Here is a 115343-nt window from a genome sequence, read left to right on the forward strand (position 1 = left end):
ACAGTTTATAAAACCCGTTCGGCGGATCAAATTGAACGTGGTATCGCAGGTGCGATCGATATCAAAACCCACCGTCCTTTCAACTTCGAAGGTGAAAAAGTTGTTTTAGCGGCACGTGCGATTTACTCAGATCAACCAGATGAAGTTGATCCAAATATCAGTGCGTTACTTTCTAACCGTTGGGAAATTGACGGCGCTGGTGAGTTTGGCGCACTTTTCAATATTTCTTATGCTGAAACACATTACCGCGATGACACCATCACAGCGGGTGCAGCGTTCCCATTCTTTACTGATAAACCACAGTACAACTACTCACCGTACTCACGTGTACCAAATGAATTTTGGACTCAAGGTACTGAGTTAGGTCTACCGACTGCGGCAGGTTCTACTTTAGACGTAAATGGTGAGCCAACTGAATACTTACTTGCACGTGATGCTATTTTTGGTACTTCATTCACTGGTCTTCGTAAGCGTCCAGCTGCGTCTGTCTCTTTACAGTGGGCACCTAATGAAACACTCGAAATCACAGCTGAAGGTTTCTACACAGGTTACGAAAACGAATCGCAAAACGCGATGTGGTTCTCAAATACATTCGAAAACGGTAACGGCTTCATCGAAACACCAACGGTGTTTGATGGCACTAACGTAGTTAAAGAAAAGCAAGCGATTGGTGCTGGCGGTTTCCAAAGTGGTGACTTTTCATATGGTAAAACAGATAGCTACTTATATGCATTAGGTGCCGAGTGGCAAGCAAGCGATTACCTAACCATCAACACAGAAGTTGTTTACCAAGACAGTGAGTACGAAACAGATTTCTTCGCAATGCGTTTTGACCGCACTGCATATGGCTTAGATGTAGACTTTAACGATAAAGACGGCGTACCAGGTATTGCGTTTTGGGATGATCCAAACACAGCGGTAAACGAAGCAGATATGGCTGCTATCGAAAACTGGAATGCAGGTACTGTTTATGACAGTGGCGGCGGTAACGCGGGTGACGCATTAACTTTCACATTTGATGCTGAATACCTAATTGGTGGTACTTATTTTGATAAAGTGAAGTTCGGCGGTCGTTACGAAAAACGAACTGCGCAAGAGTACACGCGTGGTCAAGAGGCTGGTATTGCTAACACCTCTGTGGCTAGCTTAATTGAACAGCTAGCAGCGGCGGGTGCATCTGGCGATGGTACAGGCATTGTGTTCCAAGTTGATGACTATTTCGATGGCCGTGCTGATGTATTCAATAGCTTTGTAACTGCTGACGGTGGCTACATGCTAGATAACGGCGATGCTGTCCGTAGCGTATATGGCCTTGAAGCTGAAGACGTATACAAAACATTTGATATCGAAGAAAACTCGTACGCGCTATATGCAACAACTAACTTTTTCTTAACGGAAGATATCAGCGGTGAGTTTGGTTTACGTTATGTAAGCTATGAGCAAGACATGGACTTTGTTGCTGAGTCTGGCGGTATGAACTCAAATGTATTTGAAGAAAGCTCAGCAAGTGCTGATAGCAGCGCATTACTACCAAGCTTAGTACTAAACTGGAACATCACTGATGATGTAGTGGGCCGTGTCGCGTACACAGAAACACTACGTATGCCTAACTTTGCTGACTTAAACGCGCTGCAATACTGGTATGATCCTTTAACAGAAGGTGCTACCTACGGTACAGGTAATGGTGGTAACCCAGATCTTAAACCAACAGAATCAAAGAACTATGATGTATCACTTGAATGGTACTTCGCAGATACAAGCTCACTTTACGCAGCTTACTTTTACCGTGAAATTGAAGGCTTAGTTGTTGCGGGTCGTAAGCAAGTTGTGCGCGAAGGCGATGATGGCGTAACACGCCCATATGTATTAAGTGCACCAGTGAATGCTTCAAACGGTGAACTGTCTGGTTTAGAAGTTGGTTTAGTTTACTTCCCAGAAAACTTACCAGAGTACTTAAATGGTTTTGGTGTGCAAGCAAGCTACACGATGCTTGACTCAGAGCAAGATACACCTGAATTCAATGAGCTAGGTGAAATCTCTGGGTATGTTGATTCGCAAATGGCCGGTGTTTCTGATGAATCGTACAGCATCGTAGGTATCTACGAGCGTGATTCATTCGACATGCGTTTATCTTATGTATGGCGTTCTGAGTTCTACACAGGTAACGAAGCGGCAATCTTTGCTAACCCGATTCAATTCTGGAATCGCCCTGAGCAAAGCTTAGATTTCCAATTTAGCTACAATGTGAATGATGACTTTGTCGTAACCTTTGATGCAACGAACATCCTAGATGACGTATATCAAAGCTACTACGGTGAAGGTAACGACAACCTATTTAACTTTGGTAACGGTATCTACTCACGTACATTCGCACTAGGCGCACGTTACTCTTTCTAAATTTCTTTTATAGACCTAAAAACCCCGGCTTTGCTGGGGTTTTTTATTGGTTTTTATAAACCAAACCATCGGTCGAAAAGAGTTGCGATTTAATAAGTATGATAATACTATTAATTAGATTAGCATTAAATTTACAAAAATAACGAACGCAATGGCCAAGCTGTGTAATATCTAAGGCTGTAAATTTATTTGATACGCAGTGTTGAAAACTTTTTAGCATTGCTTGAAATAGTGAGCGGCGGCTCATTATTGACCAATTAGGGTGTTGTTGTATGGAATCTCAAAAGTTATCCGTTGTAGAAAAGGTCGGCTTTGGTGCCGGCGACATGGCAGTAAATGTCATGGTTGCAGCGTTATTCTATTTTATGTCTTTCTTTTACACCGATATCTACGGGCTTGATCCGGTTGATATGGGTGTGTTGTTTTTAGTGGCGCGTTTTGTTGATGCCTTTACCGACCCTTTAATGGGGGTGATCACCGATAAAGTGAAAACCCGTTGGGGTCAGTTCCGTCACTGGTTCTTATTTTTATCTGTGCCATATGGTTTGTCGGTCGTACTGTTATTTACCACGCCTGATTTCGACTACAACATGAAGTTAGCTTGGGCTTATGCCACATACTTGTTTGCGACCTTGATGTTTACCGGTGTTGCTATCCCTTATATCTCTTACATTGGTGTATTAACTGCCGATCCTAAAGAGCGTTTGTCAGCTAATGGCTACCGTATGTTCTTCGCTAAGATTGCCAATGTGGTGATCGTATTTTCAGTACCGCTGCTTGCCTCATATTGGGGAGATGGCAGCTTGTCGTATGGTTATAAACTGGCAATGGCATTAGTATCGGCTTGTGCCGTAGCACTATTTTTGTTTTGCTTTTTTACTACTCGCGAACGTATTACCCATGAGCCACAAACCGAAGGTGTACTTACACAATTAAAAGTACTTATTAAAAACGACCAATGGTTACTCCTGTGTGCAGCATGTGTGCTTGGTACGCTTGGCTATGCGATTCGTGGCAGTGTTGCTATGTATTACGCAACCTATTACTTAGGTGTACCAGATTTAGCGGGTGCCTTTACCAGTGCGGGTATTGCAGCATCTATTGTCTCTATGGTGGCAAGTACGTGGATCACCCAGCGTTACTGTAAAATGAAGCTATTCCGTCAATCACAAATCGCCGTGCTATTCATCTCATTGCTAATGTATTTTGTGGTGCAACCGGGTGATGTAATGATGGCGTTTGTGCTTTATATCATCTTGTCATTTGTTGTTGATTTACATGCACCAGTGTTCTGGTCTGCCATTGCTGAAGCTGTAGATTACGGTGAAATTAAAGACGGCGTTCGTGCATCGGGCCTATCATTTGGTGGTATTTCATTCTGCCAAAAAGCAGGGGGTGGCTTAGCTGGCTTAGCAGGTGGTTTATTACTGGCATTCTTTGAGTACAAGCCTAACGTTGAGCAAACTGAATTTACCCTTATGGGCTTAGCACTGATGCTAACTATCATTCCGGGTGTATTCCACGCCTTACTTGGTTTGATTTTGAAAAAATACAAAATTACCGATGAGTACTATACGGATATGGTTATTCATAAACGCCTACCAAAATAACCATCCTTTAAACGCACACACTAAATAAGTGTGTGCGCTTTGCTCTTTAAAATAACAATTCGCTGGGAGACAACAGTATGAACACATTCAAGGTTAGCTATTTAGCAAGCGTTTGCGCTGCAATTTTAACTGTGACCGGTTGCAGTGAGCAGCCTACAGACAGTAAACAAACTGCTGCTGTGGAGCATGCTGAACATACCAGCGAACAACATTTATTTGCCCTAAACCAAGTAAGTTTAAACGCCAGCCCGTTTTTACATGCGCAGCAAACGAATGTGCGTTATTTATTAGCACTTCATCCAGATCAGCTGCTTGCTCCTTATCTGCGTGAAGCTGGCCTTAAGCCAAAAGCGCCTAACTATGGCAACTGGGAAAGCACAGGCCTTGATGGGCATATTGGCGGTCATTATCTTTCAGCCTTGAGCCTTGCATGGGCAGCCACAGGTGACGAAGAATTAAAGCAGCGTTTAGATTATATGCTAAGCGAGTTGGATCGCGCCCAGCAAGTCACTGGTGGTTACTTAGGCGGAATCCCAAATGGCGATGAAATGTGGCAGCAGATTGAAAAGGGTGAAATCAAAGCCGATTTATTCAGCTTAAATGACCGCTGGGTACCGCTTTATAACATAGATAAAATCTTCCATGGCTTGCGTGATGCATACGATGTAGCCGGTAGTGATAAAGCCAAACAAATGCTATTTAAGTTAGGTGAATGGTTCTTAGCGACCACTGCTAAGCTAACTGATGAACAAGTTCAACAAATGTTGTATTCAGAGCATGGTGGCTTAAATGATGTGTTTGCTGATATGTACTTTATTAGTGACGATGAGCGTTACTTAAAACTAGCGCGTCAGTTCTCTCATAACATCATTATTGAACCCTTATTACACAAAGAAGATAAGTTAACGGGCCTGCATGCCAATACGCAAATTCCAAAAATTATTGGTATGTTGAAGGTCGCAAATGCCAGCGATGATAAAGCATGGCAGCAAGGTGCTGACTTTTTCTGGAAAATAGTCAGTCAAGAGCGCTCAGTATCAATTGGCGGTAACTCGGTACGTGAGCATTTTCATGATAAAAGTGACTTCACGCCAATGGTTGAAGATGTTGAAGGCCCAGAAACCTGCAACACTTACAACATGATGAAACTGAGTAAGTTATTATTCTTAAAAACCGGTGATACGCGTTATTTAGACTATTATGAGCGCGCCACATATAACCATATTTTATCGTCACAACACCCAGAGCATGGTGGTCTTGTTTACTTTACCTCAATGCGCCCTGGGCATTACCGCATGTATTCGTCAGTGCAAGATTCAATGTGGTGTTGTGTAGGCTCAGGTATTGAGAATCACAGCAAATATGGTGAGCTGATTTATAGCAATACCGGTAAAGAGCTATGGGTGAACTTGTTTATTCCAAGCACGTTAAATTGGCAACAGCAGGGTTTGCAGATCACGCAAGACAGCCAATTCCCAGATGATAACAAGGTCTCACTGACCGTGAATCGTTTGTCTGAGGGGCAAAGCACTGAGTCGGTAATTCATATTCGTAAACCGTCTTGGCAGCAAGGTGAGCTGAGCTTTACTTTAAATGGACAAGCTGTAAGCGCAACCGAAAAAGATGGTTACTACAGTATCAGCCATGCTTGGCAAAGCGGTGACAAGCTTGCTTTTGAACTTAGTCCTAAGCTTTATACTGAGCAGCTACCTGATGGTCAGCATTATTACTCTGTGATGTATGGGCCTGTTGTAATGGCCACTAAAGTACAAGCATTTGCAAATGAGCAGCTTAACTTTGTTGCTGACAATAGCCGCATGGGCCACATTGCCGCAGGGCCGACTTGTCCGCCAGAAGCTCTGCCAATCATGCTGAGTGAGCCAGAAAAGTTTATTGCCGATCTCACTCGTAAACCGGGCCAAGAGCTCGCATTTATCGCCGATAAAAATGTGGCGATTGCCAAGCAAGGTATCGATAACACAAAGAGCACAGAGCTAATTCCGTTCTTCCGCTTACACGATAGTCGCTATCAAGTGTATTGGCCGCAGCAAAGTGAAGCTGAGTTCACGCAATTTGTTGCCGATGCAAAAGCGGCTGAGCAAGCGAAAGAACAGCTTCGTTTATTAACCGTTGATCAAATTACACCGGGTGAGCAACAACCTGAAGTCGAACACGACTTTAAAGGTGAGGGAACCCGCGCAGGTGTTAATAATGGTCATCATTGGCGCGATGCGACAGGTTGGTTTGAGTATCAGCTTAGTAACCCAGAACAAAAAGCGGTTGCTTTGCGTATTCGCTATTTTATTGGCGATGTGAACCGTCATTTCTCAATTAATTTAAATGGTGAGCAATTAGCTGGAGTTAGTTTGCCTGTAGGTAAACCAACGGATGAGTTCTACACCATTGATTACCCATTAACAGAAGCAATGAAAAAGTCGAAAACGCTTACTTTACGTTTTGCTGCCGACAAAGACTCTGTTGCCGGTGGTATCTATGGTATTCGTTTAATCAACGCACAATAAAGAGTTGGCTATGTTAAGCAACAATGTGTTTGCGACGGCTAAAGAGCATGTTTTACCGTCGCTTTTAGATAACAGCGCTGAGCAACACAGTTTTTACCAAACACCCACAGGGCTTGGTTATCGAGTGATTGAGCAAGGTCAGGGGGATAAACCTAGTTGGGATGCTACTGTGACTGTGCATCAACGCGTTACCCTTACAAATGGTCGGGTGTTATTTGATACTCGCAAGCAAGGCGCTGCTGTAGAGTACGAAATTGCAGAGGCGATAGTGGGCTTGCAAGAAGCATTGCAATTAATGAATAAAGGCAGTCGCTTTGAAGTGCTAATACCTGCGCATCTGGCGCGTGATGTGTACAGCGTATTTATTGAAGAAAAACATCAACAAGGCTGCCATAGCCCCATGCTTGTTGATATTACCTTGGTTGATTTTAGTTGATAACACCTACTTTCAACCTCAAACGAGGTCATTAAAGCAAATAAAAAACCTGCAATTTTGCAGGTTTTTTGTGTGTTGAATAATTACTTCTTAAGCTTAGTTTTGAGCTTATTTAGGTCGGCTGGGTTAACAACCGGCCAATTGTTTTTCCAACTCATAGGTAAAATACGTAGCTTTTGCACGCCGTTATCGGCTGTTTCGTAGGCGTGTAATACTAAATAGTCTTTGCCATCAAAGGTGTACGCAGCATTATGACCAAGGGCTGCCCAATCTTTATTACCTTCAATAACTAAACTGCCACCGCCATCAACCATAGAGCGACCTTGTTGATCTAAATATGGGCCTTCGATGTTTTTGCTGCGACCTACGCGTACGTTGTAAGTACTCTCTACGCCACGGCAGCATTTATCAAACGAAACAAATAGGTAGTAATAGTCGTTCTTTTTAAAGATATAAGGTGCTTCAATTGGGCCATGTTCCGTGTTTGGGCGACTCGCAATGTGATGCCATTTTTCAGGTTTTGCTAAGCGCACCATGTCATCATCAAGTTGTACTAGTTTAAGGCCGCCCCAGAACGAACCAAAGCTCATCCACGGTGTACCATTGTCATCTTCGATAATGGCAGGGTCGATAGCGTTCCAATCGTCACGCTCAGGCACAGATTCAACCACTATGCCGTAGTCAATCCACTTGTAATCAGGTGATGATGGGTCAAGGGTTTCATTAACCGTTACACCAATTGCCGAAGTGTTTTTGCCAAATGCAGAGACTGAGTAATAAAGGTAAAACTTACCATTTTTCTCATACACATCAGGTGCCCATAAGTGGCCATCAAAGCTTGGTGAAATACGCTTTGCCCAACTCGGCTCATCTTTAAAAACGCGGCCGGTAAGTTTCCAGTTGGTTAAATCTTTCGACTCATAATAGGTAATGCCCGGGCCTGTGCTAAATACATAGTACGTGTCGCCTTCTTTGGTCATTACCGGGTCGTGAACTTCAACTTGCTTTGCAGATACGGCTGCGGCAGAAAAAAGTAGCCCTGTTGAAAGCCACTTCATTGCGTGTGTCACCTTACTTACGGGTCTCATGCTTGAATACCTTTTGTTGTTTTAACTCTTGTGTTCATTCAGCTACTATATAATATGTAATACAATATTAACAATAAAATCGAGACGAAATACAGGACACATTATGCTCAAAAAATTATCTCGGCTAACGCTTCTTAGTGCGTTAAGCGCCTCGCCATTGTCAGCCTTTGCTGATGCTAATAGTAGCAAGACTTTAGCGCCAATTGATAACCCCATTGTACTCAAACGTGCTGATCCTTGGTTAGTTCGCGATGATAAAAGTGGCTGTTACACGTTTATAGGTAGTTCGCCGGAATTTGATGAAATTGAACTACGCCAAGCTTGTCGTTTAAACGATTTAAAATTAGCTGAGCCGAAGGTTATTTGGCAAAAGCGCGATAAAGGCCCAATGAGTGTCAACATTTGGGCCCCTGAGCTACATCAGATTGATGGCAGTTGGTATATCTATTTCGCCGCAGGTGATATCGAAAAACCGTTTAGTATTCGTATGTATGCACTTAAAAACGACAGTGATGATCCGATGCAAGGTGAGTGGCAAGAAATGGGGCAAGTAACTAGCCACCTTGATAGTTTTTCGCTTGATGCCACAAGTTTTACGCACAAGGGGAAGCGTTACATGATTTGGGCGCAGCAGAACCAGCCTGCAACTTATAACTCAGCTTTATGGTTAGCTGAAATGGACTCACCAACATCAATTAAAGAACCCATTATCGCGATTACTGAGCCAACCCTTGATTGGGAAGTGCAAGGCTACAAGGTGAACGAAGGTGCTGCAGTCATTACCCATGGCGATAAAATATTTGTCACTTATTCAGCCAGTGCCACCGATCATCGATATGCGATGGGCTTGCTATGGGCAGATGTGAATGCTGATTTACTTGATCCTGCTAGTTGGCATAAAAAGGCTGAGCCGGTGTTCACCACCAATGCTGAGCTAGGTCGTTTTGGCCCTGGGCATAACAGTTTTGTAAAAGCTGAAGATGGTGTAACCGATTTAATGATTTATCACAGTCGTGACTATAAAGAGTTGAAAGGCACACCGCTTACAGACCCAAATCGCCATGCGCGAGCACGCATTATTACGTGGGATAAAAACGGTTTTCCAGTGTTCTCACCAGAACTCGCTGATTAAAAAAGGGCGCCAATTGGCGCCCTACAACTTTGGGAACGAACGATTACCAGAAGCGGTAGTAAATAAAGGCAGTAATACCAATAATACCCGCAGTATGAATGTAGTCCCACTTATCTAAGCCGGCAGCTACTTCTTTCATAGTTGCTTTATCTAGGCTTGAGAAAGTAAGACCTTTCAATTGTTCTTCGTCTGCTTGTTTGGTGAAAATACTTACCACAATCATAATCGCAACGACCACGACAAATAGCAGAATACAGTAATATAACCAGTTCATTGTGGTGATCCACGCAAATGATGAACCTGTTAAATCATCTTTAAATGGCAGTAATACTAAGCGGATCATACCAAGCACAAAACCTGATACTAAGCCCACAAAACCCGCTGTTGGAGTGATGCGTTTACTACATAAACCTAGTAAAAATACCGCAGCAATACCTGGTGCAATAAGAGACTGCACACTTTGCAGATATTCATAAAGCACATCGGCAATTAAGCTCATGACGGGTATCCATAAAAGACCTAATACAACAATCACGATAGTGGCAATACGGCCTACTTTCAGAAGGTGCTTCTCAGATGATTCTGGTTTGAATTTCTTATAAAAATCAATGGTAAATAAGGTTGCTGATGAGTTAAATAATGATGCTAAAGAGCTCATAAGAGCCGCTACTAAACCACCGATTACAATCCCCTTAACACCTGCTGGCAATAGTTCAGCAACTAACGTTGGGAAGGCTTGGTCAGCACTTTCATAGCTAATAATACCTTTAGCATTTAATGCATAGGCAATCATACCCGGCACTAAGAAGATAAATACAGGAAGTAATTTTAAGTAACCGGCGAACATGGTACCGCGACGGGCTTCTTTAATACCCTTTGCAGATAGAACACGTTGTACGATGTATTGGTCTGTACACCAATACCAAAAACCAATAATGAATGAGCCAAAAATAATGCCTGGCCATGGGAATTCAGCATCTGAAGCACTACGAATAAGGTGCATATTGGCCGCATTAATACGCTCAACTTCTTCCCAGCCACCTACTTTATCTAAACCAACAACTAATATGACTAAGGAGCCAATAATGAGCACCGGAGTTTGCAACACGGAGGTCCACATAATGGCTTTCATACCACCAAGTACCGTATAAATACCGGTGATCACCACAAGGCCAATCGCTGAAATCCAGAAGAAGTCGATACCCCAAATGCTCTCAATACCCAAGATTGTTTTAAATGCGATACCGCCGGCATAAACCGTTACCGCAACCTTGGTTAATACATAACTAATCAATGAGATAACAGACAAGAAGGTACGTGATTTAGAGTTAAAGCGGCGCTCTAAGAATTCAGGCATGGTGTAGACTTTACTACTCCAATAGAAAGGCACGAAAATCCAACCGAGTAGTAGAATGATCCACGATTGCATTTCCCAGTGAGCCAGTGCCATACCCGATTGTGCACCTGAACCTGAAAGGCCCACTAAATGTTCCGAGCCAATGTTCGATGCGAAAATAGAGGCACCAATCACTAACCAACTTGCATTACGACCCGCTAAAAAGTAATCAGCGGTGTCTTCTTCTTTTTGTCGCATAGACATCACGACAACGCCTAGTAACAGGACAAAAAATCCTGCTAGCACTGCCCAGTCTAAGGTACTTAGTTCGACCATCGTGTGTTCCACCTAATTTTGAAAGAGAATTTTGCTTTTTTAGTTGTTGAATAAAAATATTATATTATAAATAAGACAAGTGAAAGAGATTTGTTAAAATAAGGTGACAGTCTGTAGGTAAAATGGTGACTGTATTGTTTGAAATATAGACACTTGTATTAGGCTGTTTTTTGCTTGTTATTGATTTTAATCAATTATTTCCAGGATGACGGAATAGCTTTATAGATGTATCATATTACTCAGATCTTTTGAGGAACACACATGGCGCGTTTAGAAAATTTAAACCTATCACAACAAGTTACCAATGAGCTTGGTAAAGCAATAATTGTTGGTGATTATAACACTGAAACGGGGCTACCAACCGAAGCACAACTTTGTGAAGTGTATGGTATTAGCCGCACAGCTGTTCGTGAAGCAGTGAAAATGCTTGCTGCAAAAGGACTGATTTCTTCTCGTCCACGACAAGGTATTCGTGTTGAGTCGGCGGAGAACTGGAACTTATACGACACAAGCGTATTAAAATGGTTGTTAGAAAGCAGCCCATCACTTTACGTACTTAAAGAATTTCTACAAGTGCGCTTGGCGATTGAGCCACAAGCAGCAGCACTTGCAGCAAGAAAAGGCGACCAAGCAGCCATAGCAGAAATTAAAATGGCACTCGATAAAATGCAAGCGGCAGCAGAAGAGCCAGAAGGCGTAATGCATGAGCCAGATCTTGCCTTCCACACAGCAATTTTACATGCCAGTGGTAACCGTTTTTTCTATCAATTACGTGACTTTATTCGCACCGCATTACACGTAAGTATTCAACATACTACACCTGCTAAGGGTAATAAAAAGGCGATCGCTGAAGAGCACTTTAAAGTGTATAACGCGATTGCAAGCGGCGATCCTGAACGTGCTAAAAACATGATGACGTACATGATTGATGAAGCAATGGCGTTTATTGAAAAAGAAATCGCTGATAAAGAAGCGGCTCAATAAGTATCGCTTCTTGACGTTGTAATTACTTTAAAACAAAAGGTTATCATGCCAAATTCAAACGAGCTAAAAACAGTTTACCCAAGCCTTGCTGGTAAGAGTGTGTTTATTACTGGTGGTGCATCGGGAATTGGTGAAGTAATGGTAACGCGGTTCTGCGAGCAGGGCGCGAAAGTCACCTTTGTTGATATTGCAACTGATCAAAGCGATGCGTTATGCGCTAAATTAGCGGGTAAATATGAGTTTGACCCGCAGTTTATCCATTGCGATATTCGTGATGTAGAAGCCTTAAAAGCGGCCATTGAGCAAACGCGTCAGCAACAGGGTGACATAGGTGTGTTAATTAATAACGCAGCCGATGACACCCGCCATGCCGCTGAGAATATGGATGTGAAATATTGGGAAGATAAGTTTGCTGTTAACTTGCGCCCGTGTTTCTTTTCATCGCAAGCTGTAGTTGAACACATGCAGCGCTTGGGCGGCGGTAGCATTATCAATATGGGGTCGGTAAGTTGGCGTATTAAGCAAACAGGCATGCCAGCCTACACAACCGCAAAAGCGGGAATTGAAGGTTTAACCCGTTCATTAGCTGCTTCATACGGTAAAGACAATATTCGTGTGAATTCACTGGTTCCGGGTTGGGTGATGACAGAGCGCCAAATGACTCATTGGCTAACCCCAGAAATGATTGAAGATGTTCGTTTAAGTCAGTGTATTAACGAAACAATACAACCAGACCATATAGTGAATGCCGCGTTATTTTTAGCTGCTGATGACAGCCGCATGATGACAGCACAATCACTGATAGTGGATGCAGGTTGGACTTAATTAAATTGTTAGTTGCTTTAAGTTAAATTAAACCAAAGAAAAAATTTTACACGATCCAAATAGTACTATAATAATAAATAATTATTTTAAACATTTGAATCTAATAGTTAGGAAGGTGGTAAGAAAGTTTGACCGACTTTGTACTTGTTTATTTAATTCTGATTATTGGCGCTTGCCTGCAAAGTGTTATTGGCTTTGGTTTAGGCATGCTATGTGTGCCTGTGCTTTACTGGCTTATGCCAGAGCTGGTGCCTGGGCCAATGATTTTGAATGCGCTGTTTTTAACGTCGGTGTTAATGATTAAACACCGCGGTGCGATAGACATGAAACAGACGGGCATTTCCATTATTGGTGGTGCAGTGGGAGTTATCCTTGCTGCTGTGGTGATGTGGTATGTCAATGCGAAGCAGTATCAACTCTTGCTAGGAGTGAGTATTTTGATAGTGGTGGCATTGTCTATCATAGGTATGAAACCAAAAATTTCTACCATTACAAGCTTACTTGCGTCAATGTCGTCGGGCTTCTTAGGCACCACAACGTCTGCCGGTGGGGCACCGATGGGGCTTCTCTATCAAGCTGAAGATAAAGACAAAATTAAAGCAAACCTGAGTGCCTTTTTTGTATTTATAAACTTGTTTGGCATAATTGTATTGATGCTAACAGGCTCTGCCGATATGGGCGATGTAAAGCTGTTCTTTTTTTGCTTACCCGCCATTTTAATTGGCTGGGGCTTATCGTTTGTGATCAACAATAACCTCAATGAAAAGGCCATTCGCGGTATCATCTTGCTGGTTGCGGGTTTATCTGGTCTAGCACTTATTTTCATACACAGATAGAATGAGAATAGTTCAGCTTTTTGTGTAGTGAAGAAAATGCTCGATGACACCATTAAAATAATCATTTCTAGCCAATGCCAATTGGGCGAAGGTGCCTATTTTGCTAAGGCACATAACTGTTTATTTTGGGTCGATATTTTAGGGCAGCGTTTGTTTCGTTTACAGTGTCAATCGATGCGCGTTAGCCAGTTTACTATGCCAGAACCGATTTGCTGGGTGATGGAAACCGAGCAAGCTGAATTAATCGCAGGCTTTGCCAAAGGCATTTATAAACTAAATAGTGAAGACTTTAGCCGCGAACTTCTTTACTCAATCGATCACGAACCCTCACAAAACCGCTTAAACGATGGTAAAACGTCTCGCCAAGGCTTTGGCTTTTTCGGCTCAATGGACTCTCAAGAGCAAACTGATAGTGGCAAGTTATACCGTTTTGGTCATGGTCAGGCTCCGACAGCAGTAGATCATGACTACACAATTAGTAATGGCCCTGCGGTAAGTAAAAATGGTCAGTTTTTATATTCTACAGACTCAGATAAACAAACAATCTACCGCTTTACTCTGAATGAGCATGGCGAGCTTGCTGATAAACACGAGTTTATTCGCTTTACTGACAATATGGGTTTTCCTGATGGCATGACCGTTGATAGCGAAGATCATTTGTGGGTTGCTGCATGGAATGGTTATGGCGTGTATCGTTTTGCTCCAAGCGGTGAGCAAGTACAGTTTATTCGCTTACCCGCACCGCGTGTTACGAGTGTCGCATTTGTAGGTGAAGAGCTCACGCATCTGGCGGTGACAACAGCGGCAGTAGGGCTCGAAGACTCAGTGCTCGCTGATTACCCGCACAGTGGTGGCGTGTTTATTCTTGAGCCGGGCGTTAAAGGTATTGCTGAAACGCCCTTGAAGCTATAGGTTTTCCATTACTTGATAACGCAACTCGCCAATAAACGAGCGTGCTGCCGGGCCAAGCTTGTCACCGTCTTTAAAGAGTAAATGTAACTTAGCGCTGCGACTGCTGTTATGGGTTAAATTAAGTGCTTTCATTTGCCCTGTCGCAAGTTGTTTTTCTATCGCGACTTTTGGTAACCACGCAAAGCCCAATCCATTACTGATCATATCAATCGAAGTGCGCATATGAGTGACGGTCCAGCGCTGATCGGCACCTAACCAGCCACCATCTTGTTTGTGCTTATTCGCTGAATCGCGAACTACAATCTGGCGGTGTGATTTTAAATCTTCGAGGGTAATTTCACGCTCTATCGCATGCAAGGGATGATCTGGGTGGGCGACGGCAATAAACTCGATATCACATAACTCTTCGTGAAAGCTTGCCGCAATTGGAAAGCCGGTAATAGCAATGTCAACCTGATCGTTTTCGAGCAGTTCATTGCCCCCCATTAGTACAGACTCATGCAGCTCAATACGCAGTTGCGGGTATTGCGATGACGTGTCGTTAAGTACCTTATAAAGCAATTGTTGTGGGAAAATAGCATCAACGGCAATGCGTAACTTACTTTCGATACCTTCACCCAAAGTTTGCCCAATGGCCTCAACTTTAGCGGCTTCATCGAGTAAGTAATTGGCGCGCCGTAGCATCATCTCGCCGGCTTCAGTCAGCACGGTTTTACGGCCTTGAATGCTGAATAATTTTACATCGAGCGCAGATTCAATTTTGCCAACTGCGTTATGAATACTCGATTGGCTTTTATGAATACCTTGTGAGGCTTGGTTAAAGCCTCCAAATTCAACAACAGCACGAAACATGCGCCACTGTTCTAGCGTAATTCTTAGCATGATGTTCCTTTGCTTACTTAACTACCTAATAGTACCTGTAAATGCTGATAAAGTTTACTTTTTAGGTTAGGGCAACTCAATATACTCAAGCTCATCACCAGGAATGCTTGCAAAGCGCTGTGCTTGCCAATCTTGTTTTGCTTGCTCGATGCGCTCTTTGCTGTAAGCAACAAAATTCCAGTGTAAATACGGGACTTTATTGAATTTACTGCCACCGAGTAAAATAAAGCGGCTGTGCATTAGAGTCGTTATTTCGTGTTCGCTGTCATCAAGTAGCACAAAGTCGCCTTGGGTATAGCGAGTATCACCCACACTAATTTCACCGTAAATAACATACACGGCGGTTTCATGATGAGGGTGCGGTTTAGTAATATGACTACCTTGCTCGGCGACTGTATCGACATAAAACATCGGTGAGTAGTTTTTCACTGGGGAGCTTAAGCCATAGGCATCACCGACAATGAGTCGCATCAGCACGCCTTTTTCGATTTTCTCAGGCAATTGCTGTTTTTTGATATGTTCAAAACGCGGTGCTATTTCGGTCATACTCTCAGGTAAAGCAACCCAGCATTGCAGACCATTAATGTCGTGCTCGCTCGCCCGCACTTCAAGGCTTTCTCTTTCTGAGTGCACTATACCGCGACCTGCGGTCATCCAGTTAACATCGCCGGGTTCTATTTGCAGGCTATTACCTAGCGAATCGCGATGGTAAATACTGCCAGTAAATAAATAAGTGAGCGTTGATAGGCCAATATGAGGGTGAGGCCTCACATTTATGCCTTCACCGCGAGGAAAGTGGTTTGGCCCCATGTGGTCAAAAAAGATAAATGGGCCAACCATTTTTTTGTCAAAATGCGGCAAGATGCGTTTTACATCGAGCCCACCAATATCGTGGCTGGTTGCTGTTAATAACGTTGCCATTTTCGCGCTCCCTTAAAAACAAATTCAGCCAACAACTTAGGTCATTGGCTGGTAGAAATATTACGCCTGACTACGTTTTAACACTAGTTGATCTAGGCTGATTTTGCCTGCACCAACACTGGCTAATGCTAAAAAGCCGCCTGCCATCGCAATGTTTTTGTAGAACATTAAAAATTGCATTTGATCATCAAGTTGAAAGTGGAATAGCAAAGCGCTGACTAAGCTGAAACCAGCAAAAGCGATAGCGGTTAGTTGTGTTAAAAACCCTAGTAAAATAAATAACCCGCCAACAATTTCAAAAGCAATCACAAACGGCAGTAAGAACTCTGGTAAACCTACTGATGCCATGTACTGTGCAGTTGCATCAAAGAATTCTATTTTGCTAAAGCCAGTTAGTAAAAAGATGGCCGATAAACCAATACGCGCCAATAAAGTGCTAATATTTTGTAAGTGTGGTTGAGCTGAGATTAAAGTAAAAAGTTTCATAGTAGGTATCCTGTTTAGTTGAGCAGTGTGTCTGCGATGGAGTAACTATAGATTCACTTTAAAAGAATTAAAAATTGTAAAAATAGCGTTTATCATTCTTTAAAAGAGAATTTAAAAGGAGGTAAAATATGAAGTTGTTGTTATTAATAGGGTTTTGTTTTTCGGTGGCTAAAAGTAGTTTGGTGTTTGCTGAACAAAATTTACCAAATAGTCGTCATTATGAGTTGCTAGCTTCAGATATTGCTTTGCAGCAAAGCTGGCAAGTTAAAGACGCAATCAAAGGTTATGAGTTGCTGGAATATCAAATTAACCTTAATAAAGGCACTACTTTAAAGGTTGATTTTGCTCCATCAAATTCAAGCAGCTACTTTAATATTTTACCAAAAGGCAACCCAACAGCTTTGTTTGTTGGCCCGGCAAAAGGTGATCATGCCGAGATTAAAATTCCTGATAATGGCGATTATGTGATTCGAGTGTTTTTGATGCGCAATGCTGCGCGCCGTGATGAGCAAAGTGAATTTACAGCAGATATTAGCGTCGTAAAAAGTACATTAAAAGGCATGCACCCAAGCTGGGATGTCGATGGTGATGGGGTAAATGATTGCGAGAAAGACGGTAGCTGCGATCACACGGTTGACTACAGTCTTCCTCGAAAGTTGAATTAGGCCTTTATTGAGGCCTAATCAGCTTATTATTCAGGCGCTACTTCAAGTGTTGTGAATAATGAGTAGCGTACGTTATCGATATCGGCCTCTGTTGGTTTTTGATCAACTGATGCTTCAATTAGATACATATCGGCGTGAGCGAATGTCACCGTAAAGAAGCCTTTTTTATCGGTTGTTACTTTCACTTCGTCACGCTCGTTGCGGTAGCGTGCACTACCACGAACAATCGCAAGCTCAACGTCGGCAGCTGGTTTGCCATCCATTAATAATTGGAACTTAGCTTCTTCACCAGCAAATAGATCGTTCGGGTGAGTAGGTCCTGAAATTTCTAAGCCTTGACCAAGCAATGTTGGCTTAGAAGTACCATTACGGCTTACAAAAGTATCAACAGTTGCGATTGATTTTACAGTGCGCACGTCGGTTGCGCCTGCTGGTAGGTCTGCTTCTTTTTTACCTGCGAACACACGGCCACGGTTGCCATCTTTGTCTTTATAGAAAGTCATTAGCATTGGCTTTTGCTGCATAGCAATGTGGTAAGTACCGTCTTGCGTTAAGCTCACTGCCGCTGAGTTTTTGCGTTTTAAATAGTATGCGCGAATCGTTTCTTCGACCGGCTTACCATTTGGTGCAAGGGCAACTAATAAGCTGTCGTCATACTCTGCGCCTTTTTGTTTTGGGCGGTATGCTTTATCTGGGCTAAATAACTCATTAGAAATACTGGCATCGATCATCACGTAGTGAGTTTTCTCACCAGATAAAGAAGTGTGAGATGGCATTAACCAACGGGCATGTGCTTGTGCGTAGCCAGATGCAAGTGCTGTGAAGGTCACAGCGCCGATCAGCGCTGTTTTTAATAATTTTAATTTCATTGTTTGTCCTTAATTACTGGTAATGGTAACAAAGCTAGTCGCGAACTCTTTTTCGCCTTTAATTGTGACTTTGCCGTCTTTTGTTAAGTCGATTTCAACGCGGGTGTAATCTCGGCCACCTTCTTCACGTACAACTTCAACATTAAGTAGGTAGCTGCCAGGTTTAACTGGATTACCTTTTAAATCTTTACCTTGCCATTCAATCGTATAAGTACCTGGGCGTTTTGTTGCACCTGTCACACCATCAAAGTTGTCGTTGCTACGACCGGCTTTTCGCCACCACTGACGTAAGTCTTTAAACCATTCAGCTTTTTCGACCCAAAGTGCAATCGTGGTAACGTGTTTACGTTCAGGTGTTTCTAGCCATAACGCCACGTAAGGGCGATGATATGGAGAAACATCTAGCTCAGGTAAGGTAAATTCAACGGTGAGGTTGGGATCTTTTGCAAAGCTCAGTGGGCTGAATAAACAGCCAATTAGTAGAGCAACGAGTAAGTGGGCTTGTTTCATTAAGATACTCCTTTAAGTTGAGGCACCCAAACTAGATAAATAACCAAAGGCGTGGCAACACCAAGAAGCGTTAACCAAAGACCTGCGGCACGTTTTTTACGGTTTTGAAAGAGAATAAATAATCCGGTGACAGCAAACAGAATCATCAAAACAGCTGAAATATCAATCACCCAGCTCCATGCTTCACCTGTATGGCGGCCTTTGTGTAAGTCGCCGATCAGACTCATAAAGCCACCGGTTTGATAATCAATATTAAGTTCACCGGTTTGAAAATCGATTTCGGCGTAGGCAAAGCCAGCCGGAAGCGGGTAGTCGAGCATCACCAAGGCATCTTCTTTTTCCCACTCAATACTTTTTACATTGCTGAGTGAAAACTGCTGTTGCATGTATTGTTCTATTTCAGGGTAAAGGCTTGGCAATGTGTCGAGGTTTGTTTGCGCTTTTTCAAATAACTCAGCAGAAACAAGTAGTTGGTTCTGGCCATTATGTTTATCATTTTCGAGCCAACTAACGTGGTTAAGGATGATGCCGCTGACACAAAATAAAATAAGTAAAAAGAATAAGGCCGTTGAAAGGTATATATGCAAGGCACGGCTAACGCTATAAAAGTTGCGTTTGTTAAATGAGAACATAATGCGGTTTATTCGTTAAAGATACAAATATGATAATGATTTGTATTACTGATAACAAGCAGGTTTACGTTCTTTACATTTCTTTGTGCTAGAAATGAATAGCGAGATAAGCCATAACTGCTAGCTGCGAGCTGAGAAAACAGGCAAGCAACATCAAGCGCATCTGTGTGGTTATATTAACTTGAATTAGGGTTGGTTTATTGGGCGCAGATGGGCGGTTAATTAAATAGGCTAATACGCTCAATTCAATCACTGCCACAAGATACATCACCCAAATGGGTGCGGCACTTTGTAGTAAAAAAGCATATCCGATAGCCATACCAAAACCTGCTAAAAACTTAGCACGGGTAGGAACAACCTTATGCTCTTGCCAAAACCTTAACGGTTGGCCGTATCTAGGGTGGTTTAGCAGCCAGGCCGAGAGTTTGGGTGATGAGCGGGTAAAGCACGCCAATGCTAGTATAAAAAAGATAGTCGTAGGCATCACAGGTAATGCAATACCTATGATACCTAAACCCACCATCAATAACCCGAGTAATTGATAGCAGCCATTTTTATAGGCGTTAAACGCCGCTCTCACATTCATCAATAAAGTTGGGCCTGATAAAACTTAAATCGTTGTAGTGCTTGCTCGATACCTATGATCAAGGTGGTTTGTATTTATTGGTTTTAGCAACATAGTCTACACCATGTTGTTTATTTAACTTTAGCTCAGCTTAATATTATTAGCTAACACTATAGGTAAACTTACTTTAAACAAATGAAAAGCCCAGTTTAAACTGGGCTTGTAGGTCTTATTTTTGGCTATTTCTAGAAATAATAACCAATATTGATATTGAAGCGAGTTTCGGTGTCGTCGCTGTCGCCAGCAATTGAACCGCCAACAAATGGTTGGTTTTTCGCTTGTACAAAATCAAAATAAGTGAATAAGCCACCTGCGGCAACAGATACCCCTGTTACATTCATCCATGTATCTTCGCTGTTATCTGACTTGTCATAAATAATGCCGTAGTCATTATAAAACTGCAGGTTTGTTACCGGACCCCACTCTACAGGTAGGCTGTAAGCGATATTGGCATTAGTCATGGTTGCTTCTGCGGCAATGCTATCGTAAAACGCATAAGCACCCACAGCCATACGGTCGACGTTGTCGATATCGTAGTTATACTCACCATGCTGAAGCTGGAAATTCCATGGGCCAATAGTACTGTTTAAGTGCAGTGCCCAAGCGTAGTAATCGCCGGCTTTGTCTTCGCCGTCATGCAAACCACCTGATAACGCAGAAACACCTAGCTCGGTGGTGCCGCCGTCATGCTCAAAATGATAGCCATAACGGCCAGAGAAGGTATTGTACTCACCAATCGGATTGGTTGGTTCGGCATAAACACCTTCATCAGCAGAGCGGAAACCGACAACATCATATGAGTAGCGGTCGCTTCTATCGTCTACATAGCCGTCAACACCACCTAGCTCATCATTTTTGAAAAAGCCGAGATCAATTTGCCAGTTATCAGCAATTTTGCGCTTGAATAGAACACCTAAATCATGATCATCTTCAAGACCTATATAATAAGTAGTGCCAAAGAAATAGTTGTGCGAGTTGTAAGGCCAGTTACCAAAAGGCACTTTGGTAATACCTGCCTGCACCTGCCAGTCTTCAGCAAAGTCATAGGCTGCATAGGCATATTTAACTGCAGTCATGTAATCGAAAAAACGGATCTCAGCGTTAAGCTGTACATCACCGACATCGCCTGCAAAATTTAGTCTGAAGATGTCAAAGTCGAAGTCGCCACCGCGGTTTTTATTACCATCGTCATAGGATGTATGGCTGAAGTTGGTACGTACTGCACCCCCAACCTTAATGCCAGATTCTTTTTTAGGAGCTTCAACAGCCGCTGTTTGCTGCTCAAGTTGCTTTTGTTGCTTTGCTACTTGTGCATCAATTTGCGCTTGTTTCTCGGCTTGTTGCTGTGATTTTTCTTCTGCAGCATCAAGTTTGCTTTGCAGTTGCTGCATTTGCTGTTTCAGTAACTGCAGCTGTTTTTGAAGGTCATCAATTTCAGATGCCTGACTAAGACTTGAAGTTGTGCCCAAGGCTATTGCGAGGGCTAACTTTGATAGTTTAAGCATGAATTTTCGCTAGTGTTGGAATGGGTACTACCAAGCATAGTTGATATTCATGCTGAACCCAAGACTAGCCACAGAAAATTAATATTAATCAATCAGTTTTAATTTTTACTGTGGTTCTAATGTCTTGGTGATTGCGCCAACTTCAAGTAGTGGTGAAGCATCAAGTTGATCTGCATCCATCATTGCGGCAATACGTTGCATTGATGAAAGTAATAAGCTTTGTTCCCACTCTTCGAGTGCTGAGAACTTTTCGATGAAGTGCTCTTGCAGAGGTTGAGGTGCTTGTTCTAATAGCTGTTTACCTGCTTCTGTGAGATGCAAACTAACTCGGCGTTTATCTAATTGGCTACGTACACGGGTGATAAGGTTACGGTTTTCTATACGGTCTAAGATATTGGTAACCGTAGCCGGGCTTAAATTTACATTTTGTGCAATGCGACTAGCGGTTATGCCATCGGTTTGTGCAACCTCGTTCATAATCAGTAATTGTGGGCCTGTTAAGCCTGAGGTTTTATTGAGCTGTTTTGAATGAAGGTCGATGGCTCTGATCACTTTGCGCAGCGACACTAGTAGCTCGTCATACTTTTGCATGTTTCTGTCTCTTAAATAAGGCGGCGTGGAACAACCGCAATCGCAAAATATTACACATCTAATAAATTGAGTTCAAATAAATAATAACTATGTGTCTTATAATTTGCGGCCATAAAGGTTGTTATCGTGTTTATTTATTAATTAGAGTAGAAATTAAAACATAAAAGTTGAAATTTAGATGGAGTAATTGTTGTTAACACTTAAAATGCAACTACGAGGTGACACCATCACTTTGTAGTAAAACAATTTATACAAATAACTAAATATTATTTACTAAAAGCCACTGCATTGGGTAAGGTGGATTTTTCTTTCATTAAATGGGACGAATTATGAAGTTATCGCCATCAGTTACGATTGAGCAAAGTGAAACCGGGCTTGAATTTATTAAAGTTGCTAGTGAGTTTTGTAGCGCAACTATTTTTCTGCAAGGTGCGCAGATCACTGAGTTCACGCCAACCGATAAAAAGCCACTATTATGGGTCTCAGAATTAGAAGATTTCCAAGAAGGCAAAGGTGTGCGAGGCGGTATTCCGATTTGTTGGCCATGGTTCGGAGTAAGCCAACATGAAGGCTGGCCAGCTCATGGTGTTGCTCGCACAAGTTTATGGCGTGCAGAAGAAGTGAAAGAGCAAGACGATTCTATTTATATCAGCTTGTCATTACCGATGACGCAAGTTGATGAAAAGTATTGGCCTTATAAAACTAAGTTATTGGCCGAGTTTATTTTAACCTCTAGCTTAGAGCTACGTTTAACAACCACAAACTTAGATAACCAAACTGTACAGTTCACTCAAGCACTGCACACGTATTTCCCAACACCAGCAATTGAAGAAACAAAAGTAGATGGCCTGCAAGGCGCGAAATACATCGAATTTGCTGAAGGTCCATTTGAGCAAAATGAGTTAGTGTCGTTCGCGCGTGAAACAGACATGGTTTACACCGAAGCAAAAGACACTCAGCGTATCATTACACCTGATGGCATTATTGAAGTAGGCCGCGAAAATTCAACATCGTGTGTACTTTGGAACCCATGGATTGATAAATCAAAACGTCTTTCTAATTTTGCTGATGACGAATATCACGTCATGCTGTGTTTAGAAGCGGCTAATGTCCTTGATGATAGTGTTGAACTTGCACCAGGAGCAAGCCACACACTTGCAACAAAACTACGCTGGGTATAATTTATAACATATAATAACTCAGTGTTAGCACGTAAGGCCGGCACCGCTGGCCTTTACAAGGAATTACCGTGTTTAGTAATCAACAAATAGAAACCCTACCAAAGCATCAAACGATTCAATTCCAACCACTTGCAGATAATGCGATATGGCATGTACAACTAAATTGGTTGTTGTTTTATGTGCCTTTAATGGCCGTGATCATTACAGTACGGCACTTTAATCCAGCCATTAGCCAAGCTATTGCTACACCTTGGCTTTTGGTTTTGCCATTGTTGGTAATACTGTCAATGGTTTACAACCTTTACAGCGTTCGCGCCAAAGGGGTGGCAGTAAGAGAGCATGATATTGCCTTTAAGCGAGGTTTAATTTGGCAACAAATCACCTTATTGCCTATTTCTCGTGTGCAACACACCGAAATTCATCGCGGCCCAATTGAGCGAAAGTTAGGACTCGCAACACTCAGGCTTTACAGTGCCGGTGGCATGAGTGCTGATTTACATATCAGTGGGTTAACGGACGAACAATGCAATGATGTCCGCCAGTTCGTGCAAAGTTATGGTGATAATGCAGCAACTCAAGAAAATGAGCTTGCCGATGAGTGATCAACAATGGCAACGCGTGTCGCCATGGGCGCTACTGTATTTTATTGTTCACTTTGCACTGCGCTTCATAAAAGATGGGCTGCTTAATTTACTGCCTATTTTGGTGTTATTTGTTACGCAAGTTGAGCAAAAGCTGTTTTGGGGGCAAATAGCTGTTGCCGTGGCCTCTTTAGTTTTAGTGCTGTATGCCTTTGCTTATTATCGTAATTTTAAATACCGCATAACGGATGGTCACGAAATACTGCTCAATAAAGGGGTATTTAAAAAAGAGCGGCTAACCCTAAAATTTGCTCGAGTACAGAACGTAAACATTGCCGAACCTTTTTATTTTCAGCCAGTTAATTTAGTTAATTGTATTTTCGATGCCGCCGGTAGTAGTGCTCAAGAAGCTGTGATCCCGGGAGTTAAGCTTAGCTATGCCGAGCAAGTTCGTGAACAAGTTATGGAATTTAAGGCTCAGTTACAACAGCAAGAACAGCCGTCTATTGAGCAGAGCGAAGCAACAGATAAACCGAAAACCTTAACGATCAGCAATGCTGAAATTGCTAAGTTTGGTTTGATGTCGAACATGGCAATATTGGCATTGGCTGCACTTGCTCCATTTATGAATGTGATTTTTGAGTACCTCGAAAAAACCATCATAAACCGCCTAGAGGCCATACTGAATGAGCAAGCTGCGTTCGTTGGTAGTGCCGCTGCAATCGCTGTGTTAATCATGGTTGTTGCCATTGTTTTATGTGCTATTTTACTTTCTGTTGTCATGGCCTTGGTGCGCTTTTTTAACTTTCAGCTGTATTTTCAGGACGATAAGTTTAAGCGTGTGGCAGGTTTAATTGAGCGCCAGCAACTCTCGATCAGCGTGTCGAAAATTCAAAGTGTGCAAATCAAGCAAAATATTATTGCTCGGCTGCTTAATCGCTATACCTTAATTTGCCCACAAGTGAGTAGTGGTGGTATGGCTGCTGGGGTTGCGGCACATAAAAATAAACAAACGTTAGTGATGCCAGTAATCACCAAAGAGCAAGTGCAAGCCGTGTGTGGCTGGTTATTTCCATGGTTTGTTGATTTAACAGAGCTTAACTTTGTTAAGCCTGAGCGCGCTTTACTTTATAAGAATACGTTTTTATATGTGCTCCTACCTACTATATTTTCTGCTTTAATTTTCAATGCCTTATTTGATGCTGCTACGATGCTGTGGAGCATTGTCGTGGGCTTAGTTTTGATGATCGGTGTGTTTTTGAATTATCAAAAAACGGGTGTGGCTATGTATCAACATGACGGCCGCTTTTTTGCCGTATTTAAAACCGGCATGCTGGGTGTGCAGTATCGTGTTTTTGAAATCTATAAAGCACAAAGTGTCACCACAATAAGCACTTATTTAATGCGCCGATCACAGCTTAAAAGCTTGTATATACAACTTGCTTCTGGTTCAGTATCAATGCCTTATTTAAAAGCAGAGCTGGCTGAGCAGTTTGCTGATTTCGCCCTATATGAAATAGAAGGCGTCGAGCGGAATTGGCTTTAAATGAAAATAATTCTCAATATCATTGACCTATTTGGGTTTTTGAGTATACTTTCTCAAAAGCTACAGATGGAGGTTCGCAATGATTTATTTACTACCTATTTTAGCTATTTCAGGTGTTGTCGGATTGCTTTGCTATGCTCGCAATAAGAAGGAGTGTAAAGGTCTTTGCGTAAGTTGTGCAGTGACTTGTATTGCTTTGCTTGTGACTGGCGCGATGGCTCTTGCGGGTCTTGGTGCATTGAGAAGCAGTATTATGTTTGCAGCGACAATATTTATTGTTTATCAATTACTAGGCTTGGTTCGCCCACTTAAAATCGAGTAATTTCTTACACTTTTTAACTTCAGCCTTTTTAAAAAGCATCGCATACTAATCCTTATATTAAGTAACTTGCTAATCAAGGATTGTGATGAAAAAAGCCCTGTTAACTGCGGCACTACTTGCTGCTAGCCACGCTTCAAGCCAAGAAACTTGGCAAACCATTCATACCGAACACTTTAACGTGCATTTTAGTACTGAGAATCAGCAATGGGCCCGTTCAGCAGCAACAGAGCTTGAAATTGTTCGTGATAAGGTTTTAAAACAGCAAAACCGTGCCCTTGATGAAGTGGTCGATGTACTGGTTTTCGACCCGTTTAACGCCTCCAATGGCTTTGCTTTGCCTGTAACTAATAAGCCTTTAATGGCCTTGTTTACTACGCCCCCGCAATCCGACACGGTGATTTCTAACACTGATGGCTGGCAGCAGTTATTGATTTTGCATGAATATATTCATTTAGTGCATCTTGCTCAGCCTACTCGAAGCGACGTACGTCAGGTTATTCGTAATAGTTGGGATATTTACGATTTAGTTGATGGCGAAATGCCGCGCTGGGCTGCCGAAGGCTATGCAACGCTGCTTGAGTCGAAAATGACAGGCCGAGGCCGTTTATACGATAACCTTTCAGAAGCAATACTGGTTGAATTTGCCCAGCAAGGTGCGCTGCCACAATATAACCAATTGAGTAGTACCGAAGGAGGCTATTTAGCTGGCTCAATGGCGTATTTAATGGGTTCTCGCTTTCTTGCTTGGCTCGAAGAGAACTATTCAGCGCAAACTCTTGATGCAGTTTGGACACGTATGCAAGCGGTTAAAGCACGTGATTTTGATGAGGCCTTTAGCGGGGTATTTGGCGATTCACCTGAGCGCCTATATCGTCGTTTTATTGCCGAATATACTTATAAAGCAATGGCTAAAGAGGTAAGTGAGCAAACACTTACAAGCAAGCTTTGGTTAGAGCTTGATTTATACGCTTCGAACCCTGTTTTAAGTTTAGATAACAGTAAACTTGCGATTGTTGAGCGCAACAAAGATGACGAAACACGTTTAGTCATTTATAGCACTGATGACAATCAACAGGCTGCCGATGATTTTGCAAAGCAGCAACAAGCGTTACTTGATGATGATCCTGTCGATATCGCAGATAAAGCCCCCAATGTCTTTAAGCGTAAGCAAAAACATGTGCTTCAGCAAATTAATAGGCAAGGTATAAAAAACCCGCAGTGGTTAGACGAAAATACTCTGTTTTTCACTGCCACAACAACGGTTGCTAAAGGCTCCATTCAAGGTATTTCTGATTTATACCGCTATGATATCGACACTGGTAAAGTGAGCCCTTTGACGCATCATGCAGGGCTGCGCCGTTTTAGTATTAGTGATAACGGACAAACTGTTTATGCTGAGCAAACTCAGCATGGTTTCTCTGAGCTAGTGCGCCTTGACCTCAATACGGGTGTTTCTACCCCTTTATTTGAGAAAAGCCTAGAAACGGTTTATGACTATCCATTACTAAGCCCTAATAAAGCTCAACTTGCTTATTTAAAAGCGACATTGAATGCTAATTGGAAGTTGTATATACAAGACTTAAGCTCTCAAAAATCACTTACTGTGCCAATGCCTGAGGGCTATCAGTATGTGTCACAACCTAATTGGCAAGCAGATGGCAAAGGGCTATATTTTGTTGCCGGTAAAAAGAAAGCTCTCGATTTATATCATTATGATCTACAAAGCAATTCACTACGCCAATTAACGCAAGGCCAAGAAGCTGTTGCACACCCAATGGCAATGAATAATGGTGAACTTTTGTATTTATCGATCACTGCTGAAGGGCCGAATATCAAGCATTTTGCTGAGCAACCACAAGGATTAGAGGTTGTTGAATTTGCTAAAAGTGCGGCGCCACCACGAGGGCAAGTAACGAGCGAAGTATTACCTGAGGCGAAAATCTACCCGCAAAGCCCAACTGAGCCAGCCGATTATGATATTTGGCAGCAAAAACCAACCTTTTCGTTGGCATCTCAGTACTATTCGGCTTCATCTTCACTGCTTACCCTTGGAGTAAAAAGCAATGACTTTTTAAAGCAGCTTGATTTACAGGCAGGCTATAGTGCTGATTTACATGACAAAGCATTAGAAGGGGTATTCGCGGCCGCTAAGTACTCAGCGTTTGATTTAAAATTTAAAGCACTGCTATTTGATTACGACCTTGAATCAGAAAAACAGTACCATTCACAAATGCCGGTAAACCTAAGTAACACAGGGGCGCATTTAGCCATGAGCTACCCGTTGCAGTTTCAGCAGCTTAGTATTACACCGAGTTTGAGCTATAACTACAGTGACTTTAGTAACGGGGATGATCAATGGTTAACCCTTGGACTTGAACAAAAATGGCAATATGATAGACAGCAATATGGTTTTTCTCAGTCCGTAAGTGCCCAGTGGCTATCCGGTGATGCTGACTCGAATAATTGGCAGGGCTATAACTTTGCTACCGTATTGAGCGGTTATGCCTATGATATTCCAGTTTATGTTAATTTTGCTCAGAAATATCGCGATGACAGTAGCCTTGCGCTTGGCGGTTATGAGTCAAACTTAATTAATAATGACACGCAAAGTGGCTTTGTTGTTGCCCCTGAGCTGCCGTTTATTAGTCAATTAGGTAACCGCTATAAAGGCTATGGCGGGGGTATTAGTTACAAAGATTCATTACCTTGGCTTTATTACCGACAGCATCAGGTCGATAACCGAGTTTATGCACAAAGTTACGGTCTCAAGTGGCAAGGAGACTTTAGCTTTGGCATGGGGCCTGCAGGTTTAAATGATGTAAACCTTGATTTTGGCGTCGCCCGAGTAGAAGGCGACGACTTTGAAAATGATTTACGCGCTTGGCTAAGCTTTTATTACTCGTTATAAACTAGTGTTGACCTTTTAAGGCGAAAAGCTTGGCGTGATAAAGTGCTAGTTTTTCGTCTTTATTTTCTATCTCAATGGCTTTTTCTAGCCATTCTTTGCTGCTTTGTTCATTACCTTGCTGATAACTTACAATCGCTAACTCTATATATGGTTCAGATAAATACGGAGCTAATGCGATAGCCTCCTCGAGTTGTTGTTTTGCTTTGTAAAATTGGCCATTGTTACGAGCGTTAATCGCTGTAGCGAGTAACTCGAACGGGTCTTGTCTAAGCATAGCAAGTTGTGAATTGAGCTGCTCTGCCAAAACCTGATCATTCAGTTGCTCGGCCAGCACTGCGTAATTATGTAGTAAATTCGTATCTTTAAAGCCATGCTGCATCGCTGTTTGATAAATATGTTTTGCTCCAGCTAAATCACCCGATTGACGATGTAATACGGCAGCTAAATTGTAAAGCGCAGCAGAATTTGGTGTATATTCATTGGCTTTTAAAATATAGCTGTAGCTCAAATCAAATTGGTTAGCAATAAGTGCGTCGCTTGCTAAATTGCTGTAATAACGGCTAATTAAGTCTTTTAGTTCAGCGCGGCCGGAATAAAAACTACCACGAGCAGGAAAGTAGTCAATGACAGTACCTGGCGGTACCAAATAATTATCTTCTTCACTTAAAGGGGCATAGACTTTGGTGCGAAAATGGCCTGACACATACACTATATTATTTTGCTTACTGTAAACAGGCTCACTTGAGACCGCTTGGAAACCAGTTTTGAGCCCGACTAGTTGCGCGTATGCGTGAGTTAAAATTGCTAAACTGATGCAATTGCCTTGCTCATTTTGTAATGCCTGTTGGGCATTTAAGGTGGCGCTAAAATAATTAAAATTACTGAGCTTATTTTCTAAGTATTGATAAAGAACTTGATCATCTCTTAAATAGTCACCTTGGTGTCTTGTGAAATAGTTAAGGAAGCGTTTTTGTTCCTCGGCTGGTAAGGTAAAAAGTTCAGGGTCTTTTAGTTCAACTTGTTGAAAATGTTCATTGTTTAGTAAGCTGGCAACGCTAGGAGGGGGGGCTGACTGTTGGCTTGTACTCTCGCATCCAGCCAAAAAGGAAAATAAAACAATTACATATAAAATTGGCTTCATAGCTTTTCTCTCCTGAATACTATCCGCTCAATGTACCCATATTGCAGTGACTATTCAAGTCAGTCGTTAGTGTCATCAGCTGTAAACAGCTTGTACGGATATCTTGCCAATAGTCAGTTGTATATTTTTTATTCTTTATTGCATTCTAATACTCTCTCATTACAATGCCGCGCTCTTTTAAATCGCTTTAAAAACAGTTGTTTACTGCACTTTCATGGGCGATTTATAAATTGCTAACTTATTAACTAAATTGTAACGAGAGAGGTCTGTTTTGGCGCACTTTTTGCCGATTATTTCATGCTTTATTTTAGCGTTTAGCTTTTATCCGCTTTTAAATAAGATCCGTAAAAATCGCAGTGTGTCGGGCGTTTCGCTGTTAATGATGAGCTTTGGTGTTGCGCAAAGTGTGTATTTCATCACCTTTAATCTGTTTTTTCAGCGTTTTTACATGGTTTTGCCGTTTGTTGTTACCGGCATGCTAAGTGGTGTGATTCTTTACTACTTTGTTCGTTACAATGCTGAACGAAAGCAACGCATGCAGCTAGCTGGGTTATTAGCCATCTCAGTCGTGCCTTTTGGTTTGTTGCTTAACCCTCATTATGAAACAGCAACGGTGCTTAACTGGCTAACTTATGTAGGTTTAGTCATGAGCTCTATTCGTGTTATGCCGCAGACTTATAAAACCATTAAAAGTGGTGATATTAGTAATTTAAGTGCGCGCTACTTTAGCCTACAGTTTGTTGCTGGAAGCTGTGGCCTCGCTGCCGAACTTGCTATGGCGACACCAAGTGTGTCTCACATACTAACCTTTGTGATGATATTACTGACTAATGCAGCGCAATTAGGATGTATTCAGTATTATAAATCACGCCCTGCAATGGCTTAAACTAAAAACAAAAGGCTGCCAAGTGGCAGCCTTTTTTGTGTTGCTAAGATTATGCTTCGAGGGCTTTACTAATTAAGCGATCGATATATTGCTTATGCGCTTTAGCTGCGGTGTCTGCACCCCATGGTACGCTCATATCAGCAATTTGATTTAACTGATAAAGCGCGGCAGCTTTGGCTAGGTTATCGTGCTTGCTCGCTTTGCCTAAACCAGCGATCGCGATTAGCTGATTCACATATTCAACTTGTAGATTGTGACTTAGGGTATTTGCTTTTTTGCTGTCTACAAAAATGCTTGCTGTTAAGTCATTCATAAATTGGTTAAGTGAATACTCGTTGCCATACATCGCACTGTCTGAAATACGCAGCATGACTGCTGGGTGCAACAACTGAGCAAGTACCAGCTTCTGCATACCTAAAATCATGCCGTGTGGTTTAGGGTCTTCGTTCTTACCGTAATGATTAAAACCACGACGCTGCTGTAGCAGGTAGTTATACAGTGGCTGCATGCTCGAAAGCACATTTGGCGAGAATACTTTGTCGGCTAACACTTGCATTGCATGTTGCTGGCGCTCAAGTGGCACAGGCGTAAATGGTGCACCATTTTTGTCATCGCCCACCACATTACGTTCTACATAAACACCACCAATTTGACGAGATACCACGCCTGCTTGTGTTCTGTAGCTTCTAAATAAAATGTTCGCTGAGGTAACCAGCTGTTGGTATGACTCACCATTAACCGTGGCTTTGTCTTTAAGTTCAGTAAACAGCTTATTGATAAGCTCCATACGATCATCAGCATATGCGGCAGGGTTAGATGACATATCGCCAATCATTACACGCGGGTCAATATGGCGGCCTGGAGCACGCATATCATCAGCATCATTACCAAACGCTAAAGCATGCTCAGATGAGCGAGCGAGAATTTTCTCAAGGCGTTGTTGCTCAGCCGCTTTATCAGCCAATGCTTGGCTGTAGCCGTATTCAATTGCCCAATCATCGTAAGGGCCAGGTTTGGTTTGGAAGATATCACCTTGCTGCATACCAATAGGGGCAATGTTTGCTGGTGCATAGTCCATAACAGAACCCGTTACGATACCTTGCGTTTTACTCTTATCGTGAACTTCTTTTTCATCCCATAAGATAGATGACTTCATATTGTGGTTAAGACCAAGGGTATGGCCTACTTCGTGTAAAACTAGCTGAGTTAAACCTTGGCGTAAAATCTCTTTGTCTTCAATGCTCGCACCTGTGCCTAAGCCTTTAGCAAGTAGCATGTTTTCTTGAATGCTGTGACCCAATGAGCAATGTAAATCGGTGCTGCTTTGGTTAGTTTCAAGCGCGGTTGCACCTTGGGTGTATAAAGTGTCGTACATCCAACGGTTTTTCATGAAAACATACTCTAACATGATGTCAGAGCCTAAGATCTCACCGGTTAATGGGTTCGCAAGGGCAGGACCATAACCACCAAATGGAGGGCGTGGTGATGCAGTCCAACGTAACACGTTGTAGTTAATATCGCCTGCATCCCAATTGGCGTCATCAGGTTGTACTTTTACTTCGATGGCATTTTTAAAGCCTGCTTTTTCAAATGAGCTATTCCATGCTAGTACTGCATCACGAATAGTGTCTCGCCACTCAACTGGCGTGGTATTTTCAATCCACCAAGTAATTGGTTTAACTGGCTCAGACAGTGCCGCTGTTGGGTCTTTCTTTTGTAAGTCCCAGCGCTTGATGACATCTTCATATGGTGCCCAATCCGCTGATGTCATATTGTCGAATTCGTTAGTAAAATAACCAATACGTGCGTCATCTTGGCGAGCTTGATAATCATTTTTCGGTAGCGCGACAAATGAATGCTGTACTTTAATTGAAACATTACGAGGATCGCTTACGGCTTTTGAACCTCGTACTGTTGGGTTAGCATTAGAAAATACATAATCCACCACAACATCTAGGTTATTTGGGTAAGGGCGCTGTTTAACGATTCGCGATTTTTTGTCGTTTAACTTACCAAGTTTAAAGCGTTTGCTGGCATTTTTATCTTTTGGGTTTGCCCAAGGTGACACTTTATGCAGTGCTTCACTTAAAAAGAGCTTATCAACTTTAAAAGCAATTTTACCGTCTTCTTCTTTTTCGATTTTAATACTCGCAAGGACAGCTTCGCTGATGTTGGCATCGGCAGAGCGTGCTAGGGCTGAGTTTTCATCAAATTTATAGCGCGGTGTTTTGCTAATAATATCAATGCGGTCAAAGTATTTACGAAACTCAATTAGCTTTGTCTCGCGATATGCCCCTCTGAAGTGACCTGCGTCAGTAACACCATCAACGGTGTGAGCAAAGTACACAAATGGTGTATCAAGTTGAGATTGGTCGATCACCATTAAGTTATCGCCGGTTTTCGCATCTTGGTAAATGCTGAAAACACCGGCAAACTCGCTTTTATCTTTGATCATTTCAGCCAGTGTTTTTGGCTTCTTTTCTTCTTTTTTCGCTTCGGCGGCGTGGCCATTCATGGCAAACGCTAAGCTTAGTGCCAGCGCAATGGTTGTTATTTTCATTGTTAACTCGTTCCTTTAATTATTTCTCAATCAAGTTTAATGAATTAACCCTTTGATAAAAGGCTGTTTGTTAACAAGTGTGAAAGTAGTGTTGTAAGCCTCTGATATTAAGTGGTTTTTGTTTGTAACAAATTGTTCTTAGATAAGTTTTGGTTTTTGTGTTGCCAATTTATCTGTTTTTGTAACAGTTCCTTACAAATGTCACATTAATGTTTCTGTCAGCTTTGGTATGATAGGGCCAGTGAAAATATTATAGGTGTAAGTTATGCGCACAAGTTTATTAAAATGGATCTTACCGTTTGTTGCATTAATCGTTGGTGTTGCTGGTTTTAAGGCAATCAACGCGATTGCTCAAGAGCCTAAAGACAAGGATGTAGTTGATGTGCGTCCTTTAGTACAGGTTGAGCCAGTAGCAAGTGATGATCATCAAGTGATTATTAATAGTTACGGCGAAGTGAAACCGCTTGAAAGTACCTTACTTGCCTCGCAAGTGGCAGGTGAAGTTACAAGCTGGCATCCAAATTTTGTTGCTGGTGGCATCGTAGCGCGTGGTGAAGTGTTATTTACCATCGAAAAAGATAACTACGAAGCAGCTGTACTACAAGCTGAAGCGTCACTTGCCAGTGCTCAAGCGGCACTGATCGAAGAGCAAGCACAGGCTAAAGTGGCAGAGGATGAAGCAAGACGTTACCCAGAGCGTGAGCGCACCGACTTATTCCTACGTAAACCTCAAGTTTTAAGTGCACAAGCAGCTGTTAAATCAGCGCAAGCGGCATTAAAACGTGCCGAGCGTGACCTTGCTCGCTGTGAGGTGAAAGCACCTTACGATGCACTGGTGATCAGCCGTGAAATTGGTGTTGGTCAATACATTAATGTAGGCAGCCAAGTTGCTGAAATTAATAATATTGAAAGTGCAGAAATCATTGTACCAATTGCTGGTTTCGATAGTGTATTTTTACCAAAACGCTTAAAAGGCGTTAAAGCGACCATTATCAATAAAGGCTTAAACAGCTTTACTCGTGAAGCCGAAATTGACCGTGACCTAGGCGTTGTTGATAACGCGACGCGTATGAGCAACTTAGTTGTTCGTGTTGATGACCCATACGGCTTAAAGCACGACGTACAACCTATTAAATTTGGTGCTTACGTTCAAGTGAACTTTGCCGGTGCAACATTACAAAACATCTACCGTTTACCGCAGTCTTTAGTGAATAACCAAACGGTGTGGATTGTGAACGGCGAGAATAAACTTGAACCACGTAAAGTAACCGTAGTGCGTGAAGAAGGTGAGTACTTCTATATCAGTGATGGCCTTGAAGTGAATGACCAGTTGGTTCTGACGCTACCTGAGTATCCGCAAGAGGGTATGGAAGTGAAGATTGCTGGAATGAAAGAAATGACAAGCGATGCAGAAACTGCAGCGGTTGAAAAGCTTTAAGGTAGCACTATGACTGATACAAACACAGAAAAACAGTCTGGCCTTATTGCCTATTTTGCCAATAACTCGGTCGCTGCTAACTTAATGATGGTGTTTATCATCATCATGGGGATCATTAGTTATTTCACTATTCAGCGTCAGATGTTCCCGAATATTGAAATTAACTATATCGAGGTACAGGCCAATTATCCGGGTGCCTCACCACAGGAAATTGAAGAAAGTATTCTAATCAAAATTGAAGAGTCACTAAAAGATGTCACCGAAATTAAACGTGGTGTATATCGTTCGTTCCGAAATAGTGGCACTGCAAGTTTAGAGATCAACACAGATGCAGAGCTCACTGATGTACTCGATAAAGTGAAGCTACGAGTAGACAGTATTGCGACTTTCCCTGCCGGCATGGAGCCGGTGACGATTAGTCAGGTTGAGTTTCGCCAAGACGTGATTGGTATGACCCTAGTAGGTGATATTCCACTTACTGAGTTAAAGCCTGTTGCAAATAAAATTGAAGATGAGTTACTGCAATTATCTAATGTGTCGCTGGTACAAAACGATGTACCACTTGATGAGATTGCGATTGAAATTGACCCAGATTCACTTCGTCAATACAACCTTACTTTAAGTGAGGTGGCCAGTGCTGTACGTCGTTACTCTGCAAATATTTCAGCAGGTCAATTACGTACTGACGCAGGTATTATCTCGGTACGTGTTGAAAATCAATATTACAGCGGTGATGAGTTCCGCCAGATCCCAGTAAAAATTGGTGCTAATGGCGCGAAAGTGCTTTTAAACGACATTGCTGTGATCAAAGACCAATTCACTGAAGGTGAACGCTACTTTAAATTTAATGGTGAAAATGCCGTTTATTTATCAGTAAAAGCAACCAAAGAGCAAAATATGATCCCGGTTGCTGATTCAGTTAAAGCCTTTATTGAACAAAAGAATAAAGAGCTACCAGCCGGTCTTCGTCTTGTGCCACTGATGGACATGACTTATTACCTCAATGCCCGTTTAGACATGATGAAAACCAACCTCTTCCAAGGGGCTATCTTGGTGGCCATTATGCTGTCTATCTTCTTACGCTTTAAGCTAGCACTTTGGGTAATGATTGGTTTACCTGTGTGTTTCTTAGGTGCAATGATGATGATGCCATTATTTGGTATCAGTATTAATATCGTGTCGTTATTTGCCTTTATTATGGTACTCGGGATCGTGGTCGACGATGCCATAGTCATAGGGGAGAGCGCCTACACCGAAATCGAGAAAAAAGGCGGTGGTGTTGTAAACGTGGTAAATGGCGCAAAACGCGTTGCTACTCCAGCAACATTTGGTGTTCTAACAACAATTGCTGTATTTGCACCGTTTACACTATCAAGTGGCCCAGAGAGCGCATTCTTCTTTGGTATCGCAGTGGTGGTAATTCTGTGTTTGATATTTAGTTTGATTGAATCGAAACTTATTTTACCCGCACACATTGCCCATACTAAGTTTCCGCCAATTAATCCTAATAGCTGGCGAGCGCGTTTTAACAAACGTTTCTTTGAGTTTGTAAATGGCCCATATAAGCGTTTTATTGAGCTATGTGTTGAATGGCGTTGGTTTGTGCTATTTGCGTTTATCGGTTTATTAATTTTGACGTTTGGCTTAATTTCTTCAAACCAAGTGCGTGTGGTGCCAACACCAAAAGTACCTCAGGACTTTCCGCAAATTCGTTTAGAAATGAATGAAAATGCCTCGGATATGCAAACAATTAATGCTATTCGTGAAATCGAAGCCATGGTTAACAAGGTAGATCAAGAGACAGAACGAGAGTTTGGCCAAAAGCTAATTCGCGATATCTTAGTGTTTAACCAAGGTCGTACTGAAGCACAATTACTTGCTCCGCTGGTAGATGAAGAGCTTCGCCCGTATAACGCATTCGAATTATCGCGTCGTTGGCGTGAACAAATGCCAAGCATCCCAGGTGTGAAATCACTGCAAATTTACGATGATGTAAATGGCGGTGGTATGGATGGTGAGTTTGGTTACTTACTTTACGGCCCAGATATCGATACCTTAAATGATGCAGGTCGTCGTTTCATCCAACTATTACAACAGCAAAAAGGCTTGTTTGATATTAGTTCGACCATCGATCCGGCGAGCAAAGAAGTACAATTAAGCTTAAAACCTGTGGCATATGATTTAGGTTTAGACCTTGCCAATATTGCTAATCAAGTAGGCGCAAGCTTCTACGGTGGTGAAGCACAGCGTGTTATTCGTCGCGGTGAAGAAGTACGTGTTATGGTTCGTTACCCGAAACTAACACGTGAAGCGTTTGCATCATTAAAGCATGCTGTGATCACAACGCCTGCGGGCCAAGAGGTGATGCTGGGCGATGTTGTTGAACTGAACGAAAAACCAGGTATTAGCTATATTCGCCGTGAAGGTGGCTATCGTACTGTGTATATCTACGGCAGTATCGATGAAGAAGCGATTGAACCGGGTGAAGTGGTTAAGCAAGTTGATGAGAACTTATTACCGCAGTTAAAAGAGGAATACCCATCAGTTAAAACTGAGCTAGGTGGTTCTATTGAAGAACAACAAGCGCAAGCTAACGAGCAAATCATGTTCTTTATTGGCGGTATGATTTTAGTGTATATCTTGCTTGCTGTACCGCTTAAGAGCTATTCGCAGCCTCTAATTGTTATGTCGGTTATTCCATTTAGCTTAACCGGTGCTATTTGGGGTCACTTCTGGTTTGGTTTAGATATTAGCTTGATGTCGGGCTTTGGCTTGATTGCTGCGGCCGGTGTTGTAATTAATGACTCGTTAGTTATGACCGACTTTGTAAACCAAGCACGCCGCGAAGGTATTTCAACTCGCCAAGCGGTTATTGAAGCAGGTTGTGCGCGCTTTAGAGCAATCACCCTGACATCAATTACAACCTTTGCCGGTGTACTACCGATTATGTTCGAAACCAGCTTGCAAGCTAAGTTTGTAATTCCAATGGCGGTTGCACTTGGTTTTGCGGTTATGTTTGCAACTCTAATCACTTTAGTACTAGTACCTTGTTTGTACATTATCATGAGTGATGTAGGTAATGGCTTTTTGAATATATTCCGTTCTGGTCACCGAGTAACGACCAGAAGAAAGCTGGTGAAAGACTAAAGCTCTTTCTGTTTTAAAGCCAACCGAGCGGTTGGCTTTTTTGTTTCTGCATCTTTTGCTAGTAACTATTTGCTATATAAGACCTTTGGTTACATTCTTTTGTTTGATTTGTGATTCGGTCGCGATTATACTCAGTCTTGTTTTTGGCAAACTAACTGAAAAGTTAGGACGCAAAGTTTCCGGTCTAAGGTTTTAAACTATGATAGCGGGACCGCTGATAAGCACATAATCTAGTGCTTTGGATCTTTTGCCTCAAACTAAAAAGTATTTATTTTGTACGGTTGTTAGATAATGCCTATTAGTTGTTCTTAGGGTGATACTTTGTTTATGCATACGTCAATGGCCTCCGGGAAGTGGTTGCCGATTGGTTGCTTGAATCATCATACCCAACTATTTGTTGGTGATAGGGTGATTGTGACCTTTTATGACATGCAAGGAGAGCTAGTCGATTTATCATTCGAATATCCAATAGTCAGTACGGATCAAGGTGAGCCTCATAATTGGCCGCGCTCCGTTGCTGAGCATATTAATGTGCATATTCCGCTAGTAAAAGCTGGAAAAATGACTGATCAAGGTTTAGTGGTAGCCTATCGCTCAAACCAAATTTATGCCCTAGAAGGCTCGGGTATTACGCATGTAAAAGTGGCGTTTAATTGTATCGCCAAGTGTGAAGAGCGAGTAAAAGATAGTCTGCAAGATTATGACTATGTTTATCCTCAAGCATGCAACGATTACAGTGCAGGAATTAAGGTTTTACAACCTAAAACAGGCCATATTTATATGTGTAAACCATGGCCATTTAGCGAGTTTTGTCGTGTTAAAGATTCACACAACCCGCTATTTGAACCAGGTGTAGGAAAAAGCTGGGCTATGGCTTGGCAGCAAGTTTCACATTAAGAGTTTCCCCCTAAATGCTATTTTAGCATTGCTTAGCCCACTCAATTTGAGTGGGCTTTTTTAATACCAACCCGCAATAATACTTAATCATTTTGAGGGATTAAACCTGTCGATAACTGCGTTAAAAATTTCTCATTTAGAACAACTAAATAACGAAATTTTTGCCTTGTTATCAACGAGGTTTTATTGCCTCAAAATAGACTACTTAATTAAGCTGATTGGTATAATTCTGTGATAAACTGCCAGCAATTCGTTTTTTATTTTGGTTTTTTCTTGTGTCGTCAAATTCGTATTCTTTGTCTTTATTAGCGCATCCTCCTGTTGCCAAAAAACAGCCTCATCCATTAACTACTCATCAACTAACTCGCACCGATAACTATTATTGGATGCGTGATGATGAGCGTGAAAATAAAGATGTATTAGCGCACTTAAACGCCGAAAACGATTATTGCGATGAGCAACTCGCCGATATAAAACCACTGCGCGAACAATTATTTAATGAACTAAAAGACCGCATTGTAAAAGACGACAACACGGTACCCGTGAAAGATGGCCAATATTGGTATCACTCAGAAGTACGTGGCGACGATGAATATGCACGTCATTATCGCAGTAGCTCAATAGAGGCACGCGACAAGCACTTGCTGTTAGATGTAAATCAATTAGCTGGCGATTACGAATTTTATGAATTAGGCGAAGTTGCAATTAGCCCTGACGAGCAGCTACTTGCATACTCTGAAGACACTGAAGGTCGTCGTATTTATACCGTGCGTTTTAAAAATATTGCCAGCGGTGAGATGTTTAGTGATGTGCTGGAAAACACCGAAGGCCAAGTGGTGTGGGCTAATGATAATAAAACGGTGTTTTATGTGAAAAAAGACCTGCAAACCTTATTGGGTTTTCAGGTTTACCGCCATGTTTTAGGCACCCCGCAAGCTGATGACGTACTGGTTTATGAAGGGTGCTTGATGCCAATAATCCAGAAGGTGGATTTAGCGCCTTAATGCCACGCGAAGAAGGCCATGAGTTCGATGTCGATAAGCTAGGTGATACCTTTTACATTGTGACCAACTGGCAAGCGAAAAACTTTCGTTTAATGACCGCGACGCAAAGCACCATTGCCGATAAACATCGTTGGCAAGAGCATACAGCACATCGCGAGAACGTATTGTTAGAAGGGGTCGAGATTTTCGATGACTACCTTATACTCACCGAGCGAGAGCTTGGCCAAACACGTTTTGTAGTGGTGGATCAGCAAGCCGAGCGTCTTACTTTAGAGTTTGATGACCCTTGTTATTATGCTGCAATTGCCATGAATCCAGAGCCGAATGTGAGCTCTGCGCGTATTTACTATTCAAGCTTAACTACGCCAGGTTCTTTGTATGATGTTGATTTAAAAACAGGTAACAAAACCTTATTAAAACAACAGCAAGTATTGGGTGATTTTAACCCAGAGCATTATCGCTCAGAACGTTTAATGGTTACTGCAAGAGATGGCGAGCAAGTGCCGGTATCTTTGGTTTATCGTATCGACCAATTTAATAAAGATGGAAGTAATCCGCTGTTGCAATATGGCTATGGCGCGTATGGTATTACCATCGATCCTAGTTTTTCAAGTAGCTCACTAAGCTTGCTTGACCGCGGTTTTGTTTATGCGATTGCACATATTCGTGGTGGTGAAATGTTAGGGCGTCACTGGTATGAGCAAGGTAAAAAGCAATATAAGCAAAATAGCTTTAGCGATTTTATTGATGTTACGCATGCGCTTACTGAGCAAGGTTATGCACACCCAGAGAAAGTATTCGCGTCTGGTGGCAGTGCTGGTGGCTTATTAATGGGCGCTGTGGTTAACCAAGCACCTGAGCTTTATTTAGGTATTGGGTGTCATGTGCCATTTTTAGATGTGCTAACCACCATGCTTGATGAGAGTATTCCACTGACGACCAATGAATACGACGAATGGGGTAACCCAAATGATCCAGCGTTTTATGATGTGATTCAGGCTTACTCACCGTACGATAATATTAAGCCACAGGCTTACCCTAATATTCTTGTTACAACAGGGTTTCATGACTCTCAAGTGCAATACTGGGAGCCAATGAAGTGGGTTGCTAAGCTACGTGAGCTTAAAACCGATGACAACATTTTGGTATTTAAAACCGATATGGATGCAGGCCATGGTGGTGCATCGGGTCGCTTTAAAAGCCTTGAAGAAAAGGCATTAGAAATGGCCTTTTTTATTGCTTTATTATCGAATAAAGGCTTAGATAAATAGGTAAATAAATTTTATAAGCGTAAACTTAAGTTGTATTTCAAAGGGGTAAGCATGTTTAAAGCCCATGGTGATTGGCGTTATTTTGTTGAGCCGCCGGTGATTTATGTGGAAATGAGTGGCAGTTTTAATAAAGAAGCCGTTGCTTCATTTAGTATTGAAGTTGCTCAAGAAATCATGAAGTACCCAGAGTTTTCAATTCAGTATGCTGTGGTTAATTTGGAACAATTTGAATTAGCAACTGCCGATAGTATTGAAACTGCTAAGGTTTACTTTCAGGCTGTCAAAGCACGAGGCTACAAACGCGTTGATTATATCAAAGCGAATATCATTGCCCGCAATTTATTAGAAACAGTTTGGTCTGGTGTCGAAATGGATATTAACTTTCACCAAGACGCTGAAAGCTTTTTTCAAATAAGACCCGAGTACGATAATTTAAGAAAGTGGTTAAAATAATACCTTCTGAATATAAAAAAGCCCTCAAGAGAGGGCTTTTTCGTGTCAATTCTGAATATTAACCTAGGTAAGCTTTTAACATCCAAACAAGTTTCTCTTGTTCTTTAATGTAGTCGCCCATTAATGATGCTGTACCTTCGTCATCTGCATCACCAGCTTGTGCTAAGATTTCACGCTGCATTTGAATAAGCGTGCTGTAACCTGCTAAAAGGTTTTCTACTGCAGCAGTGCCTTCAGTGATATTTTTAGCTTCACTGATCTTACTTGCTTCAATGTATTCAGAGAATGCATGTACCGGTGTACCACCTAACGTTAAAATACGCTCTGCAATCTCGTCTACTTTCTCAAGTAGTAAGTTATAAATTTCTTCAAATTTAAGGTGTAATTCAAAAAAGTTACGACCTTTGATATTCCAATGAAAGCCGCGTGCGTTCATATATTGAATTTGGTAGCAGCTTAGTAAAGAGTTTAGTGAATTTACGATATCTTCACTTTTTGCGCTGTTTAAACCAATTGCATTTACCTGTGACATAGATTGCTCCTTAAAAAAACCGTTAAGTGTTTACTTGCTAGTGCTTGGTGTTAAGTATTAGCCATCTTGGTTAATCTGTAAAATGGTTTAATTCGAACACAGTGATAGGTTTTATCTATCAAAGGTTGGTGTTGTCCATTTATGCACTATCAATATAACTTTGAATTACTTTTAATAGACTTGGGGCAACTGAGCAAAAAATCTACCTTATTTTACGAATATTTTAAAATTAGGCAGAAAGTATGATCTAAAACAAGGTTTGCACCTGCTGAGAAACACGCTGATTTAGAACTTGATTTAGGTCAAAAAAACAACGAACCAGAAGCGCATAATGACTTTACCGCATTTAACCAGGAGAAGAAAAATGGACGGTAAAACAGTTAAAGAAAACAAAGCTGAAATAGTCGTTGTCGTGATCGCATTACTTGCATTTGTTATCGGTTTGGTAGGCCATCTAGCTGGTGCTAGCTTCGCAAACTTTGATACCTTTGGCTATATTGCTGCACCTGTACCATTGATCCTAGGGATCATTGTTTTAATCTCATATAAAGTGGCTGCAAGTGCTGAAGATTAAAGTATCACTCACTTTGATTTATAAGCTTAATAATGTAATCCATCACTTGGCGTGAGTAGATCATACTGGTGTGACTCAAATGAAACACCTTATGTTCTGCCATGCCATTGAGCTTGGTTTCATCTATCAAAACTGTACCATCAGAGACACTGCCTTTAGCAATCAGTGGCATTAGCCCTATGGGTAAGTCACCAGCAATACTATAAAGCTTGGCATTAAACGGCCAATTGCCATTCTCAGATAATAGAAACTCCACGCTATTTTTTAACAGCATTTCAAAGCCCTTCTGCTGCATTTGTTTGGCAATATGGCTGCCTTTATGCGGGGTGCCTAAGGTGATCACCTTTTCGACATGGCGGCTTTGAAGAGAATTGGCCTCTAAGTAAGCGCGAGCAACCAAGCCGCCCATTGAGTGGCAAACTAAGGCGGTAGGTTTACCACCAATAAAGCGATCAATCTTATCGAAAATCGCCGCTCTATCGGGAGAGAGCGTGTTATAGGTCAAATTGAGTATTTTTAGTCCTGACTTTTCAAGACGCGCACACAAAGGGCGCATCACAAAGCCTGACATATATAGTCCGTGTAATACTACAACCTGCCTAATTGCCATCGCATTCCTTACATTAACTGTTGCGGTTTAATTTCGATATTTGCTGTGTCTGAGCTAACCCATACTTCACCATCTTGAATGGTAATAGTGAGCTTAATATTACGATCAGCTAAGTCGGCTAATGCCTGAGTCGCAGCATAATCGAGACTAAAAATACTTAAGTTTTTAAAATCATACAACTTAGGTTGATGTTTTTGCCACCAAATCGCTTGGTTATTTTCACCATAGGTATATAAAACAACTTGCTTCGACTTATTGCAGGCTTTTTTCAGGCGTTTTTCATCAGGTAAACCAAGCTCAACCCATAATTCAATTTCTTCGCTATAGTTAATGTGCCAAAGCTCAGGCTCATCATCGGCGCATAAGCCTTTAGTAAACTCTAAGCCTTCACGGGCATTTAGTGCAAAAGCCAACAAGCGGATCATCAAGCGTTGTTCGGTTTCTGATGGGTGTTGTGCCAGAGTTAAATTGAAATCTTGATAAATGTGGCGATCCATATCGCTTAACGATAATTGCGCTTTAATAATGGTTGATTTAAGAGCCATAACTGCTTACTTGAAAAAATTTGCGTCATTATAGCGCAATTCGTTGCCGAGCCAGTTAAAATACCGTGAAATTATCTTGTAGGAGTTAAAAATGGCCATCCAGTGGTTCCCGGGTCACATGAACAAAGCCCGAAACGAAATTAAAGAAATCATGCCACAGATGGATGTGATCATTGAGGTACTTGATGCCCGTATTCCTTACAGTAGTGAAAACCCAATGGTTACTGCGCTGCGTGGCGATAAGCCGGTGATCAAAATCATGAATAAGGCGGACTTGGCAGATCCTAAATTAACGCAAGCTTGGAAAGATTACTTTGAGCAGCAAAGTGGTGTGAAAGCGATTGATTTTGGTAATGATAAAGCAGGTGAAGTGCACCGTATTAATGAGCTTTGTAAAAAATTAGTACCGCATAAAGTAGGCGCTGATAAACAAATTAAAGCCATGATCATGGGTATTCCAAACGTTGGTAAATCAACTCTTATTAATACCTTGGCCGGCCGTATCGTGGCAAAAACAGGTAATGAACCTGCGGTAACCAAAGCGCAGCAACGTATTAAGCTTGACGATGGCATTATGCTTTACGACACGCCGGGAATGTTATGGCCTAAAGTAGAGAACGAAAACTCTGGTTATCGTTTAGGGGCAACCGGTGCTATTCGTGATACCGCTATCGACTACGAAGAAGTGGCAAGTTACACCGCTGAATATTTACTGCATGCATACCCAGAGCTTTTAAAAAGCCGCTATAAAATTGATGAGCTACCAGAGTCTGACTGGGAGTTTGTTGAAATGGCAGGTAAAAAGCGTGGTTGTATCCGCGGTGGCAATCAAATCGACACTTACAAAATGTCTGAAATTCTTATCAACGAATTACGCGATGGCATTATTGGTCGTATTACCATGGAAACACCGGCCATGCGTGAAGAAGAAGAGCAAATGGTTGCACAGCTTCGCGCTGCTGCAGAGGCGAAAAAAGCCGCTAAAGAAGAAGAGAAAAAACAACGCCGTGCACGTGCACGTAAGAACCGTCGATAAAGTTAACGCATTAACTTTTAGACATAAAAAAAGCCCTGCAAGGGCTTTTTTAGTTTCATATCTACCGTCACCGATATGAGCAATGTAGCAAGTAAAATAAGTAGGGTCGCTTATATGTCGCCAATATCAAGGGGCGTTGTGATTAGCAACATATAAGCTAAAGCTTTAACGTGGCGACACGCGTTTCTGGGGAGAAACAAATTCAATCTCAACAAGTCATCATACTTCGCTTGGCTTGTTGAGATTAATTATCAATTAGGTTTGTGATGCTGTCAATACTTTTTTGAAAATAATTCTCATTTAGTTTTATTGCAGGTTTTGTACGAATTTCAGACATAAAAAAAGCCCTGTAAGGGCTTTTTGAGTTTCATATCTACCGTCACCGATATGAGCAATGTAGCAAGTAAAATAGTAGGGCGATCACCTGTTGCCAATATCAAGGGGCGTTGCGATTAGCAACAGGCGATCTTAGCTTTATCGTGGGCCACACGTGTTTCAGGGTCGAGAAACAAATCAGTTTATTCCGAACAAGTACTTTATCGTCTTGTTGATAGTGATTATCAATTAGATTTACATATCTGTCAACACTCAATTGAAAATAATTCTCATTTCTTTGTGTTTGTTTTTTAAACTTCCGTAATACAATGCATTAGCACTAAAGTTAGGCTGTAAATTACGTGCAATAAAAACTATGCTGGGGCTATAACAATTAAAATAATCACATGCGATGTTCTCAATTTGGTCAATAAGCCTTCTTGCAATTGTGTATCTGGCAATTTTATTTGCGGTTGCAGGCTGGGCTGATAAAAGAAAAGTATTGCCTTTTAAAGGCTTAACCTATGGTTTATCGCTTGGAGTGTATTGCACCTCTTGGGCGTTCTTTGGCACCACAGCACAAGCTGCATACAACGGTTGGTGGTTGGCTCCGACCTATGCAGGCACTATCTTGTTATTCATTTTTGGCTGGCAAGTCTATTGCCGCATAGCGCATATTTGTCGGCAGCAAAAAATAACCTCAATGGCAGATTTTATTGCGACTCGATATGGTCAGTCGTCGAGTTTGTCTGGACTCATTTCATTGATTTCAGTGATTGCCATTGTGCCCTATATCTCTTTACAGCTAAGTGCAACTGCACAAAGTATCAACTTACTTACCGACCGCGCTGCCACACAAAGCCATGAAGTATGGGCCGACAGTACTTTTTACATCACGATCGTATTGGCACTGTTTGCTATTTTATTCGGCGCGAGGCGGTTAAAGCCCAGCGAACATAATCCAGGTTTGATTGCCAGTATAGCCTTCGAGTCTGTGGTTAAGTTGTTGGCGTTTTTAGCGGTGGGTTTGTATGTGTGCTTTGCTCTATTCGACAGCCCAGTGGCGCTGTTTGAAAAAGCGCATGACCTAAATATTGATCAGCAAGTGGCTGCCACACAAAGTCCAACCTATGTGTATGTTGCTCATACTTTGCTTGGTATTTTGGCGACCTTATGTTTGCCAAGACAATTCCACATGAGCTTTATCGAAAAAAATAACGATAAAGAGCTGGCCTCGGCGCGTTGGCTATTTCCGATTTACCTCTTACTTATTAACCTGTTTATTCTACCGATTGCATATGCCGGATTAATTTACTTTCAAGGTCAAGAAGTCGGCTACGACACCTTTGTATTGGCTTTACCTATGGCAGCTGATGATGCCTTTGTGGCGTTATTAGCCTTTTTAGGTGGCTTTTCAGCGGCAACAAGTATGGTAATAGTGTCATCAATTGTGCTTTCAGTGATGATCACTAATGACTTTATTAACCAATTTATTTTACGCCGCTCGCAACTTACATCGAGTAGTCGCGGGCTTGATAAAAACAACCTATTACATGCGCGTAAAATCGTTATCGTATTGATTCTATTGCTTAGTTACTTCACTCACCGAGTGCTAGGCGAAAGTACAACCCTTGCCAATGTGGGGTTGATGTCGTTCACTTTAGTCGCGCAATTTTCGCCGGCCATGATCATAGGCTTATGGTGGCGACAAGCATCGTGTCGCGGTGCGCAATTGGGGATTTTAAGCGGCTTTATTATTTGGGGATACACACTTTTACTACCGAATATCGCCGGAGGCTTAGGAAGCGATAGCTTATGGCTTGTGAATGGACCGTGGGGAATAAGCTGGTTAGCGCCAACCGACTTATTCTCATTAGGCATGGAAAGCATTAGCCAAGCTTTATTGCTATCGCTAGGTGCGAACTGTTTAGTGTATTTCTTAGTACCGTTATTTAGTCGAGCAACCTTAGCTGAACGCTTGCAGAGCAATAAGTTTGTGTCGCAGCTTAGTGATTCTCGAGTGAGTAATCATCTACAGCCTTTGAGTTACCATGATCTAGGTGCACTGATGCAGCGGTTTGCTGAAAAAGAAGCGGCGCAGTCGTTGGTAAATCATTACTTTCCAGATGATAAAAGTAAGTGGAAACGTCCTGCCAATGTTGAGTTAGAACTATTAGTTGAGCGCGAGATGTCAGCGGTGATCGGCGGCGCATCGGCACGACTTATTTTAGATGTGGCGAAAAATGAGCAGCGCCAGCCTTTAGAGCAGGTTGCCGAGTTTGTTGACGAAGCAAGCCAAGTGCTTAAATTTAATCGTGATTTACTACAATCAACAATCGAAAATATTCAACAAGGGATCAGTGTAGTTGATAGTGAGCTGCGCTTGGTAGCTTGGAACCAAGGCTACAAAAACATGTTCGCCTACCCAGATGATGCGCTTTACATAGGCCGCCCGGTTGCCGACATTATTCGTTTTAATGCCGAGCGCGGTTTATTTAGCGGCGAGAGCATGACCAGCGAAGTTGAAAAACGCTTAGCCTATTTACGCCAAGGCAGTGCTTATAAATACCAGCGCTCGCACAATGATGGTCGCGTGTTTGAAATGCAAGGTAACCCACTGCCAGGTGGCGGCTTTGTAACAACCTATACCGACATCACCGAGTTCGTAAAACAACAAAAAGCGTTAACCGAAGCCAATGTTAGCCTTGAAGAAAAAGTCGCAGCACGCACCTTGGCATTGACTCAAGCAAACCAAGAGTTGTCGATGGCAAAGCAAGTGGCGGAGCAAGCAACGGTCAGTAAAACGCGCTTTTTTGCCGCTGCTAGCCATGATTTACTGCAACCTTTCAATGCTGCGAGCTTGTTTTGTTCTTTAATGAATGAAAAAGCCCAAGACACCGAACTTAAAGAGCTGGCGATGAATATTAAGAATTCATTGGGCAGCGCCGAAGAGTTATTATCGAGTATTTTAGAGTTAACTAAGCTTGATTCAGGCTCATTTAAAGTACAAATGAGCGAGTTTGCAGCCAGTTCGTTGGTTGAGCCTCTTCGTAATGACTACGAAGCCCTTGCCCGTGAAAAGGGCTTAAAGTTCATTATTGAAACCTGTGATGTGCGCTTGCATACCGACAAAGCACTGCTGCGACGAGTGCTGCGTAACCTTTTGAGTAATGCGATTCGTTATACCGAGCAAGGTGAAGTGCGCTTAAAAATGCAGTACGACGATGACCATGTATCCTTTATTGTTGAAGACACAGGGATTGGTATTGCATCGAGCGATCAACAAACTATTTTCCAAGAGTTTAAACAGCTTGGTGCAAAACCAAGCGCCGAGGGTTTAGGCTTAGGGTTGGCAATCACTAAACGTATATGTGACTTACTTAAAATACCCCTAGTGATGGGGTCTGAACTTGGTAAAGGCACGCAATTTACTCTAACTCTGCCTTGCAGAGTGAGTACTGCGCCTGCGCAAGCGAAAGGCGCTGAGGCATCACAAGAAACAGAGCTGGGGCAATTGCGTATTTGGTTGCTTGATAACGACCGCAACGTGTTAGAGGCATTAAAGCAGCTACTCGAAAATTGGGGCTGTGAAATTTCAATAGCCACTAACTTAGCGGAGCTTGAGCAGTTAAAGGCAAGTCAAGCCCTGCCGCAATTGTTGATTATTGATTATCAGCTTGATGATGGAGTAACGGGACTTGAAGTGATTGAGCAAGCGGCACTAACACGCTTACCAGCCATCGTTAATACCGCGAATCATGATGAAGGCATACGCGAGTTAGTGCTCGATGCGGGCTATCCATTGCTTTATAAGCCTCTGAAAGCGCCCGCCTTAAAACGCATGATTAAGCGACTGACTTAATCTGCGTTTTGCTCAGTTGCTAAGGTTGACTCTTTGAGGCGTTGCTTAACCTTGGCAACAAAGCGTCTATCTAGGTCGTCTTCATTGCTTAAGAATAAAAGCATCTCATTACCGTCATGATCAATAACGGTAAGTGAAGATGTTGTTAGAGGACTTTTTGCATAGTCTGCTTTCACTTCTTTTATTTCATTAAAGTAGAGCAGATCTTTTTCAATTACACCTTGTTCATTTTTCCAGTAACTAAAAAGCGTATTTTTCGTCATGCCATTGCCATCATCTCTGAAATCAAAAAATGCATCGCTATAAAAATACTCCACATTTTCATCACTAGGCATAATCTCTTGACGCTTTAAAAAGTTAACCTGATAAGACCAAAGTTTGTCACCTGTAATTATGGTTGAATTAGGCAATAAGTATAATTCAGCAATTAGCCCATAAAGTAGTAAAGGCGTCGCGAATACAGAAATTAGCAGCTGTCTTGCACGCCATTTTGAGTTGTACTCTAACGCATCTTTAGGTTGGTTCAGGTTTTGAATGTAGTTAACAATTGGTAGCCACAATAAAGGAATGATTAAGAATAGCCACATACCATAGTCACCTAGTGAACTTGCTATTTCACATACAATAATCATTAGCCAAATTACAAAAGCAACCGCAGTTGGTAATATTTTATTTTTGTTAAAGGTTTGTTCGCTATGTTTTATAAGTTGAAGAAACAGTGCAAAAAAGAATAAAGGCGCAAAAATACCTCGGGCAATGGGCATCATATGGCTGTTTTGTTGCTGCTTAATAAACTTCCAATTGCGATAACTCCAGTAATTAATAAATATGCCCAAGCTGAATAAACTATAAAGGTAAAATTTACTGTTGCTTACAGGGTAAAACTGCGCACCTTCAAATTCTGGACGTTTTCGAACTTCAAAACGCCAAGCCGCGATGAAAAAGATGATTGCCGCTAAGTAACTTAAAATAAAAACGCTATACCAGTTGGTTTCGTCATCCGCTGGTGTGGTTGTGGCGCTATTTGTGCCGTATTTAATGATGCCGTAATGGGTCGCGTTATTGAGTTTTTTACGCTCGCTTAGGTAAAGGTCTATTTGATCGGCTGGAATATGATCCTGCTTAGCACTGTAATCAAAGTATAAGGTCAACACCGAGTCTTTAAATGTCACGCGTTTCTCGAGATGAAAAAATGGGTTATCGATTGTGGCCTGCTCATCATCAAACTGCCAATTAGAGTCCGTAAACGTAACCTTTATGGTTGTTTCGATATTATTTGGGTAACGAAACCACATTGGTGCATTGTTACGCTCTCGCTGTTCCGGCTTATAAACTGAGTTTTGAATTTCACTGGCGTAAAAGTCATTTTGAAAATCATTACCCTCAGGTCGCCAAAAGTCATCAATAGTATAGTGCTCATTGGTAATTAGCTGACCGGTGTCCTCTGGGGATTCAACCAGCATAGGTTTGGCAGTTTTTAAGCCCTTGTAGGTATCTTGATAATATTCGCGGTAATCATCTTCTATGCTTTTTAAGCTGTTTTTAGCGATTGAACTGCGGCGGCTAATTGCTTCAAAGTCACCGTATTTATATTGAGTTGAGAAACTAACTGGCTCATCAATACCTTCTGGGATCTGATAATTATCAGAAACCTGTATGCGTTTTAGGGCAGGCTCTGTGAACATATCTGTAAAGCCTGTTTCACCTTGCTTTATTATTAACGCTACATCGTAGTTCGGTTGAGCTAAATTTTCTAAATCGCCGCGCTGATACGAAATGGTCGGATCAAGCCAATAACGTTTACCTTGATGCTCTAAGGTGACAATGACATGGTCAAATAAGCTAGGAGAGACCGGTAAGCTAGCAGTACGTTTTCGGTCTTCAGTGTTAACTAAAGCAGGATGAGCCTCTACCCCGAGCGCTTTAAGTAAAGAAATGAGCAAGACGGTTTTGTCTTTACAGTCGCCATAGCGCAGTGCCAGAGTTTCTGATGCTGGAGTAGGCTGATGCGAGTTGGTGCCCATTTCTAGGCCCAAATAACGTACTTCGTCTTGGCTAAAGCGCAGGGCAGCCACAATTTGAGACTCTAAATCGGCATGTTGAAACTTAATTTGACGAGCAATTGTTTCAATAGCAGGGCTCACTTCGATGGCAGATTGGTACAAAGGTAACGACCAATTGACTACCTCTTGCCAATTATTTACTTCAGAAAAGTACACTTCCTTGTAAGGCGAATACCAATGCGGTACTTCGCTTGCAGAGCTAAGGGTCGGCTCATTGTGTTGGCTAATCTGGTAGTCAAAGCCCGTATCTAACTTGGTTTTAGTAACTGGCGACTCGCCATTCATAAAGTTGATATATAAGGGCGTAGGCTTTTGCCACTTTACCCGCATAAATTGCTGCACTATCGGCACCGACCAGTTCAGTGTGCGCTTGGTGCTGAAGTGCTGATAAACCGGGTTACTGCCCGAAACCGTATAGCTGTAATCTAAAATATCCATGACCCGCATATCATCAATAATGACATTTAGGCTTAAGGTGCCATTGTATATACGACTTGCTAAGTCAGTCTCGCGTTGTAACACCTGTAGCTCGGCACTATTTAGTTTATCTATATATTGGCCGTCACGAATAATGCCTAAACTATTGAGCGTAAGAGATTGATAATTTGGGTCAAAATCAATATTCAGCTGGCTAATATAATCAACCCCAGACTGATTGACCGCTTGCATTACAGTACGATTAAAGCGTTGCTGTGGGGCTTGCTCAGATACCTGAAGCTGAGTGTCGAGCATTAGGTAGAAAGTCCCGTCTCGTATTTGGTCTCGAGGTATCTCAGGGGTAAGTAACTTATGGTGTTTTACCCAGTTAGCTGCGGGCGCAACTTGATACTCTTCTGCGGCTGCAAAGCAGCTCACAAAGAATAAAAAAACAGCCAGTAGCTTAAGTTGTAAGTGCATCCATTTCATTGTTATTTTCTAATTACGTTTAGCTTTATATGACAAATTACTGAATTTCGCGGCTTGAGCCAAATAAAATTCACTATTTAGGGCTTTTTTAATTTGGCTCATATAAATGCCTAGAAAATGGCACTGAAGTTTTGCTTTTTATTTAGGTTTATCTAAGCGTGTGAAAGCCACATTTGTAAAATAAGTTAGCAGGGCACAGTAATTATAGCTTGTGTGCCTTGCTGGGGTTTTGAGTTTATCGATAACTCAAAACCTTGGTTGCGCACAAGTTCTCGGGTGATCACAAGTCCTATACCTGTGCCATTTGCTTTGGTTGAGTAAAATGGCACGAACAAGTTATCGGGGTTTTGAATACCACAACCTTGGTCGCTAATTGCAATATTTAAGTTATCACCTTGTCTTGACCAAGTGAGGGTAGGGGCTGAATTGCTGTCTGCTTCAAAAGCATTTTTTATCAGGTTTATTAATGCTTGTTCTAGTTGGCCGAAGTCGGCATTAATAAGTAACTCTTCACTGCTATTTATCACTAGTTCAGGAAAGATAGCACTTAAACGCGTGTTTAATTGCTCGCTACTGATTGCCTGCTTTTGTGCGGGTGGTAGCTTGGCAAACGCACTGTAACTGGCTACAAAATCAAGCAAGTGCTGAGCGCGTTTTTCTATTACTTGCAGCATATCTTGAGCGAGATCATCGTGACTGCTAATTTGTCCTTGGCGCTTGAGGGTTTGCAATGATTGACTCATTGAATAAATCGGCGTGAGTGAGTTACGTACTTCATGATTCAACACGCGAATTAAACGTTGCCAAACAAGTTGTTCGTTATCGCGAAGCTGTTGCTCAATTGAAAAGAAGGTTAGTAATTCAAAGTTTCTGCCGGTCCGCCAAAAAGTCTGCGATGAGATTTGAAAGCGTTGTTTAAACAGTGAGTCACTGTTTTGTCGCCATTCGCCATCATGCAGTGCAATGCCTAAGTCGCTGGCCGATTTACCTTCAATCTGGCGATGACTAATACTGTTGATAAACGCCTTATTACTAAAGTAAATCAAGCCATGGGGGTCTAGTATAACGATGGGTAAGTCCAGCATGCTGGCAAACTCAAAAACAAACTCTTCTGTTTGCATATAATGGCGTTTGTTCTTGGCTATTTTATTGCTGAGCTTGGCAAAATCTTGCTTAAGCGCTGCAACTCGTCCACTTTGGTAAGACGCTAAATGCCAACTATTACTTTCGTCATTTGCCAGTGCATCTAGTTGCAGGCCAAAGCGTTCAACCACATCGGTGATCGCACGGTAGCTTTTAATTAAAGCAAAAGCGCTTATCCCGATAAACGGCAATAATAGGCTGATACTGGCAAACCAATCTAGTTTTAAGCTGAGCGAAAGGGCAATACCAAGCGTTAATAGCACCGCTATAACCATATAAAAATAGCGTCGAACACGCAGCTCTAACGACAACTTGCTACTCATTTAGCGTTCTACTTCTTTTAAATCGAGCTGATGTTTATCAATGCGACGATAAATAGCCGATTTACTTAATCCTAAAAACTCTCCTGCGGCGATAACATTGCCATTAAATTGCAGCAGTGCTTTTTGAATCATCTGTTTTTCAAGCTCTTCAAGGGGCAATAGTGGCAAAGCCTGTTCGGCATTGCTATTTGTTTGCTCGCAACTTGGTTGATCTAAAATGAGGTCATTGGCTTGAATATTGTTGTTATCGCTCATAATCACCGCGCGTTCAATGCAGTGACTTAGCTCACGAATATTACCAGGCCAGCTGTAATTTTTTAGCGTCTTTAGGGCGTCATCACTGAGCGCCATATTCGCTCGTTGGTATTTTTTACCATGCACTAACAACAAGTGTTCAGCTAAAGGAGCTATATCGTCTTTTCTGTCGCGAAGCGGTGGAATGTGTAGTTCAATGGTATTGAGTCTAAATAATAAATCACGGCGGAACTCACCCTGCTCAATGGCCGTAGCTAATTCACTATTGGTGGCAGAAATAATGCGAACATTGGCGGTTTTGGTTTGGCTTGAGCCTAGCACTTCGAATTCTTTGCTTTCTAGCACACGAAGCATTTTACTTTGTAGCTCAAGGCTTAAAGTCGCAATTTCATCTAAAAATAAGGTGCCGCCTTCGGCAATTTCAAAACGCCCTAGTCGGTCTTCTTTGGCATCAGTAAAAGAACCTTTCTTATGGCCAAATAATTCGCTTTCGAATAGCGTCGGGGCAATGGCGCCAACATTCACGCTTACATAGCGTTTATCAGCTCTGAGTGAGTGCTGGTGAATATAATGTGCCAATAAGCTTTTGCCAGTGCCATTTTCGCCGGTAATTAAAATGCTGGCATCGGTTTTAGCTGCGCGCTCAGCTTTGGCAAGCAACAGCTGCATGATTTCTGATTGAGCTATGTAATGTGCTTGTGTGTCACTGGTAAGCGCCTTTAAGCACGCGTTGTCGTGATTACTTTGCTTGAGCTTGAGTTGTTGTTGCACAACGGCGGTTAAGCGTAAGTTATTCCATGGCTTTTCAACAAAGTCGACAGCCCCTAATTGCATGGCTTTAACAGCGACATCAATGCTGGCCCATGCGGTCATGACAATGACAGGTATGGTCGAACCTAATTGATTTAGTTGCTTTAAAAAGCGTAACCCTTCTTCACCTGAGGTGGTGTCGAGCTTGTAGTTCATATCAAGCAAAATCAGGCTAATGTGCTCCGATTTTAATAATTCAAGGGCATGTTCAGGGCCTTCGGCCTCAAGGCAATGTAAGCCCAGTTGTTGTAATGCAACAGTAGCAGCCAGACGCACATCAGCTTGATCGTCTATGACTAAGATTTTGTCCATGATGTTTTCTTATTATCCTGTTGAGGTAGCTTAAGTTAAAACTTAAGCCACCATTTTGTGCTGTTAATCGTTACGTAGTGCGGCCATAGGTTTTGCTTTAAGCAGTAAAACCAAAGGTCTAAAGCAAGCGAATAGCGCAATACATAAGGTAATACTCCAAGCAAGTAATTGCAGTCTTACATCAAGTATCAGCCAAGACATGAGCTGTCCTTGTAACATGTAAAAACCCACCATTACCGCGGCGAGAGCAACCGCAAAGCCAATGAGCACAGGGATAATAGCTTCAACACTCATCAGCTTAAATAAGCGCGCTTTTTTCGCACCTAATGCCATACGAATACCAAACTCATAACGGCGCAGACCCAGGTTGTAGCTTAGTACCCCAAAAATACCGATTGCTGCTAATAATAGAGTAAATAGCGCTAAGGTACTACACAGAACCACAGTCAGTCGGCTCATATACAGTAAATTGTCGTACTCTTGTTGCAGGTCATTAAACTGCCACATGGTTAAGTCGCTGTTCTTTTCTTTTAGCGTATTAAGTATTTGTTTGTTAGTCAGCTTAACGCCATCAGAAGCTTTGATAGTAAACATGTAGCTATACGGTGTTGCTGGCCACCAAATGTGACGACCAAACGATTCATCGTAGTATTTAGGGTGATTAAAATCTTCGGTTACACCCACCACTTCATACATCTTTTCTTCTAAGCCTTGGTAGCTCTTGCCGATGATATTTCGATAGTCTTGGCCTGGTAATAAGTTTTCAGCCACGCTGACCGATACCAGTATCTCGTTAGTTTCACCACGTATAGCTTGTTCGCTAAAGGTGCGGCCAGCGAGAATTTTGGTGTTAACTAACGCAAAGTAATCAGGCCCTACCCACTGACTAGGGAAGAAAATTGAGCTTTTACCGTTTACATCAGTCAAGGTGTTGGCGTTTTGTCTTTGCGAAACAGGGCTGTGACCCAGGGCAACATCATCAATGCCTTGGCTATCAAGCAAAACCTGCTTGTATTGCAGCATATGTTCGTAGCGCTCAGCCAATGACATCTGATTATTTGGCTGGAAAAGGTTGGCAAAATATAGGTTCTCGGTATCACTGCCGAGTGGGCGGTTAATCGTGCCCATGGCTTTACTCACTACCATCACCGAAAAACTCACAAGCAGCGCGGCAACAAACATTTGTGAGCCAATTAAAATACGCACTGTGCGGCCAGATACCTGCGAAACTCCGCCTTTACCACTGTTCTGCATTTGCGTATTTAGGGTTTTGTAATTTACCAAACGCGCTGTAATTACAGAGAAAATATAAGCAAGAGCAATACAAAGTATGATGGCAACAATAACTAACGTGCTATCCACGGCCAAGCTATTAACCAGTGGTAATCGGCCTTCTGCCAGTACTTTAAATAAACGTATGCCCCATACCGATAAAAACAGCGCAATGCTTACCGATAAGGTCATTAAAATCAGTGATTGTAAAAAGATACTTTTAAATAACGTGCTGCGTTTTGCACCTAATACCGCCTGTAAGGCGAGGGTTTTATGTTGAGCAAGAGCGCGTGAGAAAAACAACGTGCTTACATTAAGTACCGCAATAATCAGTAGCCCTACTGCACCGGCTAACATCATTAAGCTTAAGTCATCGTTATTACCCAGCTCAACGTCACGATACGGGGTTACTTCAGGTTTTACATCGGTGATACCACCATTGTTTAGCCACTCTGATTTAACCGTATCAATTTGCTGTTTTAAATCGACTTTAACTTGATCTATGGTGACCCCAGGCTTTAAAACTGCAATCAGTTTTAGGTTTTTAAAAGTGTTTGTCCACGGGCTTTGCCAATCGTCATTGTGAAAGAAACGGCGGTCCGCACTGGATGGAAACCACACTTCAACGTCACTTGCTTTAAACATGTAAGGTGGGCTGAATGAATCATCAACAACACCGACGATACGGTGAACGTAATCGGTTTCACCCGCCATGACTGAAAGTGTTTTACCAATAATGTTCGGGTCGCTGTTGTAATGCTTGCGCCAGAAGTTAGCAGAGATAACAACGCGGTCATCAGGAGTTTCGAGTGTTTCTCCAAGGTCAAAACCTTGTCCCATTAAAAATGGTGTGTTTAATAAGTCAAAATAGTTGCCGCCAACATACAGCACAGGCTCTTTCGGTTCGCCATCTAGGTTTGCAAAGATTTGCTCACCCGCATTGATCATCATACTTTGTTCAAAGCTTTGATTATGCTTAAGCCAATGCACCATCGACTGATAGCTTTGAAAGCCGGTAGCATCGTAGTCATCATAAGTAAGTGATTGCTCAACCACCACCATACGGCTTTCATCGTACACATCAAGGGGCTTTAAAAAGTAGCTGTTAACAAGGCTAAGCACCACAAACAAGGTGGCAAGAGTTAAAGCAAGCGTTGCGATAACTGCTGTTACAAAGCCCGGAGCATTCATTAATGATGCCCACGCTAAGCTAAATTGGGCGCGTGTTTTGGTTAATTTCATTACATCACCTCAGCGCTTTCAAGTGCATGCTCAGTATTGTCGCTGCTAGATGCTTGGCGTGCTTCAGAGTAAGAAACAATTTCACCATCTAGCAATTTAAGTTGCGTCTTTGCACGTCCGGCATAACGTAAATCATGGGTTACCATACAAATCGTGGTGCCTTTTTTATTCAGCTCATCAAGCAAGTCCATGACGGCATCACCATTTTTTGAATCTAAGTTACCAGTTGGCTCATCCACCAATAAAATGCTTGGCTTGCCAGCCAGTGCGCGGGCAATAGCAATACGCTGTTGCTGACCACCAGATAATTGATTTGGTTTGTGTTGAGAGCGGTGGCCCATCTCAACTTCATCAAGGGCTTGCTTTACAGCAAGCTCAATTTCGTTTGGGCTCATGGCTGGCTCTCGATAAGTGAGCGGCAGTGCTACGTTGTCAAACACCGATAATTCATCAATTAGGTTAAACGACTGAAATATAAAACCAATGTGAAGGTTTCTAAGTTCAGCTTGCTGATCCATATCAAGGGTTTTTGTGTCGACTTCTTTAATTAAATAGTCGCCAGCAGTTGGGCTATCGAGTAAGCCTAATAATGACAGCAGCGTCGATTTACCACAGCCAGATGGGCCGCTAATGCAGATATAGTCACCTTGGTTAATATTCAGGCTGATGTCTTTTAATGCATAGGTTTCAACATTTTGGCCGCGATAAACTTTGGCGATTTTGTTTAATGAGATAAGCGTGTTGGTTTTCATAAACTGTCCTGTTCGATTTTTATTGTTGCCAAATGCTGCCATTTAGAAAGGTCTGAAATGATCAGCTGTTCGCCCACGGTGGCACCGCTCAAAAGTTGAATTTGATTGTCACTGAGTGTACCAAATTCGATATTGGTTGGCGTTGCTAACTGGGTATTTGGATTAAGTTTAAACAGCGTGGCTTCGCTGTGAGCTTGTGCTTTTTGCGGTACATTAATGGTTAACGCATCTGGAATAATGTTGCTAACCACATAGCCTTCAATGCTTAAATCTGGGCGGGCATTGGCGGGCAGTGTGCCCTGTAAATCAAGTTCGATAATAACTCGGCCATCGGTAACAATAGGGTCAATTCGGGTGACTTTGGCATCAACGTCACCATGGCCTGCTTGGCTAAAAGTGTTAACTTTCGCTGCCATATTGAGTGCTACTTTTTCGGCATCAGCTTGCTTAACGCTTAGCTCTGCTTTGAGTGCTTTATTGGAGCCAACCACCGCAAGGCGGGTACCGGGCACGAGGTTTTGGCCAAGTTCAACATTCAATTCTTGCAGCATGCCATCGATGCCTGCTGTTATTTGCAGCTGATCAAAGGCGTGTTGTTCAACCTGATAATTAAGCTCAAATTGGCTTAATAGTTCTTGCTGTATTTTGCTACGTTGTAAGTGCATTTCTTTAAGCTGTGCAAGGCGTTGCTGCTCGATACTTACGCGCTCTGTAAGCTGTGCAACGTTTAGCATGCTTCGTTTGTAATCGAGGCTTGAAACAATCCCTTGCTCGATCAGTTTGCTTTCAGCATCGACTCTAAGCTCTGCACTTTGCAGCTCACTTTTTAATATGGCGAGATTTGCTTGGCGCTCAAGTAGTTCACTTTGCTGGTTAATTCTTTGCTCATTAACACTGGCTTTTTGGCGAGCAAGTTCTAGCCGAGCGACCGATAAACGCTGCGCTTGCTGTGGGTTGACGAGGCTTAAAATTACCGTGTCTTTTTTAACGATAGTGCCGGGGTATACATGGATAGCTTCGACCATTGCGGTGTCGGTATTGGTTAAATAACGTTGATACTTTGGCTTTAAACGACCAAAGCCACGTATTTTTACCACAAAATCGGCTTGTTCTACGGTTGCTATTTGCAGCTGGCTTGCAGCAACCACAGTGGGGGTTGTCCATTGATACACCATTAAAGCGCCAAGAGCCGATACGCCAATGGCTGCAACAGCCAGCCATTTTTTAGCTTTTGATTGCTGAGGTTTGCGTTTTAGTGTGCTGTCTAAATCCATGATACTGAGAAATATAAATAATCATGGAATAGCTAAGGCGAGTTTTGTGCCAAAAGTTAAGGTGTTGAAAAGTAATAGCTTTTTATCTTTTGCAACGTGAGCTTTTCCCACTACTGGGAAAGCGAGTTTTAAAACTGGGAGTGAATGCTTAAATTAGCTTTCTTCGATTTTGCCAACCTGCGAAAGCTGGTTAAACAAAATGCCTGCTTGGGTGCGGTTATAGACATTGAGTTTGCGTAAAATCGCTGACACATGTTGTTTGATTGTAGTTTCTTGAATCGACATTTCAAAGGCGATTTGTTTATTCAATAAACCGTCGGCAATCATTGCAAGTACGCGGTATTGCTGCGGAGTTAGTTTTTCGAGGTTACGAGCAAATTCGCTTTGTTCGTCGTTGATCACCACATCGGTTAAATCTACTTCAGGTGGTAACCAAGTGTCGCCATTGAGTACATGACTAATTGCTTCACTAATAACATCTAAAGAAGATGACTTAGGAATATAGCCAGCAGCGCCAAGGCTCATCGCTTGTTTGATTATGGCGGGTGTCTCATTGGCAGAGACCATGATTACCAAGATATCAGGGTAGTGGTTACGCAGTTGCGAAAGGGCTTGCAGGCCATTTGCACCTGGGATCGTAAGGTCTAAAAATATCAGTTCAATCTCAGGATGAGCGCTTAACAGTGCAAACAAACCATCAATGTCACTGGTTTCTTTAATATGTTCTTCAGGCACTGATGTCGCGGCAGCTTGACGCAGCGCACTTCTAAATAACGGGTGATCATCGGCGATTATGGTGTTCACAGCTAAAGACATTCCCTCGATTCTCCAATGCGTTATGTTATAAGTGATTTTGCCTTTTGAAACAAGGTTTGCCTGAGGGGAAGTTTCAGACAAACCTTTCTCACACAAGGATTTAGATTCTATTTTAGAAACGGTAACCAACAGTGAAGGCTACAGTGCGAGGGTCGCCGTAGTAACCAATCAGGGTATTATCACCACCTAAACCTGGGGTGTATTTGCTGGTATCTGTTGGGTCTGTTGGATCAGGTGCTACGAACTGGTAACCACCAATCATGTACTCTTCATCCGTTAAGTTTTTACCGTAAAGACCAGCCGTCCAGTGACCATCTGTGCTGTACCAAGTAATACCCATATTAAAGATACCGTAAGCATCTTGCGTTAATAGGCTATCTTCTTCGAATAGCGCGTAGTCGCCTCTGTGGTAGTAGTTACCGTTGACAACAAAGTCACCCATTTCTGTGTACATGCGGTACGTTGCACCCAGATTAAAGGTTAAATCTGGTGTGTTTGATACCGTAAAGCGGTCTGATTTATCAAATTGTTCACCGGTAACTGGGTCAAAATCAATTACCTTATCAAAGCTACTGTCGATATAACCCACTGACGCATCAAAGCTGAGTGACTCTGTTGCAACATAGTTAAGTTCAAGCTCAATACCATCTGATTTAGATTCACCAATATTACCTAAGCGTTGGTTTAGATCTGCAGCGCTGTCGCCCGGTAATACCGAAATATATTGACGGTCTTTATGGTCAAGGGTGAATAAGGTAACGTTTACGCGTAAGTTATTGTTCCACTCACTCTTCATACCGATTTCGAATGAATCAACGATTTCTGGTTTTGCTGCTGGCTCTGCAGTGGTTGCACGTGGGTTGAAAGTACCTGACTTAAAGCCTTGCGCGTAACTTGCAAAGAACATGATGTCACGATTGTATTGGTATTCAACACCCGCACGCGGTGTGAAGCGTGACCATTCTTCTTCATCATCGAGTACCGTTGGGACAAGCTGGCCATCTGGGCGAATGTAACCTGGTACCCAACCTGACTCTGGGTAAACTGTTGCATACACTAAACCGTTGTTAACCTGTGCTTCTTTTTTGTCTTTGGTGTAGCGCGCGCCGAGTGTCATTGACCATTGGTCGTTAAAGTCGTAGCTACCTTGAATATAGGCGGCTTTACTGTTTGAATTACTGCAACCGCTTACTTCACGAGTTAAGCCCGGAAGTCCTAATTTAATGCCTAAATCTTCTAAAATAGCCTCAAATTGACCGCAAGATTCACCATCATAGTAGTAAAGACCCGAAACCAGTTTATAGTTATCGCCTTGATGATTTAGCTGTAACTCATGAGTCGTTTGCTCATCATCGTAAATAGCAGGTACGTCGAAAATTTGTAGTGACGTGTTATCAAAGTCGATATTCGTTGGTGAGTAGTTCTCACGGCTTGAACCAATATATTTAATACTAGTGCTGTCAGTCATATCCCAACGAGCAGTTAGGCTGTAGCCTTCGAGTTCAACTTTATTCCATGTTGGTAAGCTGGTGTATGAGTCATACACGCTGTCTGGAACTGGTGCATCGGTAAGAATACTAGGTAGTAAACGGTAACCACCTTTTGCGTTTGATTTGTCTTCTGTTTTATCCCACGCGAGGCGGAAGAATAAGTCATCAGTCGGTGTGTATTCGAGTGTAACACGAGCTGCGGTTACGTCTTTGTTGTAGTTTTCGCGGTCTTGGTTATCAAGAGCCGATGTTAAAAACTCACCAAAGCCATCACGGTTAAGCGTTGCAAAACCAAAACCCACGTAAAGTTTTTCGTCAACAATCGGTAATTGGCCAGTGATTTTTAAATCTTTTTGGTTATAGCTACCTACAGTGCCTTGTATATTTAAGGTAGCATCACCGCTCATTTCTTTGGTGACGTATTTAATTGCACCACCAATGGTATTTTTACCGTAAAGCGTCCCTTGTGGGCCGCGTAATACTTCGATTTGTTGCACATCAAGCAGATCAAGCACGGCACCTTGTGGGCGAGCAAGATAAACATCATCGATATAAATACCTACGCCTGGCTCATACCCCCAAAGTGGATCTTGCTGACCTACACCACGAATAAACGCAGTAATTGTAGAGTTAGTACCACGGCTTGCTTGTAAGGTGGTATTTGGCGAGAACTGCTGAACTTCGGTCATGACGACGATGCCATTTTCAGCTAGCTCTTCAGCACCAATTGAAGTGACTGCGACTGGCACTTCTTGCAGGTTTTCAACAGTTTTACGTGCTGTTACCTGAATACGTTCAAGTTCACCTTTTTTTGCTGCAGGTTCGGCTTGTTCTGCCGCTTGAGCACTGACACCTGCCAAAGCAAGTGATACAGCCAGAGTAAGTGGCGCGACTTTTGGGTTAAGCTTTATCATGTTGTATTCCTTGTTATTGTTGTCATTAGTCTTATGGCCACTCACATCGATGTTGCCGAAGACTGAATAAGATTTGCCCGTGTCACCTGTCAATTAATGTAGAAGATAGTTGCAAAAATTGAATTAGTACCATAGTGCTATACCCGTCACAGCCCTTTATTTATCAAGCAATTAAGCTATTTTTAAAGCAGATAGTACCTTAGTGTTATGTATTTTTTGAACGCTTAGGGTAAGACTGAAAGCATTATTCCGATGTCACCTCATCTGTGTAATAACAATAATTATAGGAATGTCTATGCTGAGCATGATAGGACTGTTAGGCGGTTTAATACTGCTGATCATTTTAACGCTGCGTGGGGTAAATTTATTTATCGCTGCGCCAATCTGTGCACTGTTAGTTGCACTTAGTAGTGGCATGGCCATTTTCCCTGTATCGGCAGATACAAACTTTATTAACGCCTATATGGATGGCTTTGCAGGCTTCTTAAGTGCGTGGTTTTTTATGTTCTTACTGGGGTCGTTGTTCGGTAAATTCATGGAAGACACCGGTGCTGCAGACAGTGTTGCAAGCTACATTGTGGGTAAACTAGGTATGAAGCACGCCGTTCTTGCGGTTGTGATTGCCTGTGCTGTTTTAACCTACGGTGGCGTGAGCGTCTTTATTGTTGCGTTTTCCGTTTATCCAATGGCATTAAGTCTGTTTAAAGATGCAAACTTACCGCGCCGCTTTATTCCAGCAACGCTGGCATTTGGTTCGGTGACCTTTACCATGACTTCGGCAGGCTCGCCAGAAATTCAAAACTGGATCCCGGTTAAGCACCTTGGTACGTCACCCTATGCAGCGTGGGAAGTGAGCTTAGTGGTCGCTATTTTCATGGCGACAGCAGGTTACTTTTGGTTGAACAAGATGATCAAAAAAGCCGTTGCTAATGGCGAAACCTTTGAAGCGCGTGATGATGATCCTGTCATTATTGAGCGTCGTCGTCCGCATCCAATCACGGGTGTGATCCCGCTTATTGTGGTGCTACTTTTATCATTTACGCTACATGATGTACTGCAGCAAACCGCGCTTATTGTCGCTTTGCTTGGTGGTGTACTGAGTATTGTGATTATCAATTTTAAGCATTTTCACGATATGGGTAACGCTATTAATGTTGGTACAACCGGCGCTTTAGTGGCAATCGGTAATACCGCTGCTGTGGTTGGTTTTGGCGCTGTGGCGAAAGTATCACCGGCATTTACCGCCGCTGTCGATGTGATGACCCATATGCCGGGGAATGAGTTGGTTGGTGCTGCGGTTGCGGTGAGTGTAATTGCCGGCTTAACAGGATCTGCTTCTGGCGGACAAGCCATTGCATTACCGCTTGTCGCACCGGGTTATTTAGACATGGGTGTAAACCCTGAACAACTGCACCGTGTAGTGGCAATTAGCTCTGGAGCCCTCGATACCTTGCCGCATAATGGTTATGTGGTCACAACAATACGCGCTATCTGTAAAGAAACGCATCAACGAGCGTATTGGTCAATGGCAGCGCTGACGGCGGTCATTCCGCTTATCGGTGTCGCATTGGCACTCGGACTCTTTATTTTCTTTTAAGGAACAGCAATGAAAACCAAATTAATAATTTTGCTATGGCTGGTTGTATTTAGCAGCACCGCGTTTGGCGCTGCAAACAAAGCCGACACCATGCTGGTGGAAAAACAGCATTTTACGACAAAAGATTTTACCACTGTGTCTGGTGTGACTTTAGATCAAGTTGATATTGGCTGGGAAAGCTATGGAAAGCTAAACGCCAATAAAGATAACGTGATTTTAATCACTCACTATTTCTCTGGTACTTCTCATGCTGCAGGTAAATATAAAGCGGATGACGCCCTACCGGGTTATTGGGATGCGATTATCGGCCCAGGTAAAGCTATCGATACGAATAAATATTATGTGATTAGCTCAGATACCTTAGTGAATGCCAACTGGCATGATGAAAATGTAATCACCACAGGCCCTGCATCAACTAATCCAAAAACAGGCAAACCTTATGGCTTAGATTTTCCTGTGGTTACGATTACTGACTTTGTGAATGTGCAAAAGCGCTTACTCGACAGCCTAGGTATCACTAAATTACATGCTGTGATGGGCGCATCAATGGGCTCGTTTCAAGCACTTGAGTGGGCAACACGTTACCCAGATAAAGTAGAGCGTTTAATTCATGTGATTGGCGCTGCAACTATGGATGCATGGACAGTCGCGGCACTTGAAAAATGGGCGTTACCAATTCGTTTAGATAAAAACTGGCAGCAAGGTAATTACTACGGTAAAGAGCGCCCGTTAGATGGCTTAGCGGCAACCATGCTTAATATTACGCAAGATGCGATGCATCCAATTATTTATAACGCGAGCTTCCCTGACTTTAATGTATTGGATGAAGGTGCATTAAAAGATATTCGTACCTTGCCTAAGTTAAACCAAGTACTCGCTCAGCGCGCAATGGCACGAGCGAAAACACAAGATGCCAACCATGTACTTTATTTGGTCCGGGCATCACAACTATTTACCGCTGGCATGCAAAGTGATTTAACAACGGCACTTAAAAATGTCTCTGCCAAAACATTATTACTACCCGCAACGAACGACTTACTGCTTCGCCCTGAAAACATGCGTACTGTGTTTGACACCATGAAAGCGGCAGGTAAAGACGTTGAGATTTCAGAAATAGAAGGGGGCTGGGGACACCTTGATGGCATTTTCTCAATCGCCCCGAAAGCGCAGCTTATCAGTGAGTTTTTAGAGGAGTAGCCCGATGAGCAAAACAGTTTTAATTACCGGTGCAGCCAGTGGTATTGGTCTATATGTTGCCCAGCAACTGGCGATGCAAGGTCACACTATTATTGTGACTGATTTAAATCAGCAAGCAGCACAACAAGCGGCAGCAGGCATTGTTGAGCAAGGTGGTAGCGCCGAAGGGTATGCACTTAATGTGGCAGACAGTGATGCAATAGAGCAGTTTTTCACTGAGCTTAATCAGCCAATTGATGTACTTATTAATAATGCGGGTATTCAGCACGTGGCAAAGCTTGAAGATTTCCCGGCTGATAAATGGCAGTTCTTACAGCAAGTTATGCTCGTTGGCCCGGCGATGATGACCAAGGCGGTACTCCCTCGCATGCGTGAGCAAGATTTTGGTCGCATCATTAATATTGGCTCAATTCATGCCATGGTGGCGTCTAAATATAAGTCGGCTTATATCGCCGCAAAACATGGCTTAATCGGCTTTGCTAAAACCATGGCACTTGAAACGGGCGATGCCAACATCACGATTAATACTGTGTGCCCAGCGTATGTAAAAACACCGCTTGTGGAGCAACAAATTGCCTCGCAAGCCAAAGAGCATGGCATTTCAGAGCAACAAGTGATCGACACAATTATGCTAGCACCGATGCCGAAAAAAGCATTTATCGGCTTAGATGAGATCCTGCATACCGTTAGCTTTTTAATGGCCGATGCAGCACGCAATATTACCGCCCAAGCAATCGCCATTGATGGCGGTTGGACTGCACAGTAGGAGGAGCCAATGGCAGGTTTTGATAAAGTAGTTACAAGTTACAGCGAAGCGATGGCTGGCCTTGAAGATGGCATGACAGTGATAGCCGGTGGTTTTGGTTTATGCGGTATTCCTGAAGGGCTAATTGCGCAAATTAAACGTCAAGGCACCCGTGGTTTAACCGTGGTATCGAATAACTGTGGCGTTGATGGTTTTGGTTTAGGAGTGCTACTTGAAGACAAGCAAATCAGCAAGATGGTTGCCTCTTACGTTGGTGAAAACGCGCTATTTGAGCAGCAACTATTAAATGGTGAACTTGAAGTTGAGCTCACACCGCAAGGCACTTTAGCTGAAAAAATGCGTGCTGGTGGTGCGGGTATTCCTGCATTTTATACCGCAACGGGTGTCGGTACACCGGTGGCTGACGGTAAAGAAACTCGCAATATTAATGGCCGTGACTATTTATTAGAGCCAAGTATTACAGGCGACTTTGCGATAGTTAAAGCGTGGAAAGCAGATCGCTACGGTAACTGCATTTATCGTCATACGGCGATGAACTTTAACCCGATGGCAGCAACCGCAGGCAAAATTACGGTTCTTGAAGTTGAAGAAATTGTTGAGCCAGGGGAGCTAGAGCCAAGCCAAATTCACACGCCGGGTATCTATATTGACCGAGTGATTAAAGGTGAATTTGAAAAACGCATCGAGAAAGTTACCACTAAGCAAGAGAATCAATAAGGAGCACGCTGATGGCATTATCACGAGAACAAATCGCTAAACGCGTGGCGATGGAACTACAGGATGGTTACTACGTTAACTTAGGTATAGGTATTCCAACCTCGGTTGCTAATTACGTCCCTGATGGCATCGAAGTGATGCTGCAATCTGAAAATGGTTTACTCGGTATGGGGCCATACCCAAGTGCAGACCAAGTTGATGCCGATATGATCAACGCAGGTAAAGAAACGGTCACCGCTGCAACGGGGGCGGCTATATTTAGCTCCGCAGAAAGCTTTGCCATGATCCGCGGCGGCCACGTTGATTTAACCGTGCTGGGTGCGTTTGAAGTAGATCAAAACGGCAACATTGCCAGTTGGATGATCCCGAAAAAGCTGGTTAAAGGAATGGGCGGTGCGATGGACTTAGTGGCTGGTGCTAAAAACATTATTTGTACCATGACCCATGCCAACAAGCATGGTGAATCAAAACTGCTGACCGAATGTAGTTTGCCGTTAACAGGTGTTGGTTGTATCAATAAAGTGATCACCGATTTGGCACTGTTAGAAATTAAAGACGGTGCATTTCATTTATTAGAGCGTGCGCCGGGTGTCTCGGTTGATGAGATTATTGCTAAGACACAGGGCAAACTGATTGTCTCTGGTGACATTCCTGAGATGACTTTTAGCTAGTTTTGCGACTTTTAAGCAGCTAATTTGCCTAGATTTTATACTAAACCCAATAATGTGCTTTTTGTTCATGAATTTTATGAGCAAAAAGCCATTTATCACCATCAATGCAACTTACCCCCTAAACATTTCGTTAATCTATCGTTAACACTATGCTCCAAACCAGATCGCCGATTGCAGTAGGCCGATCAACGACAACAAATAATTATAATCTGGTGTGGAGTAATTCATGAAAGCAAGTAACACACAGCTCGCTTTAGCCGTTGCAGCGGCGTTAGCAAGTACATCAGCATTCGCACAAAGCGACACTGAACAACTACAGCAACAACTCGATGCACTTCAAAAAGAAGTGGATTCATTAAAAACATCTAGCGGCTTCAACCTAGAATTTGGTGGTCGCGTGCAACTTGATTACAACTATTTCGACGGTGCTTACAATGCCGACAATGATGGCGCTGGAGGCAGCGACTTCTTCCCACGTCGTATCCGTACTTATGTTGAAAGTGAACATGGTAACTGGGATCACAAATTACTACTCGAATTTTCTGAAGGCACGGCTGAAATCGTGTTAGCGCGGGTACGTTATGCATTCGACAACGGCTTAAAAGTAAAAGCCGGTAAAATCCGTGAAGACATGTCGCTCAATGCGCTAACCAGTTCTAAACACATTAATACCATTGAGCGTAGCACCCTTGCTAACACCTTCTCGCCTTTCTTCCGCTGGGGTATCTCGGCTTATCAATACTTTAAAGATTCAGGCTTGCGTTACGCCGTGGGTGTTTACAAAAACGATGCGTTTGGTGCCTCAGGCCATGACGAAGATGACAAACTGACATTGGCTGTAACAGGTCGCTTAACGTGGTCTAGTGCAGCGCCGGGTGATGTGATTCATTTAGGTGCTTGGCACTCTTATCGTGACATGGGCGACAATGATTTAAGCGCTCGTTTTGCCCGTGGTGAAGTGCGTGAAACCAATGTTCGCTTAGTGGATTACGCAGTCGGTGGTGAAACCGCAGCGCTAAATAGCATGTCGCAAAGCGGTCTTGAATTTGCCTACCAAGCGAATGCATTCACTCTAGAGGCTGAATATGCCAGCCGTTACCTTGATACGGTCGATAGTAGCAACGAACTTGATGGTGAACGTTTTGATGGCTTCCATGTTTCGGCAAGTTACTTCTTAGGTGGTGAGCAGCGCCGTTACAAAGCAGGCTCAGCATTATTTGTACAACCAAAAGGAATTAAAGATGCATGGGAACTTGTTGCCCGTGTGTCACAAATGAACGCTAGCAGCAAACAGCAAGGTACCGACGTAACCACTTACACATTAGGCACATCTTATTATCTAAGCAGCGATATCAAATTTATGGGCAACCTGATTTACAGCGATGTTGATGGTGCCGGTGCTTCTACGCTGGTAGGTGATGAAGATTCAGGTATGGGCATCAGTGCTCGTATGCAGTACTTATTTTAGGAGTCGTGCATTATGACTATGTTTAAATCATTAAAAAGATCTGTTTTAGCAGCTTCATTATTAGTAGCCAGCCCACTGGCATTAGCAAACTTACACTTTTTGGTACCGGGTGGCCCTGGCGGCGGTTGGGATACCACAGCACGTGGTGTTGGTGAAGCAATGGTAAAAGCGGGCATTGAAGATAATGCATCGTTTCAGAATATGTCGGGCGGCGGCGGTGGCCGTGCAATTGCTTACTTGATTGAGTCGGGCACTAAAAAAGGCGATATGTTGATGGTTAACTCAACGCCTATCGTACTGCGCGCATTATCAGGCAAAATTCCTTACAGCTATCGCGATTTAACACCAGTTGCCAGCATGATTGCTGATTATGGTGCATTTGTGGTGCGTAATGACTCACCATTTAAAACATGGCAAGACGTTATTGATGCCATGAAAAAAGACCCAGGCTCTGTAAAAGTAGCAGGTGGCTCTGCGCGCGGCAGCATGGATCACTTAGTGGCTGCACAAGCGGTGAAAGCGGCGGGTCTTGATGGTCGTCGTTTACGTTACATTCCTTACGATGCCGGTGGTAAAGCGAAAGCAGGTTTACTGTCGGGTGAGGTCAACTTACTTTCAACAGGCTTAAGTGAAGCACTCGAAGTCGCGAATGGCGGTCAGGCACGTATTTTAGCGGTGACTTCTGCAGATAAATTGCCAGATTACCCAGCAATTCCAACCTTAAAGTCGCTAGGTTACGACATGGAGTTCGTAAACTGGCGCGGCTTTTTTGCAACCCCAGATTTACCAGCAGACAAACTAGCCGAGTACACAGAAAAGCTACGTAAGTTGCAACAAACTCCTGAGTGGGAAGCGGTTCGTGCTCGTAATGGTTGGCTAAATCTATTTCAAGAAAAAGAAGCGTTTATTAAATCGCTTGAACAGCAAGAAGCGCAATTACGCGTTGTAATGAAAGAACTTGGTTTTATCCGAGGCTAAGGTTAGACGATGTTAAACCGTGAACTAATTGGACCAAGTTTATTCTTGGTCCTCTTTACTCTCTACGCCCTTGTGGCTTGGCAAATTCCACTTATGCCATTTGAAGAGTACGAAAGCGTTACTTCTGCTACCTTACCAAAAGTGTATGCAGTATTCGGTATCGTGGTGTGTGTACTATCGATTGGTGCCAACTTATTAAAGCAAGCGCCTGCAGAAAAAGCAGATCTACTCAGTAAGGGCAACTTACTACGTACCTTTGCACTGTTGGTTTTAATGGTTGCTTATAGCGCCATGCTTGAACCGTTCGGCTTTTTAATTGCCACCAGTGCCTTTTTAATTACGGGCTTTTTTATCATGGGCGAACGCCGTAAGGCAGTGTTGTTGTTTGCTTCTGTGCCTGTGGCCGTGGTTTTTTGGTTTTTAATGACACAAGTACTGGGCATTTACTTAGTACCTGGCAACCTGTGGAGTTAAGTTATGCTTGATGGAATTATGTTAGGTTTGTCGACCGTACTCGACTGGAACAACTTGTTATATGTGATTGTAGGCTGCTTTGTTGGCACGTTCATTGGTATGCTACCTGGTCTTGGTCCAATTACTGCAATTGCGTTGATGATCCCGATCACTTACAGCATCGGTGCTGATTCGGGCATGATTTTAATGGCCGGTGTTTACTACGGGGCTATATTCGGTGGCTCTACTTCTTCTATTTTGATTAATGCGCCGGGTGTAGCGGGGACAGTAGCGTCATCGTTTGATGGTTACCCACTAGCAAAACAAGGTAAGGCTGGTAAAGCCCTTGCGATTGCAGCTTATTCATCCTTTATAGGTGGGACGATTGGCGCCATTTTATTGATGGTGGCTGCGCCATTATTAGCGAAAGTGTCATTAAGTTTTCAGTCGCCTGATTATGTTGTACTGATGTTTTTAGGCTTAACGGCTATCGCCGCGTTCTCTAATAAAGGGCAATTTTTAAAAGCTATGATGATGACGGTATTTGGCTTAATGCTGGCAACTGTAGGTATTGATCCCTCTTCAGGTACCGAGCGCTTTACTTTTGGCCAAGCTGATTTATTAGATGGTATTAGCTTTTTATTAGTAGCAATGGCAACGTTTGCGTTGGCTGAGGCACTGATTAATGTGGCGCGCCCAGAAGCTGAGCCAGATAAAAAAATTGATGATCCTGATACGCCAAAAATTGGTTCAACAAAACTGACTAAAGAAGAAGTAAAAGACATGGCTCCTGTGGTTGGCCGCTCATCTTTACTTGGTTTTATTGTCGGTGTTTTACCGGGCGCAGGGGCAACCATTGCCAGCTTTATGGCCTACGCTACTGAGCGTAACCTTGCTCCAAAAGCGCTGAAAGATAAATTTGGTAAGGGTTCGATGCGTGGCTTAGCGGCACCCGAGTCGGCTAATAATGCAGCTTGTACTGGCTCATTTGTACCATTACTGACTTTAGGTATTCCAGGCTCTGGTACAACAGCGATCATGTTAGGGGCATTAATTGCTTACGGTATTCAGCCGGGCCCTATGTTAATGCAAGAAAACCCAAGCGTGTTTTGGGCTGTCATTGTCAGTATGTACTTTGGCAACATTGTACTGCTGATTTTGAATCTGCCGTTGATCCCATATTTCGCTAAAGTGTTGGCAATGCCTAAATCTGTGCTGACCGTGATGATTTTATTCTTCAGCTTAATTGGTGTGTATTTAGTGTCATTTAACACCTTTGATTTATTTATGATGGTGGGCTTTGCGCTGGTGGCCTTGGTGCTTCGATTGTTAGCTTTCCCGATGGCACCTTTATTACTTGGCTTTATCCTCGGTGATATGATTGAGCGAAACTTCCGCCGTGCCATGATGATTTCAGATGGCTCGCTGAGCTTTTTATGGGACCGCCCATTAACACTGAGTATTTTTGTGATTTCGATCTTAGTGTTGTTGTTCCCACTGAAAGACTATATTGTCCAACGTCGTAAAGAAAAAGCAGCTACGCAAGCAGAGCAACATGCGTAGAACAAGGCACTGATATGAGATACACCAATAAGCTAAACCCATTTCAGCATATGGTTAAAAAACCTAAGCGCTTAGAAACGCGACTCATTATTTGGGTTACCGGTCTATGTGTTTTGCAAGCTGTGTTGTTTGGCGCTTTGGTGTATCAGATCACTGCAGAAAGCTTACATAACCACATGGGTGATAAAGCGCTTGCGCTCGCAACCAGTATTGCCTCACGGGATGATGTGCAAAGCGCATTGCAAACCAAGCAAGGGCTTGATGAGTTAAATACGCAAATAGAGCATATTCGTGAACTCACCGCTGCCAGCTTTATCGTGATTGGTGATAGAAATACTCGCCGCATTGTTCACCCCGACTCTGATAAGCTCGGTAAGCCGATGGTGGGTGGTGATAGTAAAGCGGCGCTACGTGGTGAGCGGTATGTGTCGATTGCAAAAGGGAGTTTGGGCGAGTCTATTCGTGGCAAAGTCCCCGTGCTTTCAGAGCAGGGCGAAGTTATCGGCTTGGTTTCGGTTGGCTTTTTAGTGCAGTCAATTGAACCGCTTATTCGTGCTCGCAGTGCTGAAATTATGCTTTGGGGCTTATTATTAGTCGGTTTAAGTATTTTGGCTGCGGTGTATATTGGTCAACGGGTTCGTAATGCTATTTTTGGTTTACAGCCTGATGAAATAGCACGATTGTTCTCTGAGCAAGATGCTATTTTGAACACTGTTCGTAGCGGCATTATCGCTCTCGATCCTGAGGGTAACGTGCGTAACTTAAACCAGCGTGCTTGCGAAATCCTCGGTAAACCGACTAGCTGTATTCATCAGCCACTTAAGCTTGCAGATTTGCTTCCTGAACATAGCGAGTTTTTGATGCATAACCAACAGCGTCCGATTGTAGGTTTTGAATTATTTGCCGCCGATAAACGCATTGTGTTGTCGCGATATGCATTGCAAGTGCAAGGTCAGGCTGATGGTATTTTGCTGAGTATGCGCCCTGCGGATGAACTCGAATATTTATCGCAGCAATTAACTAAAGTGCAAGCCTTTGCTGAGTTATTACGAGTGCAAACGCATGATTACTCGAACAAGCTAAACTTAATTGGTGCGTTAATTCAGATGGGGCAAACGGATCAGGCGATCGAGCTAATTGGTCAAGAAAGTAAAGGCTCGCAAGCGCAGATCCATCATTTACTCGAAAGGATCCAAGATCCGGTACTAGCAGGTTTATTGGTTGGTAAATACCACAAAGCCCGTGAATTAAACGTGATACTTGAGCTTAATCCAGATAGCTTATTAGGATCGATCACCCGTAAAGATATGCTTGAACGGGTTGTCTCGATACTTGGCAATTTGATTGATAACGCAATTGAAGCTGCTATTCGAGCTAGCGATACACGTACCCCTAAGGTTCGTGTTACGGTTGATGAAACCAGTAAAACACTATTGTTTGATGTTGAAGACAGCGGTTTTGGTTTAGGCGATGACAAGGATGTGATATTTACACCACAATACAGTTCTAAGTCAGGGGCTGAGCATGGTATCGGCCTTTATTTAGTTAAAACCAACTTAGATTCGTGTCGTGGTAGTTTAGAAATAGGTGAGTCTGATCTGATGGGGGCACGTTTAAGTGTCTACATTCCAAAATAATAAAAAATGATCAGCCTATAAATAAAAGGTAAAGAACATGACTTACTCAGTTGTCATTGTTGAAGACGAAGTTGAAGTAGCCCAATTATTGGCGCAATACTTATTACTTCCTCATGGCGTTGCTGGCCAACAAGGGGCACGGCAAACTCTACGTCAGGGGCAATATCAGGTTGTTGGTATTGCAGGCAATCTTGCCACCGCGAAAGCGTTATTATCGGCGATTAATGCCGATTTAATTTTGCTCGATATTCATTTACCCGATGGCAACGGTCTTGATTTACTTAATGAATTACGCCGCGAAGAAATGAAAAGCGAAGTAATGCTATTAACCGCAGCAAAAGAAGTAGAAACACTGGAAAAAGCCATGCAACTTGGCGCCTGTGATTTCTTAGTAAAACCATTAATGCTAAATCGTTTAGATCAAGCGCTGGCGCGATTCGAAGCAAGGCAACAATGTTTGTCAGATGCCGATGAAGTAACCCAATCTATGGTCGATACTTTATTTGGATCGCAAGAACAGTTAAAAGCCCCGGTCAGGCTGCCAAAAGGGGTGGATCAGCTTACTTTGCAAAAGATCTTAAAAGCGTTTAAAGCGAATATTGGCACGGCTTTTACTGCTCAACAAATGGGTGATTTAGTGGGCGTAAGCCGCTCAACAGCCCGTCGTTACCTCGAATACTTGCTTGAAGCTGAGCAAGTCAGTGCTGATCAGAGCTACGGAAGTATCGGGCGACCCGAGCGTTGCTATAAAATGACAAGTAGCTAATCACATCATTTAATAGCCAAATCAGCGCTAAATTAGCGATTTTAGTAGCATAAACTCACTGTTCGGCACGTTAAAAAGTGCCGCTTATCCTGAGCATAGAAAAATTTTATAAAATTGATTGCATTTTAAGCGACTTCGATGGTGATGTTCGCTTTAAGTAATGCTATACTCCCGCCGAATAATTTTTCGACTTTATTAAGAGTAAAATAATGGCAGATTTATCGAAGTACAGAAATATTGGTATTTTCGCCCACGTTGACGCGGGTAAAACTACCACCACTGAGCGTATCCTTAAGCTTACGGGTAAAATTCATAAGACTGGTGAGGTACACGACGGTGAGTCTACTACTGACTTCATGGAACAAGAAGCTGAGCGCGGTATTACAATCCAATCAGCAGCTGTAACTTGTGAGTGGAAAGGCCACCGCTTAAACGTTATCGATACTCCGGGACACGTTGACTTCACAGTAGAAGTATACCGTTCACTTAAAGTACTAGACGGTGGTATCGGTGTATTCTGTGGTTCTGGTGGTGTTGAGCCGCAGTCAGAAACTAACTGGCGTTATGCGAACGAATCAGAAGTTGCACGTGTAATCTTCGTAAACAAATTAGACCGTATGGGTGCTGATTTCTACCGCGTTGTAGGTCAAGTTGAGAAAGTACTAGGTGCTAACCCACTAGTTATGACTTTACCAATCGGTATCGAAGACCAATTCATTGGTGTTGTAGACGTACTTGAGAAAAAAGCATACGTTTGGGATGACACTGGTCTTCCTGAAAACTACGAAGTACAAGACGTTCCAGCTGACATGGTAGACAAAGTTGATGAATACCATGAGATGCTTGTTGAGTCTGCTGTTGAGCAAGACGAAGACCTAATGATGGCTTACATGGAAGGTGAAGAGCCTTCTCTAGAAGACATCAAACGTTGTATCCGTAAAGGTACTCGTGATCTTGCGTTCTTCCCAACATACTGTGGTTCTGCATTCAAAAACAAAGGTATGCAGTTAGTATTAGACGCGGTTGTAGATTACCTACCTTCGCCTACAGAAGTTGACCCACAACCTCTAACTGATCCTGAAACAGGTGAGCCTACTGGTGAAGTAGCAACTGTTTCTGCAGATGAGCCACTTAAAGCGTTAGCGTTCAAAATCATGGACGACCGTTTCGGTGCACTTACGTTCATCCGTATCTACGCTGGTCGCATGAAGAAAGGTGACACAATCCTTAACTCAGCAACTGGTAAAACAGAGCGTATCGGCCGTATGGTTGAGATGCAAGCTGACGAGCGTAACGAACTTACTGAAGCACAAGCGGGTGACATCATCGCTGTTGTTGGTATGAAGAACGTTCAAACTGGTCACACTCTTTGTGATCCTAAGCACGAATGTACACTTGAAGCGATGATCTTCCCTGATCCAGTTATCTCAATCGCTGTTGCTCCTAAAGACAAAGGCGGTAACGAGAAGATGGGTATCGCGATCGGTAAGATGGTTGCAGAAGATCCTTCATTCCAAGTTGAAACTGACGAAGATTCAGGCGAAACCATCCTTAAAGGTATGGGTGAGCTTCACTTAGATATCAAAGTAGATATCCTTAAGCGTACTTACGGCGTAGACCTAGTTGTTGGTCAACCTCAGGTTGCTTACCGTGAAACTATCACGAAAGAAATCGAAGATAGCTACACGCATAAGAAACAATCTGGTGGTTCTGGTCAATTCGGTAAGATCGATTACCGCATCAAGCCAGGCGAGCAAAACTCAGGCTTCACGTTCTCTTCATCAGTTGTTGGTGGTAACGTACCTAAAGAATTCTGGCCTGCAGTTGAGAAAGGCTTCGCATCAATGATGCAAGAAGGTGTTCTAGCTGGCTTCCCAGTATTAGACGTTGAAGTTGAACTTTTCGACGGTGCTTTCCACGCAGTTGACTCATCAGCAATCGCGTTCGAAATCGCTGCTAAAGGCGCTTTCCGTCAGTCTATCCCTAAAGCGGGTGCACAACTTCTTGAGCCAATTATGAAAGTTGACGTATTCACTCCGGAAGACAACGTAGGTGACGTAATCGGTGACCTTAACCGTCGTCGTGGTATGATTAAAGACCAAGAAGCTGGCGCAATGGGCGTTCGCATCAAGGGTGATGTACCACTTTCTGAAATGTTCGGTTACATCGGCCACTTACGTACTATCACTTCTGGTCGTGGTCAGTTCTCTATGGAGTTCTCACACTACGCACCATGTCCTGCAAACGTTGCTGAAACAGTAATCGCTGCAGAAAAAGAGAAAAAAGCTGCTAAGTAATTAGCCTTTTAACTTCTTTTAAAAAAACCCGCACTTGTTGCGGGTTTTTTATTGCCTAAAATAGACCGCTTATTAAACGAATTTGTGTGATACCAACCCGCAATAATACTTAATCATTTTGAGGTTTTATTGCCTCAAAATAGACAACTTAATTAAGCGGATTGGTATGAGTGGTATAAATTATAATATTTTAATTTAAATCTATGATAGGTAAAAAGTAGCGGTTTTATAATGAGTTGCGGTCTGGTTTCTTTTTTCTAGTACAAAAGTATTTTTTTGTACCTTGTGTCCCTTTTTTAGACTCTGTAAAATAGCAATCGAATGATTCTTTAATCATTTTGTATWAAACGTCAGCTTATTATCATTAAAATTTTAAGATTCAGCCTCATGAAAACGATAAAGTTAAGTCCTAATTGGACTCTACAGGGAACCAAGATAGCGTTTGCTATTCTTGTTTTATTAAGCGTTACTTTTCTTGGAACATCGCTACTTTTGTTTCTTTTACCTATTTTGCTCTTTATAACTATTTTAAATTTCTTACAACTGCGCTTTTTACACTGTTATAAAGCGGGAATTTGTTATTCGCGTGGAATTAAAAAGCGTTATATTAACACTGAAGATATTGCTGCAGTTGAGTTCTCTCAGCTCGCATTTCTAACTATTTTTAAAGTAGATTTAGTAAATGGAAAAAGCTGCCAATTCTTTAATTGGCAAGTTAGCGATGAGCAAAAAATTGAGATTGAAAGACTCTATAAGGCAAAAACCAACTCTAGAGTTGAATCAGTTTTAGAGTGTGAAGTATAAAAAAGGCCGCGATAAGCGGCCTTTTTACTTAATGCGGTGTCGCTTATTTTTTCATGCGACGACGAAGTGCAAATGGTAAAGCAAGTAGACTTAACCAAGCAAATGAACCAGAATCATCATCTTTTGACTCTTCTTCAGTTTCATCTTCTTCAACTTCTTCGGTTACATCATCTGCCACATCATTGGTAATGTTGATGTAGAGTAATTGTGCTTCTGATAAGTTGCCTGCGCTATCTTCTGCACGGATCATTAATGTAAGCTTGTCTTCTTCTTCAAAATCGAGCTCTTTGGCTACTGTGATTTCACCTGTAGCACTGATTGCAATCGCGTCAGCATGCTCACCTTCAATGCTAAAGCTAACGACAGGTGTATAATCAGCGTCACCATCAGAGAAAACAAGTTGACCAATCACAGCGCCTACCTCACTGTTTTCAACGATTTCGAATGATTGCTGAACTTCGATTACTGGCGCTTGTTGTTCTGGAACAGGCTCTGCAGATTGGATATCAACAATCACTGGGTCGTGATCAGATGCACGGTATGCATCGTCAGCGTAAAGGCTAGCTTGTTGTGTCGATGATTTATACTCAAGGTTGTAGTCTAGGCTGATTGGCTCATCGGCATTGATATGCCAATCCGTAGCAGCAACAACTTTAGCAAGCATAGATTCAGAGACTAGTGCGTGGTCAAGGCTACCAATGCGGCCAGAGAAGCTATAAGAATAACCTAATGTGTCGCCGTCTAGTTCAGCAACCGCACTCTTCAGACCTTTATCTGCAAATGCACGGATAGGATCTTCCATCGCGTATGCGTTCATATCACCCACTAGGATGATATCTTCATCTTCAACTTCTGTTGGGTAAGTGGCTAACCAATCAGCATATGCATTTGCACCCGCAACACGGATTTCATTCCAACATGATTGACCATCGCCTAAGTCAGCATTATTACCTTCAGCGCTACCACAGCCGCCTTTAGATTTTAGGTGGGCAACGGCAACAGTGAAGATTTCTTTGCTTTCAAGAGACTGGAAGCTTTGTGCAATTGGCGGGCGATTGCTGTAATCGAAAGGTTCTACTGTGGTATGAGCAGCCTTACCAACTTCAGATACTTTATTTGAGCGATAAATAAGTGCTGTCGTGATTGCATCAGTACCAATTTGGTCAACGCCGAAATCAACGAATGCGTAGGTATTTTCTGCATCTTCATCATTAAGTGCAGATACTAGGCTAGCAATGGCGCTATTTTCACCGAAACCGTCATTTTCGATTTCCATTAAGCCAATCACATCAGCATTTATAGCCGTGATTGCGCTAACTAATTTAGCTTCTTGGCGAGTAAACTCTTCTTCGCTATCTGCACCACGGCTAGTTGGGAAGCCTGCACCTTGGCCGTCGCCATTAAAGTAGTTTAATACGTTAAAGCTTGCTACACGTAGATCTGCATCTTCGTTAAGCTCTGGTGCATCTGTACGAGGGTTAGTTGCAGTGAACTCAGGTTGTACTGTTGGGTGAATACGATAACGGTCGAAGCTGTAACCCATTACACCGGTAATCGTATTAACAGTATCGCCTAAACGTAATGTGTTATAGGCATCAAGGCCCGTACCTGGGTAAGCAATAGGATCAAGGTTTTGCTTTGTTGAACCATCGTCGATTAAGATTTGTTTTTTCAGGTTTTCAGCTTCAACAGCATTTGCTGCATCGCCTGGAAGCGCTACTTGAGTTCCTTGGTATAAACGCTCAGTACCTAAGTCAACTTCACCATAGCGACCAAGGCCGTAGTTGTTATTAACGACTAAAGGTTGCGCGATGGTTACTAACATACCTTCGTAAGCTTCAAGGTCTGCCACGTCAGTAACTGGTAAAGTGATAGCGGTTGCATCAGTAGATAAACCTGTCGCACAGATCTCAACTTGGCTAACATCGCCTAGTTGTGTTGCGCTGTAGTATTCAGCAACGCTACCTTTAACACGCACATGGTCACCAACTGCAACGTCGGTATCTGCGAAATAAACAAATACACCTTCAGAAGTTAGTGGGTTTGTATCAACATCAGCAGCAAGTGAGCTAATGAAGAAACCTTTTAGTTGATCATCACCTTGGAAGTCAGCTGTAACAACACCTTCAACTTCTACTTCAGTGTTAATAAGCGGGCTGTCGCCGCCTTCACCTTGAATTGCGCTGATTAAGGTTTTTGCTGCACCACACTCAAGGGGAGTGACAGGTTCTGGCTCAGGCGTTGGCTCTGTGCTCTCACCATATTGACCAATATTGCTGAAATCGTCTTGGTCGAATTGCTCCCACTCATCGCTTGGGTTGAACGCAGAGGTTGCATCAGTACGGCCTGTAGTAACAGTTGCTTTACGGCGCAGTGTTTTATTTTGTGTTGAAACGCCGCCTTCATCCCATGCTGAACCTGGATCAACGCCCAGTTGACCAAAGCTATCAACAATTGCACCATCTTTAGTTAGCACTAATGCGTCATCACCGTTGAAGTAAGTGATTGTTGATTCAGTATCTGCATTGGCTTTTAACTCATCAGCAGAGCCCGCATTTACAATAACGTAGGTTGCATTTGCTGCAAGAGTACCTGTTAAAGCTAAGCTGTTATTAGGGTCTGCTAGATCGCCATTACCATTTGAGTATAAAGAGATGGTGTAACCGTCAAGCGATAGTTCAGCACTCGATGTGTTGTATAGCTCTACCGCTTTATTGTTAGAGCTTCCTTCAACATATTCAGAGATGATTAGGTTGGCAGAAGCAGGCGCGCTCAGGCTTGCAATAACAAGCGCGAGCGGCGTTAATTTTGTATTTATCATTATTTTTCCCGTGTATGTATTATTAAAGTCCCAATATGGGACACAGTACTTTAAGAAAAATCTATGACAAATTAAATACAAAATGTTAATAAAATAGAAATAATGACCTATTTTAAGAACATTTTTTTAAGTTAGTTGTTTTTTAACCATTTTGCAGCTTGTTTTGCAAAATAAGTCAGGATGCCATCGGCGCCAGCGCGCTTAAATGCTAATAATGACTCCATGATTATTGCATCTTCTGCAAGCCAACCGTTATCAATGGCTGCTTTATGCATAGCATATTCACCGCTTACTTGGTATGCAAATGTTGGTACACCAAACTCATCTTTTACGCGGCGTACTACATCTAAATATGGCATACCTGGTTTCACCATTACCATGTCTGCACCTTCTTGCAGATCAAGGGCTACTTCACGAATCGCTTCATCAGAGTTGGCAGGGTCCATTTGATAGGTCTTTTTATCGGCACCTTTTAAGTTGCCTGCAGAACCTACCGCATCACGGAATGGGCCATAGTAGCTTGAAGCGTATTTAGCTGAGTAAGCCATGATACGAGTGTGGATATGGCCTTCGGCTTCGAGAGCTTCACGAATTGCACCAATACGTCCATCCATCATGTCTGATGGCGCAACTACATCAGCACCCGCTTCGGCATGCGATAGCGCTTGTTTAACTAAGATTTCAGTTGTTACATCGTTAATCACATAACCGTCTTCATCGATGATGCCGTCTTGACCATGAACAGTGAATGGGTCAAGTGCAACATCTGTGATCACACCTAATGTAGGAAAAGCTTCTTTCAGTGCGCGTACAGTGCGTTGTGCTAATGCATCTGGGTTATAGGCTTCTTCAGCAAGAAGGGATTTTTTATCGCTCGGTGTTACCGGGAAAATAGCGACGGCAGGTACACCTAGCTCTACAAGCTCTTTTGCTTCCTCAAGCAACAAATCAATAGAAAGACGATCTATACCTGGCATTGACTCAATGGCTTCGCGGCGGTTCTTACCTTCTAGCACAAATACGGGAAAAATAAGGTCATTTACAGTTAGTTGGTTTTCAGCCATTAGGCGACGAGAGAAGTCATCACGACGCATGCGGCGCATACGTGTATAAGGGAAAAGGTCGAGTCCTGATTGGGCCATGCTTTGTATACTCCTAGTCTGGTAGAGGATAACTCACTACGCGATTTCGACCTGTTTGCTTGGCATGATATAAGGCTTTGTCGGCATAGTCAGTGAAAAAACTTGGGTTATTAATGTCTTCAGCAATTGCGCTGTAAACACCTGCACTCAAAGTAAATTTAATCGTTGTTCCGGCAACTATTATATCAGTATTTTGGGCTGCTTTGCGTATTTGTTCGGCAATTTCTAATGCACCTTCTAGTGGTGTATTCGGTAATAACACTACAAATTCTTCGCCGCCATAGCGCGCCACTTCATCGAGAGGTCGTTTAAGATGCTGTTTGATGACATCTGCAGCTGCTTGAATGGTTTGATCACCGGTTAAATGACCATAGGTATCATTGATTGCTTTGAAGTGGTCAATATCTAACATGATGATAGCTAAAGGTGTTTGTTCACGTCGCGAGCGACGAATATCCATCAATAGTTTTTTATCAAAGTAGCGGCGGTTTTTGGTTTTAGTGAGGGCATCTTCCATATTGAGCTGTTCAAGCTCTCGGTTTTTCTCTTCAAGTTCGCGTAATGTCACTTGTAACTCAAAGGTACGCTCTTCAATATTAGCTTCAAGATCTTGGCGTGCTTGCTCTTGCAGTTCAAGGCGCTCACGCATTAAGGTATCTTGTGCTTTACTCTCTGCTAGTGCATTTTGTTGCGCTGCGACTTCAGCGTCGCGTTGCATCAAAAACAATTTTATTACCGCATAACTCAAGCTCAAGCTACAAACTAAAAAGCAAACGAAGGTGAGCGAAAGCATTCCGATATTTAAATCAAATGGATTAAATACACCAAGTGCACTGTAAACAATGGCACAGAAGAAAGCGAACAAAGCAACAAAAAAGCCAATGCACGGCTGCTTATATTCATGATTAAACTGTTTTAGAGCAATACCTGCAAAAATGATAAGCACCGCAGGTAAACTCAATAAGCAGAGTGTGATAGCAATATGAATAGGCAAAAACCACATTGTTATAGTGGCAAGCACAACTGCCCATGCTAGCCAATACTGAAAACGGTTTAAGCGAGATTTGGTAAAGCCGAATATATAGCCTTGCAATGGTACAAATAACGCACCACAGATAAAAAATAGAGTTGGGATTGTCAGTTGTTGAAACGATGAGCCACTAGGTTGTAAATAACGATAACCAAAGCCATAAAGGTAAGCCAAAGAAAGCCACAGCAAGGTAAGTAATAATCCTGTATAGGCGAAATAGCGGCGTCTAGAAAAGCCATAAAGCACTAAATTAGTGAGTGCGAGTGATAATATAAAACCGACTAATAAACCGTACAATAAATTAAATTTACTTTTATGCTTTAGGTATTCTGAGGGTTTCCAAAGGCTTAGAGGTACTCTTAAACCCCCATTGTTTTTAACTTTAAGATAAACAACGGAGTGGCTGGCTTTTGGAATGGTTAATGAGACTAACAGAGACTCATTTTTGATTTGCCGATTAGATAATGGGACTGCATCCCCAATCTTTGTGTTAAATAATAATTGGCTACCTTGAAGATGAAACACGCTCACTTCATCGAGTAAAGGGTTATCTATCGATAATATCAGTGGAATAACATCTAATGAGGTGTTTCTTATCGATAGCTTGAGCCACATTGGTTTTAGAGTCATACCTAGATTTAGGGTTTCGCCTTGGCTTGAATGCCAAGTTACATTGTTACTGCTAAAGGCTTGCTGTTGAGTGATAGGATCAAGGGTGTACTCAACATTAAGCGTATGTTGAGATTTGAATTGTGAACTAACAACAATGGAGTTAGCCTGCAAGTAAGGAGTAAATAAAACAACGAAGATTACGCCACAAAGTGACCATAGGCGCTTCATCTTAACCCTTTATGGAAAATAATTGCTGAAAGTTTAGTGTAGTTTGTTTTGCCACTTCAGTAAATTCTGAGCCTTTTAAATCAGCAATTTGCTGACATACATAAGGAAGGTTCTGAGGCTCATTACGGCGAGTTTTAGGTCTAGGCCTAATATTTCTCGGCATTAAAAAGGGCGCATCAGTCTCAATTAACAAGCGATTTAAAGGGATAGTTGGTACTAAGGCTTGTAGTTGTTCACCACGGCGTTCATCGCAGACCCAGCCCGTAACACCGATATAAAGCCCCATTGCTAGGTAACTTTGGAGTGCGTTTTCGTCACCCGTGAAGCAGTGTAGTACGCCTCGTACCTTGTAATCACTCAAGATTGCGAGCATATCTTCGCTGGCATCTCGCTCATGCAAATACACAGGCATATTTAGTTGCTCAGCAAGCTGTAACTGGCGTCTAAAAACGCTGCGCTGAACATCGCGAGGAGAAAAGTCACGATTGTAATCGAGGCCACACTCGCCAATTGCAACCACTTCAGGGTGTTGGCTGAGAGTTGTTAAGTGTGCTTCAAGGTGATCATCTGCAGTTTTTGCATCATGAGGGTGGACCCCAGCTGTGCAAAATTGCTTAAACTGTTTGGCGAGTTTAAGAGAGGCTTGGCTACTTTGCAGATCGCAGCCAATAAGAAGCATCTGTGTTACATTTGCCTCTGCGGCACGTTGTAACACAGCTTGATGAATATCATCAAATTGATGATTGCTTAAATTGACGCCAGCATCAACTAGCGAATAGTTCATTAGTCAGTACGCTTAACACGAATTGAACGGTTTTGCCCTTCGATTCTTAACAAGAATGAATTGAAAACGCCTCGTTCAATTATGACTTTGTCGCTCACCTCTAGTTTCATTCTATCTGAGCCTACTTGGCGCCACTGTTGACCGTTTTCTAGCTCTATAATCAGCTCCCCGTAAGGCGCTTTTCTAACGCTCTTAACCACTGCGGTTATTTCGTCATCATTTTTTTTTGCAACTTCTTTGTGCTCTAAACCAAAGTCTTCATTTTTTGTTTTTAGAGCTTGTTCACTTGTTGCGGCTGCCGCGGCAACAGGAGCTGCTGAGCTAGTTACAGGTTGCTCAATTTGTTTTTTTGTAGCCGGTTTTGAAAGTGATTTACCTGCCATTACGTTGTCGTAACAAAGTAAGCGGTTAAAATCATTTTCAACAAAAGTACAGGCTTGCAATGCTTGTAAGTTAACTTCGTCTGCCTGTGCAGTACCAGCAATAGTTAAAAGAGCAACGAAGGGAATGAGTTGTTTTTTCATTTTATTCCTCGGATTCCTGTTGAGGTTTGGCGGTATAGAATGCAGCCAAAATTAAACCTAATTCAAATAATAACAGCATGGGTAATGCTAGCAATGTTTGTGACAGTACATCAGGAGGTGTTAAGAACATGGCAACCACGAATACACCTACCACGATATAAGGTCGTTTTTCTTTTAAACTTTTCGTTGTTGTTGCGCCACTCCAGCATAACAGCATGATGGCAACAGGTATTTCAAACGCAATACCAAAAGCAAAAAACAGTTTTAAAGCAAAACTTAAATAACTACTAATATCAGGTGCTAATGTCATCATATCAGGGCCAGTATTAGTAAAAAACCCTAAAATAATAGGTAGCACCACAAAGTAGCAAAATGCGATACCACTATAAAATAGCAAGATACTTGAGGCCAAAATAGGCATTAGCATACGCTTTTCATGTTGATACAAACCTGGTGCTATAAAGCTCCAAACTTGATGCAGTATCATGGGAATAGCAGCAAATAACGCTACAAATAAGGTGAGTTTAAACGGTGCAAAAAAAGGTGCTGTTACATCCGTTGCGATCATGGTGGCAGTGCTTGGCAAGTTTGCAATCAGTGGAGCTGCAACAAAGCTATAAATATCGTTGGCAAAGTACACCAAGGCGATAAATATTAGCAAAATGCTTAACAAAGCTTTCATGAGTCGGTTTCGTAACTCAATCAAGTGGCCAACAAAGCCTGTGTGAGCTTGCTCGGTCATAATTTACTATTCATCATCATTGTTATTGACCACAAAAGCAGAGATTAAATTCACTTTTTTTCGTCATTATTGTTAGTTTCTGCTTTTTCTGGTGTGTCTTTTTTATAACTGTGGGTAACTGACTGAGCAGCCTTTTGAAGTTCGTTTACAGAATCTTGCAGATCTGGTGTGAGCTCTTGCAAGTTTTGCTGTTCTGCTTTTTTTAAGTTCTCGTGAAGCTCATGGATACGGAGTTCTTCGTTCACTTCAGCTTTCACTGAATTGGCGACTGACTTTAATGTTTTTACCCAGCGGCTAACTGTACGAATTGCCACAGGCAAGCGCTCAGGGCCTAACACAATCAGACCTACGATAAGTACGACAACAAGTTCCCACATCCCCATGTTGATTAAGCCTTATGGTCGTCTTTGCTTTTCTCTACGGTTTCTTTGCTTTGCGTGTTAGAAGCTTGCTCTATTTGCTCGCTTTTGGAATTAGTTTGGTCATCATCAGACACGGCTTTTTTAAAGCCTTTTACTGCGCTACCTAAATCACCGCCAATGCCACGAAGTTTCTTTGTGCCAAATAACAACACGATGATTGCTAAAATAATGATTAATTGCCAAATACTGATACCACCAAAACCCATGGGTTACTCCGTTTTTATCAAATTTATTGAATAGACTTGCCTTGATTATACCCACCAAAACATAAATAGCACTTAGTTTATGCGCTTCGCCATGCTGCAATAAAGCCTGCTATAGCAAAGCCTGCGGTAATTACACTGGCGACTAAGTCATGCTGTAAATAACATAAGCCTGAAACTATTAAACAGCTACCAGCAAAGATACTAAGTAACAAAGGCTTAGCAGATTGCGGCGCTGGCAATTGTACAGGTTGTTGTTGACGTTTTAAGTTTTGATAAATTAAATCAGGTAATTCAGGCATTTTTTCTGCCCAAAATGGCAAGTTTGCATACATTTTTTTCATTACTGCAAGCGGACCAACTTGTTCTTTGACCCAATCTTCTAGAAAAGGTTTAGCGGTTTTCCATAAATCAAGCTGCGGATACAGTTGTCTGCCAAGGCCTTCAACATACAACAGCGTCTTTTGTAGTAACACTAATTGCGGTTGAACTTGCATATTAAAGCGACGAGCCGTATTAAACAGGTTAACTAGCACGTGGCCAAAAGAGATTTCGGCCAGTGGTTTGTTGAAAATTGGTTCACACACAGTACGAATGGCAAATTCAAACTCTTCAATGCTGGTATCGGCGGGTACCCAGCCAGAATCAACATGCAGTTGCGCTACTTGGCGGTAATCACGGTTGAAAAAGGCAATAAAGTTCTCTGCTAAATAGCGTTTATCTTCACGATTAAGGGTGCCCACAATGCCGCAATCAATGCCGATATATTTTGGGTTATGAGGGTTTTCACGTGAAACGAAAATATTACCCGGATGCATATCAGCGTGGAAGAAACTGTCGCGGAATACTTGTGTGAAAAATACTTCGACTCCACGCTCAGCTAGTAGCTGCATATTGGTATTTTGTGCCAGTAATGCGTCGGTATCAGATACTGGAATACCGTAAATGCGCTCCATTACTAATACGTTACTGCGGCTGTAGTCACTGTAAACAAAGGGAATGTAGAGCGAATCTGAGTCTTCGAAGTTACGGCGTAGCTGAATCGCATTCGCCCCTTCACGCATTAAGTCGAGCTCATCGAGTAAAGTTTTTTTGTACTCGTTTACTACTTCAATAGGGCGTAAACGTTTTGCTTCTTTTAATAACTTAGCAACCAAGCGAGCGACTTTTTGCATTAGCATTAAGTCAGCATCAATTTGCTCTTTAATGTTAGGGCGAATGACTTTAATCACCACATCTTGTGGCGCGCCATGCTCATCAATTAAGGTTGCCGTGTGAACTTGTGCAATCGAGGCTGATGCCAAAGGTGTTTGCGAAAAATCACTAAATAATTCACTAATATCATTAATACCGAGCGCTTTTTCGATAAGCTGCTGGGCAAGTTCACCTTCAAAAGGCTCAACCTGATCTTGTAGTAGTGCAAGCTCTAATGCGACATCATGAGGGAGTAAATCACGGCGTGTAGAAAGCATTTGACCAAACTTGATCCACACCGGGCCGAGCTCTTGCAATGCAAGTCTTAAGCGCATACCTGCAGGTTTATCTTTATGTTGGTTACGTAACCAAAATAAGCTGCCACGGGCGAGTTTGGCAAACCAAGGCACTCGTTTACGCGGAATTAATTCGTCTAAGCCATAGCTCAGTAGAGTTTTAGTAATGTAATAAAGACGAGCAGACGACACACAAGTTCCTTAGCGCATTAGCGTGACTGTAACAGCGCGTTAATTCGCATCTCTAATTGAGATACTTGGCTTTTTAATTGGCGATTTTGCTGTTTAAATTCAGCAAGTTCAAGAGGGTGTATGGTCACTGCTAACTCATCTTGGCAAAGCGTTGTTAAGGTATTTTCTAACTTGCTTTTCGTTTGTGAACCACGACGTTTTAAAGCTTGAATAGAGAGCCACAACTGTTGTGCTGGGGCATCGCCAATGTATCGAGAAAAATGTTCTGGCCAATCAATATCAAGCTCAGCAAACGCATTGCTAAAGCCTTGCGCAAGATTTAAATCGCCTTGTAAGTCGAGCTTGTCTTGGCGAATGAGTTGCGTGAGCATTGATGGATCTTTAAGCGCTAACAAGGTGTTGATATCGGCGCTGATCATGCAGTCAAAACTGCGTTCTTGCGTACTGTATAAGTGAATTTGCTCGTCGCTGTAAACGCACAAAATTGACTGTTGCCAATCACGTATCTCAATCAACAGCTGTTTATCAGCAATTGCTGCAAGCTTACCCTTTAACTGAGGGTCTAACTGCAGCAGTTGATTAATGATTCGTTCGACGAGTGATAACAGAGCGTTTGCTAACATCGCGTTACCTGCTTAATTTACAGAGTTTTTAGTATTTAAAACCACGGTGAAGGGCAACAATACCGCCAGTAAGGTTTTGATAACTGGTTTGTTCAAAACCCGCATCTTCCATCATGCCTTTTAATGTTTCTTGATCAGGATGCATACGGATAGACTCAGCAAGGTATTGATAAGATTCGCTGTCATTCGCAACCAGCTCACCCATCTTAGGTAAGATATTAAATGAGTAGAAATCGTAGGCTTTGCTCAGTATTTCTTGCTCTGGTTTTGAGAACTCAAGCACAAGTAAACGACCGCCAGGCTTAAGAATACGATACATTGAGCGTAGAGCTTTATCTTTATCGGTCACGTTACGAAGACCAAAGGCAATCGTAATTAAGTCGAAGCTGTTATCAGGAAATGGCAATGCTTCTGCATTCATTTGAACATATTCGATATTGCCAACACGACCAAGGTTTCGAAGTTTCTCACGGCCAACTTTCAGCATTGAAGAGTTAATATCGCCTAAGATTACCTGACCCGTTTCACCCACTAGCTGACTAAATTTAGCGGTTAAATCACCTGTACCGCCTGCAAGGTCTAATACATAGTGACCTTTACGAACACCTGAACTTGCAATAGTTTGGCGTTTCCATAAACGATGAATACCGAACGACATCAGATCATTCATTACGTCATACTTTGCAGCGACTGAGTGGAATACATCTGCAACCATTGATGCTTTGTCGTTTTCAGCAACGGTTTTATAGCCAAAATGCGTGGTCTTTTCTTGATTCTCGTTCATGATTAATCTCTATCGTGGCAATAAAGACTAGTGTACTTGATTGTAGCTGTGGGGTGCAATTTGATTATAACTAAATCATCAGATTAGCATTGCTTTTCATTATTTAGCACAGGTTTAAACTTTACTGGCCGGCAATAAAACTACTTTGCCCAAGCGACTTGGCTTTCGCAGCTGCTAAAGAGGCTTTACGGGCTAAGCTGTTAAAGTCGCCATCGCCTTCATGTTTAGCGATACCTAGGGCTAAGGTAATAGCGGGGAGTTTGGTGCCATTTTTTGAGCTGACAAAGCGCAGCTTTTCGACACCATTTCGTACTTTTTCGGCTATTAAGTTGGCAGTTTCAGGCTCAATATCAGCAAGTAAGATGGTAAATTCATCTTTACTTGTGCGCCCAGGTAAGCCGCTTTCTTGTACGTATTTTTGCACCTGCTTGGCGACTTTATTTAAAATTACTTCACCAATCACATCACCATAGTTTTCAATAAAATGGTTTAAGTTCTCAATGTGAATAGAGATAGCACAAACCGCTTTATTTTGGCCGACCCAAAGTTGAGTTTGTTGATTTAAGTAATGGCGCTTGTATAAGCCGGTTTGTTGGTCGGTGATGTGTTGTTTGCGTAATTGAGTGAGCTGTTTTTGGGTTTTTTCTTGTAGTGATTTGGCTTTTGCTATTTCTTGCTTAAATTGACGATGCTGATTGAGCAGGACTTCAGATTGCTTACTGAGCATTTTTAATGCATGACGCGTTTGCTCAATATTGTTTTCATCAATTGAATGAACACATTCTGTGACTTGATCAGCAAAGCGCACAATATTTTGCTCGTTATTGTTAGCATTTCGCGAAAGGGTGTTAATTACTGAGTCAACGTTGCGAACAATGGCGGTTTTCATTTTATGCCCTTGCTCTATAAAATCGAAATAAAGCTGTTCTACATAGACACAATCGATGGTTTTTCTTTGTGCGATGGCACGGTCAATAGCGGCGTTAAGTTTAGGGTTAGACTGGCTGACGTAGGTGTAAACAACTTGGTAGTTAAGTGGTGACGGCGGTAATGCATGATGTTCTAAAAAGATACATACCTTTGTCATTTTTTCTTGAGCAATAGCCATGGGATCATGGAACATCATTTTTCAATACCACTAAATACGCATATCAACCAATTAATCATCTCTTCCGTAAGGTATAGCTGCTTCCAAGCATAAATACTGAGTCTACAGTAATCTGTAATCAGCCTATTTAAAAGCAAAATCGCTTACTTTGGAACTTAAATTTGTTTCGTTTGTGTCTATTAGCTGATTTTCTCAACAACTTTAACAAGTGTAATTAAAAATTGCTTAAACCTTGCTCATTCTTATTTATACACCGTTGTTAATTTGAGCGTATTTAACCTGAGCTTGGTCGCATTTGTTTGGGTTTTAGCCAGTGCTGCGCTACTTTAGCGATACTGATTAAAACTAAAAAGAATGCTATGAAACAAACACTGTCGCGAACTTTAAATCGTTCTGTTATTACGGTTGCTTTAGCGTGTACTTTAAGCGCTTGCCAAGTAACAAATATTGATGCTGATCAGCAATTTACTCAAGTAGCCGAAAATATTGTTAATTACCGCCAAAGCATCAGCCCGTATGGTAAAGATAATGGCGTTGATGGTTATTTATTAGAAAATCTATCGGCTGAATTTTTAGAACAAAAATACCAAAAGAATACAGAGTTACTTGCCGAGCTAGACGTTATCGACCGTGATAAGTTATCGGAAGAAAATCGCATTAACCTGACTATTTTACGCGGCCAAGTGCAAAATAGTGTCGATGAATATGTGTTTAATGCGCACTACATGCCGCTGACATCTGAATATGGGTTCCATTCTAGCTTGTCATTTATGATCTCCAGCTCAGATTACACAAAACCACAAGATTACCAGCTATATCTTGCTAAATTACAGCAAATTCCTCGCTATTTTTCGCAAAATATCGGCTGGATGCGAAAGGGGCTTGAAGTGGGCCTAACCCAGCCAAAGGCTGTTTTAGAAGGTTATCAAGACTCAATCACGGCTTATATTGTTGATGATGCTACTAAGTCTGAATTCTACAAACCATTTTTAAATAATACGGCAGGCCTAAGTGATAGCGAGTTTGCAGCGCTACAAAAGCAAGCGCAAACCATTATCACAGAACAAGTTATTCCGGCATATCAAGGTTACTTAACCTTCTTTAACAATGAATATCAACCGGGTGCACGTACAGATATTGGTATTTCAAGTACGCCGAATGGCAAAGCGTTTTACGAAAATCGCGCTAAGTACTACACCACCACAGATATGACGCCAAAAGAAATCCATGAGCTGGGTTTACAAGAAGTCGCGCGTATTCGCGCAGAAATGGAAAAAATTATCGAGAAAGTAGGCTTTGAAGGCTCGTTTGCTGATTTTGTGCACTTTTTACGTACTGATCCGCAATTTTACGCAAAAACACCAAAAGATTTGCTAAAAGAAGCGTCTTACATTGCCAAGAAAATGGATGCGCAGTTACCTAAGTTATTCCACACTTTGCCAAGAATGCCGTACGGTGTTGCGCCAGTGCCAGAGAGCATTGCACCTAAATATACAACGGGTCGTTACTCAGGCTCTCGCCGTGATGACCAAGCAGGTTATTACTGGGTTAATACCTATGCGTTAGATAAGCGCCCGTTGTATGTACTTGAAGCATTAACTTTACACGAAGCTGTACCTGGGCATCATTTACAAATCTCGCTAAATGCTGAACTTGAGTCATTACCAAGTTATCGCCGTAATGCATATTTGTCTGCATTTGGTGAAGGTTGGGGCTTATATTCGGAGTTTTTAGGTATCGAAGCGGGCTTTTATCAAGACCCATACAGTGATTTTGGTCGTTTGACTTATGAAATGTGGCGTGCTGCACGTTTAGTGGTTGATACCGGTATGCATATGTATGGCTGGAGCCGTGATCGTGCAATGAAGTTTATGAGCGAAAACACCGCGCTTTCATTGCATAATGTGAAGACAGAAACTGACCGTTATATCTCATGGCCTGCACAAGCGTTGTCATACAAAATTGGTGAGTTAACGATTAAACGTCTACGCCACGAAGCTGAGCAAGCACTTGGTGAAGATTTCGATATTCGCGAATTCCACCATCAAATATTGCGTCATGGCTCAGTGCCAATGTCAGTGCTTGAAGAGCAAATTCAACTTTATATTAAAGCTGAATTAGCCAAACGAGCAGCATAGCTGTATAGCAGTATAAAAGAAGAGGCGTGATTTACATCACGCCTTTTTTAATTAATAAAATGCGAATTCTCCTAGCGCGTTTGTTATTTATCTTTGGGTAATATTATTTTAATCAAATTTGTTAGGAGTAGATTAAATGGACATTATTCCAAAAGCTCGCCTTTTACTTTTAAGTGTATTGCTTATATACCCAAGCCTCCTCAAGATGCAGAATTCAGCGTTTCACAGGTGCTTAATATCAAGGCGTTACTTTGCAAGAATGGCAGTCCCTTTTAAGAAGTAACAACGATGAGAGTAAGTGCCTGTGAAGCGCCCGAAGGGTTGGTTTAAAAGCGATTTATACTGCGTTATTGATTTTAACAATAGAACCACTATTACTTGCAATCAATGCCTTGCCTAAATCGCTTTTAATTCCAACTGAAACTCGCATCTTGAGGTGGTTTGGGTATATTCAGCTTTCAAAATTCAGTTTTTGCAAAAGAGGAACCTACACCCAAAGCGGTTGTTACAGCATTGCTAAATGCAATGAAAAATAATAATGCGGAACAAATTCGGGCTGTTTTTGCCGACAATGCAAGCCAAGAATATGAACGTTGGTATAAGCGTAAGAATAGTGGTGATAGATTTAAAAGCTGGCTTGAATCAGACATTATTAATGTTCATGGCCAAGTAATTGAACCTGCATTAAAAATGATGGGTAATCAAGTCGTTGTCACTGGTACTTATAAAAACAATGATGGTTACTCCAGCCCAGCAAATTTTTTATTAGTGGTAGAGCAGGGTAAGATTGTTAGCTGGACAATGCGGTACGATTAACTAGTAATATTAGTTGAAACTTGAGTTGTGTAATGTGCTAACGGCTTCTTTCATTTTATCAATAAACACCTTAATTTTTTGTGGTGTGTAAGGTTGCTTTTTATACACTGCGTGTGATGAGTAACTTTTTAACTGATAATCTGTTAGAAGAGGAATGAGCTGTTTTTTGTGGATAGCCTCTGAGAAAAACCAAAGAGGCCCAAGGTGAATACCTACGCCATTAATGACTAGGTCTCTCACCGCAGACACACTATTAACTGTGAAGTTACTGTGCATTTTAACATGTGGAAAACGAGTAAAATTAAGGTATTCAATATCGCTTTTTGCTTGTTTTTGTGAATAAAAAATAAAATTGTGTTGTTCAAGATCCATAGGATTCAATGGTATACCAAATTTCTCTAAATACTGCTGACTCGTAACCAGAACTCTGGGGATTTCTCCAAGTTTTCTGGCAATAAGCTGCGAGTTGGCTAACTCACCAATTCTCACCGCAACGTCAATTTTATTGCTAAATAAGTTCTCAAAATCACTACCAAGGAATAATTCAAAATTTAAGTCAGGGTATTGCTTTTGCATTGCCCTACATACTGGGACGACAAATTGCGAGCCAAAGTCGACTGGGGCTCCTATTCTTAAAGTGCCGCTTACTTTATGAATACTGTTCGAGATTTCTTCGTCTAATGCTTGTTGAGCATCAAGGATATCTTTTAGTCGTTCAAAATAAGTTTGTCCTTGTTCTGTAGGAGTAGTACGAACAGTTGAACGATTAAGTAATTTTACCCCTAAGCGCTTCTCTAGTGCAGCAACTTTACGGCTGATAGAGGAAGGTTCGATCCCTAATTGTGCCGCAGCATTTTTGAGGCTGCCAGCTTCTACAACTCGAATAAACAGTGACTTAGCATCGTGCATTTAGTTAATTGCATTTTTGACAATCAGTAATTGCATATTCACCTAATTCCCGCACTTTATTCAATTGGATAAAGTAATGAATTGAGAATAGGTACGCCTAATCCGTTTTAGGTTACTTACTGACTTTGATATGAATTACTTAAAGGAGATAGGAATGTCAAAACCTGATGTTAAAGGTAAAGTGGTGGTTGTTGCTGGCGGTGGCAAAAATTTAGGTGGCTTGATCAGCCAAGAGTTTGCTAAAGAGGGTGCAAAAATTGTTGCACACTATCATAGTGACTCTTCGAAAGCGGAAGCTGAGGCGACTGTTGATGCGATTCTAGCGGCAGGAGGTGAGGCGGTGACGTTTCAAGGTGATTTGTCTAAGGCTGATAATGTAACGGCGCTTTTTGATTTTGCTAAGTCTACTTATGGTGGTATCGATATAGCTGTAAATACAGTTGGCAAGGTCCTAAGAAAGCCAATAGTTGAAACATCTGAAGCGGATTATGATTCGATGTTTGATGTTAACTCAAAAACAGCGTATTTCTTTATAAAAGAAGCGGGTAAGCAGTTAAATAACAACGGCAAAATCATCACAATAGTCACCTCTTTACTCGCCGCATTTACAGATGGGTATTCAACATATGCTGGCGGTAAGGCACCTGTTGAGCACTTTACCCGAGCTGCTGCAAAAGAGTTCTCTGGTCGTGGGATTTCGGTTACAGGTATTGGTCCTGGTCCAATGGATACGCCTTTCTTTTATGGTGAAGAAACGCCAGAGCGTGTGGTATTTCACAAATCACAAGCAATGGGAAACCAATTAACACAAATTGAAGATATCGTACCGATCGTTAAATTTTTAGCGACTGATGGTTGGTGGATCACTGGGCAAACTATTTTTGCTAACGGCGGCTATACAACACGCTAATTGATTAGGTGTGCCGTCAACCTCGGCATACCTATTTTTTTGAATTCAATGCTCTTATCACTTCTATTTTGTAAATATTTATCCTTTGAACCAACGAAACCTTAAATATATGAAGTGCTTATTGCACGTAATATAAACACCTTATATGCTTTGAAGGATGTCATTTCACAAAGGGGCCTTGGATGAGTGATTTTATAATTTTTAGTATCGATGTATTTGCCAGCTTGTTTATTTTTGCACTCGGTATAGGTTTGCTGGTGATTGTGTGCTTTTACATTAGTGATGTGACGCAATCTAAACAGGCGATTCGCCGTAATTACCCGGTGATCGGTCGCTTTCGTTATTTTTTTGAACGCCAAGGTGAATTCTTCCGACAATACTTTTTTGCCATGGATAGGGAAGAGCTACCATTTAATCGTGCTGAGCGAAGCTGGGTGTATCGTGCTGCGAAAAATGTTGACCGTACTACGGCCTTTGGTTCAACCCAAAGCCTTGAAGCAACGGGCACTGTGATGTTTATGAACTGTGCGTTCCCAACCTTAGATGAAGATGCACTCGACCCGAGCGAAGTCACGTTAGGGCCTTATTGCCAAGCTCCTTATACAACAAACTCGTTATTTAATATTTCAGGTATGAGCTTTGGCGCATTATCTAAGCCCGCTGTTCGCGCATTATCGCGAGGGGCAAAATTAGCCGGCTGTTGGATGAATACCGGCGAAGGAGGGCTCAGCCCTTACCACCTTGAAGGTGGCGCCGATATTGTGTTTCAGATTGGCACGGCAAAATATGGTGTACGAGATGAGCACGGTAAATTAAGCACCGAAAAACTCAAAGCGATTGCTGAGCACGAACAAGTTAAAATGTTCGAAATTAAAATGAGTCAAGGTGCTAAACCCGGTAAAGGGGGTATGTTACCAGGGCGCAAAGTGACTGCTGAAATTGCAAAAATTCGGGGTATTCCTGAAGGGCATGACTCGATTAGTCCAAATGGTCATCCAGAGATTAAATGCCCAGCAGATTTACTCGATATGATTGAAACGGTACGCTGTACCACAGGTAAACCAACCGGTTTTAAAGCGGTTATTGGTGAATACACTTGGCTCGAAACCTTGTTTAGTGAAATAAATAACCGTGGTATTGAATCTGCCCCTGATTTTATCACTATTGATAGTGCCGACGGTGGAACGGGCGCTGCCCCTCAACCCTTAATGGATTCAGTTGGTTTACCGCTGCGCGAGAGCCTGCCTTTGGTTGTTGATCTGCTAAAAAAACATGGTCTCAGAGAACGAGTGAAAGTGATTGCATCGGGTAAGCTAATCGTACCGTCAAAAGTGGCTTGGGCACTCGCGCTGGGTGCTGATTTTATTGTGTCGGCGCGTGGTCATATGTTTTCGTTAGGTTGTATTCAGGCTCTACAATGTAATAAAGATACCTGCCCGACCGGTATTACGACTCATAATGAACGCTTACAGCGGGGCCTAGATGTGACCGATAAGGCACAACGTGTCGCCAATTATAATAAGTTTATTCATTATGGTGCAGGGCTGATTGCTCATTCATGTGGTGTATCAAGTGCCCGCGAGTTAGCTCGCCAGCATGTGCGAGTGGTACAAGAAAATGGTTTATCAGAGCCGCTCGATAAAATGTATGAGCACTACAATAAATAATCTAGTTGAGTTGAATAATTAAAAGGCGCATTAAGCGCCTTTTTACTTTTTGACTATCAGTTTAATAAACTGATTAACAACGAAAAGAACTCGTCTTTATTGTTACAGCTTGTGGCATTGAGCATCAGTTGCTCGCCGAGTACGAGCGTTTGCTGTTGTACTGCTAAACGAGCTTGTGCATCTTCAATACCGTCTATATCTGCAACATGGGCTAAACCAATAGTACGGCGAATAAGTTCAGCGCCACAGTAGCCAATCGCATCACGCAATACGTGTTGTAAGTAATCTTCGCTAAAGGCGCGGTTTGCAAAGCTAATATCAGTTGCTTCCCTGCTTGCGAGGTTTAACCAATGTTGCTCAAATTGGCTATAACAGTCTTGTAAGCAAGTTAATAAATGGGTTTGATACTGACGGCGCTTTGCTTGCTCTGTAATACGGGCGTTTTGGGCACAGTAATTTAGTAGCAAGTTACCCATAAATGAGCCGATATCAAAGCCAACAGGGCCAAAAAAGCCGAACTCTGGGTCGATCATTTTAGTGGTTTTGCTATCAACAAAAATGCTGCCACTGTGCATATCGCCATGCAATAAAGTTTGCGGGCACGATAAAAATTTCGCTTTTAATTTAGCAGCGGCCAATTTTAAAGCATCATTATTACGAATACTTTCGACGTGCTCAGTAAGCTCTGCAGGGAAATTATTGCGCTCATGCTCAATGTACGGATCAGTGAAAAATAAGTCTTCTGTGATCTTACATAAATCAGGGTTAATAAATTGACTGACTTTGGCTTTTTTATCTTCAGCAGATAAGTAAAAGTCTGAGTTATAAAAGCCTGTTCGGCTTAAGTAGAGCGCAACATGGCTGGCCAATAAGGGAAATTGCTCTGCGTTGATTTGTGCGCCACGTAAAATTTGTAACTCACCTAAATCTTCTAACACGGTTAATGCCAGCTCGACATTGTGATGTAATATCGCCACGGTATGCTCTGGACATAACTTACCATGATTAATCAATACTTCGGCTTCGATTCTGGCGCGGTCTAACGATAATGGCCATGACTCACCTACGCAGCGGGCATAAGGGAGTGCTTGCTTTAGAATTACACTGTTGTTGTGCTGATCAGCAACCCGAAAAACTAAGTTTAAGTTTCCATCTCCAAACTCGTATGCAGTCAGTGTTGCATCAGCAGGGAAGACTGAAATTAGTTCGCTTTTAACAAGTTCTTTAATGTAATCAACAGCATGCTCTGCATTAAAGGCAGTGTATTTAGCCATGGCTCTATCTCGTAATACAATTAACTTTGAGCATTCTATACCTGCAACCGTTTAGATGTCCATACATCTAGCTTGTTAGTTATCAAAACTGATGTAAAATAACTATTCACATAAATTAGTTATTCATTAGTTATTCGGATTCAGTATGCAAGATCTCATCGCCAGCAGTATTAAATATCAGCAAGGTACGCTAACCGTGCTTGATCAGTATTTGTTGCCACATCAACAGCATTGGCATGTATGTAACGATGTTGAAACGATGAAAGATTTGATTCTGACTTTGAAAATCCGGGGAGCGCCTTTAATCGGCTTAGGTGCTAGCTTATTGCTTGCACACCTAGCCGAGCAGGGCATGAGTCAATCAGCACTTGCGGTTGCTATAGATGAACTAGAAGCAACACGCCCAACCGCCGTTAACCTTATGCACTGCATGGCCAAGTTACGCGTAGCGCTTGTAGAGACTGATTATGTTGCAGCTGTTGTCTCTACTGCTGAGCAGTTATTTAAAGAAGATATTGCCCTTTGCGATAGCATGGCAGAACGTGGTGCTGCCTTGGTTGATAAAGGTGATAACATTTTAACGCACTGTAATACCGGTGCGTTAGCGACTGCGGGTGTCGGTACTGCATTAGGGGTTATTCATAAAGCGCAGCAACGCCACGGTGATATTCATGTTTGGGTTGATGAAACGAGACCGCTACTGCAAGGCGGCCGCTTAACGGCTTTTGAGCTTGAGCGCTGGCAAATTCCTTATACCTTGATTTGCGATAACATGGCGGCGAGTTTAATGGCTGCGGGCAAAGTCGATAAAATCTTTGTAGGGGCAGACCGTATTGCTGCAAACGGTGACTTTGCTAATAAGGTAGGTACATATAACCTTGCTGTGTTAGCGCATTTTCATAACATTCCATTTTATGTCGTTGCGCCACTTACGACGCTTGATACACAAACGGTGTGTGGTGCGAATATCGAAATTGAGCAACGCAGCCCTAATGAAGTGCGAGGGGTTAGTGGCAGTTTTGGTGAAGCAATATGGGCACCAACTAACGCGAAGGTTTATAACCCGGCATTTGATGTTACACCGGCTAGCCTAGTCACAGGCTGGGTGCTCGATAGCGGCGTTTATAACCAATCCGATATCGAGCAAGGTATTCTAAAACAGTTAATATCGTAAATTACTCTGCGCTTTTTTTAGTGTAGAGCTCAATGCTATTTTGACTATTTGCGGTTAGTAACGAAATCGCCAGCTTGTCATTACTCGCATTGATATGCGTTATATAGTGTAAGGGCCGCATTTTCATTGCTAGATCAACATCTTGTATGTTTGCCAAGTCAATACTATAAATTTCATTATTTGTGGCAATATATAAGCTGTGATGGTTGCTTGTCATAGTGATAATTGAAGGCTTTAGCTCGATTAGTTTGTCAGGAGTTATCAGCTCACTATAAGTATTGCTGTCACTATCTAAAAGCAAATATTTTCCGTATTTAGAATGGACGATTAGCTGATTATCATCATACCAAGCAATTGCCAATGGGGTGTCGATGGTGCTTTTGACAACCTGATCGCTGTTGGTGTGCAAAATCATTAGTTGGTTTTGCTGGTTACTAAGCTCGGTAAAGATTACTGCAATTTTATTACCTCTGACTGCTGCTAGTTTGCTGTTTCCTGGTAGTGTCCAGTGTTTAACTTCTGAAAAGTCATTGGCATTTAATAAGCTTAGCTTTTGATTGCTTTTATTAAAACTCACCAGCTGACTGCTGTCGTTATTTGCAGAAATAATGGTGGCATCTTCACCAATTTTGTCGGTTATATCTATATATTGGTTGTTTTTTCTGAGCCAGTGCTGTCGTTTATAGTATTCAAGATCAGCGAAGTAGACATCATTATTCGGTAGTGCGACAACATCATCCTCATGCTTATTAGCTGTGGCAATATAGCTCATTTGTTTTGATTTTATGTCAAATATAGCCGCATCACTGTCGTGTAAATCAGTGCTGATCAGTACACTTTGTTTATTAAGAGGGTAAGCGTAATTTGCTCGTTTTACTGGGGCTTTAATGGCTTGTCCCCGACTCATGGTATCAAATGAAAATGATTCAATAGTTAATTTACCGCGGTTATACCAAACAAGCGAGTTAGTTTGTTTATCATAAGTTGCAGCCCAAGCTCGGTATTCGTTGGTGGTTAAAAGTTTGAGTGAGCTACCGTCTAAATTCGCTATATAAATTTCTGCTTGGCCAACATTGTGGCGTTCAAAAATAACACGGTTGGGGTTTTTAAGTGTTGTTAAAATATAATCGCCAGTGCCAGTAATATTAGGTGATGTAATGCGAATTTCTTCACCGGTCTTTAAGTCTTGCGCATACAGAGCAGATAGGTGAGTTAAGCCACGGTAATTATTACGTCTTGTAATTGCCGTATTACCAATTTCAATGTACTGATCTGGTGTGATATTTAATATAGATTGATTTGTAACTGGCTTTAGTAATACTTCATTTGATAGCAAATTGCTTGCTTGCCAAGCACTACAATCATTGAAGTCACTGTTTTCACATGAACTATAAAATAGCCGCTCGCCATCTTCAGACCAGCCCTGTAAAAAGACAGCGCCAGATGTAATTGAGTACTCTTTTTTTGTCGTTAAGTCGACAACATAAATATGTTGATTGTCATTTTGCAGCACATAGGCAAGCTGCGTTTTGTCGTGATTTAGCAATAATTGATAGTGAGTGCCCTTATGCCATGAAATCGTTTCGGCTTGCAGGTCTAAAAATGGCGCTTCGTTTTGTGCTTCATCATTTACTTTAGGTTGCTGTAAGAACAACCAAATAGCCGCAATCAATAAACCAAGCGCTAAGGCCGCAAAAGACCATGGCCAGCGTGAAGAATGCTCTTTTTGCACGTTAAGGGGAGTTGTATTAACTGGAGTTTCAGCTTCTTTATGTTCTGTGTTTTTATCTTCTGTTATTTGTGGGTCTGAAATGGGGGTGGGCTCAAGAGGCTTAACTTTAATAAATAGGCTATAACCTTTGCGGTAATGGGTTTTAATAGTTTGCCCGGGCTGCTTTTCTGATTTGAGAGTTTTTCTTAGTTCAGAGATGGCACGGTTAATAGCATTGTCATCAACAAAACTTTGTTGCCAAATATTCTCAACCAGCTCTTGGCGAGTGATAATGCGATCATTATGCTCAATAAAGAAACACAGCAATTTAAACAATAAAGGTTCTAGTTCACGCTTATGAGTGCCATCGCTGATGGTTTGCTGCTGAGTGTTAAATTGCCACTCACCCACATAAATAACGGTATCGCGTAAGGGTGAAAATGCCGACCCCATGTTTAGTCCTTTAACTAAAAAATATTAATTTTGATAGGGAAGATAATAACAGCTTTTGTTCTTGATTTGGGTCTTTTTGTTTTATATTTGTAAATTAAAGGCTGTTTTTTGCAACATATAGCCAAGCTTGGTTGTTACATTGGAATGTTTCTGCGATTCGTTGATAATCATCTACTTCGTAAGCATCAGCCTGATTGAGCTCACGTTTAGTGATTAAATAAATAGTGCCATTAACAATATCACTTTGTTTGCCTGTTTTGATTAACGCCGGGTGAAAACGTTGACCACTACTTTTAAGCACGGCTTCGTCGGTGATCTCGACTTCACCAATGACATACCCAGTTAGCGTAGCAGGTTGACCTTCGAGCAAACGCCCAAAGGTATCAAGCTGAACCTGCGGGTACTGTAATGTACCGTAAGAAAATAGCTTTTCCATATTAGTCCAGCAGCGGGAAGTTGGTAGCAATGGTTGACCCAGTGCTTTTAGCGACCCAACCTTCGGTATTATTGAATAAGCGAATTGCTGTGAACTCAGGGTCGCTGCCCATATCAAACCAATGTGGTGTGAGTTCTGGTACTGAAATTAGGTCGCCTTGTTGACACAGCACTTGATACACTTTATCGCCTAGGTGTAAGCAGAATAAGCCTTGGCCTTTCACAAAAAAACGAACTTCATCTTCGCTATGTGTATGTTCAAATAAGAACTTACTGCGTAGTTCGCTGGCATTTGGACTTCCCTTAGCAAGCGAAATAACGTCCACTGTTTGATAACCCCCTTCAGCCTTAAGGCGCTCTATATCGTTAGCATAGGCAGTTAAAATAGCGTCATGGCTGGTATCTTGGTCAATCTGTGCTGTTGCTTGCCATTGCTCAAAGCGAACGCCAACCGCATTCAGCTCACTGGCAATAGCGCTTAAGTCTTCACTATGAAACAGTATGTTGCTTGCGTTGTTATCGTTATAAATAGTTAATTGACTCATGCTAACAGCTCCGCGCTAAAATCCGAAAAGTCGTTGATATATGGGTGAGCGTCACTTACCGCTTGGCCATCGCGAACAAGGTGCAAAGTGCCAAGACCAGCAGCTTTGGCAGCATCAAGCTCTGCCACCACATCGCTTAAGAACAACACTTCGGCAGCGTCAAATGGTAGCTCTGCAATAATATTCTCATAAGAGCTTTGCTGTTGTTTTGCACCGACTTTAGTGTCGAAGTAATCACTAAATAAAGGTCTAACATCACCATAATCAGAAAACTCAAAAATCAGGTGCTGCGCTTTCACAGAGCCCGAAGAGTAGACATATAAACTTTTACCAGCTTGTTTTTGGGCTTGTAAAAAGTCATAAGCATCTGGGTAAAGGTGGCCAGTAAAGTCACCATTTTCGTAGCCTATTTGCCAAATTAACCCTTGTAACTGCTTAAGTGGGGTAATTTTTTGATCTGTTTCAATCCAATGAATTAAATGTTTAATGACCGTGTCGATATCGGCTTCGGGTTGTTCAATATGTGCCTTAACAGCCTCAATTTGGGCTGCTACTTCTGGGTCGCTTTGATGTGACTTTACAAACTCAGGTAATTGCCCTGTCGCGTAAGGAAATAATACGTCTTTAACAAAAGAAATGCGGGTAATTGTGCCTTCAATATCGGTTAAAATCGCTTTGATCATGGCTGAACTCCAGCTTGAATACCTTCTAATTTTAAGCGCTCAAGCTCACAGCTAAATAGAAACTCTAATCCTTCTAAATGACGAAGTACTTCTTTGATATCTCGGCCAACGACATATAAACCATGGCCACGAATTATTACGGCATGCTCAATAGGGGTGTGAAGGTGATGATCACTGACTAGTAAGCTTAAACGGTCAATGTCTTGGTCATTATCAAAAATGGGAATAGTTAAGGTATCTAAGTGCGATTTGATACCGCTTAAAGATTTTTGCATTTCGTAGCCATGCAAATTGATAGCGTGGCCTTTGATCACACGAGATAACACGGTTGCCGCAACAGAATGAGTGTGCAAAACAAATTTAGCTGACGGGATAAGCTTATACATATTCAAATGTAGCTCAGTTTCAGCTGATGGATTGCCAGAGCCTTTAGTACGATTGCCTTCATGATCAAATTCAATAAATGCATGAGTGCCGAGTTGACCTTTATCGAAACCACTTGCTGTGACGACATAACCGCTTGCAGTGCGGGCTGAAAAGTTACCACCAGTAGCAGGGACCCAGCCACGTTGGCTTACCCATTTACCAGCTTCAATTAGTTCTGAAATAGCGGTATTGTTATGCATATATTCCTCGACATTCTAAAAGTTATTTAGACGGCTATACATCTGTTTTAAGCAATGATAGCATCGCTTCGGGCGCAAAACCATCTTTAAGGAACCTCTGTGTTTGAAAGTAAATTGCCGAATTTAGGCACCAGCATTTTTAGTCAAATGACCGCTCTGGCAAATCAGTATCAAGCTATTAACTTATCTCAGGGTTTTCCTGAGTTTGATGTACCAGAATTACTAAAAAAACAGCTCAATCATTATGTACTTGAGGGAGTAAACCAATATGCGCCTTCAAGTGGGGTTGCAAAGCTACAACAGCAAATAGCGGCTTTGATTGCTAGAAAATACCATAACAACATAAATTACGAGCAACAAGTTACCGTCACCTCTGGGGCAACAGAGGCATTATTCGTAGCAATTCAAGCGCTTGTTAAAGAGGGTGATGAAGTTGTGGTATTTGACCCCGCGTATGACTCGTACCAACCGGCCATTGAACTTGCTGGCGGTCGCTCAGTTCACGTTGCCTTACATGCGCCAGATTATAAAATCGATTGGCAAGCCGTAGCCGATGTCATCACAGACAAAACACGTGTCATCATCATCAACACGCCACATAACCCAAGCGGTAAAATTTTTAAAGCAGAAGATATAAATGCCCTTAAAGCGCTTGTTACTAAGCATGATTTATATGTAATTAGTGATGAAGTGTATGAGCACATTACCTTTGATGGTGCTTTGCATTTAAGTGCGCTGACTGACCCTGAGTTATTTGCACGCAGTTTTGTGATCTCAAGCTTTGGTAAAACCTTTCACAGCACCGGCTGGAAGATGGGTTATTGTGTTGCACCCGCTCAGCTCATGGTGGAGTTTCGTAAAATTCACCAATATGTGACCTTTTCAAGTTTTACGCCTGCTCAGCACGCATTAGCCGATATGCTTGAGTTAGAGCCTGAGCATGTTGATGAGCTAAGTCATTTTTATCAACAAAAACGCGACTTGCTCAGCGAAGCACTAGCGCAAAGCCGTTTTAAAATATTACCAAGTGAAGGTACCTACTTTTTACTACTCGATTACAGTGATGTGTCTGATCTTGATGATGTTGAGTTTTGCCAATGGTTGGTCGAGCAAGCGGGGGTTGCAGCTGTACCACTCAGTGTGTTTTATAACAGTGCAAGCAGCGACAAAGTGATTCGTTTATGTTTTGCTAAAAATGATGACACATTAAAATGTGCCGCGGAGATTTTATGCCAACTTTAACCTTAGCTTTAGTGCAGTCATCACTGCATTGGCTTGATAAAAGCGCTAACCTTGCGCACTTTACAGAGCAGCTTAACAGTTTAAACGAGCAAGTTGATTTAATTGTCTTGCCAGAAACATTTGCCACGGGTTTTGCGATTAATCTAGATTGCAGCGAACCAGAACAAGGCGAGGTACTTAGCTGGTTAAAAGCCACAGCTAAGCAAAAAAATGCTGTGGTTGCAGGCTCTGTTTTAGTTGCAAAAGGCGACAAAAAGGCTAATCGCTTTTATTGGGTTTGGCCAAATGGCGAAGTGAAGTATTACGACAAACGCCATTTATTCTGTTTAGGTAACGAAGGCAATTTCGTCGCAGCAGGCGAGCATCGCGAGGTATTCGCTATCAATGATTTTCGCATTTTGCCGCAAGTGTGTTACGACTTACGCTTTCCTGTATTTCAGCGTAATTGCAACGACTACGATGTGATGATCAACGTAGCTAATTGGCCAGCAGCTCGTCGCCATGTCTGGGATACCCTGCTAAAAGCACGTGCAATGGAAAACCTGTGTTATGTCGTGGGTGTCAATCGCATTGGTGCTGATGGTAATAATGTTGCCCACAGTGGTGGTACTGCCGTTTATGATTTTAAAGGTGACACCTTGGCTAAGCTCGAAGATGGCCAATCGGGTATCATTATTCAGCGCTTAGAAAAATCACCGCTTGATGACTTTCGAAGAGCGTTTCCTGCTCACTTAGATGCTGATCAATTTCAGTTACTGTAATTGCTCGAAGCCGCATACTCAAAAATTTGTTAAACTCATGGTTGGATTATTTACTTTAAGCAATCATGAGTCACAAAATCACCCCCGTTATTCTTGCTGGAGGCATAGGTTCTCGTTTATGGCCTTTGTCGCGTAAAGCGATGCCTAAGCAGTTTTTATCTTTGCTTAGCGAAAAATCACTGTTACAGAGCACGCTTTTACGAGTGGCTGACTCACGATTTAATGCGCCAATTCTAGTGTGCAATGAAGAGCATCGTTTTATTGCTAAAACGCAAATTGCAGAAATCACAGATAGCTATACTTTATTGCTTGAACCTGAAGGTAAAAATACCGCCCCCGCGATTGCCCTAGCCGCTGAATTTGCATTGCAAAATGGTCTAACCGATCCCTTGTTGGTGATGCCTGCTGATCATCATATCAGTAATTTTGATAAGCTTATTGCCTGCTTAGATAATGCGATAGCGCTTTGTCAGCAACAACAATTAGTAACCTTTGCTATTACTCCCACTGAACCACATACCGGCTATGGTTATATTCGCCAAGGTGAGCCGTTAGCCCCTGAAGGTTGTTTTAAGGTGGCTGAGTTCAAAGAAAAACCAGCTCTGCAATTAGCCGAAAAATACCTTGCCAGTGGTGAGTATGGCTGGAATAGCGGCATGTTTTTATTTTTGCCAGATGTGTACTTGAGTGAGCTTAATCGTTTTGCGCCAAAGATTGCTGACAGTGTCGCAAAAGCGGCTAGCTTCACCGCAGATTTAGGGTTTCAACGACCTGTTGCGGGTGCGCTCACAGCATGCCCAAGTGATTCTATTGATTATGCTATTTTGGAGCGTAGCGCTAACGTTGCTGTTATACCTGTTGACTTAAATTGGAGCGATGTTGGCAGCTTTTCTGCATTATCGAAAATCGCAGAAAAAGACCATCATGGCAACTATTTAGCCTCACAAGGGGTGAGTTTAGATAGCGAAAATAATCTACTGATCAGCGAAGCTGACCACACTATTGCGGCGCTCGGCGTAAGTAATCAAGCAATTATACATACTCATGATGCCACCTTAGTGGCAGACAAAAGTGCACTTGATAAGCTCCCAGATTTACTTAAACAGCTCGCTGTTGTCGATAGCGATAAACTAACCCACCATCAAGCCGTATTCAGACCTTGGGGCAACTATCGAACTTTAATTGAAAGCACTGGCTTTAAAGTAAAGAAAATAATCGTAAACAGCGGCGCAAAGCTTTCAACTCAACGCCATCAGCACCGTGCAGAACATTGGGTTGTCGTATCTGGAGTGGCAAGCGTGCGAGTAGGTGATGATGAATTTGAATTATCCGCCGACCAATCTTGTTACATCGCGGCTAAGCAGCTACACAGCCTTGCTAATCAACAATACACGCCACTAATCGTTATCGAAGTACAAACCGGAGCGATACTTGATGAAACTGACATCGAGCGATTTGATGATAGGTATGGGAGGGGATAGCTGGAAGCTTTAAGCTTATCGAAAAGGAGGCTTTTTAACAGAGCTTATTTGAATCATAAGTTGGATTTTTGCCGCTTACTGCTAATGCTTCTAAACTTACAGCTGCTGTATCACTTTAACTGTTTTAGTTTATGGTCTATCACAGGATCATCAGGTGAAAGTTGCTGCGCCACTTCTAAGACCTTAATTGCATCGTTTGGGTGCTCATCTTGGTGTTTGATTGCAACATCAATCAGCGGTTGCACATCAATCGCATCTTTTTGCTCTTGCATGTGTTCGGCTTTTTCTTCAGCTAAAATTGTATGCGCGGTGCTTAGTAAGGCTAAACGATGTGGCGAACTCTTATTTGCCTTATTTAGACGACGATAATAATCTTCTTTAAAGCGCAGCGTTTTGGTTTGCTGGCGGAATTGGGCTATATCAACTTGCTGGTGGCTAATAAAATCAATAGCAACATCTTTATAAAAGCCAAACTTATTTAAATATGTTGCATGAACACTATGGCCCATACCAAACACGCGTAAGTGGGTTAGTTGTGGGTAACGTTTAGCATGAGCTCGGTCGATGCGATTCGTTGGGTCGTAAATAATATAACCCTTTGCATGGCCTAAATCTAAATCGTGGTAGTCACCGTTCCAATCGAATTTTTGCGCGATGTCGGTGCTTGAACGGTCATCCCATGGTGCTTTTTCTTTGTTTTTTGTGCTAACAGGGTGAAAGAGTAAAACTTTATCAAGCTTTAATAGGTTGGCAAAGGCGCCAACGGCAAAGCCTCCTCGACTCAAGCCATAACCTAACCGCTCTTTGAACCCGCCAATCAGTGGTGCTAGCTGCTCAATGAAAAACAACAGATTACGGTGCCTAAACCAGTTGCTAATGCCTAAATGTTGAAAAGCGATAATATTCACATCTTGCTTTTTCGCGAGCTTATAAGCCCAAGGCGAAAAATCATCAGTGATATCATGTTGTTGATAATTGGTTCCAGCAGGAGAGAAGGTAATTAGCAGGGGCTTATTGGCATCAATGATATGGTATTTTACATAAACATCGCCAAGCAAATCACCGCCAGTCATAGGTACAAGGCTTTGTTGCTCATCGCGTGGGAGATTGGTCCATTCCTCTAACCAATAAAGTAATTTCATACATCCCCCTTAGTACCTCTAAAATAAAGGGGCGAAATTATAGCAAAAATAGCAGCTCATTAAAAATGGCTACTACTTTATATGCTTATCGCTCGCTCATTGCGATGATCTGTTGCCAGTCATGTTCGGTGACTGGCATTACTGACAATCGGCCGCCTTTTTTAAGAGCGATTTCGGTAATTGACTCATTGGCTTTAATCGCTTGCAGGCTAACTAGCTTATTAAGGTGTGATTGGTATTGCACATCGACTACAAACCAGCGCGGGTTATCAGCAGTTGCTTTAGCATCGTAGTAATCGCTATTTAAATCAAACTGTGTTGGGTCGGCATAAGCTTCGCGAGTCACCGTAGCGATACCTGCAACACCCACTTGCTTACAACTCGAATGATAAATCATTACCAAGTCACCATGCTTGATACCATCGCGAAGAAAGTTGCGGGCTTGATAATTACGCACGCCATCCCACATAGAGGTTTGCTCAGGTGCGTTTTTTAGATCATCAATTGAAAATGCATCGGGTTCGGTTTTAAAAAGCCAATAAGCCATAATGAGGTGCTCTTACAAAGATTTACTTCCAATTAGTCTATAGTATCATTAAACGCTTGTCGGGATTGAGGATAAATAAATGAGCCAAGTATTAGATGACCTACTGTCATTAATGTCGTTAGAAGAGATTGAGCAAGGCTTGTATCGCGGGCAAAGCCAAGATTTAGGATTTAGAGCTGTATTCGGTGGCCAAGTAATGGGCCAAGCTCTATCTGCCGCAAAAGAAACATTACCACAAGGGCGTATTGTTCACTCTTTACACTCTTACTTTTTGCGCCCAGGTGATGCTGCAAAGCCGATTGTCTATGATGTAGAGAATATACGTGATGGTAAAAGTTTTAGTACTCGCCGTGTAAAAGCAATTCAATATGGTAAGCCGATTTTTTACATGACTGCTTCTTTCCAAGGTGAAGAAGAGGGCTTATCACATCAAGCGCAGATGCCTGATGTACCACAGCCTGAAGAATTAAAGTCATCGCTTGAATTTTACCAAGCAAATGCAGAGCTTATTCCTGAACCAATTCGAAATAAGTTCATCCGAGAAGTACCAATTGAAATGCGTCCTGTGACCTTTCATAACCCATTCAAACCACAAGTGATGGAGCCAGTTAAGCATATTTGGTTTAAAGCTAATGGTGAGATGCCTGACGATCAGCGTATTCATAATTACTTACTTGCGTACGCATCTGACTTTGAGTTTTTACCAACTGCATTACAGCCGCACGGCGTATCGTTTATGCAGCCGAATATGCAGGTTGCAACGATTGACCATGCAATGTGGTTTCACCGCCCGTTTAGACTAGACGATTGGATTTTATATTCGATTGATAGCCCAAGTGCGAGCTCTGGTCGTGGTTTGGTGCGAGGTCAGTTCTTTGACCGTCAAGGCAATTTGGTTGCCTCAACGATCCAAGAAGGGGTTATGCGTCAGCGTTAATCTTTTACGTGCTGAGCTTGGCTTTGCACTATATCGTCAATTGACTGCCAGACCCGTGCTGGCAGCAATGCTTTAAGATATAAATACACTTCACACAGCTCATTGCTACCCGTTAAGCCTTGCTCTGTTTCGGTAATTAGCTTTTGCTCTCGCAAGCTTGAAATAAAACCAATAAGTACTTTTTTGTCGAAGAACTCTGGGGTTTTAATGCCGTGCAAGGTGCCTAAGCGCTCTGCTAACACTTGACTTTCATGTTCAAGCTCTTCACGCTCAATACCACTGCTAGTTTGAATAAAGCCAACCACGATAGCGTAGCGTTGTAGTGTTAAACTTAGGGCACGACCGAGCATTTCGAGTTTCGCTAAGCAGTCGTTGCTGTTAGTGATCTTGATATTATCGCCATCAATTTCAATCAGGTCCTGATCAACGAAGCTTGCAAGTACGCGCGTAATGTAGTTTTCATCTAACTCATGCAAGAACCACTCTTTGGCAAACAGTGGGTAAAAACGTGCAATCAAGGCTTGGCAATCAGCCATGGTCGTTTGATGTGCTTTGAATAAATGCAGCGCCAATAAGCTCGGTACTGCAAATAAGTGCAACACGTTATTACGGTAGTAGTTGAACAGTGTTTTTTCTTTATCGTTAATCGCGATAATTTCGCCAAACTCGTCACTGATCACATCAAACTTATTAAGTTTAAGTGCATGCTCTAATAGCTGCTCGGCGCTTTCGTCTGGTGTGGTCACCTTTTCACTGTAGCTTGCGCTACGTTGTAAATGTAAATAAAACTCAAGCTGAGCAATCAGCTTAGGTTTACTTAGCGCGTGTTTATCATTTACCAGTAATATCATCGCAAGTAGATTCACTGCATTGAGTGCAGCGGCGCTATTAATATTAACCATTACCTTATCAGCGAGGTTAGCGACTTGTGGTCCAAGCCATTGTGGTTTCTGAACATCAGTTGGGTGAATCGACTCTCGCCAATCAGGTTGTTGATCATTGAGATATTGGTTTATCGATATAGGGTCGCCAAAGTTTAAATAACCACGACCGTAGTTTTTAAGGTTTTTAATTGCCTTAAAGATACCTAATACCGACTCACCTTTTTTATCGTTACCGGCAAGCTCTTTTAAGTAAGTATTAATTTCCATTACGTGCTCATAACCAATGTATACAGGCACAATCGAAATAGGGCGGTCTATGCCACGTAACATAGCTTGTAATGTCATAGCGAGCATACCAGTTTTTGGCGGTAACAAGCGACCAGTTCGGCTACGACCACCTTCCGTGTAGAACTTAACTGAATAGCCTTTGATAAATAACTGGCTCAGGTACTCTTTAAATACTGACGAATACAATTTATTGCCCGCGAATGAGCGGCGAATAAAGAAAGCACCACTGCGACGGAAGATTCCCCCTGCCGGGAAGAAATTTAAGTTGATACCGGCAGCGATATGCGGCGGAACTAAGCCTAAGTGGTAAATAGAATAGGTCAGCAATAAGTAATCCATATGCGATCGGTGACATGGCATATAGATAATCTCGTGGCCTTTATCTGTAAGCTCATGCACCTGCTCAGAAAACTTAATATCAATCCCGTTATAAAGCTTATTCCACAGCCAAGTTAAAATACGGTCTGCAACACGAATGGTGGCATCGCTATAATTGGCGGCAATCTCATCAAGTAGCTTCAGCGCATTTTGGCGAGCTTGCTCTTGGCTGATGTTTTTTTCTTTCGCTTCTATTTGAATTGCTTTTTTTATTGTTGGTGAGGCAAGTAGCGAATTAAATAGCTGCTCACGTGATGGCATTTTCGGGCCTGTCGCTGCCAATTTTTGGCGACGAAAGTGCACGCGGGCTACACGTAAAAGCTTATGAGGTAGTTCATCAACATCGGCTTTTTCATTGACCAATAACGATAAGTCGAGCGGTTGGCTAAAACGGATAAAGTTATCGCGCCCTGAGAATAGCAACACAAAGAATTTACGAAACCAGCTGGGTGTTAATGAATGAGACACCAAAGTACCTAAACCTGGCTTTTCTTTGCCTGGGTTGCGGCCCCATAAAATTGTCACTGGGATCACTTGGACGTTTTTCTCACCTGATTGCATCAGGTGGTCAATAATTTGTTTGCCTTGCTGCAGGGCATTGCTTGGTTTGCTTTTGTTACCAAATAGCGGTGGTGGGTTTTGAATACCGATAAAGCGATCAAGTTCTGCATTACCTAATAACTGCTCTTCGGTCGGGTTAGGTAAGCCGTATTTTTTACATACCCTTGCCAGTGCCGCTAAATCAGAGCGTGCATTTAGCCTAACAATATAAAAAGTAGGGTTGGCTGGGTTTAGATTGTATTGTTCAATCGGATTTTCTGGCAGCACCTTACTTTTTACAAACAAGCGGTTCATACCGGCAGAAATGAAATTTAAACAACGATTAATGATACGCATCAACTCACCAAAGTTATTAGTAGATATTAAATAGACCGAGTCTGGTCAAAAATAAGCGGCATAGAATAACAATTATTAACTGGACTGACCATTTAAAAGCGATTTTCTAGCCTCTTTACTCGCACAAGTATAATTTAAAGACGCTAATGTTATTGATAAAGTTCGAAAATTAAACAAAATTTAATTTAGACCTTTGAGATTTTCAAAATAGTTGTTGCATTTATCACCAATCTATCTATAATACGCAGGCTTTCAAAATTCCCTCGGGAACTTGGAAGGAAAGATTAAGCTTGGATTTCAAGCTAATAAACAGGAATTCCGATTTGGAATTCATCGTAGATATAAGAAAGCAGCCGACATCTTAGTTATTAAGATTGTTTCGGTCGTTTTTTTATGCTCTTTTTAAATGCTCTTTATATTGAGGTTTAAGAATGTCAAATCAACGCATTCGTATTCGCCTAAAAGCTTTTGACCACCGTTTGATTGACCAATCAACGGCGGAAATCGTGGAAACTGCGAAACGCACTGGCGCACAAGTACGTGGTCCAATCCCACTACCTACACGCTTTGAACGTTTTACTGTACTAACTTCACCGCACGTTAACAAAGACGCGCGTGATCAGTACGAAATCCGCACCCATAAACGTCTGATCGACATCGTAGAACCAACTGACAAGACTGTTGACGCTCTAATGCGTTTAGATCTTGCTGCTGGTGTTGATGTTCAAATCAGCCTGGGTTAATCGGAAGATTAGAGAGGTTTTAGGAAAATGGCATTAGGTCTAGTCGGTCGTAAAGTGGGTATGACACGTATCTTCACTGAAGATGGTGTATCTATCCCTGTGACAGTTATCGAAGCGACACCTAACCGCATTGCTCAGATCAAATCTGAAGCAACTGACGGTTATAACGCGCTTCAAGTAACCGCAGGCACTAAAAAAGCAAGCCGTGTAAACAAAGCAGCAGCGGGTCACTTCGCTAAAGCTGGTGTTGAAGCGGGTCGCGGTCTGTGGGAATTCCGCCTAAATGGTGGTGAAGGCGATTTTGAAGTAGGCGCTGAGCTTACTGTTGAATTATTCAACGAAATCAACAAAGTTGACGTAACCGGTACTTCTAAAGGTAAAGGTTTCCAAGGTGGTGTTAAGCGCTGGAACTTCAGCATGCAAGACGCTACTCACGGTAACTCTCTATCTCACCGTGCTCCTGGTTCAATCGGTCAAAACCAATCACCTGGTAAGGTGTTTAAAGGTAAGAAAATGGCCGGTCACATGGGTGCTGAGCGTGTAACGACTCAAAACTTAGAACTAGTTCGCGTTGACGCTGAGCGTAACTTGCTTTTAGTTAAAGGTGCAGTACCTGGCGCTATCGGCGGTGACGTTATCGTTAAACCAGCTGTTAAAGCATAAGTCCTGGAGATTTAGTGATGGAATTAGCAATTAAAGACGCTTCTGGCGCTCTTGAAGTTTCTGAAGCTACTTTTGGACGTGAGTTTAACGAAGCATTAGTACACCAAGTAGTTGTTGCTTACGCAGCAGGTGCTCGTCAAGGTACTCGTGCTCAGAAGACACGTTCTGAAGTAAGCGGTGGTGGTAAAAAACCATGGTCTCAAAAAGGTACTGGCCGTGCACGTGCTGGTACAATTCGTAGCCCAATTTGGCGTTCAGGTGGCGTTAGCTTCGCAGCTAAACCACAAGATCACAGCCAAAAAGTAAACCGTAAAATGTACCGCGGTGCGATCAAAAGCATCTTATCTGAATTAGTTCGTCAAGAGCGTTTAATCGTTGTTGAGCAGTTTGGTCTTGAAGCACCAAAAACTAAAGAACTAGTTTCTAAGCTTAAAGAACTTGAGCTTAAAGATGTTCTAATCGTGACTGAAGAAGTAGATGAGAATCTTTTCTTATCGGCACGTAACCTATACAAGGTTGACACGCGTGATGTAGCTGGTATCGATCCTGTAAGCCTAATCGCTTTCGATAAGGTACTTATTACAGCTGCTGCTGTTAAGCAACTTGAGGAGGCGCTAGCATGATCCGTGAAGAACGTCTTTTAAAAGTGATCCTTGCTCCACACATCTCTGAGAAAAGCACTATCGCTGCTGAAGAGAACAACACGATTGTTTTCAAAGTAGCTTCTGATGCAACTAAAGCTGAAATCAAAGCTGCAGCAGAAAAGCTTTTTGAAGTAGAAGTAACTGGTGTTCGCACACTAAACGTTAAGGGTAAAACAAAACGTACTGGCATGCGTTTCGGTCGTCGTTCAGACTGGAAGAAAGCTTACGTTACTCTTAAAGAAGGTAGCGAGCTAGACTTTGTCGGCGGCGCCGAGTAATAAGGGGAGTTAGAATTATGGCACTTCAAAAGTGTAAACCAACTTCTGCGGGTCGTCGTCACCTGGTTAAAGTGGTTAACCCAGATCTACATAAGGGTAAACCTTACGCACCACTACTAGAGAAAAACTCTAAGTCTGGTGGTCGTAATAACAAAGGTCGTATCACGGTTCGTCACATCGGTGGTGGTCATAAGCATCATTACCGTGTAATCGACTTTAAACGCACTAAAGATGGCATTCCAGCTGTTGTTGAGCGTCTAGAGTATGATCCAAACCGTAGCGCAAACATCGCTCTTGTATTATATGCAGACGGTGAGCGTCGTTACATTATTGCACCTAAAGGCTTAAAAGCTGGTGATTCAATCCAATCTGGTATTGATGCACCAATCAAAGCTGGTAACACGTTACCAATGCGTAACATGCCTGTAGGTTCGACTGTTCACAACGTAGAATTAAAACCAGGTAAAGGCGCGCAAATCGCACGTTCTGCTGGTGCATACGTTCAAATCCTTGCTCGTGAAGGTCAATACGTAACTCTACGTCTTCGTTCTGGCGAAGTTCGTAAAGTTCCAGCTGACTGTCGCGCAACACTTGGTGAAGTAGGTAATGCTGAGCATATGCTTCGTTCACTAGGTAAAGCTGGTGCAAATCGCTGGCGTGGTATCCGTCCGACAGTTCGTGGTGTTGCCATGAACCCGGTAGATCACCCGCACGGTGGTGGTGAAGGTCGTACATCTGGTGGTCGTCATCCTGTGTCTCCATGGGGTAAACCGACTAAAGGTGCTAAGACACGTAAGAACAAGCGTACTGATAAATTTATCGTACGTCGTCGTACTAAATAATAGTTGAGGAATAGCCATGCCACGTTCTCTCAAGAAAGGTCCTTTTATTGACCTACACTTGCTGAAGAAGGTAGAGAAAGCGTTGGAAAGCGGTGACAAGAAGCCAATTAAAACTTGGAGCCGTCGTTCAATGATCATACCTAACATGATCGGATTGACCATCGCTGTCCATAAT

General features: G+C 42.3%; 96 protein-coding genes, 2 pseudogenes and 1 riboswitch (2 of these 99 cut by a window edge). Of the genes and pseudogenes, 52 read left to right on the forward strand and 46 right to left on the reverse strand.

Annotated features, from left to right (window positions below; translation table 11 throughout):
- From AOG27_RS06865 to AOG27_RS06885, 4 genes are all read left to right on the forward strand, one after another.
- Positions 1 to 2397 carry the 3' portion of a TonB-dependent receptor gene (locus AOG27_RS06865; protein ID WP_054552277.1) on the forward strand. The gene continues 420 nt to the left of window position 1, outside the view, so 2397 of the gene's 2817 nt are visible here — the last part of the coding sequence; its start codon lies off the left edge, out of view; its stop codon occupies positions 2395 to 2397.
- Positions 2398 to 2669: 272 nt separating this feature from the next.
- Entirely contained in the window at positions 2670 to 4007 is a 1338-nt protein-coding gene (locus AOG27_RS06875) for an MFS transporter (RefSeq protein ID WP_054552279.1), read from the forward strand.
- A 77-nt stretch (positions 4008 to 4084) separates the two neighbouring features.
- Complete coding sequence (locus tag AOG27_RS06880; protein WP_054552280.1) at positions 4085 to 6529, forward strand: glycoside hydrolase family 127 protein; 2445 nt, start codon at positions 4085 to 4087, stop codon at positions 6527 to 6529.
- Between the two features lie 10 nt (positions 6530 to 6539).
- The gene (locus AOG27_RS06885; RefSeq protein WP_054552281.1) at positions 6540 to 6965 is read left to right on the forward strand and encodes an FKBP-type peptidyl-prolyl cis-trans isomerase; all 426 of its coding nucleotides are present in this window, start codon (positions 6540 to 6542) and stop codon (positions 6963 to 6965) included.
- 83 nt (positions 6966 to 7048) lie between these two features.
- Here the strand turns inward: AOG27_RS06885 and AOG27_RS06890 are convergent, their stop codons facing one another.
- The gene (locus tag AOG27_RS06890; protein ID WP_054552282.1) at positions 7049 to 8053 is read right to left on the reverse strand and encodes an arabinan endo-1,5-alpha-L-arabinosidase; all 1005 of its coding nucleotides are present in this window, start codon (positions 8051 to 8053) and stop codon (positions 7049 to 7051) included.
- Positions 8054 to 8156: 103 nt separating this feature from the next.
- Between AOG27_RS06890 and AOG27_RS06895 the strand changes: the two genes are divergently transcribed.
- On the forward strand, positions 8157 to 9185 hold the full coding sequence (locus AOG27_RS06895) for a family 43 glycosylhydrolase (protein ID WP_054552283.1): 1029 nt from the start codon (positions 8157 to 8159) through the stop codon (positions 9183 to 9185).
- 43 nt (positions 9186 to 9228) lie between these two features.
- On the opposite strand, the gene AOG27_RS06900 is transcribed toward AOG27_RS06895, so the two are convergent.
- Positions 9229 to 10857, reverse strand: coding sequence for a sodium:solute symporter (locus tag AOG27_RS06900; protein WP_054552284.1), 1629 nt, complete (start codon positions 10855 to 10857; stop codon positions 9229 to 9231).
- A 261-nt stretch (positions 10858 to 11118) separates the two neighbouring features.
- Here AOG27_RS06900 and AOG27_RS06905 point away from each other — a divergent pair, with 261 nt between their 5' ends.
- From AOG27_RS06905 to AOG27_RS06920, 4 genes are all read left to right on the forward strand, one after another.
- Positions 11119 to 11841, forward strand: a complete 723-nt coding sequence (locus AOG27_RS06905; RefSeq protein WP_054552285.1) for a FadR/GntR family transcriptional regulator — start codon at positions 11119 to 11121, stop codon at positions 11839 to 11841.
- Positions 11842 to 11886: 45 nt separating this feature from the next.
- The gene (locus AOG27_RS06910) at positions 11887 to 12666 is read left to right on the forward strand and encodes an SDR family NAD(P)-dependent oxidoreductase (protein WP_054552286.1); all 780 of its coding nucleotides are present in this window, start codon (positions 11887 to 11889) and stop codon (positions 12664 to 12666) included.
- A 128-nt stretch (positions 12667 to 12794) separates the two neighbouring features.
- On the forward strand, positions 12795 to 13502 hold the full coding sequence (locus AOG27_RS06915; protein ID WP_054552287.1) for a sulfite exporter TauE/SafE family protein: 708 nt from the start codon (positions 12795 to 12797) through the stop codon (positions 13500 to 13502).
- Positions 13503 to 13538: 36 nt separating this feature from the next.
- The gene (locus AOG27_RS06920) at positions 13539 to 14414 is read left to right on the forward strand and encodes an SMP-30/gluconolactonase/LRE family protein (RefSeq protein ID WP_054552288.1); all 876 of its coding nucleotides are present in this window, start codon (positions 13539 to 13541) and stop codon (positions 14412 to 14414) included.
- Here the strand turns inward: AOG27_RS06920 and AOG27_RS06925 are convergent.
- From AOG27_RS06925 to AOG27_RS06935, 3 genes are all read right to left on the reverse strand, one after another.
- Positions 14409 to 15296 carry a LysR family transcriptional regulator gene (locus AOG27_RS06925; RefSeq protein WP_054552289.1) on the reverse strand — a complete coding sequence of 296 codons (888 nt, stop codon included), beginning with the start codon at positions 15294 to 15296 and terminating at the stop codon, positions 14409 to 14411. The two genes, AOG27_RS06920 and AOG27_RS06925, sit on opposite strands and share 6 nt — an antisense overlap.
- Before the next feature lie 66 nt (positions 15297 to 15362).
- Positions 15363 to 16217, reverse strand: coding sequence for a pirin family protein (locus AOG27_RS06930; RefSeq protein WP_054552290.1), 855 nt, complete (start codon positions 16215 to 16217; stop codon positions 15363 to 15365).
- 60 nt (positions 16218 to 16277) lie between these two features.
- Entirely contained in the window at positions 16278 to 16703 is a 426-nt protein-coding gene (locus tag AOG27_RS06935) for a DoxX family protein (protein ID WP_054552291.1), read from the reverse strand.
- 128 nt (positions 16704 to 16831) lie between these two features.
- On the opposite strand from AOG27_RS06935, the gene AOG27_RS06940 reads away from it, so the two are divergent.
- Complete coding sequence (locus AOG27_RS06940) at positions 16832 to 17368, forward strand: hypothetical protein (protein WP_054552292.1); 537 nt, start codon at positions 16832 to 16834, stop codon at positions 17366 to 17368.
- Between the two features lie 26 nt (positions 17369 to 17394).
- On the opposite strand, the gene AOG27_RS06945 is transcribed toward AOG27_RS06940, so the two are convergent.
- The 6 genes and pseudogenes from AOG27_RS06945 to AOG27_RS06970 all read right to left on the reverse strand — a co-directional run bounded on the left by AOG27_RS06945 (position 17395) and on the right by AOG27_RS06970 (position 22100).
- A complete protein-coding gene (locus tag AOG27_RS06945) occupies positions 17395 to 18237 on the reverse strand; it encodes a DUF4198 domain-containing protein (protein WP_054552293.1) in 843 nt (280 codons plus the stop codon).
- A 9-nt stretch (positions 18238 to 18246) separates the two neighbouring features.
- Positions 18247 to 18747, reverse strand: a complete 501-nt coding sequence (locus AOG27_RS06950; protein ID WP_054552294.1) for a DUF2271 domain-containing protein — start codon at positions 18745 to 18747, stop codon at positions 18247 to 18249.
- A complete protein-coding gene (locus AOG27_RS06955; protein ID WP_054552295.1) occupies positions 18747 to 19379 on the reverse strand; it encodes a PepSY-associated TM helix domain-containing protein in 633 nt (210 codons plus the stop codon). The genes AOG27_RS06950 and AOG27_RS06955 overlap by 1 nt, the downstream gene beginning before the upstream one ends.
- Positions 19380 to 19575: 196 nt before the next feature.
- Positions 19576 to 19965, reverse strand: a pseudogene (locus AOG27_RS06960) (YbaN family protein); the annotation flags it as partial.
- A gap of 224 nt (positions 19966 to 20189) precedes the next feature.
- Positions 20190 to 21509, reverse strand: coding sequence for a porin (locus AOG27_RS06965; RefSeq protein WP_054552296.1), 1320 nt, complete (start codon positions 21507 to 21509; stop codon positions 20190 to 20192).
- Between the two features lie 105 nt (positions 21510 to 21614).
- Positions 21615 to 22100, reverse strand: coding sequence for a MarR family winged helix-turn-helix transcriptional regulator (locus tag AOG27_RS06970; protein ID WP_054552297.1), 486 nt, complete (start codon positions 22098 to 22100; stop codon positions 21615 to 21617).
- A gap of 329 nt (positions 22101 to 22429) precedes the next feature.
- Here AOG27_RS06970 and AOG27_RS06975 point away from each other — a divergent pair, with 329 nt between their 5' ends.
- The 5 genes from AOG27_RS06975 (at position 22430) to AOG27_RS06995 (ending at position 28638) form a co-directional block, all read left to right on the forward strand.
- Positions 22430 to 23281, forward strand: coding sequence for a D-hexose-6-phosphate mutarotase (locus tag AOG27_RS06975; RefSeq protein WP_054552298.1), 852 nt, complete (start codon positions 22430 to 22432; stop codon positions 23279 to 23281).
- 68 nt (positions 23282 to 23349) lie between these two features.
- Complete coding sequence (locus AOG27_RS06980) at positions 23350 to 23883, forward strand: PH domain-containing protein (RefSeq protein WP_054552299.1); 534 nt, start codon at positions 23350 to 23352, stop codon at positions 23881 to 23883.
- Positions 23846 to 25408, forward strand: a complete 1563-nt coding sequence (locus AOG27_RS06985) for a PH domain-containing protein (protein ID WP_235523682.1) — start codon at positions 23846 to 23848, stop codon at positions 25406 to 25408. Before AOG27_RS06980 ends, AOG27_RS06985 begins: the two co-directional genes overlap by 38 nt.
- A gap of 79 nt (positions 25409 to 25487) precedes the next feature.
- The gene (locus tag AOG27_RS06990) at positions 25488 to 25730 is read left to right on the forward strand and encodes a hypothetical protein (protein ID WP_054552301.1); all 243 of its coding nucleotides are present in this window, start codon (positions 25488 to 25490) and stop codon (positions 25728 to 25730) included.
- An 85-nt stretch (positions 25731 to 25815) separates the two neighbouring features.
- Positions 25816 to 28638 carry a TolB family protein gene (locus AOG27_RS06995; protein ID WP_054552302.1) on the forward strand — a complete coding sequence of 941 codons (2823 nt, stop codon included), beginning with the start codon at positions 25816 to 25818 and terminating at the stop codon, positions 28636 to 28638.
- A 1-nt stretch (position 28639) separates the two neighbouring features.
- Here the strand turns inward: AOG27_RS06995 and AOG27_RS07000 are convergent, their stop codons facing one another.
- Positions 28640 to 29779: a tetratricopeptide repeat protein gene (locus AOG27_RS07000; protein WP_054552303.1), complete on the reverse strand. Its 1140-nt coding sequence runs from the start codon at positions 29777 to 29779 to the stop codon at positions 28640 to 28642.
- Positions 29780 to 30050: 271 nt separating this feature from the next.
- On the opposite strand from AOG27_RS07000, the gene AOG27_RS07005 reads away from it, so the two are divergent.
- On the forward strand, positions 30051 to 30665 hold the full coding sequence (locus AOG27_RS07005; protein WP_054552304.1) for a PQ-loop domain-containing transporter: 615 nt from the start codon (positions 30051 to 30053) through the stop codon (positions 30663 to 30665).
- Positions 30666 to 30714: 49 nt separating this feature from the next.
- Here AOG27_RS07005 and AOG27_RS07010 read toward each other — a convergent pair whose 3' ends face one another.
- Entirely contained in the window at positions 30715 to 33225 is a 2511-nt protein-coding gene (locus AOG27_RS07010; RefSeq protein ID WP_054552305.1) for a zinc-dependent metalloprotease, read from the reverse strand.
- Positions 33226 to 33490: 265 nt separating this feature from the next.
- On the opposite strand from AOG27_RS07010, the gene AOG27_RS07015 reads away from it, so the two are divergent.
- The 5 genes and pseudogenes from AOG27_RS07015 to AOG27_RS07035 all read left to right on the forward strand — a co-directional run bounded on the left by AOG27_RS07015 (position 33491) and on the right by AOG27_RS07035 (position 41435).
- Positions 33491 to 34663: an efflux RND transporter periplasmic adaptor subunit gene (locus AOG27_RS07015; RefSeq protein ID WP_054552306.1), complete on the forward strand. Its 1173-nt coding sequence runs from the start codon at positions 33491 to 33493 to the stop codon at positions 34661 to 34663.
- A gap of 9 nt (positions 34664 to 34672) precedes the next feature.
- Positions 34673 to 37810, forward strand: a complete 3138-nt coding sequence (locus tag AOG27_RS07020) for an efflux RND transporter permease subunit (protein ID WP_054552307.1) — start codon at positions 34673 to 34675, stop codon at positions 37808 to 37810.
- Positions 37811 to 37945: 135 nt separating this feature from the next.
- Positions 37946 to 38029: riboswitch (cyclic di-GMP riboswitch) on the forward strand.
- Positions 38030 to 38137: 108 nt separating this feature from the next.
- Positions 38138 to 38707, forward strand: a complete 570-nt coding sequence (locus AOG27_RS07025) for a hypothetical protein (protein WP_054552308.1) — start codon at positions 38138 to 38140, stop codon at positions 38705 to 38707.
- Positions 38708 to 38982: 275 nt separating this feature from the next.
- Positions 38983 to 40982: pseudogene (locus tag AOG27_RS07030) on the forward strand (S9 family peptidase).
- A 51-nt stretch (positions 40983 to 41033) separates the two neighbouring features.
- On the forward strand, positions 41034 to 41435 hold the full coding sequence (locus AOG27_RS07035) for a hypothetical protein (protein WP_054552309.1): 402 nt from the start codon (positions 41034 to 41036) through the stop codon (positions 41433 to 41435).
- Positions 41436 to 41493: 58 nt separating this feature from the next.
- On the opposite strand, the gene AOG27_RS07040 is transcribed toward AOG27_RS07035, so the two are convergent.
- A complete protein-coding gene (locus tag AOG27_RS07040) occupies positions 41494 to 41967 on the reverse strand; it encodes a Dps family protein (protein WP_054552310.1) in 474 nt (157 codons plus the stop codon).
- A gap of 364 nt (positions 41968 to 42331) precedes the next feature.
- Between AOG27_RS07040 and AOG27_RS07045 the strand changes: the two genes are divergently transcribed.
- Positions 42332 to 42541, forward strand: a complete 210-nt coding sequence (locus AOG27_RS07045; RefSeq protein ID WP_054552311.1) for a hypothetical protein — start codon at positions 42332 to 42334, stop codon at positions 42539 to 42541.
- A gap of 4 nt (positions 42542 to 42545) precedes the next feature.
- Here the strand turns inward: AOG27_RS07045 and AOG27_RS07050 are convergent, their stop codons facing one another.
- Positions 42546 to 43151 carry a DUF7379 domain-containing protein gene (locus AOG27_RS07050; protein ID WP_054552312.1) on the reverse strand — a complete coding sequence of 202 codons (606 nt, stop codon included), beginning with the start codon at positions 43149 to 43151 and terminating at the stop codon, positions 42546 to 42548.
- A gap of 8 nt (positions 43152 to 43159) precedes the next feature.
- Positions 43160 to 43696 carry a YaeQ family protein gene (locus tag AOG27_RS07055; protein WP_054552313.1) on the reverse strand — a complete coding sequence of 179 codons (537 nt, stop codon included), beginning with the start codon at positions 43694 to 43696 and terminating at the stop codon, positions 43160 to 43162.
- Positions 43697 to 43787: 91 nt separating this feature from the next.
- Here AOG27_RS07055 and ylqF point away from each other — a divergent pair, with 91 nt between their 5' ends.
- Positions 43788 to 44732, forward strand: a complete 945-nt coding sequence (gene ylqF, locus AOG27_RS07060) for a ribosome biogenesis GTPase YlqF (protein WP_054552314.1) — start codon at positions 43788 to 43790, stop codon at positions 44730 to 44732.
- A 727-nt stretch (positions 44733 to 45459) separates the two neighbouring features.
- Positions 45460 to 48909, forward strand: coding sequence for a PAS domain-containing hybrid sensor histidine kinase/response regulator (locus AOG27_RS07065; protein WP_054552315.1), 3450 nt, complete (start codon positions 45460 to 45462; stop codon positions 48907 to 48909).
- Here AOG27_RS07065 and AOG27_RS07070 read toward each other — a convergent pair.
- The 8 genes from AOG27_RS07070 to AOG27_RS07105 form a co-directional block, all read right to left on the reverse strand.
- Complete coding sequence (locus AOG27_RS07070) at positions 48906 to 51878, reverse strand: DUF3857 domain-containing transglutaminase family protein (RefSeq protein ID WP_054552316.1); 2973 nt, start codon at positions 51876 to 51878, stop codon at positions 48906 to 48908. The genes AOG27_RS07065 and AOG27_RS07070 overlap by 4 nt on opposite strands.
- Positions 51879 to 52063: 185 nt before the next feature.
- Positions 52064 to 53344, reverse strand: a complete 1281-nt coding sequence (locus AOG27_RS07075; protein WP_054552317.1) for a sensor histidine kinase — start codon at positions 53342 to 53344, stop codon at positions 52064 to 52066.
- Positions 53345 to 54721: a sigma-54-dependent transcriptional regulator gene (locus AOG27_RS07080; RefSeq protein WP_054552318.1), complete on the reverse strand. Its 1377-nt coding sequence runs from the start codon at positions 54719 to 54721 to the stop codon at positions 53345 to 53347. It lies immediately after the preceding gene.
- 63 nt (positions 54722 to 54784) lie between these two features.
- Positions 54785 to 57235, reverse strand: a complete 2451-nt coding sequence (locus AOG27_RS07085; protein ID WP_054552319.1) for an ABC transporter permease — start codon at positions 57233 to 57235, stop codon at positions 54785 to 54787.
- Complete coding sequence (locus AOG27_RS07090) at positions 57235 to 57987, reverse strand: ABC transporter ATP-binding protein (RefSeq protein ID WP_054552320.1); 753 nt, start codon at positions 57985 to 57987, stop codon at positions 57235 to 57237. Before AOG27_RS07090 ends, AOG27_RS07085 begins: the two co-directional genes overlap by 1 nt.
- On the reverse strand, positions 57984 to 59261 hold the full coding sequence (locus AOG27_RS07095; protein WP_054552321.1) for an efflux RND transporter periplasmic adaptor subunit: 1278 nt from the start codon (positions 59259 to 59261) through the stop codon (positions 57984 to 57986). The genes AOG27_RS07090 and AOG27_RS07095 overlap by 4 nt, the downstream gene beginning before the upstream one ends.
- 153 nt (positions 59262 to 59414) lie before the next feature.
- Positions 59415 to 60077 (reverse strand): response regulator transcription factor, encoded by a 663-nt coding sequence (locus tag AOG27_RS07100; RefSeq protein WP_054552322.1) that lies wholly within the window; start codon positions 60075 to 60077, stop codon positions 59415 to 59417.
- A 112-nt stretch (positions 60078 to 60189) separates the two neighbouring features.
- On the reverse strand, positions 60190 to 62481 hold the full coding sequence (locus tag AOG27_RS07105; RefSeq protein WP_054552323.1) for a TonB-dependent receptor: 2292 nt from the start codon (positions 62479 to 62481) through the stop codon (positions 60190 to 60192).
- A gap of 295 nt (positions 62482 to 62776) precedes the next feature.
- Between AOG27_RS07105 and AOG27_RS07110 the strand changes: the two genes are divergently transcribed.
- The 13 genes from AOG27_RS07110 to AOG27_RS07170 all read left to right on the forward strand — a co-directional run bounded on the left by AOG27_RS07110 (position 62777) and on the right by AOG27_RS07170 (position 77395).
- Complete coding sequence (locus AOG27_RS07110) at positions 62777 to 64078, forward strand: GntP family permease (protein ID WP_054552324.1); 1302 nt, start codon at positions 62777 to 62779, stop codon at positions 64076 to 64078.
- Positions 64079 to 64087: 9 nt separating this feature from the next.
- Positions 64088 to 65275 (forward strand): E22 family MetX-like putative esterase, encoded by a 1188-nt coding sequence (locus tag AOG27_RS07115; RefSeq protein WP_054552325.1) that lies wholly within the window; start codon positions 64088 to 64090, stop codon positions 65273 to 65275.
- Positions 65276 to 65279: 4 nt separating this feature from the next.
- Positions 65280 to 66041, forward strand: coding sequence for a 3-hydroxybutyrate dehydrogenase (locus tag AOG27_RS07120; protein WP_054552326.1), 762 nt, complete (start codon positions 65280 to 65282; stop codon positions 66039 to 66041).
- Between the two features lie 9 nt (positions 66042 to 66050).
- A complete protein-coding gene (locus tag AOG27_RS07125; protein WP_054552327.1) occupies positions 66051 to 66758 on the forward strand; it encodes a CoA transferase subunit A in 708 nt (235 codons plus the stop codon).
- Between the two features lie 11 nt (positions 66759 to 66769).
- A complete protein-coding gene (locus AOG27_RS07130; protein ID WP_054552328.1) occupies positions 66770 to 67429 on the forward strand; it encodes a 3-oxoacid CoA-transferase subunit B in 660 nt (219 codons plus the stop codon).
- 226 nt (positions 67430 to 67655) lie between these two features.
- Complete coding sequence (locus AOG27_RS07135; protein ID WP_054552329.1) at positions 67656 to 68897, forward strand: OprO/OprP family phosphate-selective porin; 1242 nt, start codon at positions 67656 to 67658, stop codon at positions 68895 to 68897.
- Between the two features lie 12 nt (positions 68898 to 68909).
- A complete protein-coding gene (locus AOG27_RS07140) occupies positions 68910 to 69875 on the forward strand; it encodes a Bug family tripartite tricarboxylate transporter substrate binding protein (protein WP_370316435.1) in 966 nt (321 codons plus the stop codon).
- A gap of 9 nt (positions 69876 to 69884) precedes the next feature.
- On the forward strand, positions 69885 to 70349 hold the full coding sequence (locus tag AOG27_RS07145; RefSeq protein ID WP_054552330.1) for a tripartite tricarboxylate transporter TctB family protein: 465 nt from the start codon (positions 69885 to 69887) through the stop codon (positions 70347 to 70349).
- A gap of 3 nt (positions 70350 to 70352) precedes the next feature.
- On the forward strand, positions 70353 to 71891 hold the full coding sequence (locus AOG27_RS07150) for a tripartite tricarboxylate transporter permease (protein WP_054552331.1): 1539 nt from the start codon (positions 70353 to 70355) through the stop codon (positions 71889 to 71891).
- A gap of 14 nt (positions 71892 to 71905) precedes the next feature.
- Positions 71906 to 73528, forward strand: a complete 1623-nt coding sequence (locus tag AOG27_RS07155) for an ATP-binding protein (protein WP_054552332.1) — start codon at positions 71906 to 71908, stop codon at positions 73526 to 73528.
- 37 nt (positions 73529 to 73565) lie between these two features.
- The gene (locus tag AOG27_RS07160; protein WP_054552333.1) at positions 73566 to 74294 is read left to right on the forward strand and encodes a response regulator; all 729 of its coding nucleotides are present in this window, start codon (positions 73566 to 73568) and stop codon (positions 74292 to 74294) included.
- A 209-nt stretch (positions 74295 to 74503) separates the two neighbouring features.
- The gene (gene fusA, locus AOG27_RS07165) at positions 74504 to 76591 is read left to right on the forward strand and encodes an elongation factor G (protein ID WP_054552334.1); all 2088 of its coding nucleotides are present in this window, start codon (positions 74504 to 74506) and stop codon (positions 76589 to 76591) included.
- Positions 76592 to 76978: 387 nt separating this feature from the next.
- Positions 76979 to 77395, forward strand: a complete 417-nt coding sequence (locus tag AOG27_RS07170) for a hypothetical protein (RefSeq protein WP_054552335.1) — start codon at positions 76979 to 76981, stop codon at positions 77393 to 77395.
- Between the two features lie 43 nt (positions 77396 to 77438).
- On the opposite strand, the gene AOG27_RS07175 is transcribed toward AOG27_RS07170, so the two are convergent.
- The 12 genes from AOG27_RS07175 to AOG27_RS07230 all read right to left on the reverse strand — a co-directional run bounded on the left by AOG27_RS07175 (position 77439) and on the right by AOG27_RS07230 (position 90100).
- On the reverse strand, positions 77439 to 80216 hold the full coding sequence (locus AOG27_RS07175; RefSeq protein ID WP_054552336.1) for an ExeM/NucH family extracellular endonuclease: 2778 nt from the start codon (positions 80214 to 80216) through the stop codon (positions 77439 to 77441).
- 131 nt (positions 80217 to 80347) lie between these two features.
- Positions 80348 to 81358 carry a porphobilinogen synthase gene (gene hemB / locus AOG27_RS07180; protein WP_054552337.1) on the reverse strand — a complete coding sequence of 337 codons (1011 nt, stop codon included), beginning with the start codon at positions 81356 to 81358 and terminating at the stop codon, positions 80348 to 80350.
- A 13-nt stretch (positions 81359 to 81371) separates the two neighbouring features.
- Complete coding sequence (locus AOG27_RS07185) at positions 81372 to 83228, reverse strand: sensor domain-containing diguanylate cyclase (RefSeq protein ID WP_054552338.1); 1857 nt, start codon at positions 83226 to 83228, stop codon at positions 81372 to 81374.
- A 1-nt stretch (position 83229) separates the two neighbouring features.
- Positions 83230 to 84012: a TatD family hydrolase gene (locus AOG27_RS07190; protein ID WP_054552339.1), complete on the reverse strand. Its 783-nt coding sequence runs from the start codon at positions 84010 to 84012 to the stop codon at positions 83230 to 83232.
- Positions 84012 to 84536, reverse strand: a complete 525-nt coding sequence (locus tag AOG27_RS07195) for a hypothetical protein (RefSeq protein WP_054552340.1) — start codon at positions 84534 to 84536, stop codon at positions 84012 to 84014. Before AOG27_RS07195 ends, AOG27_RS07190 begins: the two co-directional genes overlap by 1 nt.
- Position 84537: 1 nt before the next feature.
- Positions 84538 to 85278: a twin-arginine translocase subunit TatC gene (gene tatC, locus AOG27_RS07200; RefSeq protein ID WP_054552341.1), complete on the reverse strand. Its 741-nt coding sequence runs from the start codon at positions 85276 to 85278 to the stop codon at positions 84538 to 84540.
- A 50-nt stretch (positions 85279 to 85328) separates the two neighbouring features.
- Positions 85329 to 85661 (reverse strand): Sec-independent protein translocase protein TatB, encoded by a 333-nt coding sequence (gene tatB, locus AOG27_RS07205; protein ID WP_054552342.1) that lies wholly within the window; start codon positions 85659 to 85661, stop codon positions 85329 to 85331.
- Between the two features lie 5 nt (positions 85662 to 85666).
- Positions 85667 to 85906 carry a Sec-independent protein translocase subunit TatA gene (gene tatA, locus AOG27_RS07210; protein ID WP_054552343.1) on the reverse strand — a complete coding sequence of 80 codons (240 nt, stop codon included), beginning with the start codon at positions 85904 to 85906 and terminating at the stop codon, positions 85667 to 85669.
- Positions 85907 to 85983: 77 nt separating this feature from the next.
- A complete protein-coding gene (gene ubiB / locus AOG27_RS07215) occupies positions 85984 to 87585 on the reverse strand; it encodes a ubiquinone biosynthesis regulatory protein kinase UbiB (protein WP_054552344.1) in 1602 nt (533 codons plus the stop codon).
- A gap of 17 nt (positions 87586 to 87602) precedes the next feature.
- Positions 87603 to 88208 (reverse strand): ubiquinone biosynthesis accessory factor UbiJ, encoded by a 606-nt coding sequence (locus tag AOG27_RS07220; RefSeq protein ID WP_054552345.1) that lies wholly within the window; start codon positions 88206 to 88208, stop codon positions 87603 to 87605.
- Positions 88209 to 88236: 28 nt separating this feature from the next.
- Entirely contained in the window at positions 88237 to 88992 is a 756-nt protein-coding gene (gene ubiE / locus AOG27_RS07225) for a bifunctional demethylmenaquinone methyltransferase/2-methoxy-6-polyprenyl-1,4-benzoquinol methylase UbiE (RefSeq protein ID WP_054552346.1), read from the reverse strand.
- Positions 88993 to 89113: 121 nt separating this feature from the next.
- Entirely contained in the window at positions 89114 to 90100 is a 987-nt protein-coding gene (locus AOG27_RS07230) for a GGDEF domain-containing protein (protein WP_054552347.1), read from the reverse strand.
- A 359-nt stretch (positions 90101 to 90459) separates the two neighbouring features.
- Here AOG27_RS07230 and AOG27_RS07235 point away from each other — a divergent pair, with 359 nt between their 5' ends.
- Both AOG27_RS07235 and AOG27_RS07240 read left to right on the forward strand, forming a co-directional pair.
- On the forward strand, positions 90460 to 92238 hold the full coding sequence (locus AOG27_RS07235; protein WP_054552348.1) for a DUF885 domain-containing protein: 1779 nt from the start codon (positions 90460 to 90462) through the stop codon (positions 92236 to 92238).
- 525 nt (positions 92239 to 92763) lie between these two features.
- Entirely contained in the window at positions 92764 to 93054 is a 291-nt protein-coding gene (locus AOG27_RS07240; RefSeq protein ID WP_082389226.1) for a hypothetical protein, read from the forward strand.
- Between the two features lie 9 nt (positions 93055 to 93063).
- On the opposite strand, the gene AOG27_RS07245 is transcribed toward AOG27_RS07240, so the two are convergent.
- Positions 93064 to 93963, reverse strand: a complete 900-nt coding sequence (locus AOG27_RS07245; protein WP_054552350.1) for a LysR family transcriptional regulator — start codon at positions 93961 to 93963, stop codon at positions 93064 to 93066.
- Between the two features lie 154 nt (positions 93964 to 94117).
- On the opposite strand from AOG27_RS07245, the gene AOG27_RS07250 reads away from it, so the two are divergent.
- The gene (locus AOG27_RS07250; RefSeq protein ID WP_054552351.1) at positions 94118 to 94873 is read left to right on the forward strand and encodes an SDR family oxidoreductase; all 756 of its coding nucleotides are present in this window, start codon (positions 94118 to 94120) and stop codon (positions 94871 to 94873) included.
- A gap of 182 nt (positions 94874 to 95055) precedes the next feature.
- Positions 95056 to 96540: an FMN-binding glutamate synthase family protein gene (locus tag AOG27_RS07255; RefSeq protein WP_054552352.1), complete on the forward strand. Its 1485-nt coding sequence runs from the start codon at positions 95056 to 95058 to the stop codon at positions 96538 to 96540.
- 56 nt (positions 96541 to 96596) lie between these two features.
- Here the strand turns inward: AOG27_RS07255 and mtnK are convergent, their stop codons facing one another.
- Positions 96597 to 97814, reverse strand: a complete 1218-nt coding sequence (gene mtnK / locus AOG27_RS07260; RefSeq protein WP_054552353.1) for an S-methyl-5-thioribose kinase — start codon at positions 97812 to 97814, stop codon at positions 96597 to 96599.
- Between the two features lie 145 nt (positions 97815 to 97959).
- On the opposite strand from mtnK, the gene mtnA reads away from it, so the two are divergent.
- Positions 97960 to 98988, forward strand: a complete 1029-nt coding sequence (gene mtnA / locus AOG27_RS07265; RefSeq protein WP_054552354.1) for an S-methyl-5-thioribose-1-phosphate isomerase — start codon at positions 97960 to 97962, stop codon at positions 98986 to 98988.
- Between the two features lies 1 nt (position 98989).
- On the opposite strand, the gene AOG27_RS07270 is transcribed toward mtnA, so the two are convergent.
- From AOG27_RS07270 to AOG27_RS07290, 5 genes are all read right to left on the reverse strand, one after another.
- The gene (locus AOG27_RS07270; RefSeq protein ID WP_054552355.1) at positions 98990 to 101152 is read right to left on the reverse strand and encodes a winged helix-turn-helix domain-containing protein; all 2163 of its coding nucleotides are present in this window, start codon (positions 101150 to 101152) and stop codon (positions 98990 to 98992) included.
- A gap of 94 nt (positions 101153 to 101246) precedes the next feature.
- Entirely contained in the window at positions 101247 to 101588 is a 342-nt protein-coding gene (locus AOG27_RS07275) for a gamma-glutamylcyclotransferase family protein (protein ID WP_054552356.1), read from the reverse strand.
- Between the two features lies 1 nt (position 101589).
- Positions 101590 to 102132, reverse strand: coding sequence for a 1,2-dihydroxy-3-keto-5-methylthiopentene dioxygenase (locus AOG27_RS07280; protein ID WP_054552357.1), 543 nt, complete (start codon positions 102130 to 102132; stop codon positions 101590 to 101592).
- Positions 102129 to 102815, reverse strand: a complete 687-nt coding sequence (gene mtnC / locus AOG27_RS07285) for an acireductone synthase (protein ID WP_054552358.1) — start codon at positions 102813 to 102815, stop codon at positions 102129 to 102131. The genes AOG27_RS07280 and mtnC overlap by 4 nt, the downstream gene beginning before the upstream one ends.
- Positions 102812 to 103441, reverse strand: a complete 630-nt coding sequence (locus AOG27_RS07290; protein ID WP_054552359.1) for a methylthioribulose 1-phosphate dehydratase — start codon at positions 103439 to 103441, stop codon at positions 102812 to 102814. Before AOG27_RS07290 ends, mtnC begins: the two co-directional genes overlap by 4 nt.
- A gap of 99 nt (positions 103442 to 103540) precedes the next feature.
- On the opposite strand from AOG27_RS07290, the gene AOG27_RS07295 reads away from it, so the two are divergent.
- The 3 genes from AOG27_RS07295 (at position 103541) to AOG27_RS07305 (ending at position 106925) form a co-directional block, all read left to right on the forward strand.
- Complete coding sequence (locus AOG27_RS07295; protein ID WP_054552360.1) at positions 103541 to 104683, forward strand: methionine aminotransferase; 1143 nt, start codon at positions 103541 to 103543, stop codon at positions 104681 to 104683.
- Entirely contained in the window at positions 104671 to 105444 is a 774-nt protein-coding gene (locus AOG27_RS07300) for an amidohydrolase (RefSeq protein WP_054552361.1), read from the forward strand. The genes AOG27_RS07295 and AOG27_RS07300 overlap by 13 nt, the downstream gene beginning before the upstream one ends.
- A 65-nt stretch (positions 105445 to 105509) precedes the next feature.
- Positions 105510 to 106925, forward strand: coding sequence for a mannose-1-phosphate guanylyltransferase/mannose-6-phosphate isomerase (locus AOG27_RS07305; protein ID WP_200909087.1), 1416 nt, complete (start codon positions 105510 to 105512; stop codon positions 106923 to 106925).
- Positions 106926 to 107035: 110 nt separating this feature from the next.
- Here AOG27_RS07305 and AOG27_RS07310 read toward each other — a convergent pair whose 3' ends face one another.
- A complete protein-coding gene (locus tag AOG27_RS07310; protein ID WP_054552363.1) occupies positions 107036 to 108067 on the reverse strand; it encodes a hypothetical protein in 1032 nt (343 codons plus the stop codon).
- Positions 108068 to 108152: 85 nt separating this feature from the next.
- On the reverse strand, positions 108153 to 108614 hold the full coding sequence (locus tag AOG27_RS07315) for an EVE domain-containing protein (protein ID WP_054552364.1): 462 nt from the start codon (positions 108612 to 108614) through the stop codon (positions 108153 to 108155).
- Between the two features lie 79 nt (positions 108615 to 108693).
- On the opposite strand from AOG27_RS07315, the gene tesB reads away from it, so the two are divergent.
- A complete protein-coding gene (gene tesB, locus AOG27_RS07320; RefSeq protein ID WP_054552365.1) occupies positions 108694 to 109551 on the forward strand; it encodes an acyl-CoA thioesterase II in 858 nt (285 codons plus the stop codon).
- Here tesB and plsB read toward each other — a convergent pair.
- Positions 109548 to 111998, reverse strand: a complete 2451-nt coding sequence (gene plsB, locus AOG27_RS07325; protein ID WP_054552366.1) for a glycerol-3-phosphate 1-O-acyltransferase PlsB — start codon at positions 111996 to 111998, stop codon at positions 109548 to 109550. The genes tesB and plsB overlap by 4 nt on opposite strands.
- Before the next feature lie 431 nt (positions 111999 to 112429).
- On the opposite strand from plsB, the gene rpsJ reads away from it, so the two are divergent.
- The 6 genes in view from rpsJ to rpsS are tightly spaced (at most 27 nt apart) and all read left to right on the forward strand, a layout consistent with a single transcriptional unit that may run on beyond the window.
- Positions 112430 to 112741, forward strand: coding sequence for a 30S ribosomal protein S10 (gene rpsJ, locus AOG27_RS07330; RefSeq protein ID WP_002957900.1), 312 nt, complete (start codon positions 112430 to 112432; stop codon positions 112739 to 112741).
- Between the two features lie 27 nt (positions 112742 to 112768).
- Positions 112769 to 113404, forward strand: a complete 636-nt coding sequence (gene rplC, locus AOG27_RS07335; protein WP_036974218.1) for a 50S ribosomal protein L3 — start codon at positions 112769 to 112771, stop codon at positions 113402 to 113404.
- Between the two features lie 17 nt (positions 113405 to 113421).
- The gene (gene rplD, locus AOG27_RS07340; protein WP_054552367.1) at positions 113422 to 114027 is read left to right on the forward strand and encodes a 50S ribosomal protein L4; all 606 of its coding nucleotides are present in this window, start codon (positions 113422 to 113424) and stop codon (positions 114025 to 114027) included.
- Positions 114024 to 114326 carry a 50S ribosomal protein L23 gene (gene rplW / locus AOG27_RS07345; protein WP_054552368.1) on the forward strand — a complete coding sequence of 101 codons (303 nt, stop codon included), beginning with the start codon at positions 114024 to 114026 and terminating at the stop codon, positions 114324 to 114326. Before rplD ends, rplW begins: the two co-directional genes overlap by 4 nt.
- Before the next feature lie 17 nt (positions 114327 to 114343).
- Positions 114344 to 115168: a 50S ribosomal protein L2 gene (gene rplB, locus AOG27_RS07350; RefSeq protein WP_054552369.1), complete on the forward strand. Its 825-nt coding sequence runs from the start codon at positions 114344 to 114346 to the stop codon at positions 115166 to 115168.
- Positions 115169 to 115184: 16 nt separating this feature from the next.
- Positions 115185 to 115343 carry the 5' portion of a 30S ribosomal protein S19 gene (gene rpsS / locus AOG27_RS07355; protein WP_010376377.1) on the forward strand. 120 nt of this gene lie beyond the right edge of the window, so only the first 159 of its 279 coding nucleotides appear in the window; its start codon is at positions 115185 to 115187; its stop codon lies beyond the right edge, outside the window.

The sequence above is a fragment of the Pseudoalteromonas lipolytica genome (assembly GCF_001306915.1).
GTDB lineage: Bacteria > Pseudomonadota > Gammaproteobacteria > Enterobacterales > Alteromonadaceae > Pseudoalteromonas > Pseudoalteromonas simplex.

What these genes read in the sequence shown, in the direction of transcription:
- AOG27_RS06875 (WP_054552279.1), top strand. Translation starts at nt 2,670, where the DNA reads ATGGAATCTCAAAAGTTATCCGTTGTAGAAAAGGTCGGCTTTGGTGCC.
- AOG27_RS06880 (WP_054552280.1), top strand. Translation starts at nt 4,085, where the DNA reads ATGAACACATTCAAGGTTAGCTATTTAGCAAGCGTTTGCGCTGCAATT.
- AOG27_RS06885 (WP_054552281.1), top strand. Translation starts at nt 6,540, where the DNA reads ATGTTAAGCAACAATGTGTTTGCGACGGCTAAAGAGCATGTTTTACCG.
- AOG27_RS06890 (WP_054552282.1), bottom strand. Translation starts at nt 8,053, where the DNA reads ATGAGACCCGTAAGTAAGGTGACACACGCAATGAAGTGGCTTTCAACA.
- AOG27_RS06895 (WP_054552283.1), top strand. Translation starts at nt 8,157, where the DNA reads ATGCTCAAAAAATTATCTCGGCTAACGCTTCTTAGTGCGTTAAGCGCC.
- AOG27_RS06900 (WP_054552284.1), bottom strand. Translation starts at nt 10,857, where the DNA reads ATGGTCGAACTAAGTACCTTAGACTGGGCAGTGCTAGCAGGATTTTTT.
- AOG27_RS06905 (WP_054552285.1), top strand. Translation starts at nt 11,119, where the DNA reads ATGGCGCGTTTAGAAAATTTAAACCTATCACAACAAGTTACCAATGAG.
- AOG27_RS06910 (WP_054552286.1), top strand. Translation starts at nt 11,887, where the DNA reads ATGCCAAATTCAAACGAGCTAAAAACAGTTTACCCAAGCCTTGCTGGT.
- AOG27_RS06920 (WP_054552288.1), top strand. Translation starts at nt 13,539, where the DNA reads ATGCTCGATGACACCATTAAAATAATCATTTCTAGCCAATGCCAATTG.
- AOG27_RS06925 (WP_054552289.1), bottom strand. Translation starts at nt 15,296, where the DNA reads ATGCTAAGAATTACGCTAGAACAGTGGCGCATGTTTCGTGCTGTTGTT.
- AOG27_RS06930 (WP_054552290.1), bottom strand. Translation starts at nt 16,217, where the DNA reads ATGGCAACGTTATTAACAGCAACCAGCCACGATATTGGTGGGCTCGAT.
- AOG27_RS06935 (WP_054552291.1), bottom strand. Translation starts at nt 16,703, where the DNA reads ATGAAACTTTTTACTTTAATCTCAGCTCAACCACACTTACAAAATATT.
- AOG27_RS06940 (WP_054552292.1), top strand. Translation starts at nt 16,832, where the DNA reads ATGAAGTTGTTGTTATTAATAGGGTTTTGTTTTTCGGTGGCTAAAAGT.
- AOG27_RS06945 (WP_054552293.1), bottom strand. Translation starts at nt 18,237, where the DNA reads ATGAAATTAAAATTATTAAAAACAGCGCTGATCGGCGCTGTGACCTTC.
- AOG27_RS06950 (WP_054552294.1), bottom strand. Translation starts at nt 18,747, where the DNA reads ATGAAACAAGCCCACTTACTCGTTGCTCTACTAATTGGCTGTTTATTC.
- AOG27_RS06955 (WP_054552295.1), bottom strand. Translation starts at nt 19,379, where the DNA reads ATGTTCTCATTTAACAAACGCAACTTTTATAGCGTTAGCCGTGCCTTG.
- AOG27_RS06965 (WP_054552296.1), bottom strand. Translation starts at nt 21,509, where the DNA reads ATGCTTAAACTATCAAAGTTAGCCCTCGCAATAGCCTTGGGCACAACT.
- AOG27_RS06970 (WP_054552297.1), bottom strand. Translation starts at nt 22,100, where the DNA reads ATGCAAAAGTATGACGAGCTACTAGTGTCGCTGCGCAAAGTGATCAGA.
- AOG27_RS06975 (WP_054552298.1), top strand. Translation starts at nt 22,430, where the DNA reads ATGAAGTTATCGCCATCAGTTACGATTGAGCAAAGTGAAACCGGGCTT.
- AOG27_RS06985 (WP_235523682.1), top strand. Translation starts at nt 23,846, where the DNA reads ATGCAGCAACTCAAGAAAATGAGCTTGCCGATGAGTGATCAACAATGG.
- AOG27_RS06990 (WP_054552301.1), top strand. Translation starts at nt 25,488, where the DNA reads ATGATTTATTTACTACCTATTTTAGCTATTTCAGGTGTTGTCGGATTG.
- AOG27_RS06995 (WP_054552302.1), top strand. Translation starts at nt 25,816, where the DNA reads ATGAAAAAAGCCCTGTTAACTGCGGCACTACTTGCTGCTAGCCACGCT.
- AOG27_RS07000 (WP_054552303.1), bottom strand. Translation starts at nt 29,779, where the DNA reads ATGAAGCCAATTTTATATGTAATTGTTTTATTTTCCTTTTTGGCTGGA.
- AOG27_RS07010 (WP_054552305.1), bottom strand. Translation starts at nt 33,225, where the DNA reads ATGAAAATAACAACCATTGCGCTGGCACTAAGCTTAGCGTTTGCCATG.
- AOG27_RS07015 (WP_054552306.1), top strand. Translation starts at nt 33,491, where the DNA reads ATGCGCACAAGTTTATTAAAATGGATCTTACCGTTTGTTGCATTAATC.
- AOG27_RS07020 (WP_054552307.1), top strand. Translation starts at nt 34,673, where the DNA reads ATGACTGATACAAACACAGAAAAACAGTCTGGCCTTATTGCCTATTTT.
- AOG27_RS07025 (WP_054552308.1), top strand. Translation starts at nt 38,138, where the DNA reads ATGCATACGTCAATGGCCTCCGGGAAGTGGTTGCCGATTGGTTGCTTG.
- AOG27_RS07035 (WP_054552309.1), top strand. Translation starts at nt 41,034, where the DNA reads ATGTTTAAAGCCCATGGTGATTGGCGTTATTTTGTTGAGCCGCCGGTG.
- AOG27_RS07040 (WP_054552310.1), bottom strand. Translation starts at nt 41,967, where the DNA reads ATGTCACAGGTAAATGCAATTGGTTTAAACAGCGCAAAAAGTGAAGAT.
- AOG27_RS07045 (WP_054552311.1), top strand. Translation starts at nt 42,332, where the DNA reads ATGGACGGTAAAACAGTTAAAGAAAACAAAGCTGAAATAGTCGTTGTC.
- AOG27_RS07050 (WP_054552312.1), bottom strand. Translation starts at nt 43,151, where the DNA reads ATGGCAATTAGGCAGGTTGTAGTATTACACGGACTATATATGTCAGGC.
- AOG27_RS07055 (WP_054552313.1), bottom strand. Translation starts at nt 43,696, where the DNA reads ATGGCTCTTAAATCAACCATTATTAAAGCGCAATTATCGTTAAGCGAT.
- ylqF (WP_054552314.1), top strand. Translation starts at nt 43,788, where the DNA reads ATGGCCATCCAGTGGTTCCCGGGTCACATGAACAAAGCCCGAAACGAA.
- AOG27_RS07065 (WP_054552315.1), top strand. Translation starts at nt 45,460, where the DNA reads ATGTTCTCAATTTGGTCAATAAGCCTTCTTGCAATTGTGTATCTGGCA.
- AOG27_RS07070 (WP_054552316.1), bottom strand. Translation starts at nt 51,878, where the DNA reads ATGAAATGGATGCACTTACAACTTAAGCTACTGGCTGTTTTTTTATTC.
- AOG27_RS07075 (WP_054552317.1), bottom strand. Translation starts at nt 53,344, where the DNA reads ATGAGTAGCAAGTTGTCGTTAGAGCTGCGTGTTCGACGCTATTTTTAT.
- AOG27_RS07080 (WP_054552318.1), bottom strand. Translation starts at nt 54,721, where the DNA reads ATGGACAAAATCTTAGTCATAGACGATCAAGCTGATGTGCGTCTGGCT.
- AOG27_RS07085 (WP_054552319.1), bottom strand. Translation starts at nt 57,235, where the DNA reads ATGAAATTAACCAAAACACGCGCCCAATTTAGCTTAGCGTGGGCATCA.
- AOG27_RS07090 (WP_054552320.1), bottom strand. Translation starts at nt 57,987, where the DNA reads ATGAAAACCAACACGCTTATCTCATTAAACAAAATCGCCAAAGTTTAT.
- AOG27_RS07095 (WP_054552321.1), bottom strand. Translation starts at nt 59,261, where the DNA reads ATGGATTTAGACAGCACACTAAAACGCAAACCTCAGCAATCAAAAGCT.
- AOG27_RS07100 (WP_054552322.1), bottom strand. Translation starts at nt 60,077, where the DNA reads ATGTCTTTAGCTGTGAACACCATAATCGCCGATGATCACCCGTTATTT.
- AOG27_RS07105 (WP_054552323.1), bottom strand. Translation starts at nt 62,481, where the DNA reads ATGATAAAGCTTAACCCAAAAGTCGCGCCACTTACTCTGGCTGTATCA.
- AOG27_RS07110 (WP_054552324.1), top strand. Translation starts at nt 62,777, where the DNA reads ATGCTGAGCATGATAGGACTGTTAGGCGGTTTAATACTGCTGATCATT.
- AOG27_RS07115 (WP_054552325.1), top strand. Translation starts at nt 64,088, where the DNA reads ATGAAAACCAAATTAATAATTTTGCTATGGCTGGTTGTATTTAGCAGC.
- AOG27_RS07120 (WP_054552326.1), top strand. Translation starts at nt 65,280, where the DNA reads ATGAGCAAAACAGTTTTAATTACCGGTGCAGCCAGTGGTATTGGTCTA.
- AOG27_RS07125 (WP_054552327.1), top strand. Translation starts at nt 66,051, where the DNA reads ATGGCAGGTTTTGATAAAGTAGTTACAAGTTACAGCGAAGCGATGGCT.
- AOG27_RS07130 (WP_054552328.1), top strand. Translation starts at nt 66,770, where the DNA reads ATGGCATTATCACGAGAACAAATCGCTAAACGCGTGGCGATGGAACTA.
- AOG27_RS07135 (WP_054552329.1), top strand. Translation starts at nt 67,656, where the DNA reads ATGAAAGCAAGTAACACACAGCTCGCTTTAGCCGTTGCAGCGGCGTTA.
- AOG27_RS07140 (WP_370316435.1), top strand. Translation starts at nt 68,910, where the DNA reads ATGACTATGTTTAAATCATTAAAAAGATCTGTTTTAGCAGCTTCATTA.
- AOG27_RS07145 (WP_054552330.1), top strand. Translation starts at nt 69,885, where the DNA reads ATGTTAAACCGTGAACTAATTGGACCAAGTTTATTCTTGGTCCTCTTT.
- AOG27_RS07150 (WP_054552331.1), top strand. Translation starts at nt 70,353, where the DNA reads ATGCTTGATGGAATTATGTTAGGTTTGTCGACCGTACTCGACTGGAAC.
- AOG27_RS07155 (WP_054552332.1), top strand. Translation starts at nt 71,906, where the DNA reads ATGAGATACACCAATAAGCTAAACCCATTTCAGCATATGGTTAAAAAA.
- AOG27_RS07160 (WP_054552333.1), top strand. Translation starts at nt 73,566, where the DNA reads ATGACTTACTCAGTTGTCATTGTTGAAGACGAAGTTGAAGTAGCCCAA.
- fusA (WP_054552334.1), top strand. Translation starts at nt 74,504, where the DNA reads ATGGCAGATTTATCGAAGTACAGAAATATTGGTATTTTCGCCCACGTT.
- AOG27_RS07170 (WP_054552335.1), top strand. Translation starts at nt 76,979, where the DNA reads ATGAAAACGATAAAGTTAAGTCCTAATTGGACTCTACAGGGAACCAAG.
- AOG27_RS07175 (WP_054552336.1), bottom strand. Translation starts at nt 80,216, where the DNA reads ATGATAAATACAAAATTAACGCCGCTCGCGCTTGTTATTGCAAGCCTG.
- hemB (WP_054552337.1), bottom strand. Translation starts at nt 81,358, where the DNA reads ATGGCCCAATCAGGACTCGACCTTTTCCCTTATACACGTATGCGCCGC.
- AOG27_RS07185 (WP_054552338.1), bottom strand. Translation starts at nt 83,228, where the DNA reads ATGAAGCGCCTATGGTCACTTTGTGGCGTAATCTTCGTTGTTTTATTT.
- AOG27_RS07190 (WP_054552339.1), bottom strand. Translation starts at nt 84,012, where the DNA reads ATGAACTATTCGCTAGTTGATGCTGGCGTCAATTTAAGCAATCATCAA.
- AOG27_RS07195 (WP_054552340.1), bottom strand. Translation starts at nt 84,536, where the DNA reads ATGAAAAAACAACTCATTCCCTTCGTTGCTCTTTTAACTATTGCTGGT.
- tatC (WP_054552341.1), bottom strand. Translation starts at nt 85,278, where the DNA reads ATGACCGAGCAAGCTCACACAGGCTTTGTTGGCCACTTGATTGAGTTA.
- tatB (WP_054552342.1), bottom strand. Translation starts at nt 85,661, where the DNA reads ATGGGGATGTGGGAACTTGTTGTCGTACTTATCGTAGGTCTGATTGTG.
- tatA (WP_054552343.1), bottom strand. Translation starts at nt 85,906, where the DNA reads ATGGGTTTTGGTGGTATCAGTATTTGGCAATTAATCATTATTTTAGCA.
- AOG27_RS07220 (WP_054552345.1), bottom strand. Translation starts at nt 88,208, where the DNA reads ATGTTAGCAAACGCTCTGTTATCACTCGTCGAACGAATCATTAATCAA.
- ubiE (WP_054552346.1), bottom strand. Translation starts at nt 88,992, where the DNA reads ATGAACGAGAATCAAGAAAAGACCACGCATTTTGGCTATAAAACCGTT.
- AOG27_RS07230 (WP_054552347.1), bottom strand. Translation starts at nt 90,100, where the DNA reads ATGGCTATTGCTCAAGAAAAAATGACAAAGGTATGTATCTTTTTAGAA.
- AOG27_RS07235 (WP_054552348.1), top strand. Translation starts at nt 90,460, where the DNA reads ATGAAACAAACACTGTCGCGAACTTTAAATCGTTCTGTTATTACGGTT.
- AOG27_RS07240 (WP_082389226.1), top strand. Translation starts at nt 92,764, where the DNA reads ATGAAAAATAATAATGCGGAACAAATTCGGGCTGTTTTTGCCGACAAT.
- AOG27_RS07245 (WP_054552350.1), bottom strand. Translation starts at nt 93,963, where the DNA reads ATGCACGATGCTAAGTCACTGTTTATTCGAGTTGTAGAAGCTGGCAGC.
- AOG27_RS07250 (WP_054552351.1), top strand. Translation starts at nt 94,118, where the DNA reads ATGTCAAAACCTGATGTTAAAGGTAAAGTGGTGGTTGTTGCTGGCGGT.
- AOG27_RS07255 (WP_054552352.1), top strand. Translation starts at nt 95,056, where the DNA reads ATGAGTGATTTTATAATTTTTAGTATCGATGTATTTGCCAGCTTGTTT.
- mtnK (WP_054552353.1), bottom strand. Translation starts at nt 97,814, where the DNA reads ATGGCTAAATACACTGCCTTTAATGCAGAGCATGCTGTTGATTACATT.
- mtnA (WP_054552354.1), top strand. Translation starts at nt 97,960, where the DNA reads ATGCAAGATCTCATCGCCAGCAGTATTAAATATCAGCAAGGTACGCTA.
- AOG27_RS07270 (WP_054552355.1), bottom strand. Translation starts at nt 101,152, where the DNA reads ATGGGGTCGGCATTTTCACCCTTACGCGATACCGTTATTTATGTGGGT.
- AOG27_RS07275 (WP_054552356.1), bottom strand. Translation starts at nt 101,588, where the DNA reads ATGGAAAAGCTATTTTCTTACGGTACATTACAGTACCCGCAGGTTCAG.
- AOG27_RS07280 (WP_054552357.1), bottom strand. Translation starts at nt 102,132, where the DNA reads ATGAGTCAATTAACTATTTATAACGATAACAACGCAAGCAACATACTG.
- mtnC (WP_054552358.1), bottom strand. Translation starts at nt 102,815, where the DNA reads ATGATCAAAGCGATTTTAACCGATATTGAAGGCACAATTACCCGCATT.
- AOG27_RS07290 (WP_054552359.1), bottom strand. Translation starts at nt 103,441, where the DNA reads ATGCATAACAATACCGCTATTTCAGAACTAATTGAAGCTGGTAAATGG.
- AOG27_RS07300 (WP_054552361.1), top strand. Translation starts at nt 104,671, where the DNA reads ATGCCAACTTTAACCTTAGCTTTAGTGCAGTCATCACTGCATTGGCTT.
- AOG27_RS07305 (WP_200909087.1), top strand. Translation starts at nt 105,510, where the DNA reads ATGAGTCACAAAATCACCCCCGTTATTCTTGCTGGAGGCATAGGTTCT.
- AOG27_RS07310 (WP_054552363.1), bottom strand. Translation starts at nt 108,067, where the DNA reads ATGAAATTACTTTATTGGTTAGAGGAATGGACCAATCTCCCACGCGAT.
- AOG27_RS07315 (WP_054552364.1), bottom strand. Translation starts at nt 108,614, where the DNA reads ATGGCTTATTGGCTTTTTAAAACCGAACCCGATGCATTTTCAATTGAT.
- tesB (WP_054552365.1), top strand. Translation starts at nt 108,694, where the DNA reads ATGAGCCAAGTATTAGATGACCTACTGTCATTAATGTCGTTAGAAGAG.
- plsB (WP_054552366.1), bottom strand. Translation starts at nt 111,998, where the DNA reads ATGCGTATCATTAATCGTTGTTTAAATTTCATTTCTGCCGGTATGAAC.
- rpsJ (WP_002957900.1), top strand. Translation starts at nt 112,430, where the DNA reads ATGTCAAATCAACGCATTCGTATTCGCCTAAAAGCTTTTGACCACCGT.
- rplC (WP_036974218.1), top strand. Translation starts at nt 112,769, where the DNA reads ATGGCATTAGGTCTAGTCGGTCGTAAAGTGGGTATGACACGTATCTTC.
- rplD (WP_054552367.1), top strand. Translation starts at nt 113,422, where the DNA reads ATGGAATTAGCAATTAAAGACGCTTCTGGCGCTCTTGAAGTTTCTGAA.
- rplW (WP_054552368.1), top strand. Translation starts at nt 114,024, where the DNA reads ATGATCCGTGAAGAACGTCTTTTAAAAGTGATCCTTGCTCCACACATC.
- rplB (WP_054552369.1), top strand. Translation starts at nt 114,344, where the DNA reads ATGGCACTTCAAAAGTGTAAACCAACTTCTGCGGGTCGTCGTCACCTG.